The sequence below is a fragment of the Pseudomonas sp. JAI111 genome, assembly GCF_024809425.1.
In the GTDB taxonomy this organism is placed as follows: domain Bacteria; phylum Pseudomonadota; class Gammaproteobacteria; order Pseudomonadales; family Pseudomonadaceae; genus Aquipseudomonas.
Genome location: NZ_JANUCB010000006.1, coordinates 228,310 through 343,652 on the forward strand (window position 1 = coordinate 228,310; position 115,343 = coordinate 343,652).

93 protein-coding genes, 1 other RNA gene and 2 pseudogenes (2 of these 96 only partly in view) are annotated in these 115,343 nt (G+C 57.0%); 43 read left to right on the plus strand and 53 right to left on the minus strand.

Annotated elements, in window-relative coordinates:
• The 4 genes from glmM to rlmE form a co-directional block, all read right to left on the minus strand.
• Positions 1 to 1,283, minus strand: partial view of a phosphoglucosamine mutase gene (gene glmM, locus HNR03_RS20190; RefSeq protein WP_222589738.1) — the 5' portion only. 55 nt of this gene lie to the left of the window's left edge; only the first 1,283 of its 1,338 coding nucleotides appear in the window; its start codon is at positions 1,281 to 1,283; the stop codon falls past the left edge of the window.
• A gap of 16 nt (positions 1,284 to 1,299) precedes the next feature.
• Positions 1,300 to 2,151, minus strand: a complete 852-nt coding sequence (gene folP / locus HNR03_RS20195) for a dihydropteroate synthase (protein WP_222589737.1) — start codon at positions 2,149 to 2,151, stop codon at positions 1,300 to 1,302.
• Between the two features lie 8 nt (positions 2,152 to 2,159).
• Positions 2,160 to 4,070 (minus strand): ATP-dependent zinc metalloprotease FtsH, encoded by a 1,911-nt coding sequence (gene ftsH, locus HNR03_RS20200; RefSeq protein ID WP_017336469.1) that lies wholly within the window; start codon positions 4,068 to 4,070, stop codon positions 2,160 to 2,162.
• Between the two features lie 202 nt (positions 4,071 to 4,272).
• A complete protein-coding gene (gene rlmE / locus HNR03_RS20205; RefSeq protein ID WP_208670033.1) occupies positions 4,273 to 4,902 on the minus strand; it encodes a 23S rRNA (uridine(2552)-2'-O)-methyltransferase RlmE in 630 nt (209 codons plus the stop codon).
• Positions 4,903 to 5,007: 105 nt separating this feature from the next.
• On the opposite strand from rlmE, the gene HNR03_RS20210 reads away from it, so the two are divergent.
• The gene (locus tag HNR03_RS20210) at positions 5,008 to 5,316 is read left to right on the plus strand and encodes a YhbY family RNA-binding protein (RefSeq protein WP_007942889.1); all 309 of its coding nucleotides are present in this window, start codon (positions 5,008 to 5,010) and stop codon (positions 5,314 to 5,316) included.
• A gap of 9 nt (positions 5,317 to 5,325) precedes the next feature.
• Here HNR03_RS20210 and HNR03_RS20215 read toward each other — a convergent pair whose 3' ends face one another.
• The 8 genes from HNR03_RS20215 to grpE form a co-directional block, all read right to left on the minus strand.
• Positions 5,326 to 5,730: an MFS transporter gene (locus HNR03_RS20215; RefSeq protein WP_259155433.1), complete on the minus strand. Its 405-nt coding sequence runs from the start codon at positions 5,728 to 5,730 to the stop codon at positions 5,326 to 5,328.
• A 28-nt stretch (positions 5,731 to 5,758) separates the two neighbouring features.
• On the minus strand, positions 5,759 to 6,235 hold the full coding sequence (gene greA, locus HNR03_RS20220) for a transcription elongation factor GreA (protein ID WP_033058235.1): 477 nt from the start codon (positions 6,233 to 6,235) through the stop codon (positions 5,759 to 5,761).
• Positions 6,236 to 6,237: 2 nt separating this feature from the next.
• A complete protein-coding gene (gene carB / locus HNR03_RS20225; protein WP_090175657.1) occupies positions 6,238 to 9,459 on the minus strand; it encodes a carbamoyl-phosphate synthase large subunit in 3,222 nt (1,073 codons plus the stop codon).
• A 120-nt stretch (positions 9,460 to 9,579) separates the two neighbouring features.
• Entirely contained in the window at positions 9,580 to 10,716 is a 1,137-nt protein-coding gene (carA, locus tag HNR03_RS20230; protein WP_222589736.1) for a glutamine-hydrolyzing carbamoyl-phosphate synthase small subunit, read from the minus strand.
• Between the two features lie 259 nt (positions 10,717 to 10,975).
• Positions 10,976 to 11,782 carry a 4-hydroxy-tetrahydrodipicolinate reductase gene (dapB, locus tag HNR03_RS20235; RefSeq protein WP_259155434.1) on the minus strand — a complete coding sequence of 269 codons (807 nt, stop codon included), beginning with the start codon at positions 11,780 to 11,782 and terminating at the stop codon, positions 10,976 to 10,978.
• A 9-nt stretch (positions 11,783 to 11,791) separates the two neighbouring features.
• Positions 11,792 to 12,916, minus strand: a complete 1,125-nt coding sequence (gene dnaJ, locus HNR03_RS20240; protein WP_222589735.1) for a molecular chaperone DnaJ — start codon at positions 12,914 to 12,916, stop codon at positions 11,792 to 11,794.
• A 297-nt stretch (positions 12,917 to 13,213) separates the two neighbouring features.
• Positions 13,214 to 15,130, minus strand: coding sequence for a molecular chaperone DnaK (gene dnaK / locus HNR03_RS20245; RefSeq protein ID WP_222589734.1), 1,917 nt, complete (start codon positions 15,128 to 15,130; stop codon positions 13,214 to 13,216).
• Between the two features lie 102 nt (positions 15,131 to 15,232).
• The gene (grpE, locus tag HNR03_RS20250) at positions 15,233 to 15,799 is read right to left on the minus strand and encodes a nucleotide exchange factor GrpE (RefSeq protein ID WP_090175671.1); all 567 of its coding nucleotides are present in this window, start codon (positions 15,797 to 15,799) and stop codon (positions 15,233 to 15,235) included.
• A gap of 240 nt (positions 15,800 to 16,039) precedes the next feature.
• On the opposite strand from grpE, the gene recN reads away from it, so the two are divergent.
• Positions 16,040 to 17,713 (plus strand): DNA repair protein RecN, encoded by a 1,674-nt coding sequence (gene recN, locus HNR03_RS20255; RefSeq protein WP_259155435.1) that lies wholly within the window; start codon positions 16,040 to 16,042, stop codon positions 17,711 to 17,713.
• A 75-nt stretch (positions 17,714 to 17,788) separates the two neighbouring features.
• Here recN and fur read toward each other — a convergent pair whose 3' ends face one another.
• Positions 17,789 to 18,193, minus strand: a complete 405-nt coding sequence (fur, locus tag HNR03_RS20260; protein ID WP_003197684.1) for a ferric iron uptake transcriptional regulator — start codon at positions 18,191 to 18,193, stop codon at positions 17,789 to 17,791.
• Positions 18,194 to 18,290: 97 nt separating this feature from the next.
• On the opposite strand from fur, the gene HNR03_RS20265 reads away from it, so the two are divergent.
• Entirely contained in the window at positions 18,291 to 18,818 is a 528-nt protein-coding gene (locus tag HNR03_RS20265) for an outer membrane protein assembly factor BamE (protein WP_222589733.1), read from the plus strand.
• A gap of 60 nt (positions 18,819 to 18,878) precedes the next feature.
• Here the strand turns inward: HNR03_RS20265 and HNR03_RS20270 are convergent, their stop codons facing one another.
• Genes HNR03_RS20270 through HNR03_RS20280 form a run of 3 tightly spaced genes read right to left on the minus strand, consistent with a single transcriptional unit; the run spans position 18,879 to position 21,031 of the window.
• The gene (locus HNR03_RS20270) at positions 18,879 to 19,193 is read right to left on the minus strand and encodes an RnfH family protein (RefSeq protein WP_259155439.1); all 315 of its coding nucleotides are present in this window, start codon (positions 19,191 to 19,193) and stop codon (positions 18,879 to 18,881) included.
• Positions 19,186 to 19,620, minus strand: a complete 435-nt coding sequence (locus HNR03_RS20275) for a type II toxin-antitoxin system RatA family toxin (RefSeq protein WP_208670042.1) — start codon at positions 19,618 to 19,620, stop codon at positions 19,186 to 19,188. Before HNR03_RS20275 ends, HNR03_RS20270 begins: the two co-directional genes overlap by 8 nt.
• A 7-nt stretch (positions 19,621 to 19,627) precedes the next feature.
• Positions 19,628 to 21,031, minus strand: coding sequence for a sodium-dependent transporter (locus HNR03_RS20280; protein WP_222589730.1), 1,404 nt, complete (start codon positions 21,029 to 21,031; stop codon positions 19,628 to 19,630).
• A gap of 118 nt (positions 21,032 to 21,149) precedes the next feature.
• Between HNR03_RS20280 and smpB the strand changes: the two genes are divergently transcribed.
• Positions 21,150 to 21,632 carry an SsrA-binding protein SmpB gene (gene smpB / locus HNR03_RS20285; RefSeq protein WP_007900551.1) on the plus strand — a complete coding sequence of 161 codons (483 nt, stop codon included), beginning with the start codon at positions 21,150 to 21,152 and terminating at the stop codon, positions 21,630 to 21,632.
• 142 nt (positions 21,633 to 21,774) lie between these two features.
• Here the strand turns inward: smpB and HNR03_RS20290 are convergent, their stop codons facing one another.
• Positions 21,775 to 22,542: a GntR family transcriptional regulator gene (locus HNR03_RS20290; RefSeq protein ID WP_222589729.1), complete on the minus strand. Its 768-nt coding sequence runs from the start codon at positions 22,540 to 22,542 to the stop codon at positions 21,775 to 21,777.
• 262 nt (positions 22,543 to 22,804) lie between these two features.
• Here HNR03_RS20290 and HNR03_RS20295 point away from each other — a divergent pair, with 262 nt between their 5' ends.
• The 9 genes from HNR03_RS20295 to HNR03_RS20335 all read left to right on the plus strand — a co-directional run bounded on the left by HNR03_RS20295 (position 22,805) and on the right by HNR03_RS20335 (position 33,402).
• The gene (locus HNR03_RS20295) at positions 22,805 to 24,499 is read left to right on the plus strand and encodes a lactate permease LctP family transporter (RefSeq protein WP_259155441.1); all 1,695 of its coding nucleotides are present in this window, start codon (positions 22,805 to 22,807) and stop codon (positions 24,497 to 24,499) included.
• A gap of 151 nt (positions 24,500 to 24,650) precedes the next feature.
• Positions 24,651 to 25,475 (plus strand): (Fe-S)-binding protein, encoded by an 825-nt coding sequence (locus HNR03_RS20300; protein WP_090175688.1) that lies wholly within the window; start codon positions 24,651 to 24,653, stop codon positions 25,473 to 25,475.
• Positions 25,472 to 26,926: a LutB/LldF family L-lactate oxidation iron-sulfur protein gene (locus tag HNR03_RS20305; RefSeq protein ID WP_259155442.1), complete on the plus strand. Its 1,455-nt coding sequence runs from the start codon at positions 25,472 to 25,474 to the stop codon at positions 26,924 to 26,926. The genes HNR03_RS20300 and HNR03_RS20305 overlap by 4 nt, the downstream gene beginning before the upstream one ends.
• Positions 26,926 to 27,597, plus strand: coding sequence for a lactate utilization protein C (locus HNR03_RS20310; protein WP_259155443.1), 672 nt, complete (start codon positions 26,926 to 26,928; stop codon positions 27,595 to 27,597). The genes HNR03_RS20305 and HNR03_RS20310 overlap by 1 nt, the downstream gene beginning before the upstream one ends.
• Entirely contained in the window at positions 27,594 to 30,413 is a 2,820-nt protein-coding gene (locus HNR03_RS20315) for an FAD-binding and (Fe-S)-binding domain-containing protein (RefSeq protein ID WP_259155444.1), read from the plus strand. Before HNR03_RS20310 ends, HNR03_RS20315 begins: the two co-directional genes overlap by 4 nt.
• 119 nt (positions 30,414 to 30,532) lie before the next feature.
• Entirely contained in the window at positions 30,533 to 30,808 is a 276-nt protein-coding gene (locus HNR03_RS20320) for a hypothetical protein (RefSeq protein ID WP_090175696.1), read from the plus strand.
• A 390-nt stretch (positions 30,809 to 31,198) separates the two neighbouring features.
• Entirely contained in the window at positions 31,199 to 31,465 is a 267-nt protein-coding gene (locus HNR03_RS20325; RefSeq protein ID WP_259155445.1) for a hypothetical protein, read from the plus strand.
• A 95-nt stretch (positions 31,466 to 31,560) separates the two neighbouring features.
• Positions 31,561 to 31,958, plus strand: a transfer-messenger RNA (tmRNA) gene (ssrA, locus tag HNR03_RS20330).
• Between the two features lie 184 nt (positions 31,959 to 32,142).
• Positions 32,143 to 33,402 carry an integrase domain-containing protein gene (locus HNR03_RS20335; RefSeq protein WP_259155525.1) on the plus strand — a complete coding sequence of 420 codons (1,260 nt, stop codon included), beginning with the start codon at positions 32,143 to 32,145 and terminating at the stop codon, positions 33,400 to 33,402.
• 105 nt (positions 33,403 to 33,507) lie between these two features.
• Here HNR03_RS20335 and HNR03_RS20340 read toward each other — a convergent pair whose 3' ends face one another.
• The 6 genes from HNR03_RS20340 to HNR03_RS20365 form a co-directional block, all read right to left on the minus strand.
• On the minus strand, positions 33,508 to 35,181 hold the full coding sequence (locus HNR03_RS20340) for a protein kinase family protein (RefSeq protein WP_259155447.1): 1,674 nt from the start codon (positions 35,179 to 35,181) through the stop codon (positions 33,508 to 33,510).
• A gap of 3 nt (positions 35,182 to 35,184) precedes the next feature.
• Positions 35,185 to 35,922: a hypothetical protein gene (locus HNR03_RS20345; protein WP_073523534.1), complete on the minus strand. Its 738-nt coding sequence runs from the start codon at positions 35,920 to 35,922 to the stop codon at positions 35,185 to 35,187.
• A gap of 2 nt (positions 35,923 to 35,924) precedes the next feature.
• Positions 35,925 to 36,758 (minus strand): vWA domain-containing protein, encoded by an 834-nt coding sequence (locus HNR03_RS20350; protein WP_259155449.1) that lies wholly within the window; start codon positions 36,756 to 36,758, stop codon positions 35,925 to 35,927.
• Positions 36,759 to 36,923: 165 nt separating this feature from the next.
• Positions 36,924 to 39,449, minus strand: a complete 2,526-nt coding sequence (locus HNR03_RS20355; RefSeq protein WP_259155450.1) for a hypothetical protein — start codon at positions 39,447 to 39,449, stop codon at positions 36,924 to 36,926.
• The gene (locus tag HNR03_RS20360; RefSeq protein ID WP_259155451.1) at positions 39,446 to 42,109 is read right to left on the minus strand and encodes a hypothetical protein; all 2,664 of its coding nucleotides are present in this window, start codon (positions 42,107 to 42,109) and stop codon (positions 39,446 to 39,448) included. The genes HNR03_RS20355 and HNR03_RS20360 overlap by 4 nt, the downstream gene beginning before the upstream one ends.
• A 152-nt stretch (positions 42,110 to 42,261) precedes the next feature.
• A complete protein-coding gene (locus HNR03_RS20365; RefSeq protein WP_259155452.1) occupies positions 42,262 to 42,759 on the minus strand; it encodes a nuclease-related domain-containing protein in 498 nt (165 codons plus the stop codon).
• Between the two features lie 252 nt (positions 42,760 to 43,011).
• Between HNR03_RS20365 and HNR03_RS20370 the strand changes: the two genes are divergently transcribed.
• The 6 genes from HNR03_RS20370 (at position 43,012) to HNR03_RS20395 (ending at position 47,195) form a co-directional block, all read left to right on the plus strand.
• The gene (locus HNR03_RS20370) at positions 43,012 to 43,341 is read left to right on the plus strand and encodes a hypothetical protein (RefSeq protein ID WP_203327709.1); all 330 of its coding nucleotides are present in this window, start codon (positions 43,012 to 43,014) and stop codon (positions 43,339 to 43,341) included.
• 77 nt (positions 43,342 to 43,418) lie between these two features.
• Positions 43,419 to 44,387: a DUF932 domain-containing protein gene (locus HNR03_RS20375; protein WP_086798806.1), complete on the plus strand. Its 969-nt coding sequence runs from the start codon at positions 43,419 to 43,421 to the stop codon at positions 44,385 to 44,387.
• 81 nt (positions 44,388 to 44,468) lie between these two features.
• Positions 44,469 to 45,473 carry a YqaJ viral recombinase family protein gene (locus tag HNR03_RS20380; RefSeq protein ID WP_259155455.1) on the plus strand — a complete coding sequence of 335 codons (1,005 nt, stop codon included), beginning with the start codon at positions 44,469 to 44,471 and terminating at the stop codon, positions 45,471 to 45,473.
• Between the two features lie 77 nt (positions 45,474 to 45,550).
• The gene (locus HNR03_RS20385; protein WP_259155456.1) at positions 45,551 to 46,462 is read left to right on the plus strand and encodes a hydrolase or metal-binding protein; all 912 of its coding nucleotides are present in this window, start codon (positions 45,551 to 45,553) and stop codon (positions 46,460 to 46,462) included.
• 42 nt (positions 46,463 to 46,504) lie between these two features.
• Positions 46,505 to 47,002: a DNA repair protein RadC gene (gene radC, locus HNR03_RS20390; protein WP_259155458.1), complete on the plus strand. Its 498-nt coding sequence runs from the start codon at positions 46,505 to 46,507 to the stop codon at positions 47,000 to 47,002.
• 10 nt (positions 47,003 to 47,012) lie between these two features.
• Positions 47,013 to 47,195 carry a hypothetical protein gene (locus HNR03_RS20395; protein ID WP_086798813.1) on the plus strand — a complete coding sequence of 61 codons (183 nt, stop codon included), beginning with the start codon at positions 47,013 to 47,015 and terminating at the stop codon, positions 47,193 to 47,195.
• A gap of 160 nt (positions 47,196 to 47,355) precedes the next feature.
• Here HNR03_RS20395 and brxL read toward each other — a convergent pair whose 3' ends face one another.
• From brxL to HNR03_RS20445, 10 genes are all read right to left on the minus strand, one after another.
• Positions 47,356 to 49,398, minus strand: coding sequence for a BREX system Lon protease-like protein BrxL (gene brxL / locus HNR03_RS20400; protein ID WP_259155459.1), 2,043 nt, complete (start codon positions 49,396 to 49,398; stop codon positions 47,356 to 47,358).
• 6 nt (positions 49,399 to 49,404) lie between these two features.
• The gene (gene pglZ / locus HNR03_RS20405; protein WP_259155460.1) at positions 49,405 to 51,723 is read right to left on the minus strand and encodes a BREX-1 system phosphatase PglZ type B; all 2,319 of its coding nucleotides are present in this window, start codon (positions 51,721 to 51,723) and stop codon (positions 49,405 to 49,407) included.
• 31 nt (positions 51,724 to 51,754) lie between these two features.
• Positions 51,755 to 53,548 (minus strand): DUF262 domain-containing protein, encoded by a 1,794-nt coding sequence (locus HNR03_RS20410; RefSeq protein ID WP_259155462.1) that lies wholly within the window; start codon positions 53,546 to 53,548, stop codon positions 51,755 to 51,757.
• Between the two features lie 3 nt (positions 53,549 to 53,551).
• Positions 53,552 to 57,073, minus strand: a complete 3,522-nt coding sequence (locus tag HNR03_RS20415) for a BREX-1 system adenine-specific DNA-methyltransferase PglX (protein WP_259155463.1) — start codon at positions 57,071 to 57,073, stop codon at positions 53,552 to 53,554.
• Entirely contained in the window at positions 57,073 to 60,537 is a 3,465-nt protein-coding gene (gene brxC / locus HNR03_RS20420; RefSeq protein ID WP_259155464.1) for a BREX system P-loop protein BrxC, read from the minus strand. The genes HNR03_RS20415 and brxC overlap by 1 nt, the downstream gene beginning before the upstream one ends.
• A 65-nt stretch (positions 60,538 to 60,602) precedes the next feature.
• The gene (locus tag HNR03_RS20425) at positions 60,603 to 61,148 is read right to left on the minus strand and encodes a BREX protein BrxB domain-containing protein (protein ID WP_259155465.1); all 546 of its coding nucleotides are present in this window, start codon (positions 61,146 to 61,148) and stop codon (positions 60,603 to 60,605) included.
• Positions 61,141 to 61,920: a hypothetical protein gene (locus HNR03_RS20430; RefSeq protein WP_057429191.1), complete on the minus strand. Its 780-nt coding sequence runs from the start codon at positions 61,918 to 61,920 to the stop codon at positions 61,141 to 61,143. The genes HNR03_RS20425 and HNR03_RS20430 overlap by 8 nt, the downstream gene beginning before the upstream one ends.
• The gene (locus HNR03_RS20435) at positions 61,920 to 62,813 is read right to left on the minus strand and encodes a WYL domain-containing protein (RefSeq protein WP_057429190.1); all 894 of its coding nucleotides are present in this window, start codon (positions 62,811 to 62,813) and stop codon (positions 61,920 to 61,922) included. The genes HNR03_RS20430 and HNR03_RS20435 overlap by 1 nt, the downstream gene beginning before the upstream one ends.
• 130 nt (positions 62,814 to 62,943) lie before the next feature.
• The gene (locus HNR03_RS20440) at positions 62,944 to 63,612 is read right to left on the minus strand and encodes an inovirus Gp2 family protein (RefSeq protein ID WP_259155468.1); all 669 of its coding nucleotides are present in this window, start codon (positions 63,610 to 63,612) and stop codon (positions 62,944 to 62,946) included.
• 477 nt (positions 63,613 to 64,089) lie between these two features.
• Positions 64,090 to 64,317, minus strand: coding sequence for an AlpA family transcriptional regulator (locus HNR03_RS20445; protein WP_057024534.1), 228 nt, complete (start codon positions 64,315 to 64,317; stop codon positions 64,090 to 64,092).
• Between the two features lie 414 nt (positions 64,318 to 64,731).
• Here HNR03_RS20445 and HNR03_RS20450 point away from each other — a divergent pair, with 414 nt between their 5' ends.
• Positions 64,732 to 65,589, plus strand: coding sequence for a hypothetical protein (locus tag HNR03_RS20450; RefSeq protein ID WP_130872496.1), 858 nt, complete (start codon positions 64,732 to 64,734; stop codon positions 65,587 to 65,589).
• A 579-nt stretch (positions 65,590 to 66,168) separates the two neighbouring features.
• On the opposite strand, the gene HNR03_RS20455 is transcribed toward HNR03_RS20450, so the two are convergent.
• The 6 genes from HNR03_RS20455 to HNR03_RS20480 all read right to left on the minus strand — a co-directional run bounded on the left by HNR03_RS20455 (position 66,169) and on the right by HNR03_RS20480 (position 72,716).
• Positions 66,169 to 67,290 (minus strand): aminotransferase class V-fold PLP-dependent enzyme, encoded by a 1,122-nt coding sequence (locus HNR03_RS20455; RefSeq protein ID WP_259155469.1) that lies wholly within the window; start codon positions 67,288 to 67,290, stop codon positions 66,169 to 66,171.
• A 1-nt stretch (position 67,291) separates the two neighbouring features.
• Positions 67,292 to 68,491 carry an MFS transporter gene (locus HNR03_RS20460; RefSeq protein WP_259155470.1) on the minus strand — a complete coding sequence of 400 codons (1,200 nt, stop codon included), beginning with the start codon at positions 68,489 to 68,491 and terminating at the stop codon, positions 67,292 to 67,294.
• Positions 68,492 to 68,493: 2 nt separating this feature from the next.
• Positions 68,494 to 69,744, minus strand: a complete 1,251-nt coding sequence (locus HNR03_RS20465) for an ATP-grasp domain-containing protein (protein WP_259155471.1) — start codon at positions 69,742 to 69,744, stop codon at positions 68,494 to 68,496.
• A 13-nt stretch (positions 69,745 to 69,757) separates the two neighbouring features.
• A complete protein-coding gene (locus tag HNR03_RS20470) occupies positions 69,758 to 70,729 on the minus strand; it encodes a proline dehydrogenase family protein (protein ID WP_259155472.1) in 972 nt (323 codons plus the stop codon).
• A 4-nt stretch (positions 70,730 to 70,733) separates the two neighbouring features.
• Entirely contained in the window at positions 70,734 to 71,798 is a 1,065-nt protein-coding gene (locus tag HNR03_RS20475) for a fatty acid desaturase family protein (RefSeq protein WP_259155473.1), read from the minus strand.
• Positions 71,799 to 72,050: 252 nt separating this feature from the next.
• On the minus strand, positions 72,051 to 72,716 hold the full coding sequence (locus HNR03_RS20480; protein ID WP_259155475.1) for a LuxR family transcriptional regulator: 666 nt from the start codon (positions 72,714 to 72,716) through the stop codon (positions 72,051 to 72,053).
• 561 nt (positions 72,717 to 73,277) lie between these two features.
• On the opposite strand from HNR03_RS20480, the gene pstS reads away from it, so the two are divergent.
• From pstS to HNR03_RS20510, 6 genes are all read left to right on the plus strand, one after another.
• Positions 73,278 to 74,309: a phosphate ABC transporter substrate-binding protein PstS gene (gene pstS, locus HNR03_RS20485; protein ID WP_259155476.1), complete on the plus strand. Its 1,032-nt coding sequence runs from the start codon at positions 73,278 to 73,280 to the stop codon at positions 74,307 to 74,309.
• Positions 74,310 to 74,382: 73 nt separating this feature from the next.
• Entirely contained in the window at positions 74,383 to 75,348 is a 966-nt protein-coding gene (gene pstC / locus HNR03_RS20490; RefSeq protein WP_259155478.1) for a phosphate ABC transporter permease subunit PstC, read from the plus strand.
• The gene (gene pstA, locus HNR03_RS20495; RefSeq protein ID WP_222590335.1) at positions 75,348 to 76,241 is read left to right on the plus strand and encodes a phosphate ABC transporter permease PstA; all 894 of its coding nucleotides are present in this window, start codon (positions 75,348 to 75,350) and stop codon (positions 76,239 to 76,241) included. Before pstC ends, pstA begins: the two co-directional genes overlap by 1 nt.
• A gap of 2 nt (positions 76,242 to 76,243) precedes the next feature.
• Positions 76,244 to 77,077, plus strand: coding sequence for a phosphate ABC transporter ATP-binding protein PstB (gene pstB, locus HNR03_RS20500; RefSeq protein WP_405046064.1), 834 nt, complete (start codon positions 76,244 to 76,246; stop codon positions 77,075 to 77,077).
• A gap of 101 nt (positions 77,078 to 77,178) precedes the next feature.
• Positions 77,179 to 77,877, plus strand: a complete 699-nt coding sequence (locus HNR03_RS20505; RefSeq protein WP_259155479.1) for a hypothetical protein — start codon at positions 77,179 to 77,181, stop codon at positions 77,875 to 77,877.
• On the plus strand, positions 77,877 to 78,512 hold the full coding sequence (locus tag HNR03_RS20510; protein ID WP_259155480.1) for a hypothetical protein: 636 nt from the start codon (positions 77,877 to 77,879) through the stop codon (positions 78,510 to 78,512). Before HNR03_RS20505 ends, HNR03_RS20510 begins: the two co-directional genes overlap by 1 nt.
• 95 nt (positions 78,513 to 78,607) lie before the next feature.
• On the opposite strand, the gene HNR03_RS20515 is transcribed toward HNR03_RS20510, so the two are convergent.
• Positions 78,608 to 79,852 (minus strand): saccharopine dehydrogenase family protein, encoded by a 1,245-nt coding sequence (locus HNR03_RS20515; RefSeq protein ID WP_222589701.1) that lies wholly within the window; start codon positions 79,850 to 79,852, stop codon positions 78,608 to 78,610.
• 29 nt (positions 79,853 to 79,881) lie between these two features.
• Positions 79,882 to 80,979, minus strand: coding sequence for a carboxynorspermidine decarboxylase (locus tag HNR03_RS20520; RefSeq protein ID WP_259155481.1), 1,098 nt, complete (start codon positions 80,977 to 80,979; stop codon positions 79,882 to 79,884).
• A 355-nt stretch (positions 80,980 to 81,334) separates the two neighbouring features.
• On the opposite strand from HNR03_RS20520, the gene ppk2 reads away from it, so the two are divergent.
• From ppk2 to HNR03_RS20535, 3 genes are all read left to right on the plus strand, one after another.
• Entirely contained in the window at positions 81,335 to 82,252 is a 918-nt protein-coding gene (gene ppk2, locus HNR03_RS20525) for a polyphosphate kinase 2 (RefSeq protein WP_222589699.1), read from the plus strand.
• 254 nt (positions 82,253 to 82,506) lie between these two features.
• Positions 82,507 to 83,217 (plus strand): PIG-L family deacetylase, encoded by a 711-nt coding sequence (locus HNR03_RS20530; protein ID WP_259155482.1) that lies wholly within the window; start codon positions 82,507 to 82,509, stop codon positions 83,215 to 83,217.
• 393 nt (positions 83,218 to 83,610) lie between these two features.
• Entirely contained in the window at positions 83,611 to 83,988 is a 378-nt protein-coding gene (locus HNR03_RS20535; RefSeq protein ID WP_259155483.1) for a DUF6124 family protein, read from the plus strand.
• 958 nt (positions 83,989 to 84,946) lie between these two features.
• Here HNR03_RS20535 and pelG read toward each other — a convergent pair.
• The 8 genes from pelG to HNR03_RS20575 form a co-directional block, all read right to left on the minus strand.
• Positions 84,947 to 86,317, minus strand: a complete 1,371-nt coding sequence (gene pelG, locus HNR03_RS20540) for an exopolysaccharide Pel transporter PelG (protein ID WP_222589696.1) — start codon at positions 86,315 to 86,317, stop codon at positions 84,947 to 84,949.
• Positions 86,318 to 87,832: a GT4 family glycosyltransferase PelF gene (gene pelF / locus HNR03_RS20545; RefSeq protein WP_259155484.1), complete on the minus strand. Its 1,515-nt coding sequence runs from the start codon at positions 87,830 to 87,832 to the stop codon at positions 86,318 to 86,320.
• Positions 87,829 to 88,818, minus strand: coding sequence for a HEAT repeat domain-containing protein (locus HNR03_RS20550; protein WP_222589694.1), 990 nt, complete (start codon positions 88,816 to 88,818; stop codon positions 87,829 to 87,831). The genes pelF and HNR03_RS20550 overlap by 4 nt, the downstream gene beginning before the upstream one ends.
• On the minus strand, positions 88,796 to 90,163 hold the full coding sequence (locus HNR03_RS20555; protein ID WP_259155485.1) for a PelD GGDEF domain-containing protein: 1,368 nt from the start codon (positions 90,161 to 90,163) through the stop codon (positions 88,796 to 88,798). Before HNR03_RS20555 ends, HNR03_RS20550 begins: the two co-directional genes overlap by 23 nt.
• A gap of 5 nt (positions 90,164 to 90,168) precedes the next feature.
• Complete coding sequence (locus tag HNR03_RS20560) at positions 90,169 to 90,687, minus strand: penicillin-binding protein activator LpoB (RefSeq protein WP_222589693.1); 519 nt, start codon at positions 90,685 to 90,687, stop codon at positions 90,169 to 90,171.
• 28 nt (positions 90,688 to 90,715) lie between these two features.
• Complete coding sequence (locus HNR03_RS20565; protein ID WP_259155487.1) at positions 90,716 to 94,309, minus strand: tetratricopeptide repeat protein; 3,594 nt, start codon at positions 94,307 to 94,309, stop codon at positions 90,716 to 90,718.
• Complete coding sequence (locus HNR03_RS20570) at positions 94,287 to 97,100, minus strand: bifunctional glycoside hydrolase 114/ polysaccharide deacetylase family protein (RefSeq protein WP_259155488.1); 2,814 nt, start codon at positions 97,098 to 97,100, stop codon at positions 94,287 to 94,289. The genes HNR03_RS20565 and HNR03_RS20570 overlap by 23 nt, the downstream gene beginning before the upstream one ends.
• Before the next feature lie 62 nt (positions 97,101 to 97,162).
• On the minus strand, positions 97,163 to 98,095 hold the full coding sequence (locus HNR03_RS20575) for an NAD-dependent epimerase/dehydratase family protein (RefSeq protein ID WP_259155489.1): 933 nt from the start codon (positions 98,093 to 98,095) through the stop codon (positions 97,163 to 97,165).
• A gap of 247 nt (positions 98,096 to 98,342) precedes the next feature.
• Here HNR03_RS20575 and HNR03_RS31955 point away from each other — a divergent pair, with 247 nt between their 5' ends.
• The 6 genes from HNR03_RS31955 to HNR03_RS20605 all read left to right on the plus strand — a co-directional run bounded on the left by HNR03_RS31955 (position 98,343) and on the right by HNR03_RS20605 (position 101,290).
• Positions 98,343 to 98,561, plus strand: coding sequence for a hypothetical protein (locus tag HNR03_RS31955; RefSeq protein WP_405046065.1), 219 nt, complete (start codon positions 98,343 to 98,345; stop codon positions 98,559 to 98,561).
• A 438-nt stretch (positions 98,562 to 98,999) separates the two neighbouring features.
• Positions 99,000 to 99,443, plus strand: coding sequence for a Panacea domain-containing protein (locus HNR03_RS20585; protein WP_259155490.1), 444 nt, complete (start codon positions 99,000 to 99,002; stop codon positions 99,441 to 99,443).
• Positions 99,444 to 99,455: 12 nt separating this feature from the next.
• Complete coding sequence (locus tag HNR03_RS20590) at positions 99,456 to 99,866, plus strand: hypothetical protein (protein WP_259155491.1); 411 nt, start codon at positions 99,456 to 99,458, stop codon at positions 99,864 to 99,866.
• Between the two features lie 202 nt (positions 99,867 to 100,068).
• The gene (locus HNR03_RS20595) at positions 100,069 to 100,236 is read left to right on the plus strand and encodes a hypothetical protein (protein WP_259155493.1); all 168 of its coding nucleotides are present in this window, start codon (positions 100,069 to 100,071) and stop codon (positions 100,234 to 100,236) included.
• Between the two features lie 392 nt (positions 100,237 to 100,628).
• Positions 100,629 to 101,000, plus strand: coding sequence for a DUF6124 family protein (locus HNR03_RS20600; protein WP_259155494.1), 372 nt, complete (start codon positions 100,629 to 100,631; stop codon positions 100,998 to 101,000).
• A 35-nt stretch (positions 101,001 to 101,035) separates the two neighbouring features.
• The gene (locus HNR03_RS20605; protein WP_090175784.1) at positions 101,036 to 101,290 is read left to right on the plus strand and encodes a hypothetical protein; all 255 of its coding nucleotides are present in this window, start codon (positions 101,036 to 101,038) and stop codon (positions 101,288 to 101,290) included.
• Between the two features lie 47 nt (positions 101,291 to 101,337).
• On the opposite strand, the gene HNR03_RS20610 is transcribed toward HNR03_RS20605, so the two are convergent.
• Together HNR03_RS20610 and abiEi are read right to left on the minus strand one after the other, a co-directional pair.
• A complete protein-coding gene (locus HNR03_RS20610; RefSeq protein WP_259155495.1) occupies positions 101,338 to 102,240 on the minus strand; it encodes a nucleotidyl transferase AbiEii/AbiGii toxin family protein in 903 nt (300 codons plus the stop codon).
• Positions 102,227 to 102,796 carry a type IV toxin-antitoxin system AbiEi family antitoxin gene (abiEi, locus tag HNR03_RS20615; protein WP_259155496.1) on the minus strand — a complete coding sequence of 190 codons (570 nt, stop codon included), beginning with the start codon at positions 102,794 to 102,796 and terminating at the stop codon, positions 102,227 to 102,229. Before abiEi ends, HNR03_RS20610 begins: the two co-directional genes overlap by 14 nt.
• 169 nt (positions 102,797 to 102,965) lie before the next feature.
• Here abiEi and HNR03_RS20620 point away from each other — a divergent pair, with 169 nt between their 5' ends.
• From HNR03_RS20620 to HNR03_RS20635, 4 genes are all read left to right on the plus strand, one after another.
• Positions 102,966 to 104,372 (plus strand): DUF2252 domain-containing protein, encoded by a 1,407-nt coding sequence (locus HNR03_RS20620; RefSeq protein ID WP_259155497.1) that lies wholly within the window; start codon positions 102,966 to 102,968, stop codon positions 104,370 to 104,372.
• A gap of 190 nt (positions 104,373 to 104,562) precedes the next feature.
• Positions 104,563 to 105,054, plus strand: a complete 492-nt coding sequence (locus HNR03_RS20625) for a hypothetical protein (RefSeq protein ID WP_259155499.1) — start codon at positions 104,563 to 104,565, stop codon at positions 105,052 to 105,054.
• Complete coding sequence (locus HNR03_RS20630) at positions 105,051 to 106,511, plus strand: ATPase domain-containing protein (RefSeq protein ID WP_259155500.1); 1,461 nt, start codon at positions 105,051 to 105,053, stop codon at positions 106,509 to 106,511. The genes HNR03_RS20625 and HNR03_RS20630 overlap by 4 nt, the downstream gene beginning before the upstream one ends.
• A 10-nt stretch (positions 106,512 to 106,521) precedes the next feature.
• Positions 106,522 to 107,544, plus strand: a complete 1,023-nt coding sequence (locus HNR03_RS20635; protein WP_259155501.1) for a HAMP domain-containing sensor histidine kinase — start codon at positions 106,522 to 106,524, stop codon at positions 107,542 to 107,544.
• Positions 107,545 to 107,653: 109 nt separating this feature from the next.
• Here the strand turns inward: HNR03_RS20635 and HNR03_RS20640 are convergent, their stop codons facing one another.
• A complete protein-coding gene (locus tag HNR03_RS20640; protein WP_259155502.1) occupies positions 107,654 to 108,487 on the minus strand; it encodes a phosphatase PAP2 family protein in 834 nt (277 codons plus the stop codon).
• Between the two features lie 26 nt (positions 108,488 to 108,513).
• On the minus strand, positions 108,514 to 109,185 hold the full coding sequence (locus HNR03_RS20645) for a histidine phosphatase family protein (RefSeq protein ID WP_222589681.1): 672 nt from the start codon (positions 109,183 to 109,185) through the stop codon (positions 108,514 to 108,516).
• Positions 109,186 to 109,474: 289 nt separating this feature from the next.
• On the opposite strand from HNR03_RS20645, the pseudogene HNR03_RS31960 reads away from it, so the two are divergent.
• The 4 genes and pseudogenes from HNR03_RS31960 to HNR03_RS20660 all read left to right on the plus strand — a co-directional run.
• Positions 109,475 to 110,455, plus strand: a pseudogene (locus HNR03_RS31960) (methyl-accepting chemotaxis protein); the annotation flags it as partial.
• A gap of 309 nt (positions 110,456 to 110,764) precedes the next feature.
• Positions 110,765 to 111,361 (plus strand): annotated as a pseudogene (locus tag HNR03_RS31965) (methyl-accepting chemotaxis protein); the annotation flags it as partial.
• Between the two features lie 196 nt (positions 111,362 to 111,557).
• Entirely contained in the window at positions 111,558 to 114,119 is a 2,562-nt protein-coding gene (locus HNR03_RS20655) for a Tc toxin subunit A (protein ID WP_259155504.1), read from the plus strand.
• A 33-nt stretch (positions 114,120 to 114,152) separates the two neighbouring features.
• A protein-coding gene (locus HNR03_RS20660; RefSeq protein ID WP_259155506.1) for a neuraminidase-like domain-containing protein crosses the window boundary here: on the plus strand, positions 114,153 to 115,343 show its 5' portion. The gene runs 2,883 nt beyond the window's last position; only the first 1,191 of its 4,074 coding nucleotides appear in the window; its start codon is at positions 114,153 to 114,155; its stop codon lies beyond the right edge, outside the window.

Sequence of the window (115,343 nt, forward strand, 5' to 3'; positions counted from 1 at the left end):
TGTGTTTCGTCCTCGCCTTCGACCATCACCCGCACCAACGGCTCCGTCCCGGACTTGCGCAACAGCACACGCCCGCGACCCGCCATCGCCTGGGTAACACGATCACTGGCCTCCTTGACCGCGGGATGATCGAGCGGGCTCGCGCCCCCGCCGAACCGGACATTGATCAGCACCTGAGGGCACTTGCGCAACGCCTGACGAGACTGAGCAAGACCTTCCGAACGAGACTTAAGCGCCATCAGCACCTGCAATGCAGCGATGATCGCATCACCCGTCGTGGTGTGATTGAAGCAGACGATATGACCCGAGTTCTCACCGCCGACCAGCCAGTTACGCTCCAGCAAGTCAGCGATTACATAGCGGTCGCCGACGTTGGCGCGCACAAAAGGAATCGACAGGTCAGCCAGGGCAAGCTCCAGCCCCAGGTTACTCATCAACGTACCGACCACGCCGCCTTGCAGCTTGTCACGCTCATGCAGATCGCGGGCGATGATGTACAGCAACTCATCACCGTCAACAACGGCACCCGTGTGATCGACCATCAGGACACGATCACCGTCGCCGTCGAAGGCGATACCCAGATCAGCATGCTCGGCCAATACGGCAGCCTGTAATTGGCCCATATGGGTCGAGCCGCAATTTTCATTGATGTTCAGGCCGTTAGGCTGAGCGGATAGCACAACGACTTCGGCACCCAACTCACGGAACACACTTGGTGCAACCTTGTAGGTCGCACCGTGGGCGCAGTCGACGACGATTTTCAGGCCAGCGAAGCTGGTGCCGGTCGGAACGCTGCTTTTGCAGAATTCGATGTAGCGACCAGAGGCATCGTTGATTCGCGACACTTTACCGATCTTGCTCGACTCAACCACGGTCATCGGGGTATCGAGCAACTCTTCGATCATCAACTCGACTTCATCCGGCAGCTTGGTGCCTTTGCCAGAGAAGAACTTGATACCGTTGTCATCATGAGGATTGTGCGAGGCACTGATCACGATGCCGGCTTCCGCATGGAAGGTACGTGTCAGGTACGCGATTGCCGGAGTCGGCATCGGGCCCAGCAACATCACATCAGCACCAGCCGATGTCAGACCGGCTTCGAGCGCGGACTCAAACATGTAACCGGAAATCCGGGTGTCCTTGCCGACCAGCACCTTGCAGGCGCCCATCTTGCGAAACGCCATGCCCGCAGCCCAGCCGAGCTTGAGCATGAAGTCAGGAGTAATCGGGTATTCGCCGACCCGACCACGGATACCGTCGGTGCCAAAATATTTTTTGCTCATAAGTGCTCCATCATTCTTATTCGGCTGATTCCACTGCGGCGATCATCCGGACCACGTCCACTGTTTCGGCTACATCATGGACGCGCAATATACGCGCACCCTTGGCCGAAGCCAGCGCCGCGAGCGCCAGACCACCAAACAGGCGCTCTCCAACCGGGCGATTCAAGGCCAGGCCTATCATGCTCTTTCGCGAAACCCCGACCAACAGGGGCCGCCCCAAGGCATGCAGGGCTTCCATATGTTTGAACAAGCTTAGATTGTGCTGCAATGTTTTCGCGAACCCGAAGCCCGGATCAAGAATAATCCGCTCGGCCGGAATGCCCACCGCCGCGCACTGGGCCATACGCTCAGCGAGAAACTCGCCGACCTCCCGGGTGACATCAAGGTAGTGCGGATCGTTCTGCATGTCGCCAGGCTCACCGAGCATATGCATCAGACAGACAGGCAGCCCGGTGGCGGCGGCAGCATCCAGGGCGCCGTCTCTACGCAGCGACCGCACGTCATTGATCAAGCCCGCTCCCAGCCGCGCCGTTTCGCGCATGACCGCAGGCGTGGACGTATCGACCGAAATAATCACGTCCAGTTCACGGCTGATGCGCTCAACGACAGGCGCTACGCGCTCCAGCTCTTCAAGCGGCGAAACAGCCCTTGCACCAGGCCGTGTCGATTCGCCACCGACGTCAATCAACGTCGCGCCGGCCGCCACCATCGCTTCGGCATGGCGCAGGGCCGTATCGAGCTGACTGTATCGGCCGCCATCGGAAAAGGAATCGGGGGTGACATTGAGAATGCCCATGACATGCGTCTGGGCCAAATCAAGAACCCGGTTGCCGCAAGGCAACCGGGTCGAGGACTGAACAGAAGTCATTTCAAACCTTATACGTCAGCAGCCGGGCCGCCGATCGGTGTTTCCGGACGCGGATCCTGCACTGCCGGAGGCGTGCCGGAAGTACCGGTTCCACCCGACCAGTCACGAGGTTCGCGCGGTGTACGACCAGCCATGATGTCGTCGATTTGATCGGCATCGATCGTTTCGTACTTCATCAGGGCATCGGCCATCGCGTCGAGCTTGTCGCGGTTGTCCGTAAGGATTTGCTTGGCCGTGCCGTAGCACTGGTCAATGATGCTGCGCACTTCGGAGTCGATCAGCTTGGCCGTCTCACCGGAGAAGCTTGCACTCTGACCACCGCCGCCGCGACCGAGGAACACTTCGCCCTCTTCTTCGGCGTACATCAATGGACCGAGTTTTTCCGACAGGCCCCACTTGGTGACCATGTTCCGGGCAATCTGGCTGGCTCGCATGATGTCGTTGGACGCGCCGGTGGTCACACCGTCGAAGCCCAAGGTCATTTCTTCAGCGATACGGCCACCGTACAGCGAGCAGATCTGGCTGATCAGCGCTCGTTTGGACAGGCTGTAGCGATCTTCTTCCGGCAGAAACATCGTCACACCCAGCGCACGACCGCGCGGGATGATCGAGACCTTGTAAACCGGATCGTGCTCAGGTACGACACGGCCCACAATGGCATGGCCTGCTTCGTGATAGGCGGTGTTCTGTTTTTCTTTCTCGGACATGACCATGGATTTGCGCTCGGCGCCCATCATGATCTTGTCCTTGGCCAGCTCGAACTCTTTCATTTCAACGATGCGCTTGCCGGTACGGGCAGCGAACAACGATGCCTCGTTCACCAGGTTAGCCAGGTCGGCACCGGAGAAGCCAGGCGTACCACGAGCAATCACGGCCGGAGCGACGTCGTCACCCATTGGCACTTTGCGCATGTGAACCTTGAGAATCTGCTCGCGACCACGAATATCCGGCAGACCGACCACGACCTGACGGTCGAAACGACCCGGACGCAGCAACGCAGGGTCCAGTACGTCCGGACGGTTGGTTGCGGCGATGACGATGATGCCGTCATTCATTTCAAAGCCGTCCATCTCTACCAGCAACTGGTTGAGAGTCTGCTCGCGTTCGTCGTGACCACCACCCATGCCGGCACCACGATGGCGACCAACGGCGTCGATTTCATCGATGAAGATGATGCACGGCGCGTGCTTCTTGGCTTGTTCGAACATGTCGCGAACACGGCTGGCACCCACACCGACGAACATTTCGACGAAATCGGAACCGGAGATGGTGAAGAAAGGCACCTTGGCCTCGCCGGCAATCGCCTTGGCGAGCAGGGTCTTACCCGTACCTGGAGGGCCAACCATCAGAACACCGCGCGGAATGCGGCCGCCCAGACGCTGGAACTTGCCCGGATCACGCAGGAATTCAACCAGCTCGCCGACTTCTTCCTTGGCTTCGTCGCAACCGGCGACGTCAGCCAAGGTGGTTTTCACCTGATCCTCGGAGAGCAGGCGTGCCTTGCTCTTGCCGAAGCTCATCGGTCCGCCCTTGCCACCGGCACCGCCCTGCATCTGCCTCATGAAGAACATGAAGACGGCGATGATCACCAGGATCGGGAAGCTCGCGACCAGGAGTTGAGTCCAGATGCTTTGCTGCTCAGGCTGCTTGCCTTCGACCACGACGTGGTTATCCACGAGGTCGCCGATCAGGCCATTGTCCTGGATAGCAGGACGAATGGTCTTGAAGCTGTCGCCGTCGTTGCGTTTACCGGTAATCACATAGCCGTCAACGGCTACGCGCTCGACCTTGCCATCCTTGACCTGCTGGATGAAGTCGGAATAGTTGAGGGTCTGCGGCTCGTTAGGGCTGGAGAAGTTGTTCATCACCGTCACCAGGACAGCCGCGATGATCAACCACAGGATCAGATTCTTTGCCATATCGTTCAATTAACTACCCTCTGAAGCAAGCTCCGCTAATGGCGCGTGCTTCGCATGATATTCACCGGCCTAACTTACTACATTACCTACGGCTCTGGCAGGCGCCGTCTGTAACCCTTTGTGAAACACTTTCTACACAATATTCGTTAAAGCTCACGAGGCGAAATACGAAAAACCTATCGCCCCGCCAAAAAACCTCGTTTTACTCACTACGCCCGCGGTAACCCCAGGCCAGCATGTATTGCTCGCGGGAACTGCCACGAGAAGAGTCTGGCTTGATCATCTGGATCTTGTCGAATTTCCGACGAGCATCCTTCAGGTACACATCAAATCCTTCGCCCTGAAAAATCTTGATCACGAAATTACCACCCGGCTTGAGTATCCGTTCTGCCAAATCAAGCGCCAGCTCGCAAAGAAACATGGCTTTTGGCATATCCACTTCAGGCGTACCACTCATATTGGGGGCCATATCGGAAATCACAAGGTCCACCTGCGAATTACCGACGGCTTCAAGGATCTGCGCGAGCACTTTGTCCTCGGTGAAGTCACCCTGGATGAAAGTCACGTCTGGAATGCTGTCCATTTCCAGAATGTCCGAGGCGATCAGACGCCCCTCACCACCGATCAGACGGCTAGTCACCTGCGACCACCCCCCAGGCGCTGCGCCCAGGTCGACAACGGTCATGCCGGGACGGATCAGCTTGTATTTCTCCTGGACCTCCAGAAGCTTGTAACTCGCACGCGAGCGGTAGCCATCCTTCTGCGCCTGCTTCACATAGGGATCATTGACATGTCTTTGCAACCACTTAAGGCTTGTCTTGGAACGGGCCACGGGCCACCTCGAAAATAAAACGGGTCGTGATTAACTGGGCGGTCCCGGACTCGCTCGGGTAAACTGGCCGCCGCTTTTTACAAGATCAGACGCAGGGGTCAGATTATGCCGCTCACTCAAGAGCAGAAGAAACAGTACAAATCCATTGGCCACCATCTGAAACCAGTTTTGATTGTGGCTGACAACGGTTTGACTGAAGGTGTGTTAGCCGAACTTGAACGCGCGCTGGCGGATCACGAGCTGATCAAAATCAAGCTCAACATCCTCGATCGCGAATCGCGCCTGGCGTCCATTGCAGAACTCTGCAAGGTCGGCAAAGCGGATCTGGTTCAGGTCATTGGCAAGATGGCACTGATTTACCGCAAGAACTTCAGCGTCAACAAGCAGCTGTCGAACGTCCATCGTTTCAAATGATGGCAAGGGTCAAGGGTGTGCTTCGCGCACCCTGCCACTCCATCCAGGCACCGGTTGTAACACCAGTACCAGCCCGGAAAAACCCAGAGCAAGATAGCTGAACACCTGCCAGCGCATGGCGTCCGGCCAGCCAATATGAGCTGCGACGAACATCGCACATGCAAACAGCGCCATCAGCAGCAGTTGCCCGCGAATATCGCACCATAGACTGACAAGGCCCTCGGCCTGAACCAGCACCAAAGCCTGAAAAACCAAGCACGCTGCGGCGAATTCCACCACCAGCGCATTCAGCATGCCTGCAATTTCGTCGATCAGCAGCGGTGCCAGGCCAATCTGACCCAGCACCGGCAGCATACCGATGTGTAACAGCCACAGGCCACCGACCCACAACATCTGAGCCAGTTGCCAAAGCATTGCGCCCGCACGGAGCGGGCGCCTGCGTTCAGATGTGGCGGACTTCGACAATCTCGTACTCGATAACGCCACCAGGCGTTTTCACGGCAACCACATCACCCTCTTCCTTGGCAATCAAGGCGCGGGCCAATGGCGAACCTACCGAAATCTTGCCCAGTTTGAAGTCAGCCTCATCCTCACCCACGATGTGGTAAGTGACGCTTTCATCAGTCTCGACATTGGCGATTTCTACGGTGGTGCCGAAAATCACCTTGCCGGTGTGAGGAATGGTCGTGACATCAATGATCACTGCGTTCTGCATGCGACCTTCGATATCACGGATCCGCGCCTCGACCATACCCTGCTGCTCGCGGGCAGCATGGTATTCGGCGTTTTCCTTCAAGTCACCCAACTCGCGGGCCGTACCGATGTCCTGGCTAAGCTTCGGACGGACGACCTTGGTCAGGTGAGCGTGCTCTTCTTCCAGGGCTTTGGCGCCCTGAACGGTCATTGGGTACTTGGTTATGCTCATGCCTTCAACCCTGCGTGTAGATCCTGCAAGCGGCGCACAGTCTTCTCGGGACCGAACTTCAGCGCTTCGCAGATAGCTTCGCCAGCAGCAATGGTAGTGGTGCAATAAATCTTGTGCTGCAAGGCATTACGACGAATGGAGTACGAATCAGCGATCGACTGACGGCCTTCGGTAGTGTTGATGATCAAGGTGACTTCGTCATTCTTGATCATGTCCACCACGTGCGGACGACCTTCGGTCACCTTGTTCACACGACGCACTTTCAGGCCTGCGGCTTCGATCAGCTTGGCAGTCCCAGCAGTGGCGACCACTTCGAAGCCCAAGTTGATCAGATCACGGGCCACGCCTGCAACCAGCGGCTTATCGTCGTCACGCACGCTGATGAACGCGGTACCGCCGGTCGGCAGCACTTCGCTGGCGCCCATTTGAGCTTTGGCAAACGCCTCACCGAAGGTGTCGCCCACGCCCATCACTTCACCGGTGGACTTCATCTCTGGGCCCAGGATCGGGTCCACACCAGGGAATTTGGCAAATGGAAACACTGCCTCTTTCACGCTGTAGAAGTTCGGGATGATTTCTTTGGTGAAGCCGATTTCCTTCAGGGTTTTACCGGCCATGACGCGTGCCGCGATCATCGCCAGGGAAACACCGATGCACTTGGAGACGAACGGCACGGTACGGGAAGCGCGCGGGTTGACTTCGATGACGTAGATGTCTTCGCCTTGCAGCGCCAACTGTACGTTCATCAGGCCGACCACGCCCAGCTCCAGGGCCATTTTCTTGACCTGTTCGCGCATCTCGTCCTGGATGTGGGCAGGCAGCGAGTACGGCGGCAGGGAGCACGCGGAGTCACCAGAGTGAACGCCGGCTTGCTCGATGTGCTGCATGATCGCGCCGATCACCACGTCGGTGCCGTCGCAGACCGCGTCCACGTCCATTTCGATGGCGCAGTTGAGGAAGTGGTCGAGCAGCACCGGGCTGTCGTTGGACACTTTCACCGCATCACGCAGGTAGCGCTTGAGTTCTTCTTCTTCGTAGACGATTTCCATTGCGCGACCGCCCAGAACATAGGACGGACGAACCACCAGCGGGTAACCGATCTTGGCGGCGGCACGAATTGCTTCGTCTTCGCTGCGCACGGTGGCGTTTGGCGGCTGACGCAGGTTCAGACGCTCAACCATCTGCTGGAAGCGCTCACGGTCTTCGGCACGGTCGATGGCGTCAGGGCTGGTGCCGATGATCGGTACGCCGGCTTCTTCCAAGGCACGCGCCAGTTTCAGCGGGGTTTGGCCGCCGTACTGAACGATCACGCCTTTAGGCTTCTCTACCCGGCAGATTTCCAGCACGTCTTCCAGGGTCACTGGTTCGAAGTACAGGCGATCGGAGGTGTCGTAGTCGGTGGAAACGGTTTCCGGGTTGCAGTTGACCATGATGGTCTCGTAACCGTCTTCGCGCAGAGCCAATGCCGCGTGTACGCAGCAATAGTCGAACTCGATACCCTGGCCAATACGGTTAGGACCGCCGCCGAGGATCATGATCTTGTCGCGGCCCGACGGCGCTGCTTCGCACTCTTCCTCGTAAGTCGAGTACATGTAGGCGGTGTCGGTAGCGAACTCGGCCGCGCAAGTGTCAACGCGCTTGTAGACCGGGAAGATTTCCAGCTTGTGACGGTGGCGACGCAGGGCCTTCTCGGTCACGCCCAGCAGCTTGGCCAGACGCATGTCGGAGAAGCCTTTGCGCTTGAGGCGGAACATCAAGTCGCGGTCGATGCTGGCCAGACCCAGGGTCTTGACCTTCTCTTCTTCCTTGATCAGATCTTCGATCTGCACCAGGAACCACGGGTCGATCATGTTCATGCCGAAGATGTCTTCGACGGACAGGCCGGCGCGGAAGGCGTCAGCCACGTACCAGATACGCTCGGCACCCGGCACGGTCAGTTCGCGCTTGAGGATGCTCATGCTTTCCGGGTTGCTCAGGTCGAGCTTCTCGTCCAGACCGCAAACACCCACTTCCAGACCGCGCAGGGCTTTCTGCAAGGATTCCTGGAAGGTCCGGCCGATGGCCATGACTTCACCAACCGACTTCATTTGAGTGGTCAGGCGTGCGTCGGCTTTCGGGAATTTTTCAAAGGCGAAACGTGGCAGCTTGGTCACGACGTAGTCGATCGACGGCTCGAAGGACGCAGGAGTAGCGCCGCCGGTGATTTCGTTTTGCAATTCGTCCAGGGTGTAGCCGATCGCCAGCTTGGCAGCGATACGCGCAATCGGGAAACCGGTGGCTTTCGAGGCCAGCGCTGAGGAACGGGATACCCGCGGGTTCATCTCGATGACTACCATACGGCCAGTGTCCGGGCAGATGCCGAACTGGACGTTGGAGCCGCCGGTTTCCACGCCGATTTCACGCAGTACCGCCAGGGAGGCGTTACGCATGATCTGGTATTCCTTGTCCGTCAGGGTCTGCGCTGGCGCAACAGTGATCGAGTCACCAGTGTGCACGCCCATCGGGTCAAAGTTTTCGATGGAGCAGACGATGATGCAGTTGTCCTTCTTATCGCGGACAACCTCCATCTCGTATTCTTTCCAGCCGATCAGGGATTCGTCGATCAGCAGCTCTTTGGTCGGCGACAAGTCGAGACCACGGGCGCAGATTTCTTCGAACTCTTCACGGTTGTAAGCGATACCGCCACCGGTGCCGCCCATGGTGAAGGACGGACGGATGATGCACGGGAAGCCGAGCTTCTCGAGGACCGCGTTGGCCTCTTCCATGCTGTGGGCGATACCCGAACGCGGGCAGTCCAGGCCGATGGATTTCATCGCCTTGTCGAAGCGCGAACGGTCTTCAGCCTTGTCGATGGTGTCAGCGTTGGCGCCGATCATCTCTACGCCGAACTTCTCCAGAACGCCTTCGCGCTCCAGGTCCAGTGCGCAGTTCAGTGCGGTCTGGCCGCCCATGGTTGGCAGCAGCGCGTCCGGACGCTCTTTCTCGATGATCTTGGCAACGGTCTGCCATTTGATCGGCTCGATGTACGTGGCGTCAGCCATGTCCGGGTCGGTCATGATGGTCGCCGGGTTGGAGTTCACCAGGATGACGCGGTAACCCTCCTCGCGCAGGGCTTTACAGGCCTGGGCGCCGGAGTAGTCGAATTCGCAAGCCTGGCCGATCACGATCGGGCCAGCGCCGAGAATCAGGATGCTTTTAATGTCTGTACGTTTTGGCATGGGTTTGTCACTCAAATCCGCAGGTCAGTCGGCAAGCCGTCTTGTTCAATCTTTGAAGCCTTGAGGGGGGCCACCGGTTCTCGGGACCGCCCCTCAAGCTTTGCTCATCAAGGCGAGCGATTAGCGTCGCTTGGCCATTTCGTTGATGAAGCGATCAAACAGTGGTGCTACGTCGTTCGGGCCAGGGCTGGCTTCAGGGTGACCCTGGAAGCTGAAAGCGCTCTTGTCGGTACGCTCGATACCTTGCAGGGTGCCGTCGAACAGCGATTTGTGGATCGCGCGAACGTTGGCTGGCAGGGTCGTTTCGTCTACCGCAAAACCGTGGTTCTGGCTGGTGATCATCACGACGCCGGTGTCCAGGTCCTGGACCGGGTGGTTGGCACCGTGGTGGCCGTGACCCATTTTCAGGGTCTTGGCGCCGGAGGCCAGAGCCAGCAGTTGGTGACCGAGGCAGATGCCGAACACCGGAATCTCGGTTTCCAGCACATCCTTGATCGCCTGGATCGCGTAGTCGCAAGGCTCCGGATCACCAGGACCGTTGGACAGGAACACGCCGTCCGGCTTCATCGCCAGAACGTCGGCGGCTGGCGTCTGAGCCGGCACTACGGTCACGCGGCAACCGCGCTCGACCAGCATGCGCAGGATGTTCAGCTTGACGCCGTAGTCGTAGGCAACCACGTGGTACGGCAGCTCGGAGGCTTCGATGGTCGCGTGGCTGTCGGTCTTCAGGTCCCAGACAGTCGAGCGCCACTCGTATTTCTCTTTGGTGCTGACGACTTTCGCCAGGTCCATGCCCTTCAGGCCAGGGAAGCCCTGAGCTGCGGCGATGGCGGCTTCTTCGGAGATGTTGTCACCGGCCATGATGCAGCCGTCCTGCGCGCCTTTCTCACGCAGGATGCGCGTCAGGCGGCGGGTGTCGATACCGGCGATTGCCACAACGTTGTTGGCTTTCAGGTAGTCGGACAGGGACATCGTGTTACGCCAGTTGCTCGCAACCAGTGGCAGGTCACGGATGACCAGGCCAGCAGACCAGACGCGGTCGGACTCGGCATCTTCCGGCGTGGTGCCGGTGTTGCCGATGTGCGGGTAAGTCAGGGTAACGATTTGTTGGGCGTAGGAAGGATCGGTAAGGATTTCCTGATAGCCGGTCATGGCGGTGTTGAACACCACCTCACCAACGGTTTGACCGTCGGCTCCAATGGCTTCGCCGCGAAAAATGCTGCCATCAGCAAGGGCGAGTATGGCTGGCTTAGTCAAGAAGACCTCCCGTAAATAAAGCCTGAAAGGGCGATCGCAGGTTGTAAAAAAGCGGAGTGACGTATGGACACGTCACCCCGCTTCTTCACCGAATAATTCTGCGCGCTTTTAGTGGACACACTAAAGCTGTAGCTTACAGAAAAAGGCTTTTTTGGTCTACCGCCAATGAGCCTTAAAGGCCGGAGAATGCGACAGGACGTCGCTTGGCGGAATAAAACCGGGCTCAAACGCTGGGTTTGAACCCGATTTCGGGCGCATCTTAACGCAGGTCGAGCACGTCTTGCATGTCATAAAGACCCGGCTCACGACCGTCCAGCCACAACGCAGCACGCACCGCGCCCTTGGCGAAGGTCATGCGACTGGATGCCTTGTGGGTGATCTCGAGGCGCTCGCCTTCACAGGCAAACAGCACCGTATGATCGCCAACCACATCACCGCCGCGCACCGTGGCAAAACCGATGGTCTCGCGCTCACGCGCACCGGTGTGGCCTTCACGCCCGTAGACCGCGACCTTCTGCAGATCACGATCCAGCGCGCTGGCAATCACTTCACCCATGCGCAGGGCAGTGCCTGATGGCGCATCGATCTTGTGCCGGTGATGGGCCTCGATGATTTCAATGTCCGCATCATCGCCCAACACGCGAGCAGCCATGTCGAGCAGCTTCAGCGACAGGTTTACACCGACGCTGAAATTGGCCGCGAAGACGATCGGAATATCCTTGCCCGCGTCGACCAGCAACTGCTTTTGCGCAGCGTCCAGACCGGTCGTGCCGATCACCATGGCTTTGCCTGCCTTGCGGCAGAACGCCAGGTTTTTCAGCATGACTTCCGGGAGCGTGAAGTCGATCAACACATCGAATTCTTCAGCCACGGATTCCACATGACCGGACAGCGGCACGCCGATACGCCCCAATGAGGCCAGCTCACCGGCGTCCACGCCAATCAGCGCGCTGCCAGGGCGCACGATGGCTGCCGTCAGACCGGTCAGCGGTGCCCGTTGCTGCACCGCCTCGACCAGAATCTTGCCCATGCGGCCAGCCGCACCCATCACAGCAATACGTCGCATGCTCACTCCTTACAAATCGCCGAAGAAGCGCTTCACGCCTTCAAACCAACCGGTGGTTTTCGGCGAATGGCTATTGTCGTCCGCCAGCGAACTGCGGAACTCTTCCAGCAACTCGCGCTGACGACGCCCCAGATTGACCGGGGTTTCGACCGCCACACGACACATCAAGTCACCGGCACCGCCGCCACGCACCGGCGCAACGCCTTTGCCGCGAACACGGAACTGCTTGCCAGTCTGAGTCCCCTCAGGGATTTTCAGTTTGACGCGACCATCAAGGGTCGGAATTTCCAGCTCGCCGCCCAATGCCGCATCGACAAAGCTGATCGGCACTTCGCAGAACAGGTGCTTGCCATCACGCTGGAAGATCGCGTGCTCGCGCACATTGATCACCACGTACAGGTCGCCAGTCGGGCCGCCCTGCGCACCCGCCTCGCCTTCGCCGGACAGACGAATGCGATCACCGGTATCGACGCCCGCCGGCACTTTCACCGAAAGGGTTTTGTATTCTTCAACACGGCCTTCGCCGTTGCACGAACTGCACGGATCGGAAATGATCTTGCCTTGGCCGTGGCAACGCGGACAGGTTTGCTGCACCGAGAAGAAGCCTTGCTGCATGCGCACCTGACCAATGCCGCCGCAGGTCGGGCAAGTGACAGGCGAGGAGCCTTTCTTGGCGCCCGAGCCATCGCACGGTTTGCAGTTGACCAGTGTCGGAACGCGGATATTGACGGTCGTGCCGCGCACCGCCTCTTCCAGGTTCAGCTCCAGGGTGTAGCGCAAGTCGCTGCCGCGCTGGGCGCCGCCACGAGCACCGCCACGACCGCCACCGAAGAAGTCACTGAAGACATCGCCAAAGATGTCGGAGAAGTTCTGACCGCCAAAGCCGGCACCGCCGCCACCCATGCTTGGGTCGACGCCGGCATGACCGTATTGGTCGTATGCCGCGCGCTTGCTCGAATCGGACAGCACCTCATAGGCCTCGTTGGCCTCTTTGAACATATCTTCCGACGCTTTGTCATCGGGATTACGGTCCGGGTGGTGCTTCATTGCCAGGCGGCGGTAGGCCTTTTTCAGGTCTGCTTCGCTTGAGCCACGCTCAACACCCAATACTTCGTAATAGTCACGCTTTGCCATAAGTCTTTGCACTCTTAAGGACGTTCGGCAAACCTCTCCTGAGCCTCGCCAAACTCGTTGAGCCCCAATACAGGCCCGGACCCAACTCACGTCAATTCAACGATCCTGGTCTTTGATTCAATGCGGCACTTTCGGCTCGAGAAGCAGGAGCATTCCCAACCCTACCGCCAGCATCCGAACGTTGTCGCATGCTGTAAAAATTCGCTAACTCCAGACACGCCAACGCGGGAGCAAGCTCCCGCGCGGCGACATCCTACCAGTCACCGCCAGAAGGCAGTCAACCGGGCGACCAACAACTTACTTGTGGTCTTTTACTTCTTCGAACTCAGCATCAACGACGTCGTCGGCTTTTTGAGCTTTTTCGTCGTGCGGTGCAGCGCCTTCAGCAGGCTGAGCCTGTTCGGCATACATCTTCTGCGCCACTGGAGCGGAGACTTTCGACAGTTCTTCAACCTTGGCGTCGATGGCAGCCTTGTCGTCGCCTTTGATGGCGGCTTCCAGGGCAACCACTGCCGCTTCGATTGCAGTCTTCTCTTCAGCGCTCACTTTATCGCCAGCGTCAGCGACCATTTTGCGTGTCGAGTGAACCAGCGCATCACCCTGGTTGCGAGCAGTTGCCAGCTCTTCGAACTGACGATCCGCATCGACGTTGGCTTCAGCGTCGCGAATCATTTGCTGAATTTCTTCCTCGGACAGACCGGAGTTGGCTTTGATCACGATCGACTGGGTCTTGCCGGTAGCCTTGTCTTTGGCGCCTACGTGCAGGATGCCGTTGGCATCGATGTCGAAGGTCACTTCAATTTGTGGCACACCGCGTGGCGCTGGTGGAATCTCGGCCAGGTCGAACTTGCCCAGGGACTTGTTCTGAGCGGCTTGCTTACGCTCGCCTTGCAGCACGTGAATGGTCACAGCGCCCTGGTTGTCATCGGCAGTCGAGAACACTTGCGATTTCTTGGTAGGAATCGTGGTGTTTTTCTCGATCAGCGCGGTCATCACGCCACCCATGGTTTCGATACCCAGGGTCAGCGGGCTGACATCGAGCAGTAGAACGTCTTTCACGTCGCCGGCCAATACCGCGCCCTGGATAGCAGCACCCATGGCAACAGCTTCATCCGGGTTCACGTCTTTACGTGCATCTTTACCGAAGAATTCGGTCACCAGCTTCTGAACCAGTGGCATACGGGTCTGACCGCCTACCAGGATCACGTCGTTGATGGCGCCAACGTCGATACCGGAGTCTTTCAGAGCGATACGGCAAGGTTCGATGGTGCGTTGAACCAGGTCTTCTACCAGCGCTTCAAGCTTGGCGCGGGAGATTTTCACGTTCAAGTGCTTAGGACCGGTGGCGTCTGCAGTGATGTACGGCAGGTTCACGTCGGTCGACATGCTCGAGGACAGTTCGATCTTGGCTTTTTCAGCGGCTTCTTTCAGGCGCTGCATGGCCAGCGGGTCACCTTTGAGGTTCATGCCGCTTTCTTTCTTGAATTCGTCAACGAGGTAGTCGATCAGACGAATGTCAAAGTCTTCACCGCCCAGGAACGTATCGCCGTTGGTGGCCAAAACTTCAAACTGGTGCTCGCCATCGACTTCAGCGATTTCGATCACGGAAACGTCGAAAGTACCGCCGCCCAAGTCGTAAACGATCACGGTGTGATCGCCTTTCGCCTTGTCCATACCGTAAGCCAGAGCAGCTGCGGTTGGTTCGTTGATGATACGTTTTACGTCCAGGCCCGCGATGCGGCCGGCGTCTTTGGTAGCTTGACGCTGGCTGTCGTTGAAGTAGGCCGGAACGGTGATCACCGCTTCGGTCACTGGCTCGCCGAGGTAGTCTTCGGCGGTCTTCTTCATTTTCTTCAGAATTTCAGCCGAGATTTGCGGCGGCGACATTTTCTGGCCGTTCACTTCAACCCAGGCGTCACCGTTATCGGCCTTGGCGATTTTGTACGGGACCATCTTGATGTCTTTCTGTACGACTTCTTCGTCGAACTTACGACCGATCAGACGCTTCACCGCATACAGGGTGTTGTGCGGATTGGTCACAGCCTGACGCTTGGCCGACTGGCCCACGAGGATTTCGCCATCGTTGGCGTACGCAATGATCGACGGCGTGGTACGCGCGCCTTCAGCGTTTTCAATAACTTTGGCTACGCCGTTTTCCAGCACGGAGACGCAGGAGTTGGTAGTCCCCAGGTCGATACCGATAATTTTGCCCATGTTCACTCTCCCGAAACTTTGGATTTGGTTGCCGCAGCAGTGGTGGCTAACTGCGGTAGCACTTAAACGCTTGACTTATAAATGGGGGCCTTGCGGCTAATTTCAAGCCTGCTCGTCAATAGAAGGCGAAACTGGCGCAGGCGCCTTGCTCACCACGACCATGGCCGGGCGCAGCAGGCGGCCATTGAGCTGGTAACCCTTCTGGAAGACTTTGAGCACACTGTTCGGCTCGACGTCGGCGCTTTCCTGCATGGCCATTGCCTGATGCTGAACGGCATTGAACGGTTCGCCATGCGGATCGATCGCTTCCAGGTGATAACGCTTCAGGGTGTCCTGAAACATTTTCAGCGTCAGCTCGATCCCTTCGCGCATTGGGCGGATGCTTTCGTCGTCCGGGCTGGACAACTCCAGACCACGCTCCAGGCTGTCAACGATCGGCAACAAGTCGCTGGCGAATTTCTCCAGGGCAAACTTGTGAGCCTTTTCAACATCCTGCTCAGCGCGGCGGCGGACGTTCTGCAGATCAGCCGCTACACGCAAAGCCTGATCATGAGCACCCGCCAATTGCTCTTCGAGCACTTGTACACGAGCCGCCAGTTCATCACCCGAATCCTGGGCAGCCTGATCGGCGTCTAGATTTTGCGTATCCACTGTCTGTTCGTCAGCCATAGAATTCTCCTTTCAATAACGTCCGCGAGCTCAACTCACGCTTCTGTCCCGGTATATGGGGCCGCAAAAACGAGCTTCAAGGGGTGGCTTGCGATTAACCCTACAAAAAACGCTGCATTGTGATTACCCGATGCGCTAAGCATTTCGTCAGGCCGAGCAAATCGAGCCAAGAGGGGGCATTGTCAGCCACAAATAAAACACTGTATAAATAACCAGACCTAAAGCCTGGGAGCGGCCTTTATGCTGGTGCACCTGTCCGTACATAACTACGCCATCGTTGAACATCTCGATCTCGAACTCGATCGCGGGATGAGCGTGATCACCGGTGAAACCGGCGCCGGCAAGTCGATCATGCTCGACGCCCTGGGCCTTACGCTGGGCGACCGTGCCGACAGCGGCGTGGTTCGTCCCGGTGCCGACAAGGCCGACATCCTGGCAACCTTTGACCTGGTGGACATCCCCGAAGCCAGCGCCTGGCTCGCCGAACGCGACCTCGAAAGCGACGGCCCGTGCATCCTGCGCCGGGTGATCACCGCCGAAGGGCGCTCGCGAGGCTACATCAACGGCACGCCCTGCCCGCTCGGCGATCTCAAAGCCCTGGGCGAATTGCTGATCGACATCCACAGCCAGCACGAACACCAGTCACTGCTCAAGACCGACACTCACCGCCGCCTGCTGGACGAGTATGCCGGCGCCACCGACCTTGCCCGCCAGGTGCAACTGGCGGCTCAACGCTGGCGCCAGACCCGCCAGGAACTGGAGCGTCTCTCCAATTCCGGCGACGAGCAGCGCGCTCGCCATCAATTGCTCAGCTATCAACTCGAAGAGCTGGAGAACCTGGGCCTCGGTGAAAACGAGCTGGAGCAACTGGAACAGGAACACAAGAACCTCACCAACGCCGAAACCCTGCTGGGCATCTGCCGGCAAGTGGTCGAACAATGCAGCGAAAGTGATTCCGGAAATGTCCTGAACGCGCTGACCGCCAGCCTCAATCGCCTGTCGAGCGTCAACAACTCGATCGGCGCACTGGGCGAAGCCAGCAGCCTGCTGACCAGCGCACAGATTCAGGTAGAAGAAGCCGTCGGCGAGCTGAACCGCTTCCTTGATAACTTCGACGCCGACCCTGCACGCCTTCAATATCTGGAAGAACGTCTCGACGCGATCTACACCATGGCGCGCAAGCACCGCATTCAGCCGACCGAGGTCGCGGAGATGCAGCAACGCTTGCTGGATGAAATCGAAACCCTGAACGCCAATGACGAGTCCATCGAACGCCTGAGCGATGAGCTGGCGTCTTATGCCCGCCATTATCAGGAGAAGGCTCGGGAACTGAGCGATTTGCGTCATCAGGCGTCGAACAGCCTGGCCAACGCCGTCGAACAGGAAATCCAGCGACTGGGCATGCCCGGCGGACGCTTCACCATTGAGCTTCGCCCCAACAGCAGCGATGAACTGTTGCCCAACGGGCTTGAGCAGGTCGAACTGCTTGTCAGCGCCAACCCCGGCCAGCCATTAAAAGCCTTGGCCAAAGTAGCTTCGGGCGGCGAGCTGTCGCGGATCAGTCTCGCGATTCAAGTGATCACCGCTCAGACCTCGCGAGTACCGACGCTGGTGTTCGACGAAGTGGACGTGGGCATCGGTGGCCCGACTGCTGAAATCGTCGGCCAGTTGCTGCGCCGGCTCGGGGAGCGCGGACAAGTGTTGACCGTGACTCACTTGCCGCAAGTGGCCGCTCAGGGTCATCAACATCTATTCGTGCACAAGGTGCGCGGCGAAGATGCCACTCACACGGCGGTTTCCAAGCTGAGCAAAAATGATCGCGTCGAAGAAGTGGCGCGAATGCTGGGAGGCATAGACCTGACCAAGGAATCCCTGGCCCACGCGAAAAAAATGGTCGTTACCGCAAAAATCTAAGAACGGCAGAAAGCACGAAGGCGACCCTGGGGTCGCCTTCGCTCGTTTCGCGAACGTGAAATTCGCGCGACTTGCTTACTTTTTCTTACGTACGTACAGCACCAGATTGTGATCAACCATCTCGAAGCCATACTTGTCGACGATGGCTTTCTGCAGGCGCTCGATTTCTTCGTCGAAGAATTCGATCACTTCGCTGGTTTCGACGTTGACCATATGGTCGTGATGCTTGCCGTCATCCAGCTCGAAGACCGCATGGCCTCCGTCGAAGTTGTGCCGCACCACAAGGCCAGCTGCCTCGAACTGAGTCAATACACGGTAAACCGTGGCCAGACCGACGTCCTCACCAGCCTCCATCAGTGCCTTATAAACATCTTCAGCACTCATGTGGCGTTGCTCGGCGGAATCGAGCATTTGCAGAATCTTGACCCTTGGCAGGGTCACTTTGAGGCCGGCTTTGCGTAGTTCGCTATTTTCAACCATGGTCAGCTTTCTCGCGATGCTGCTTCGCAGCTTCTCTTAATGCGGGTATGATCGGCGTTTACGTTGTCCCAGCCAAGATAGTGGAAGTCGCCCACCGATGCAAAACACCAAGCTCTTGCTAACCAGTTTCACCTTTGTGGGACTGCTCGCACTCGCCGGTTGTTCATTCCCCGGGGTTTACAAAATCGACATCCAGCAGGGCAATGTCGTCACGCAGGACATGATAGACCAGTTACGCCCGGGAATGACCCGCAAGCAAGTACGGTTTATCATGGGCAACCCTCTGCTGACCGACACGTTCCATGCCGATCGCTGGGATTACCTGTATAGCCTGCAACCCGGTGGCGGTGAACGCCAACAGGAACGCATTAGCGTTATTTTCAACCCAAATGACCAGCTTGTCAGCCTCTCCGGCGATTTCATGCCGGGCGTGAGCCGCGACGAAGCCATTCTCGGCAAGGACAGCACCACGAACGTGGCCGCTCCTGTAGAAAACACCGAGAAGCCGAAACCGGAAAAACCGGTCAAGCCAGGTTCGTTGCTGGATCAGATTCAGAAGGACGTCGACGGTGTAGAAACCGTTCCAGTCCCGAGCCCAGAACCGCTGGACACCACGCCGCAATAATTTGCGACGCAATAAAAAACCCGGAAATTCCGGGTTTTTTATTGTCCAGCATTCAGTGAATTACTGATTTCGGGCTTTAGCCTCGGCGGCCTTGGCGGCGCGTAACCGGCGAACTTCCTTCGGATCAGCCAACAAGGGCCGGTAGATCTCGATGCGATCCCCAGCCTGAACTGACCGAGTGTCCGGATCAGCGATCACTTTGCCGAAGATTCCTACCGGGCAATCGGCCAAGCTCAACTCTGGAAAAGCCTCACCGATACCTGACTTCAGCAACGCCGCGCGCACTGTCGTTCCGACAGGCACCACCACCGAGAGAAGCGCCTGTCGGTCAACGGCGGCATAGACCACCTCGACATCAACCATCGACTCAACCATGCATTTGCTTGGCGCGCTGGCAGAACGCGTCCACCAGCGTATTCGCAGCCTGATTGAACAACGGCCCCAACGTCGCGCGCACGATCGGCCCGGCGTAATCGAAGGACAGGTCCAGGCTGATCTTGCAGGCCTTTTCGCCCAAGGGCTTGAACACCCAGATACCGTGCAGCTGGGTGAAAGGACCTTCCTCGAGGTTCATCTCGATGGAATGACCGGGCACCAACGTGTTTCGAGTAACGAAATGCTGACTCAAGCCACCCTTGGCCACGCCTACGCTGGCGCGCATGTGTTCAGGGCTGCTTTCCAGCACTTCGGCGGTCGAGCACCACGGCAGAAATTCCGGGTAACGCGCTACATCGTTGACCAGGTCATAAAGCGCTTGTGCCGGATAGGGCAGCAGCGCCGAACGTTGAATGTGTGTCGTCATGTCAGCGTCACTTCCACAGCTGTGCGGCAAACACTACGAGAATGCCGATGGGCGCCACATAGCGCATCAAGAACAAGGACAGGGCGAACAACGCCGGGCTGCGGATCGACAATTCGTCGCGTACCGCTTCACGCCCCATCACCCAGCCTGCAAACACCACGAAACACAAACCACCGAGTGGCAACATGATCCGCGAGGTGAAGAAATCGATCACGCCGAAGAAGTCCAGGCCGCCGGCCGCTCCCCATTGATAGAGGTGGAACATTCCCCCTTCGTTCACGAAAAACTTGGCTTCTTTCCAGATATTGAAGGAAAACACCGTACCCAGGCCGACAAACCAGCAGGTAAATGCAAGCCAAAAGGTCACCCAGGCGCGACTGACCTTCGTGCGTTCAACCAGATAGGCCACCATCGGTTCAAGCAGGGAAATCGCCGAACTCCAGGCTGCCACCGCAACCAGCACGAAGAACACTACGCCCATCAACTGGCCGAACGCTACGTTACCGAACGCAAATGGCAGGCTGACGAACATCAGGCCAGGGCCTTCACTCGGATTCAGGCCCGCGGCAAACACAATCGGAAACAATGCCAGGCCAGCCACCAGAGAAACAAAGGTGTCGAGCAGTGCCACGCCGACCACGGTGCCGGAGATCGACGAATGCTTGGGCATGTAGGCGCCGTAGATCATGATCGAACCGACGCCCACGCTCAGGGAGAAGAAGGCGTGCCCCATGGCGGGCAACAAGCCGTCGAGCACTTTTTCCGGGTGGAAGTCGAACATGAAATGCACGCCTTCCATGAAATGGCCCGTGGTCATGCTGTAGCCCAGCAGCACCAGAATCATTACAAAGAGCAGCGGCATCATGATCCGCAGACTGCGCTCAAGCCCCGCAACCACGCCTTTGGCGATGACGACCGCCGACAACAACATGAATATCGTGTGCCAAAGTGTCAGGCGCCAAGGGTCGGCGATCACGCCGCCAAAGTACGCGCCGACCTGGTCAGGCGTAACCCCCTGGAAGTCGCCGCGGCCCATGTCGATGATGTAATCCAGCGACCAGCCGCCCACCACGCTATAGAAAGACAGGATCAGCAACGCCGTGACCATCCCGGCGAACGCGCCCCAGGACCACTTGCCCGAATGCCCGGCTTCCTGCGCCAGAACCTTCAGGGCGTTGGCCGGACTCTGCCGCGCGCGGCGGCCGATCAGGGTTTCGGCGAGCATGACCGGCACACCGATCAGCGCGATACAGGCCAGGAACATGAGCACGAAGGCACCGCCGCCGTAGACGCCAACCATGTACGGGAATTTCCAGATACTACCCAGGCCCACGGCCGAACCGGTCGCGGCGAGTATGAAGACCCAGCGGCTAGCCCAACTGCCGTGGACAGAAACCTTGTCTGTCGACATCGTTATCACGCCCAAGCGTTCAAAAAAGAGGCCGCATTGTCCGGGATTCAATCAACCTGCTCAAGCACGTAGCGATACCGTAGCCGACTCGCTTGCAACTCCCTATAATGCCGCCCCTATGGCTAAACAGAAGAAACACCCAACAGGGACCATCGCGCAAAACAAAAAGGCGCGACACGATTACTTCATCGAGCATAAGTTCGAGGCTGGTCTGGTCCTGGCCGGCTGGGAAGTAAAGAGTCTGCGGGCAAGCAAGCTGCAACTGGTCGACAGTTACGTGCTGCTCAAGGATGGCGAAGCCTGGTTGCTCGGCAGTCACATCACACCGTTGATGACTGCCAGCACCCACGTCATCGCCGACCCGACCCGCACCCGAAAATTGCTGCTCAACCGCCGCGAGCTGGAAAAGCTGGCCGCCGCCGTGCAGCAAAAAGGTTATGCCTGCGTGTGCCTGTCCTGGTACTGGAGCAAGCACATGGTCAAGTGCGAGATCGCACTGGGCAAGGGCAAGAAGGAATACGACAAGCGTGATACCGAACGCGAGCGCGATGCCGGTCGTGAATTGCAGCGTGCGGTGCGCAACAAGGGCAAGGAAGACTAGTTCATTGCCTTGAGCTCGCCTTGCCTGATCGTTCCCACGCTCTGCGTGGGAATGCAGCAATGGACGCTCTGCGTCCGCTTTGTGACGCGGAGCGTCACGGGATGCATTCCCACGCAGAGCGTGGGAACGATCACTCCACTGACTACATCCCCTTGCGCCGCTCCGCCCGAGCCATGCGCTGTACTTCCTGACGCACCTCTTCCAGCACTTCCTGCACGTACAGGATGTGTCGGCTGGAGATTTCCCGCGCCTGCTCCGCCCTTCCTTCGATAATCGCCAGGTACAACTCCCGGTGCTGTGTGATCAGCATGTCGCGGGTTTCCGTGCGCTGCTTGTACATGCCACCGATGTTGGTCACTACGTTGCGCCGGAGCAGATCAAACAGCCCGCGAATGGTGTGCAGCAGCACCGCGTTATGGCTGGCTTCGGCAATGGCCAGGTGAAATTTTGCGTCCGCCGCGCCCTCCTCCGCCCGGCTCACCTCGTCGTGACGCGTGTAGCAGTCCTGCAATTCGTTGAAGGCCGCCGTCAGTCGCTCGCGATCCACATCGGTGGCGCGCAATGCCGCGTAATAGGCGCAGGACGCTTCCAGCGTATGGCGAAACTCCAGAAGATCGCGCTGAGCTTCAGGATTGCTTTCCAGCAGATGCAGCAGCGGATCGCTGAAGGTCGACCCCAGCGACTCCACCACATAATTGCCGCCACCCTGACGACTGACCAGCAAGCCCTTGGCCGCCAGTTTCTGAATCGCCTCGCGCAACGAAGGGCGTGACACTCCGAACTGCTCGGCCAACGCGCGTTCGGCCGGCAAGCGTTCACCGGATTTCAACGTGCCTTCGAGAATCATCCCCTCGAGCCGCTCGACAATATCGTCAGACAAACGGCGCTGACGAATCTGATCAAACCCCATAACTCAATTCTCCACGGTCCCGACGGCTCGCCGGGCTCTCTATTCTGGCCTATCGGCGCTGTGCCAGCACCTACCAGACGGCATTTGTTAAGACAGATCAAGCACACGGCCATGGGCTTATTCGACAAAAGTTTTAGGGCGGCAAATTGACACACCGCCTCTAACGCTTTTACCCTAGCCAACAGCGATTGTAAATTGGTATTACCAATTATCCAAGAACGCTGACCAGTGCCTGACCAACAACAATTAGGGGCCACCCCATATGCAAACCTGGCAACAGCTCTATACCCCGCTCGGCAGCCTCGGCGTCTCTGCGCTCGCGGCCGTTATTCCCATCGTGTTTTTCTTTTTGGCATTGGCCGTGTTCCGGCTCAAAGGGCACGTGGCGGGCAGCATCACGCTGGCCTTGTCCATCGCCGTCGCCATCTTCGCTTTCAAGATGCCGGTCGATATGGCCTTCGCCGCCGCAGGCTATGGCTTTGCCTACGGACTGTGGCCGATTGCGTGGATCATCGTCGCGGCGGTGTTCCTCTACAAACTGACGGTCAAGAGTGGCCAGTTCGAAGTGATCCGCAGCTCCGTGCTGTCGATCACCGATGACCAGCGCTTGCAGGTTCTGTTGATCGGCTTCTGCTTCGGTGCGTTCCTTGAAGGGGCCGCCGGTTTCGGTGCTCCGGTCGCGATTACCGCCGCCCTGCTGGTGGGCTTGGGCTTCAACCCGCTGTACGCAGCCGGCCTGTGCCTGATCGCCAACACCGCGCCAGTCGCTTTCGGTGCCTTGGGGATTCCGATCATCGTCGCCGGGCAAGTGACCGGCATCGACGCGTTCAAGATCGGCGCCATGACCGGCCGCCAACTGCCGCTGTTGTCGCTGTTCGTGCCGTTCTGGCTGGTGTTCATGATGGACGGCATGCGTGGCGTGCGGGAAACCTGGCCGGCCGCGCTGGTGGCGGGTCTGAGCTTTGCCATCACCCAATACTTCACGTCGAACTTCATCGGTCCTGAGTTGCCGGACATCACCTCGGCGCTGGTCAGCCTGATTTCCCTGACGCTGTTCTTGAAAGTCTGGCAGCCAAAACGCGCCGCAGGCCAACACATCGCCGGTGCCGTCTCGGCCTCCGTGGTGACGGCCAGCGCCGGAGGTTTCGGCCAGCCACGCACCACCGTGGCTTCGCCTTTCAGCTTCGGTGAAATTTTCAAAGCCTGGTCGCCGTTCCTGATCCTCACCGTTCTGGTCACCATCTGGACCCTCAAACCGTTCAAGGCAATGTTTGCCGCCGGCGGCTCGATGTACAGCTGGGTGTTCAACTTCGCCATCCCGCACCTGGACCAAATGGTGATCAAGGTCGCGCCGATCGTGACGGCACCAACCGCCATTCCAGCGGTGTTCAAACTCGATCCAATTTCCGCGACCGGCACGGCGATTTTCTTCTCCGCGCTGATCTCGATGCTGGTGCTGAAGATCAATATCAAAGCTGGTCTGACCACTTTGAGAGAGACCTTCTACGAGCTGCGCTGGCCGATTCTGTCGATCGGTATGGTGTTGGCATTTGCCTTCGTCACCAACTACTCAGGCATGTCGTCGACCATGGCCTTGGTACTGGCCGGCACCGGCGCCGCGTTCCCGTTCTTCTCGCCGTTCCTCGGCTGGCTGGGCGTATTCCTGACCGGTTCCGATACCTCGTCCAACGCGCTGTTCAGTTCGTTGCAAGCGACCACCGCACACCAAATCGGCGTCAACGACGTGCTGCTGGTGGCGGCCAACACCAGTGGTGGCGTGACCGGCAAGATGATCTCGCCGCAATCGATCGCCGTGGCCTGCGCCGCGACCGGTCTGGTGGGCAAGGAATCGGACCTGTTCCGCTTCACCCTCAAGCACAGCCTGTTCTTTGCGACCATCGTCGGCTTGATCACCCTGGCTCAGGCCTACTGGTTCACCGGCATGCTGGTGCACTAAGACCTGCACGGCAAAACGCAAAAACCGACGCCGGACCACGACTCCGGCGTCAGCAATTCACCACCCGGTCTGTAAGGCTGCTGAAAGCTTGCCTCTCTATATTCAGCAGCCTCAGCGGACGGATAACCGGGCCCACCCGGAGACACGCCTGATGAGCGAGCTTTTTTACAACGCCGTGCCGAACGCGACCCGTGTCGCCCCGCCACTGCCCGAGCCTCGGCAATACCCCAGCGAAAAACCGTCCCGGGTCTACCTGTTCGGGACTTGCGTGGTGGATTTGTTCTACCCCGAAGCCGGGATGGACGCGATTCACTTGCTGGAGCGCGAAGGCATTCGTGTCGAGTACCCGCAAGGGCAAAGCTGCTGCGGGCAACCGGCCTACACCTCCGGCTATACCGAGCAGGCCCGGACCGTGGCGCGCTCGCAACTGGCGTTGTTCGCCGGGGATTATCCGGTGGTGGTGCCTTCAGGTTCTTGTGCCGGAATGTTGCGCGAACACTACGCAGACTTGTTCAAGGACGAGCCGCAGACGTTGAAACAGGTTCAGGCGCTGGCCGCCCGGACTTACGAGTTGGCCGAGTTCCTGTTGTTTGTCTGCAAGGTGCAGCTCAAGGACAGCGGCAAACCGGTGAAAGTGGCGTTGCACACGTCGTGCTCGGCACGCCGTGAAATGAACACCCACCTGCACGGTCGCGAGTTGTTGGCGCAATTGAGCAACGTGGAGCGGGTCAATCACGATCACGAAAGTGAATGTTGTGGCTTCGGCGGGACGTTCAGCGTCCGTATGCCAGACATTTCCGGCGCGATGGTGGCTGACAAGACCCGGTCGTTGAAGGAATCCGGCGCGCACAAGGTACTGAGTGCCGATTGCGGTTGCCTGATGAACATCAACGGCTCGCTGGAGAAACAGCAGGAAGCGTTGCGCGGCCAACACCTGGCCAGTTTCCTCTGGCAGCGAACCGGAGGTGCTCAATGAACGCCTCTGCGATTATTCCTACGGTTGCCGTGGAAGAAGATTTTCGCGTCCGGGCTCACAAGGCTTTGGACGACAAGCAATTGCGAAACAATTTTCGCACTGCGATGGATTCTCTGATGACCAAACGGGCAGCGTCCTTCAGCGATGCCCACGAAAGAGAACATTTGCGCGCGCTGGGCAATGCTGTCCGCGCCCGTGCGTTATCCAAGTTGCCCGACCTGCTCGAGCAGCTTGAACAGAACCTGACCCGCAACGGTGTGACAGTGCACTGGGCGGAAACGGTGGACGAAGCCAATGGCATCGTCCTTTCGATCATCCGCGCTCACGAGGGGCGGCAAGTGATCAAGGGCAAATCGATGGTCAGCGAAGAGATGGAGATGAATCATTTCCTCGCTGAACAGGGCATTGAATGCCTGGAATCGGACATGGGCGAGTACATCGTCCAGCTCGACCACGAGAAGCCTTCACACATTATTATGCCGGCGATCCACAAGAACGCCGGTCAGGTCGCGTCCTTGTTCCACGACAAACTTGGCGTGGAATACACCAAGGACGTTGACCAACTCATTCAGATCGGTCGCAAAGTCTTGCGACAGAAATTCTTCGAAGCGGACATCGGCGTCTCCGGCGTCAACTTCGCCGTGGCCGAAACCGGCACCCTGCTGCTGGTGGAAAACGAAGGCAACGGTCGCATGACCACCACGGTGCCGCCGGTGCACATCGCCGTCACCGGCATCGAAAAAGTCGTGGAAAACCTGCGCGATGTGGTGCCGCTGTTGTCGCTGCTGACCCGCTCGGCCCTCGGCCAGCCGATCACCACCTACGTCAACATGATCTCCGGCCCGCGCAAGGCACATGAACTCGACGGCCCCCAGGAAGTGCATCTGGTGCTGCTCGACAACGGTCGCAGCCAGGCCTTCGCCGACAGCGAATTGCGCCAGACCCTGAACTGCATTCGCTGCGGCGCGTGTATGAATCATTGCCCGGTCTACACTCGAATCGGTGGCCACGCCTATGGTGAGGTTTACCCGGGACCTATCGGAAAAATCATCACCCCGCACATGGTCGGCCTGGCGAAAGTCCCGGACCACCCAAGCGCGTCGTCGCTGTGTGGCGCTTGCGGCGAAGTCTGCCCGGTAAAAATTCCTATCCCTGCATTGCTGCGGCGCCTACGGGAAGAAAACGTCAAAGCCCCGGACAGCCCGCATCAAGTTATGCGCGGCCAGGGCAGCAAGTATTCACGCAAGGAACGCTTTATCTGGAACGCCTGGGCCACACTCAACAGTTCGCCAACGCTGTATCGTTTGTTCGGCTTCTTTGCCACGCGCCTACGTGCGCTCGCGCCGAGCAACGTTGGCCCGTGGACGCAAAACCACAGCGCACCGAAACCCGCCGCCCGCTCACTGCATGACATGGCCCGCGAGCATTTGGCCAACCAGGGAGATCGTTGATGAGCGCCAAGCAAAACATCCTCGCCAAATTGCGCAATAGTCTGACCGGCACCACACCCGTGCCCGACGATTTCGACGTCGAACTGGTGACAGCGCCTTACACCTACACCGCCGAGCAACGCATCCCGCAACTGCGCAAACTGATGGAAGCGGTGCACACCGAAATCCACCTGACGTCCGGCGAAGGCTGGCCTGCATTGCTTGCTCAGTTGTTGCGGGATCGTCAGTTGCCGAGCCTGTTGATCGCACCGACGACGCCTCACGGCCAACGTGTCACTCAGCACTGGGCGAAAAATCCGGGGCTGCCGACACTCAATTCCTACGACCGCCCGGTTGAAGAATGGAAAGCCGAACTGTTCAACGACACCCCGGCCAGCCTGACCACCACCCTCGGCGCCATCGCCGCCACGGGCAGCCTGATTCTCTGGCCGACGCGCGAAGAGCCACGCCTGATGAGCCTGGTGCCACCGGTGCATTTCGCCCTGCTCAAGGCCAGTGAAATCCGCGATAACTTCTATCAGGTGCAACAGGAATTCGAATGGGCCCAAGGCATGCCGACCAATGCGTTGCTGGTATCCGGCCCGTCGAAAACCGCGGACATCGAGCAAGTCCTGGCCTATGGCGCACATGGTCCCAAAGACCTGGTGGTTTTGATTCTGGAGGACCAATGAGTCTACCGGCGGCTTTCCTGCGAGATGCGCAGCAACTGATCCCTCAGGCGCGGCGTTTCGACGACCCGCTGTCGACTTTGGCCTTCGGCACCGACGCCAGTTTCTATCGGCTGATTCCGAAACTGGTGATCCGCGTCGAGTCCGAAGACGAAGTGGTGGCGCTGTTGAAACTGGCCCAGCGCGATCACGTCCCCGTGACCTTCCGCGCCGCCGGTACCAGCCTGTCCGGCCAGGCCATCAGCGATTCGGTGTTGATCGTACTGGGGGATAACTGGAACGGTCGCGAGATTCGTGACCAAGGCATGCAAATCCGCCTGCAACCGGGTGTGATCGGCGCGCAGGCCAACGCATGGCTGGCCCCGTTCGGCCGCAAGATCGGCCCGGACCCGGCCTCGATCAACGCCTGCAAAATCGGCGGCATCGTCGCCAACAACGCCAGCGGCATGTGCTGCGGCACGGCGCAAAACACTTACCACACGCTGGCAGGCATTCGTCTGGTGCTTGCTGATGGCAGCCGTCTCGATACAGAAGACGCGGCGAGTGTTGCCGCGTTTCGCCAGAGTCATGCTGCCCTGCTGGACCGCTTGGCGACATTGGGCCGCGAGACACGCGCCAATGCCGAACTGGCTGCGCGAATCCGCCACAAATACCGTCTGAAAAATACCACCGGGCTGTCGCTCAATGCGCTGGTGGATTTCGACGAGCCTGTGGATATCTTGAGCCACTTGCTGGTCGGCTCCGAAGGCACGCTCGGTTTCATCAGCGCCGTGACCTACGACACGGTCATCGACCACCCGAACAAAGCGTCGGCACTGATCGTGTTCCCGGATGTGGAAACCTGCTGCAACGCTGTCACCGTGCTTAAAAGCCAACCCGTGTCCGCCGTGGAGCTGCTTGACCGTCGCAGCCTGCGCTCGGTGCAGGACAAGCCCGGCATGCCGGCTTTCGTACAACAACTGTCGAACAATGCCTGTGCGCTGCTGATTGAATCCCGCGCGGCATCGTCCACTTTGCTGCAGGAACAATTGGCGCAGATCATGGCGTCGCTGGCTTCGTTCCCTGTGGAAAAACAGGTCGACTTCACTGAAGAACCGGTCGAGAACGCCCGGCTCTGGGCGATCCGCAAAGACACTTTCCCCGCCGTCGGCGCGGTGCGCAAAACCGGCACCACGGTGATCATCGAAGACGTGACCTTTCCGGTGGAACAACTGGCGATTGGCGTGAACCGCCTGATCGAGTTGTTCGACAAACATCACTACGACGAAGCGATCCTTTTCGGACACGCGCTGGAAGGCAATCTGCACTTCGTCTTCACCCAAGGCTTCAACAACCCGGACGAAGTCGCACGCTACCAGGCGTTCATGGACGACGTGGCGCAGTTGGTGGCGGTGGAGTTCGGTGGTTCACTGAAGGCTGAACACGGCACCGGTCGCAACATGGCGCCGTTCGTTGAGCTGGAATGGGGCAGCGACGCCTATCAACTGATGTGGCAGCTCAAACGCCTGCTCGACCCCAACGGCATACTCAACCCGGACGTGGTGCTCAGCGAAGATCCGCAGATCCACCTCAAGCACCTGAAACCGCTGCCGGCCGCCGATGAGATTGTGGATAAGTGCATCGAGTGTGGCTTCTGCGAACCGGTCTGCCCGTCGAAAGGCCTGACCCTGAGCCCGCGCCAGCGCATCGTGATCTGGCGGGATATCCAGGCGAAGAAACGCGCAGGCGTCGACACCTCCGAGCTTGAAGCCGCCTACGAATACCAAGGCATCGACACCTGCGCTGCCACTGGCCTGTGTGCGCAACGCTGCCCTGTAGGCATCAATACCGGCGAATTGGTGAAAAAGCTCCGCGCCCGTAACGCGACGCATACGAAAACCGCCAACTGGCTTGAGGGAAATTTCGCCACTGCACTGCAAGGTGCACGCTTCACTCTGCACGTGGCCAACGGCGCGCGGATACTGCTGGGCGCGCCACGTCTGGCGAAGCTGTCGGCGACGTTGACCAAGTTGTCCAAGGGCCAGGTACCGCAATGGACCAATGCGATGCCGCAACCCGAAAAAGCCATTCGCTTCAGCCCGATCGTGTCGGATGAGCGTCCTCGGGTGGTCTATCTCGCCGCCTGCGTTTCGCGGGTCATGGGCCCGGCGGCGGGTGATAAAGAGCAGATGTCGCTGTACGACAAAACCCGTGGGCTGCTGGAAAAGGCCGGCTATCAAGTCGTCTTCCCGGACAATCAAGACAGCCTCTGCTGCGGCCAGCCGTTTGCCTCCAAGGGTTATGCCGAACAGGCCGAACACAAACGCCAGGAACTGATCGGCGCGTTGCTGCATGCCAGTCGCGGCGGACTCGATCCGATCTATTGCGACACCAGCCCGTGTACGTTACGGCTGGTTCAGGACCTGGGCGATGTGCGCCTGGACCTGTACGACCCGGTGCGCTTCATCCGTACGCACTTGATGGATCGACTCGATTTCACGCCGCAGGAAGCGCCTATTGCAGTGCACGTCACCTGCAGCACCCAGCACCTTGGCGAGAGCCAGGCGCTGATTGATCTGGCGCGTAAATGCAGTAAAAACGTGGTCATTCCCGAAGGCATTCACTGCTGCGGTTTTGCGGGGGATAAGGGCTTCACGACGCCGGAACTGAACGCGCACTCGTTGCGCACGCTCAAGGATGCAGTGCAGCAGTGCAGCGAGGGGATTTCGACCAGCCGCACCTGTGAAATCGGGCTGACGCAACACGGCGGAATTGATTACCACGGGCTAGTCTATCTGGTGGATCGGGTAACGCAGGCCAGGGTCATGCAAGAAAGATAGAACCCTGATGCGCTGCCGCAGTCCACCCAATAAGCCCGGACGTTACCGGGCCTTACTTAAACTCGGCAGCCCGACCTGATGGCCAGCGATGCCTGGACCCTCAGTTCAAGGAGATACACATGAAACGTTCTGTACTGTTAGGTCTGTTCGTTACTGTCTCACTGATGGCGTCCACCTCGTTTGCCGCTGAAAAAGATCAATGTGCGGTCAACTTGCAAACCATCGAAGATGCCCAGGCGCAGATTCCTCAAGAGATGGCTGATCAGGTAGCGGATAGCGTCAAGCAAGCCAAGGCCGATCATGCAAAAGGCACCAAGAAAGGGATTGATGATTGCGTCGCCGAGACCAACCAGACCATCCAGGACCTTAAGAACGCGAACAAAGGCGGGAAGTAAACCAGCAGGAGGTCAACCTTCGGGTTGGCTTGCTGGGCCCCCGGCACCATCCAGTACGAAGCAAGACGACAAAACCCGCCATTTGCGGGTTTTGTTGCATCTGGGATTTGGTCAGGCGTGCACCGCCAGCGTCGCCATGAAAACTTCCCCCACGCCCGAGTCCCGGGGTCCATCGGAGCGAGAGTCCGCTAGAGGTCACCCGTGAAAAGAAGCGATATCCCCTCTGCTTCTATCAAACAATTTTTTCATAGCCACTCTGCTAAAACCGAATTACTGCGTTCCGCCGCAGTCTTTTATGTAGGCCCCATCAATCGTGATTAATTTTTCCAACCTCGGCCGAGCCGCTCGTTCACACGGCAGCACCGAGACCATCAGGTAAAGGAGATATCCATGAAACGTACCGCACTCGCTGGCCTGTTGATTTCTGCTGCAATGTTGGCCTCTCCCGTATTTGCTGCGGACAACAGCCAGTGTATGAGCAAGGTGCAAGAGCTCGAAAATAAAGTCAGCTCACTGCCGGCGACCTCCACAAACACCATAGTGGAGGTCAAAAGGCTTCTGGCCAGCGCCAAAGCGTCACAAGCCTCCAAGGACGACAAAAAATGCGTCACCGAGGCCACCCAAGGATTGTCACTCGCCAACCAGGTCACCCCGTAATGTGCGATGGACAACCTTCGGGTTGGCCTTCTGAGCCGCGTTGGCGTACACTGTGCGTGCTTGTTGCTCACTTTGATTCACAGAGCAACAGGCTCGGGGCCGTTTAGGATTCGACGCCGGTTGCGAAACTTTAGGTGCATGCCGAGTTGGTAACAGAACTCGTAAATCCACTGTTGCAACTACTTATAGTTGCCAATGACGAAACCTACGGCCAGGAATTCTCTCTCGCTGCGTAAGCAGCTTTAGATCCTGAGCTTCTGGTACCTTCGGGTCCAGCAATCACCAGGGGATGTCTGTAAACCCAAAGTGATTGTCATATAGAACAGAATCGCCGTGCAGTACGTTGTGGACGAAGCGGCTAAAACTTACACAACTCGCCCAAAGCACCCTGCCCTTCGGGTCGCTGAGGGTTAACTTAATAGAAACGGCTACGCATGTAGTACCGACAGCGGAGTACTGGCGGACGGGGGTTCAAATCCCCCCGGCTCCACCAAATACACATCTAAAGACGTCCACGGACGTCTTTTTTTGTGCCTGAAACCCAGCAAATACGGGGCTTTCAGCACCATCAAGATCCGTCAGCGTCCATAGACATCCATGCAAACGTGTATTCCAAGTGGTATTCCAAGCTCCCAACTGGTAATTTTTGGAATACACAAACAGCATTGGAATACACCATGTGTGCCCAAGCCACGCGGCTTTCAGACATGAAAGTCAAAGCAGCCAAGCCTAAAGAAAAGGACTACACGCTCACGGATGGCAATGGCCTTCAAATGCGAGTGAGAATCAATGGCTCTAGGCTTTGGAACTTTAACTATATCCATCCCGTGACCAAAAAACGGATCAACATGGGATTGGGTACCTTTCCCGAAGTCAGCCTGGCCCAAGCGCGAAAACGGACTGTTGAGGCCAGGGAGCTTGTCGCCCAAGGACTAGATCCGAAAGAGCAGCGTGATGTTCAGCGCCTGGTAGAAAAAGCCGCGACAGAGCACACGTTTCAAAACGTGGCGAAGGCATGGTTCGATCTGAAGAAAGATTCGGTGACTGCTGCCTACGCTGAAGATATCTGGCGCTCGCTCACTCTCCACATTTTCCCGGATCTAGGCTCAACCCCAATTTCCGCAATCAGAGCCCCTAAGGTCATCAATTTGCTCAGGCCTCTTGAGACCAAAGGTAGCTTGGAAACTGTTAAACGGCTGACCCAGCGCCTTAACGAGATCATGACTTACGGGGTAAATTACGGGCTCATCCATGCCAACCCCCTTAGCGGGATTCGCTCGGTCTTTAAGAAGCCAAAAAAGAAAAATATGGCGACACTGCCTCCCGATGAGCTAAATGAGCTCATGGTGGCAATAGCCAATGCCAGCATCAAAAGAACAACGCGTTGCCTAATCGAATGGCAGCTCCACACTATGACCCGACCAGCAGAGGCCGCGACCACCCGCTGGGCAGATATCGACTTCGATAAGAAGATCTGGACGATCCCAGCGGAGCGCATGAAGAAGCGTCGCACACACTTTATCCCGCTTACGGAGCAGGCTCTGGCACTGCTAGAGGCTATCAAGCCTTACAGTGGAAACAGGGACTATGTGTTTCCTGCAGACCGGAACCCTCGCACCCACTGCAACAGCCAGACCGCCAACATGGCGCTGAAGCGAATGGGTTTCAAAGGGCGCCTGGTAAGTCATGGCATGCGCTCAATGGCCAGTACCATTCTCAATGAACATGGCGACTGGGATCCAGAATTGATCGAAGTAGCACTTGCCCACGTCGACAAAGACGAGGTGCGCAGCGCCTACAACCGAGCGGATTACATTGAGCGCAGACGGCCCATGATGAACTGGTGGAGCGACCACATTCAACAAGCTGCCACTGGTAGCCTGTCCGTCTCGGCATTTCAAACAACCCGAGGTTTGAAAGTTGTATCGATACGCTAGCCAATCAATACTTAGTATTAGCCGTAACGGGGCGTTTTCGACCGGTAGCGGTCGGCAGAAAATGGCAATAAGCATTCGCTAGCCAAGTTAAGCTGAAGGTTGGGTCTATTTTACGCAGGCTCGTAATAAGCCAAGCCCCATAATTATAATGAACAACCAGCCAACCCAATCTATTCCTGAAGATCGTTTTGGAGTACTTACTGGCCTCGGCGCAGGAGAGCTTTGCCATTGAGTAGACGCTTGAGGAGCGCTTGTCGTCTGACGAGCAGCCTGAGACGCCTGAGCTTGCATCTTTTCAAGTAGTTGCTGGTTCGAGCTTTTCGGGGGGGGCACATTCGGAGGCGCGGTCTGAATAGGAGTAACTGAAGCAACCCGCCCCTTCCCCATACTCGAAAGTACGTCAGCGTTTCGACTCGGGGTGGAATTGACCACGGGCGAAAGGCCAAAGCTACGAAGTCGGAATTGCGCTTCCTGCTCCGGCAACTGTTGTATCTGACCAGATGCTGTAATCGTTAGTGAAAGGTGTGTGTAACTAACCGCTTTGGCCTGTCCTTTGTAAGGAGGATCAACCAACCCTGTTACTGACAGCCAGCGTCCCACCCAGGATTTATCGGGTACATTCGATCCGATTGCTTTCATCCCGTCAGACCAAATGGCTAGCTTGACAGCTTGCCCACGCCAGTCAGAAAAGTTCACAAAAACATACGGTTTTTTATTAGCTCCCCACCCAGTTCGAACAGAGTGAATCTGTCCAATAAGTTCGATGCGGCTGCCTACCTGGGCAAGCACCTGAGCATATTTTGTTGCGTCACAGACTAGGTAAGCACCTTGATATCCAACCGCGGATGGAGTGGCCTTTTGCTGGAATGTAATCGCCCCGCCGACGACTCCTTTGTCCTGAAGAAAATCCGCAAGCGTCGGAACGTTTTGAAATTCTCCTACGACCACTCTAGCGAGATTTTTAGCGTGACTTGCCACGCTAGGAAGCTTTAGAACCTCACCAAAAATGATTGAAGAGCCAGGATCAAGAAAGTCATTTCGCCGAAACACTACAGCGCTAGGTTCTGAACGAGATACACCCCACAGCGAAGGGGAAACTGCAAGGGCCTGAAGGGCAACATCCAACGTGAGGAACGAGAAGCGGTCGAGCTTCTGATTGAAATCTTTAGCCGTTCGCTTTGGATGCTGAAAGTTGACTTGCCCCAATTCGGTAGCAGTAGCCCCCTGAAACCCTTCTACGAACATTCCGTCGTAGTCAATTAGCTGCACGGTGCCGCCGTCTGCGCTAACCATGACGTTTTCGGGCTGGATGTCACCATGAGCGATCTGGTTCTGCTCAAGAAACCCAGCCAGCTTGGCGAGAGCTTGTCGTAAACGTTGGAGTGCTTGAGTGTTTTGATGCTCGCCTTCTAGGAACTCAGCCAGAGTACGCCCTTGCGCCCATGCCATCTTGACTATGGGATACGTCGATCCTTGTATGCGAATTCCATTCGGGATGAAATCGAAGGGCAAAAAATAAGGACTGGCCAATTGCTTGATTCGCGCGGAGATCGCTTTATAGCGCTGCTCCAGCTCTCTTGACTCCTTGTGGAAACAACGAAGTGCAAACCTCTTGCCCGCTAAATCCACGATATAAGTCAACGCAAATCCGCCGCACAAAGCCAAGGGCAGACCCAATCCGGAGGTTTTCAATCGGCCATGTTTCAACTCAGCGTCTTGCAGTACTAACTGCGGGGACTGCAAGGCCTCGTTGTATTGTTCTAAGGTTGGGTATGCCATGGTTTACGTCAAACTGTTGAGAGTAACGATAATCAAGGTGGTGTCATCTCTGCGCATTGCACCGGAGGCTCGCTCTTCCTCTACCAGCTCAAGAAAAGCCTGTTGATCCCTGATTCCACTAAGCCGCTCAAAGGCATCCGAATAGCCCTGCTCTTGACGATGCAGTAGCCAAGCTCCCAGCGCATCGGTCATGCAAAGAAGCAAACATGCTTCCTGCTGGTCGTAACTCCACTCCCTTTGACTCCAAGGCCCTTGGTCGCCGATAGCCACTTCTGCATTCAGTGCACTGCGAGTAGCTAAGAGAGTTGGCTTCTCAGTGAACTGATCAGCACATACATAAGGGACGGTTTCAATTTCACCATTTTCATTGCACCAAGCGACAAGGCTATCGCCTAAGGTCGTCACTGTTACCGTTTTGCGATCATGATCATTCTGTGCAATCACCAACGTGGCGAAGCTGCCACGCTCGTAAGCAGCTGCTTTAGACCAAGATAAAGTTTGAGGATCGTGAAGCAGCCCATATGCCTGAATACACAAACCAAGCTGTTCGTCCGACGGATCAGAGCCTAGAAACTGATCCACCACCAAGTTCGCCCAGCTACTCGCATCGAAGGACTCCGAGGCGCCATCTGATAGCACCACACGCCCCCTATCCTGAGCAATACGGTAAGCGTCCTCGTTATCATCTGGCGCATCGAGGTGCTTGGCTACCGTCCCGTCAAAGAGGATTCGGAATGTCATGGTCAGCGCAACTGAGCTGCCCGAGTACCGATATCGAAGAAGTCGACAATTTCGGCGATATCACCGTTAAAAACGAAACCCCGAGATTCCATGGTTGCGTTAATACCCTTCTCTTCTGCAACTTTATGAAGATGAATAGGCAGGGGGCTGGACATACGGAACAACAATTTTGCGTAGTTATCGCTCAAGCCCGCGTCAGAGGAAGGAAATTTAACCGGATCTCCCCCACTAGTACTCACGTGCAGGTTGAACAACAGAACGTTTCCATCGCTGGTGCTGATTTGTTGGAGTTGCTGAGCGAGCCCCTCGGGATCCCCATCAGTCGATTCACCATCCGTAACATGCAAAACGGTTGGAGGGTAGCTGTCCGGATGGGCATCACACCATGCAACCAACTGCTCCGCTGCGGTTGTGATTGCATTGCACATAGGGGTGCCGCCTCCGGCTTTGGGCTCGAACCACACCGGAAACTTGATGGACTGGTCTACCAAACCGCCTGCTCCGTCATCAACCCGTTTGACCCGGTCTTCAACGCGCAAAGGATGAGCTTCAATCTGAGAAATCGGGTTCAAAATCGTCCCCGAAAGCGCCCCCGACAAGCCGTTCTCAGCAATAGCACCGGAGTAGCCCAAGACACCAACCTCGAAATAATCACGAGTACCTTCGGACTTTGTGCAGCGGGTAATCAACGTGGCAAAAGTACGATTTAGAACATCCGCCACGAACTGAGCTTTCGACTTCCCATTTGTCATGGTGTCTTGCATTGACCCGGACTGGTCAACCAGGAACAGGAATGCAGTAGGACTGGTACGGCTAATCTCGGCGCTATAGCTCATGTAACCCTCATTGGTAATCTACTCTCCAGAATTCGATCATATAGCATTTTGAAATCATCCTGGAATCACGAAATTTCTGAGACTTGGATTCCAAGAGCGACTAATGAATCTTCAGAGCACAATCTGTCGCTGGTAGATTGGTGTCTGAAGCGACGATTCGCCCGCTCACGACAGCAAGGGATGGTGGAAGCGATAAATTCTGCCACGTTCGTTTAATACGCTCAGGCGATGTAACGACTCAGAATCGCTGAGACCGGCTCGCCGAAGTGTGGCGTACATTAGATAGAACTCGGTTTCGAGATCGCTCGCGAAGATCCCTGGATCGTCGGAACCGAGGCACACCTTAATGTCCGGATCTCCATCCTCAACGTGGCCGGGCACCCGCATCCAGCGTAGCGAGTGATGCTCGCCGATATGGTGGTATTGACTGATCCGGACGTTACTAGATGGCAGTGTCTCAATGAGGACTCCCCGATCGGCAATCTGTTGCATTAGCGCTTGCTGCAGTCGGAGGTAACCTTGGGCATCCATGAAGTCAGCCTCTTTCTCGGTCAGTTCGCCTGCACGTTTGTGAACCCCTGCGTCGTTCAACCACTCCCAGAGCAGTCCCACTGCCTGAGGCTGATTCTGGCACGCTGACCTAACCCGCAAAGTTTCCTCGCGCCAGAGGTCGCTCAGCGGTTCGTGCGGCGAGTTTTCGTCACCGGTTAGCTGGCGCATCAAGTCAAGGCGACTCAAACCTCGAAGCGCCATCGCGCGTTCGATGTCGAACGCTACCAGTGAACGCCCGAAAATTTGGTGAGCAACCAACTCCAGTTCGCGATGAAGGCGGTGGACGCAGGCTTGCATCTCTGGCACATCCCGCAGCAACTGCCAAGCGGCAAGCACACTCAGCAACCACTCACCTCGAGGCAGGGTGATTTTGCCTGGCATACGATCAAGCCACAGGCTTGGGCGGATCCCCATGGCTGTTCCATGTCCGATACGGTCGCCGTTGCGCAGATCCAGTAGTTCCAGTGCCTCCCACATGGTGGCTATACCCGACAGAAGGTGCCGGAAGTCTTCACCCGCGTGGTAGGTGCGCCTATCCAAACCGGCTCGACGGCAGACACGGAAGGCAGGGGCGAAAACGTCCGGGGGCGCGTGTAGCTCATTTGCGGCGGCATCGATGCCCCGTACCCACGTCCTTAGTCGAGGCCAGCGGGCGAGAACTGAGAGCAACACATTAGTAGTTCGACGTAGCTGCATGTCGAGTGGGTAGTGCCTATATGGGCCGGCCTTGCCCTTTTCATTAGGCGACCAGTCTAGCTTGATAAAATGTGCGACCAGTGCCAGCCGATGAACGCTTCGATGAGGGAAAGTCGGTCGCTCAAAATAGCGGTCTAGCTCGCTCAACAAGGCAGAGAGAGAACGGGGTGGTTTGATGGACAATCTGCCAGCAGCAGTAGCATCGTTTAGATAATTGAGGTAGCCGCCCAGGATTGCCTGGAACAATCGGCAAGCTTTTAGCGGGTCGACTTTGGGGGCGAAGCGTCCCTCCAGATATCCGACAGTGCTACGTGCTAATCGAGGTCCGTGCATGGCGTGAAAGCGCGCTCGAAACTCCCGTTCCGACGGCTCACGAAGCCCGGTCAGAGTGAACTTCTGAAACTGGTCGAACCCATACTGCGCTTCACTCTGAACGAGCAATCGATAGTATTGATTCAGCAGCAGCAAGTATGTATGAAACATCCGAGAAAGTTGGACGCTCGGATGTTGCCGAAGTCTGGCAACGAGCGCTGCCATCCACGTGAACTCTTCTTCAACATCGGGTTCGTCACGCCACGACGGAGTAGGCACGCTTAACCCTTCAGACCACTCGTCGTTCCCAGCGCTATACAAACTTTGACACGACGATGGCAGTAGTGCGTTCGGCGCGAGCTGGCCATTTGTAGAGCCGATGAGCCAAGAACGAAGCCGGCCTGCAGTCTGCAGGTGCTGGTGAAAGACCTGCGGAGTCAGTTCGGGATTCGTCTGTCCAACTAGCTCGCGAATACGGCCTCCGCTCTTCTCGCGGGTCCAGGCGTTCACGAAATCCCGAGTTTCCGCGCGTGAGTCGCGGATCGCACGCAGCCAGCAGATCTCAGCATGCGTACTGCCATTCAGATGTAGGTGTGATTCGTGCAAACCTTCCCGCTCAACATAGTCGGCGACCGGAGCCTCCTCTGGTCGAAGCAAGGGCACAACTTGGCGTCTCCACGGGGCTATCTCTCGATTGAATGAGTCGAGCCGCAAACGAAACGAACGGTCCGGGTTGCACTCCCCCGCGCGGAGAATTACGTCAGCTGCAGCTTGGATTGGGAGCGAAGAAAGCCTACTGGCAACGCCTTGCTGCCAGGAGCCGAATAGATCGCGATGGACACGCAACTCGCCATGCCGCAGGTTCAGGAACTCATCGACCAGGGCCTGGAGCGCATTGATTAGGACGCCATTTTCAGGCTGCCGCCCTGCCAGGAAGCGCCATGCCGAATCGAACACATGATCCGGAAAGCGTGCAGCCCAAGGCTGGTACGCGAGATAGGCGGGCTCCCGTAACTTAGACCATTCCAACTGCTGGGTGAAGGGCGTCTCCCAAGAGAGACGCAGGACCCGGTAGTCCGACAGCAGTAGCGTCGAGAGGAGTGAGCCGATGGAGGCGGCTTGGGCACTCATTCGTGGGTGGCCTCACCAGCACCACGAGATGCAGTTTGTCGGGACCGTGACTCGCCCGTTACGGAAACTTTCTGCATGAGCTCCTTAAGCTCTTTCGGGCACAACAAACCCTTGATCGCCGCTTCATTCATGTCATCAGGAAACAACGGTTTCAACGCTTGGGCATAATCCAGTTCAGTGTCCAGAAGTCCCAGAAGCAATGGGCATGTCGCCATGATTGCCGTAAATGGGAAATCATCTCTTTGAGGTTTCGCTGAGTTGAGCTTGTCGACAAACCAGCTAGCCGAGGTTCGAGGGTTGTTCCTGTCGATCCTCGAAATAGTCTTCGACGCATCTGACGTGTCAAGCAGGTGGTGTTCAGCCTCCTCGACCAAGAATGCGTTAATGACGCAGAGTGAAAAAATCTCCATCGCCGTGTCGAATTTAGCGCTGGGTTTCAGATCCTCGGCCGCGTTCTGCAGACTGAAGAAGAGTCGTGTCCAGACCTTGCCTAGAAAAATGCCTGAAGGCATGGTCTTCTTAAACAAATCGCGCACGCTTTCGAGCCAAGTATTAATGCTCATCCACAGGGCTTCTTGTTTAGCCCACTCATTAGACTCAGCCAGTGCGCGTTGCTTATCTTCGTCGTCCTCATCTTCCGGTGTCGCGTCGCCTTGGCGCGACCAACTGGGACCAGAAACGGTTAGAGACGGATAAGCCCGCTCATAGACCGTCCGGGCTTCCAGATCACCCTGATTATCTGCGGAAAGCAATTTCTCGATGAGGCCGATTAGCGTAAAGATGGACCCATAGGTACGCGGATTAGTAGCGCTCACTACGTTGACCATGCTTAGCGCAAACACGGGCAGATGCGGAATCGCTGTATTATCAACAGCACGTTGGATCACGGCCCGAGCGATTAGCTCGCCCTTTCTCCCTCTCGTACCTCGACGCAGCCCCACAATACCGGGCAAAACGACACGTGGCTTGTAGTTCACGCTGTAGGGCATTGCGATGACTGCTGTCGCGCGCCGAGCCCAGTCTAGGCTGTCTTCTCTGCGGCCGATACCCATGTAAGACTTGAATTGGTGCACGCGACCCAATGAAGACGTTGAGTCCTTATCGCTGAGATGAGAGTTGGCAAGGTTGTAGAGCGACACACTGCCGGGCCCACGCAAAAGATACCGAAGAGCCGTTCCCGGCTTGCCGGCGCAGAAATTTGGTACCTCCGCTGCCAGTGCAGCAAAACAAGCCTTGATGTCCTGTTCCGCCGACATTGGCCGGAGATATGGAGCAGTATCAATGTCTCCGTCCTCCAGTGAGAGGTCGAAAACGGCCAGCGTTAAAGCTGGCAACTCTTTTGCGGCAATCGCGTCGGTATCGACGGAGAACTTATAGAGGCTTGTCAGCGCTAGGGCCTGTAAGGAGCGGCTGAGTTCACTGGTCAAATCAAATGACCAAACCCCTGACTTCAAGTCGGCAGAAGACGATATCTCCAGATGCGGTGCGCAACTGGATAGCACCTGTAAAACTGATCGCAGAGGTTGCTTGAGCAGAAATTCGGTATATGTGGACACGTCAGAGCTGGCTTTAACACGTAGACCACGCTGCACTATTGCTTGGACTACATCCTCTACCGATATCTCGTTCTGGCCCCAAGCAGGATAGGTAGCGTGGCAATTATCAAGAAGCTTGATATTCCACAATGGTTTCAACTGCATGCGCCGCCGTATCGGGAAGAGTTTGAGCAAGTACTGCTCTTCCATATGATCAATCATGCGTAGATATTGGCCCGAGCGGTCTCCTTGCTTTGAACTGCGCTGAAGGTCTAGAGCTGCCTCGGGTCTGCCTGCGACCGTTGTTGCGAAGTGTTGACGCACGAGGAGCGAATAGAGCTCCATGTCCCCCGTCACCAGCACCATTAAACGGGGGGTATCTAAGTATTTTCGGATGCACTCCAGCAGGTTAATTGCATGCGTGGAGTCTGTGTCAGCATCGTCGAACCCAAGCATCAGCCCTTGCACACCGAGAATGCGACACGCAGTCTCGAATAGATGGTGCAACTTTGTTCTCAAGCTAGTGCTGTCGCTTGTGCGCTCCAGGCCCCAGTCGAGGAAAAGCTCCGGATCCAGATCGTTGAGCGGGTGGTATTCCTTTGCGAATAAGCTGAGGCCGCCGGCGACTCCCTTGAACGCTCGGCGCCATTCGTCCCGAAGCTGTTCATTATGCATTTGTCGCAGTTCCTTGAGGGCCTCCTCGACCCGCTTGTTGAGGTGCTGCAGGATGACGAGCAGGATGATCTCGCTATGCTCGATGCGACTTGGATCTATCAGAGCGATGAATGCCATCTGACTTTTCAGGTCAACATCCGCCTTCATGGCAGCCTTTACTGAACTCAAGAAAGTTGACTTGCCTGCGCCTCGGGAACCATCAAGGAACTGCGTCCAACCACTGCCGTATGGGTAGTCCTGCTTGAGTGACTCTGCAGGCCTCAAGGTGGCGAGGTGTTCATTCACTTGATCCCGGAGAAGTTCGTAGTGCCGGCGCTGGACAAGCTCGTTGGCCGAGAGCGCCTTTGCGCTGTCTCCTTGATCCAGATGAATAAGCACATCAAAGCTTCTCGTTGCGGGCGTAGGCTGGTTCAAGCTGGTATCTCCCTTGGTTTGCATCGTAAACATCATCAGAAGCGCCTTGCCGGGTGAGCGCACTACTCGATGGTTCACACTACGAAATTTTGCGATTGTTCTGCCTCGGCCATTAGTTTTCAGCCCAAGCTGTACATGTCTGTCAGACCATACTCGAAAGTTGGTTAAAAGCTGGGCATCACTCTGCACTAGGGAAACTCTGAACAGCCCCAGAACTGCTGCACCACCTTCAAACCAGTTTTCATGTTCCGGGTCTCCAGGACGCAGCCCAGCTTCGGGCGTTTCCGACCGGCTGTTGGATTGCTAGGGCGTTTCACGCGGTGAGTAGCGAGGGGTAGAGTGCGCCAGCGGGCTTGCAGTGCATGCATGAGGGCGTCGACTTCGGCCACGTGGAATACCATCGGCTGAAATGATTTGATGTAGCAGGCAAAGCCAATGCCCTCGGTACCGTAATGCGAGAGGAATACATGGTCGATCTGCGTGATGCCATCCTGTGTGCTCAGGGTTACGTTGTGCAGATGGCGGTAGGTCTGCGTATCCAACTGCCAATGAGCGAACAGAAGCACCGGAAGTTCGTCGGCCTCCCCCTTGGCCCAAGGCGACTTGAGTGCTCCGTTCTGCAGCATTAACGGAGTAAACCTGCCCAGCGCACCCCAGTGCTTGGCGATGATGGGGGTGAAGTCCATTTCCTACCTTCAGCAGTCCTGAGTGAATCCGGATATTACCGAAAGTATTGGTAAATTGACGAAATTAATGCGCGTCTAACTTGGGCCTTTGCCGGTAATGCGCGCATCGCCCCTGGTTTCGGAGATAGATTTGAACGGTTGCCTTTAGCCGATTACTGCACATTGTCGTCACAGACCCCGATTACGATTCGACTCAAAAAAATTTCAGTCCTACATCATCGCCATGACATCCATCCCATGGAGCTCAGAACCATGTCATTGCAATGTCCTCTGTGTAACTCCCCCAAAATCGCATCCTTACAAACAGCCATGAAGATTGGCGCAGCTGTTGGAACCGTCGGCGGAGCAGCTCGTGGTGCGAGCGCTGCTCTGGCAGCAGGCCAGATGGGGGCTGCTGTCGGCGCTATTGCCGGCCCGCTTGGCATCACCCTCGGTACAGTCTCTGGTGCCATCCTCGGCGGGCTCGTTGGAGGTGCCAGCGGCTGCACTCTCGGTGCTCAGTTCGGCGAAAAACTCGATCGCCATGTGTTCGCCAACAACCTCTGCCTCGCCTGCAATCATCGCTTCAACCTACCAGCCTAATCCTCTTACAACATTCTTCGGCCAGTGCTGCGCGAGCGCAGCATTTATGCCGGCACGCACCCAAAGGAATCACTCCCATGGCTCATCTCGTCGAACAAATGGCATACGTTGGCGCTACCCCTTGGCATGGTTTGGGTAACCGCCTGACGCAAAAGCAACCACTCGAAGTATGGCAACGCGAAGCTGGCATGAACTGGCAGATTCAGGAAAGCCCTGTTCACTTCAAGGCCGACACTGTCGGCAACCTAGGCACGATCCACTCCTTTCCGGAACAGAAAGTACTCTATCGCTCGGACACCAAGGCACCTCTGTCGGTGGTCTCCAACCGCTATCAAGTTGTACAGCCCCGTGAGGTGCTGGAGTTCTACCGGGATTTGACTGAGGTCTCTGGCTACGAGTTGGAAACAGCTGGAATACTCAAAGGTGGCCGCAAGTTCTGGGCTCTGGCCAGGACGGGGCAGACAACCGCGCTGAAGGGTAACGATCAGGTGAATGGCTATCTGCTGCTAGCCACCTCCTGTGACGGTACGCTGGCCACCAGCGCGACCCCGACCACCGTGCGTGTAGTTTGCAACAACACCCTGACCATCTCCCTGAACGGCGCTACGCGCGCAATCAAGGTGCCGCACAACACGCGCTTTGATCCACAGGTGGTGAAAAAGCAACTCGGCATCGCCGTCTCCCAGTGGGATGAGTTTATGTACCGCATGCGCGCACTGGCGGAGCGCAAGGTGCAGTGGCATGAGGCGATGGGCTTCTTCATGAATGTGCTGTGTGATGTGCCCTCCAATAGCAAGCTGCCCGAAGTTCTGCCGAACGAGCGCGCACTGCGTAAGGTGCAAAGCCTGTACGAAGGCGCAGGTCGCGGCGCCACGCTGGAATCGGCCCAAGGAACTGCGTGGGGCTTACTCAATGCAGTGACCGAGTACATTGATCACGAACGTCGCGCCCGAAGTACTGAATACCGCATGGACTCCGCGTGGTTTGGGGCCGGTGCCAGCCTCAAAGACCGCGCACTGAACGCCGCGCTGCAACTCGTCGCTTAGCCCCACTCACCCACTTAACTATTTAAACGCCTGGTCAGCTCCTGCTGGTCGGGCGTTTTTTATGCCAGATAGGAAAACACCATGGAAACGCAAACGCTGCAACAATCCTGCAGTAGACCCCGCCCCGCCTTGCGCCTGGTGGGGACCAAACAACTTCCCCGAGAAGACTGGCTGGCTGTGCGTAAACAAGGCATCGGCAGTTCGGATGCTGCCGCTGCTGTAGGTCTTAATCCTTACAAATCCCAGTTGGAGCTGTGGATGGAGAAAACTGGCCGTGACACCTCACTGCCCAAGCTCGATCCACATGACGAGGAAAGCCCTGCTTACTGGGGCAACATCCTTGAGCCGATTGTCGCGACTCACTACTCCAAGCGTAGTGGTCACCGTGTCCGACGTATCAATGCAGTGCTGCAGCATCCTGATCCTAAACTACCCTGGATGTTGGCCAACATTGACCGCGAGGTCATCGGCGCCGAAGACGTACAGATCCTTGAGTGCAAAACAGCCGGCATAAACGGCGCACGCCTCTGGAAAGAGGGCGTGCCGGAGTATGTGCAATTACAAGTGATGCACCAGCTCGCCGTGACTGGTAAGCAGGCGGCCGATGTCGCGGTGCTGCTCGGTGGGCAGCACCTGGAGATCCATCGCATCGAACGGGACGAGTCGATGATTGCTAGGCTGGTCGACCTTGAGCGACTGTTCTGGGATTACGTGATCAGTGATACCCCGCCACCGGCCGATGGTACGGACTCAGCGGAAGCCGCGTTGCGCTGTCTCTACCCCGAGGACAACGGCCAGACGCTGGATTTCAGCCAGCACACCGAGCTGGCCGCTACCTATCTGAAGCTCAAGGCTGTTCGCCAGAGCATTGCCCAGCAGGAGACGCGTGAGGCGCAGCTCAAACAGACCCTACTGCAGGCCATGGGCGATGCCTCCCGTGCGGAGTTTGCCGAGGGCTACATTAGCTGGAAGAAGTCCAAGGACACCACCGGGCTGGATGTCGAACGCATGCTCAAGGACAAACCCTACCTGCAGGTCCGCTATCCCAAAATCAAAACAGGCAGTCGTCGCTTTTTGATCAGCTGAGCCATTCCTCACACCCAAGCCACCTGGACCGTTTACGTCCTGGTGGCTTTTTTATTTCCAGATCAAGGATAACCGCCATGCTCAAAGGTTTAGCGATCACCCCTCCTATACTCGGGCGTATTTCCATCGGCAAGGTCGTCGAGAAAAACGGCATGCGGCTGCCCGAGAAAGACGATCAGTTCACCATTACCTCACAGGTACAAAGCCGCGACGGCTGGCTGCTGCACCCGCTCAATGAGGAACTGCGTAATGGCCAGGATGGCAAACTGCGCAGCATTCCGATCCGTTTGCTGTTCAACGAGCCGGACCTCAACTTTCGGGCTGACTACAGCCTGTTCGACCGCACCACTGGCCGACCTTTGTGTGTTGGCAATGGCGAGACCTGCAAACGCCAGTGCGAGGACGGCATCAAGACTCTGCCCTGCCCTTCACCCGATGGCTGTTTACTGGCCAAAGGTAATACCTGCAAGCCTTACGGACGACTGAACGTGGTGATCGGCGACGATGATCCGCTGGGCAGCTTTGTCTTCCGTACCACGGGCTACAACAGCATCCGCACCCTGGCAGCGCGTCTTCATTACCTGCAAGCCATCTCAGGCAGTCGCCTGGCCTGTCTGCCGCTGGAATTGCGCCTGCGCGGCAAATCCACTCGCCAGAGCCACGGCACACCGATTTTCTACGTGGATATCACGGTACGCAGTGGTCTGAGCATGGAAGACGCGTTAATGGAAGCCAAGCAGCTGGATGAGAACCGGCAAGCCGCTGGCTTTAACCAAACAGCCTTGGATCAGGCGGCTCGTCAGGGCTTTAACAACGGCGCGTTTGAAGACAGCGAGGAAGAGACCGGCGTCATCGTCGAGGAGCTTTTTCCCGCCACTGAGACCGTGCACACCCACGCAAAACTCCAACCGACAACACCTGCAAAAACATCACTGGCCCAAAAGCTGGAATCGCAAACCAGCCGACACGCTAGGCCCAGCGTCCAGTAAACGCGCGCCTCAATCCCCCCGCATTCGCACAGGAAGACCGTCATGAAATATCACAAACTAAGGGAGGGAGAGACATCCGGGACTTATGTCATGGAGTCTCCCGTCACCGAAGCTGACATCCTACAGATGGCGCAACAGCTGGCGATGAGTCGTTTGTCGAAAGGCAGGGTACTGACTGATCCGAAGCAGGTATTCAGCCATCTCCAAACACTACTGCAGTACCACGAGCATGAAGTCTTCGCGTTGCTATTGCTCGATACTAAACACAGGGTAATCAGCTTTCGGGAGCTATTTAGAGGCACGCTGGACGGTGCTAGCGTTTACCCGCGGGAAGTGGTCAAGATCGCTCTAGAGCACAATGCCGCTGCCGTGATTTTGGTGCACAACCACCCATCCGGCGATCCAGAGCCCAGTCAGGCTGACCGCTCGCTGACGAACACGCTCAGAGAGGCGCTGAATCTGATTGGGGTAAGAACGCTGGACCACATCATCGTTGGCAGTGACGGCTGTAAATCGCTGGCAGAACAGGGCTACCTGTGAGGAGGTAGGCATGAAGCAACTGGTACGAATCTTCGCAGCCCTGTTCATCTTCGTCGGCATTCTTGCCGGCTGCATGACAGCAATACTCTTGTTGATTCTCATGGTGCGGTTTCCGCCGCTTCTGATTGCAGCAGTACTGACTTGCCTGATTTTCAGTCGACTACGGAGCACTGCAAATAACACATCTGAATAATTGTAAGTTCAACCAACGTCCGTCGCTGGCAGGCGACGGACGTTGGTAGATGTACAGTCCTTTTTTTCACCCAATCTAATGCAGTTACAGACCGCAGGGTTGCGCTATGTACAAGGCCCCTCTGGGACCGTCGTCAAAGATCGCTGAACTGTGCCCCCCCCTACTCCACAATCGCTTTCAACAACGCATCCCGTGCATCCTGGTAGAACTGGATGTCGATCTTTGTTGCCATGTCATCAGATAGGTCATACAGCTGGCGCCTGGCTGTGACAGGCATGAGCAGCACGCTGGCGCCCTTCTCTACCGCCAGCTCGGCAATATTCACTGCGCTGCTAATCGGCTCAATCGAGCCGCCAAGGTTTATCTCGCCGACGACGATCACTCCGCCCTTCACCGACTTTTTCAACAAGCTGCTACACATCGCAATCAGCGCCGCCATGCCCAGTTTGGAACCGCGTTTGGCGGCGTCGTAGGCTCTGAGCTGAACAGAGAACTCATGGGCGCGTGGGTCGCGGTCCCCGATGAGTTGAGTTGCTCTGGAATACAAATTCTGCTCGGCATAGCGCAGCGACTCCTTGAAGGCTGCGGGCGCCGGATTATTTAGAATGCGTACTCCAGAGCCAGGTCCTTCATTCACCTCGATGCGATACAGGCCAGCGTTGTCGTCGATGTCCGCCCCACCTTCGCTGACGGTCCAGATCTGGCCCGGCTCCAGTGGGTCATCACCGATTTCGTTGTCGGCGCGAAGCTCCGGCGTAGCCACGAACTTCTCGACCCCATCATCACCAATGAAGTAACTAAAATGGGTGTTACGAAACTCGGCGGCTCCGACTCGCTTTTGCTGTTCCTTGACCCGGCGCCGTACCTCAAGCCCTAAACGAGTAGCCCATTCCAAATCTTCGTCGGACACAACCATGTCCTGCCCTGGATACATCAGTTTGAGCAAGCCGGAGACGGTTTTGTTGACTGCATTGGTATCGCGGCCACTTAGTGCTCCGCCCAGGTGAACGCGATTCTGCATGGCAGATACGCGGCTCTGGAAACGCAGGCGACTCATACATTCGGAGAAGAAGTCACTGACCAGGCCAAAGTGGTCGGTGGTCAGAGTCTTGTTCATTTTAGGTACATCCCAGCCAGGTAGATAGCAATGGATACGGTCCATCCAGGCAGTGTCATCACGCATCTCTGCTGGGAGTGGGCCAAACAGATGACCTACTCGCTGCTGGTGTTCGACATCGACATCAAAGTTACCGACAAACACCATGGAGCCATCGGCTCGAATGCTTTCCTTCCCACGACTGAACTCGCCGGACTCCATGTAGCCCTTCATGATGTTGATCCCTTCCTTGGTATCGAAGGAGATCCCGCTGACCTCATCAAAGCAAACCACATCGTACTGGCAAACCAAGCCGCGCTGCCCGCTGGCGTTGTTGACGAACATTTTGGCGATGGTCGCCTTGCCGCCTGAAATCAAATGCGCGTAGGGCGATATTTGCTGAAATAGGTGGCTCTTGCCTGTGCCCCGCGGCCCCAGCTCGACCATGTTGTAGTTGCGCTCAACGAACGGCACCATGCGGAGCATTATGGCGTCTATAGCTCGCGGTGACAGCGCGCTTGGCTCCAGGCCGATGGAGCGTGTGAGGAAATCTCGCCACTCTTCGCTGCTGAATCGTGTACGTGCCTCTGCCATGATATCCAACACATTGCGCTTGGACATTTGGATGGGGCGCAACTCTGCAATGCCAAAGGCGTGCCCCTTTTCCTCAGCAATGATGCTGTCGTACTCCAGCGTCACCTCAGCATAAAAACCACCGGTCAGCAGACGTTCGTTGTCATCAACAATTTTGTCTGGGATACGCACACGATTGAGATTCAAGCTGGGCAACGACGCCAGGTAGCCACCTTCCTTTTCTACAAACCGCACGCTGACAATATCGATCAGTTTGGCAGAGCCGGTTTTATAGGCACGTGCCTTGAACAGCTCTTCTTCGCCGGCACGCACGGTACGATCGGACAGCTGTCGCTGAACGATTTCCAAACCCTCTTCGATTTCGATGGGATCGGTTGAGGCGCAATATCTGCCCAGCATAAACTCGACGACATAGGTCGGAACCGGAAATTGACGCGCAAAAGTGCGCACTAAGTCTTTGCGAACTAAGTACCCCTCAAAGACCTCCGCGGACTTACGGTCCAGCGTATCCATTTCCACTTACTCGTCTCCTACCAGAGTTGGTTTTTTCGCCAGCACGTTGCCCTTGTCATCCAGCAGCACCAATACAGCAGTAGTGCCCTCATACTGGTCATCTACCAATAGAGTGCACTTGCCTTCTTTTAGCGGCTTGCGCTTGGTGATCTCTGAATCCGGGTCAGCCGGGTGCGTTCTGAGGACCGCCAGTACCCCTTCAGTACTGGTTTGCGCCTGGACTTTACAGGTCAATCCCACCCAGCGCAGATCCGAAAGTGTTGCAGAGATCGCTGAGGTCGTAACTGGGGCTTGTGTGCTGCGTACCTCTAGCACCGGCGTCAAACACTCCTGCAGGCTCAGGCCTCCGTGATCATAGTGCTGTCCTGCCTTGAAACTACAGGCACCTGGAGCCATGGCAATGCTGACAGCTCCGTTCCAGTACCAACCTACCTGCTGATAACCGCTGTCCACAGAGTCCTTGATGACCGCGCAGCGACCCCAACGCGTTTCAGTCAAATGCTTGGCCAATTCGACTTTAACCATAGGTGTGGGCGTCAGCATCCAGCCGTGGTCAGTGACGATACGAATTTTGCGCCAGCCTGCAGCCAGGAGTTCTTCAACCCGCTCAACGACTTCAGCCAGTAAGGTATCAATTCGCGCCGCCAGCTTGAGCCCCTTCACGTGACCTTCTTTGTCAATATCGCCGCTTTGAACCCAAGCATTGGATGCTGGGTCGCCTGAATCGCCCTCATCCAAATATTGCCAGCCTTTTTCCTGCAGAAACTTCTTCAGGTAATAAGCCGAAAAGTCCTTATCTTCGTCCAGCAAGCTGGGCTCAAAATCCCGGTCGGTAGTTCTGCCAGTCAACCGGTTATGCACCGGTGTCACGGCTGCTTTCGCGGTAGACGTCACTGAAGGCAAAGCTGCCCAGTTTGCCGAAAGCGTTACTGCTCCCAATCCTTGCAGAGCCCGACTCAGACGCTGGGCAATGTCGTAACGCAGGCCGTCTACGAAAAATACCACTTCACCACTCGCGGCATACTCAGCCGTGGCTTCATTCACCTGGTTGCTACCCGGATAGCCCTTAGATTTGACCACACCTTGGAAATTGCGCGTCACCTCATCCAACCAAGGCGTGTAGATCAGCGTGAGGATCTGCTGCACAAGAACTTGTTGGCTTGCGGACAAGGGGGAAGCCAATGCCTTGAGCATCTGATCATCAGCCTGCCAATAGTGCTCCCGATACTGCGTCGCCATTTCCTCTGCATCAACGCCGGAGAAGACCTTTGTGGTCTTCTGAGCCACTTGGCTCAGGTGACCAAGCACGCCTGCCAACGGAGCCAGATCAAGCTCAAACCAAATCCAAGTACGCCGTTGAGCATGCCGTTGCTCAAGGGTCTGCAGGCTTTGGCGAACCTGAGTAGCACCTTGCTCAAGCAACTGCTGTAGCGTCTGCTCCAGGTATCCCTCTTCACTCAAATTGATAGCCGGATAGCTTTCACCGCTGGAAGCCAAATCAGGCTGGACCTTGAGCATTAACTGCGGCAAGAACGGGTAGTGGCGGCAAGACTCAGCATAGCGTTGCCAAACACCGTCCCAGATACCCTGGCGTTGGCACAGCAATTCGGCGGCCGTCAACTCTCCATCCTGTTCAGGATTGAAGTGGTATTCGGTTTCGCAGATGCCGACCAGTGCTTGCCAGCGTGACCCGTCCCAGCGCTCACGGCAGCTTTTGCTGTCATTCATCCAACTGAGTAAATCACGCACCGGGTCGCTGCTGACTAGCTTATTGAAATCTGCAGCCTCGAGCCGGCGGTTGCACAGCTCATCACGCTCGCTTTCCAGAATCTCAGGTAAAACACGCAGCATGGCTTGTTGGGATTTCTCATCCTTGGCGACATCCAGCCCTGCTCCGCCGTTACTGGAGATCAGAAAGGCGTTCACCGTCCAATCACGGCCAGAGTTGTTGTAGATCCACCAACACCCTCTGTACTGCAGCTCAGCCAGCGGTTTGAGTTTGTCCGGGCAAGCACCGATTGCACGCAGGTCGCGGCGTTCCACGCCCGGTAAATACAGGATCGGCGTTCGATCGACTGGGAGCTCAATGCTGGGCAGCGTATTATCCACAACACATTTGATCCAAATGGCTGGACCTACTTTCTTGTCGGGGGCGTAGTCACCCAACACGATCAGCTCCGGCATTGCAGCTTGCAGCAATGGCAATGCTGGCTCCCATTGGCGCAGTGTGTCCGTCCACAGAATTACGCTGGGAGCGACTTGCACATTGGAGTTGTAGGCAGCGCTGTTCCGGATTTCGGTGGCCAGCAAATCAATCAGTTTCATATCAATCCTTGGATTCATTAAGCAGGCTTGATCATGTGACCGTAATAACCAATGGATACTTCGCCTGTACCTCTTGCACCAATTGCATCGTTCTCGCCTCCAGTTTTTCCACGGTCCAGCGGTCCTCCGCGGCCAGTGCATGGTTCAGATAGAGACCGTTGTTGTACCCAACCTCCCGCCCCTGGCTGTCGGTGCGGCTTTGCTTCTCAGCAAAGCTCTTGTTGCCCAGAGCGCTGTTGTAGCCAGAGATAGTTAGGTTACCCAGGCAGTGGGCGTAGGTCTGACGGTGTTGCTCGGCCAGATTCACATCTCCATCGGCAATCATTTGCACCCAACTGTCAGGGATGTTTTCACCCTGGGGGAAGATATGCTCGATGGTCCATACATACTGTTTGCCTTTCAGCGCCCAGAGATCGACCTTGGTTTCGCGAGTCATGCGGCCTTCCTCAAGTGCGCAGAGCACAAAGCGGCAAACCGCTTTATTGTCTTCGTATATCGGACCTCTGAGGCTTTTCTCGAACTGCTCATCACTAGCGCTTTCGGCTTGAAGCGTGCGCTGAATATGATTGACCACATCACCAGCACGTAGCCCACGGATGGTCTCGGCCACATCCATGAAGATACGGGTCAAATCACGGGTAGGCGGTAGGTCGGTCGTGTTGCGGCGAACAAAGAAGGCAATCAGAAAGATCACTGCCTGTTCAAGGTGCTCATGATTCAGTTCCAGCTCGGTTTGGCACTCCATCAGCACCATGAGAAGCAAATAAGCGGCAGCCCCCTGGATGCGGTCCAGCGAGAGCAGCAAGCTGGAGAGTTTGGGCTGCTCAGGCACAGCACGGTAGCCGACTATTTGAGCGTAGCGGCTGGACAGACGAATCATGGCGTGCAAAAAGCCCTCGGCATCATGGGCGATCAGCTTTTCATACACCTGCATCAGGTTTGATTTGGTGGCCACCGGTACTGAAACGACATCCTTCAGATCGGGTTTGAACGCGTTGTAATACTGGCGAAAGAAACGCTCCTGCACGGCGTAGTCATCACCAAGGGCGTCAATCACCTTTTTCCAGCGGTTGTACTGCTTGTCGATGCTGCCAGGGTCTTTGGACTCCAGTACTGCGAGCAATTTGTTCTTGATGAGGTCAATGGCCGTCAACGGCACACCGCGATTGTTCAGTGACTCGAACAAGGTGTAGGCATCGGAATGCCCGGCGACCTCAATTTTGACCAGGGTGGCGGTGTTCACTTTCTCCAGCAGAGCCTGCAAGCTCACAATGGGGTCAGCACTGTGCTCCAGGTACAATTCAATTCGGCTGATAAAATGCCGAAAGGCTTTCATAACCCGCCGATTGCCGGCATTCGGCACAATCTCCACATCGTCCAAAATGCCGGTCTGGCCGAGCACCGCGAAGTAGTCCTGTTGGTTGTTGTTCTGCACCTGGGGAATCAGGCGTGGTTGATCCGACTTTTTCTTCAGCACCAGTTTGTGCTTGAGGTTATACAGCTCAATCTGTTGCTCCATGCCCAGATTCGGCAGGGTGCGGTAGCTCTGATAGACCGCCGCCAGCAGCAAAGACAGTGTGGTCATGCGTTGCTGCCCGTCCACCAGCTCCAGGCTTTGTACAGTCAGGGCATCTTGCGACTGGTTAATGCAGATGATCGAGCCGAGGAAATAATGCAGCTCGTTGTCCAACAGATCCTCAAACAGCGCATCCCACTGCGCACGGCTCCAGGTGTATTCACGCTGGTAGCGCGGGATGGCATAAACCACCCCACTCTCGATATCGAGCAGGGTGGAAACCGGGTAGTTGTAAACGGACTTGATCATGGGCTAGCTCCTTGCCGCCTGTTTTTCAGCCAACGACAGATGGTGATCGTTGATCCGCGCACCTTCGCCTTCGTCGTACTGCAGGCCGATGGTGTACCAGGGGGCGGATTCGACGTCTTTGCCGCGATCTTTGGTCCATTTGATATTGGGCGTCCAGCGCAGGATGCCAGCGCCTTTTTTGCCGACGTCGCGGGCGCTGAGGAACGGGCGGATGTTGAGGCGCACGCCGTCGTTGAGGTCGGGTGTCCAGCCGATGGGCTGTTCGGCCAGAGGCTTCCAGCGCACGAAGATGTCGTAGGGTGCTTCACCTTCAAGGATGGCTTCGAGCTCGCGCTTGAGGGCTTCGGCGGCGAGTAGGCGTTCCTGAGCACCGTCCTCACCGTTGGCAATACCGGCTTGCTGGGTCCGGATCCAGTCGCCCAGATAGGTGTAGATCAGGCGTTCGAGGCCGGCTTTGTCGAGTTTGTGGTAGTTGACCAAGGCGCTGAAGCCGTCGTTGAGTCCGTCCCAGATATGCCAGATAAACGGCCGTTGCTGAAACACTTTGCAGTGCTGCTCAAAGAACTTATCGCGCAGCCACAAGCTGAGGGACTTGCTGCCGACGGTTTCCAGCAGGCGGTTTTTAAGCGGCGTGGTCCAGGCGTCACCGTAGGCGGCTTGCAGCAGAGCTTCCAGGCGTTGGTCAGCGGCCTTTTCACCTCGCACAGCAGGCAGGCAGACAATCCCATCGTCATCCGCATAGGCATCGAGCTGACGGCAACGCTGAACCCAGGCACGCTGTTCTGCGGACAACTCCATATCTGCCTCTAGCTCCGCCGGCCAACGGTAACCAAGCAAACGGGCAACGGCCACTTGCAGTACGCTGTCATCGACGCGCAGCTCTCCATGTGCGGTCCATTTGGCTTCCTCACCCCAAATCACCGCGCCACAGGGGTGGCCGTGGAAGATCCATTGGGTGGGGTCATTTGTGTAGGGCTGTGGTAGGCCGCGAGGATATTCTTCTTCGGCGATCGAGGACCAATACTCAAGGTCGAAAGGTATCTTTACCAAAGTACCATTAGTAACTTTTAACGACTGATCAATTTCACGGACAGCTTGATTAAATTCCGGCGAGAAACAAAAGCTCCAGATTGCCGCTAAGTGCGCACTATTTAGAGGAATGACAGTTGCTAGATTTGTGTCAAAGTGATGCCCGTTATAAAGACTAGCTGGCAGACTACCCATTTGGGATATACCAATCCCATATTTACCCCAGGCATCTTTACCACGTTGATCTACGTTGTGTAATGTGGCGACATTATCTCTACCAAATTGATACAGACTTCCACGCCCACCTTCCCAAAGTAAAACCCCAGACCGCCCTCCAAAATGGTTTCCATCATTAATCGTGGATTGCTCACAAACCCACAAATCACTAAAATCATCTATTTCCCAGTGATACTTTCTAAAGCGTGGATTATCTCCCGTAGAAAGCCCCTGATGATTACTTGCGTGTTCAAACAAAAGCTCGCCTGAACGCTCATCAAATGCCACGCGCGTATCTGGATTCGTCAGTTGGTCACTCTGGGCCACACTCTTCACGCTATCTTCCAGCAAACCAATTGCCTTTAAGGTCGCCGTGCGCGACTTGGAAACATCAACGCCACGTATGCAATTGCCCTCCCCACCTCTGTGAAGCAAGTCCGCAAATTGACCAGCCCCATTGCCTCGGCTTAGGTTGATAAGAATCGCTTTGACCACTTCGCCACTTATGGTCTCGAATGCCCCAGGCCCCAGGCGGGCAATCAAATGCCAGCTATCGTTCTGCAGCAGCTTTTCACGGAATTTTTTATAGCTGGTGAGGAACAGCCAGTTCTGTGGCAAGACAATACTGGCGGTGCCGCCTTGCACACAAAACTCCAGACAGCGATCGAGAAAAACCGTGGCCAGATCGTTCTTGCCTGCGGGGTAATAGGCTTCGCAATAGTCCTTGAGGATATCGTTCTGCTTGCCCCGCGCAAGGTAGGGCACGTTCGTGATCACCCATGTGTACTGGCCTGCCAGCAGCTCGGCTGCCTTGGCCAAACCCTTGGCGACAATCCCCGCTTCCAGACGATTTGTGTGGTCAGATGCCTCAGCGTCAGCCCCAATCTGCTGTTTGGTTTGCTCTTGCAACAACGCCTCACCAAGCAGTTGCTGTAACTCACCCCACTGGGCAATTTGAGCTGCCTTGCTGCGGCGTGGGTTGATCAGGCTACCAAGCAACGGCGCGTCCTGGAATGTCTGGTACATCCAGTCCAGGGCGATGGTCAAGTTCTGCTTGCCGGCCCTTAGGCTGAGTTCCTTCCATTCATCGCGAGCAGCGGCAATGGACAGGCCACTGCAGGCCAGATGCAGTTCGGGCAGACTGCGGTAACCGCCTGCTTCTGAATAGCGCCAGGCTTCCAAAGCTACGGCAAAGGCAGCCAGCTCCACACAGCGCTGATCCAGCTCCAGGCCATGCAGGTTATCATTCAGTACACGGTCGATTGCCTGCTGGGCTGTCAGGTTCTCGGCCTGAATGCGCATGGGCACAAGCATCAAGAAGGCGGCGACCAGAAAGTGACCGGAGCCACAGCAGGGGTCGAGGGCTTTCAGTTCGCTCAGTTGCTTAGGCCAGGCATCGAAGGTGCCAGAGGCAGGTTGCCATTGCTGGGTTACCTCATCTCTAACAAAGCGTAGATAACTCAGCGGCACGCCGGGGATGGCGGCTTTGTCGCGCAGTTCCTGTTCACTATTAGCTTGCTGCCAATCGCTGCCGGCCAGGCGCTGGCTGGCCCACCAGGCGCCCAAACTGTTATCCAGAAGAAAGCTGACCATATAGGGCTCGGTAAACAGCTGGGTGACCGGCGAGAGCTCATCAGCACCGATTTTTACCGCTGACTTATTCACCTCCTCCTTGCGCTTGCTCTGCCAGAACTGATAAACCCAGCCGAGGCTGTCTTGGGCCTGAAAGGTTTCCAAGGCCAGGCCAGTCACCAGTTGCTCCAGGCTGCGCTGGTGTTCAGGGGCAAACTCCAGCTTGAACACTGGCGAGTCGATGCGAAAAATCTGTGGCAGCATCTTCGACGATAGCACCCCGGCCAGTTCCCAACCGCTTTGGCAGCTGCGCTCCAATTCGTCACGGGCCACATCCGGGTCTTGCACCAGCTCATTACATTCGGCCAGGGTCAACTGCGTGTGCTCGTCATACATGAGCAGGTTGTTCTGCTCCAGAAAGCGCGCAAACAACATGCGGTGCCAGTGTTCGTAAGCGACTTCTGTGACCAGCTTGTTGATGGATTGCTGGCCATTGGCATCTTTGTTATCACCTAGCTGACGACCATGGGCGCGCAGGCGAGTGCGCAATTTGCGCTGCTCATCGCTCAGGTAGTCGGCCGGCTTAGCATCTCCAACGCCCAGTCTTTTGACGGCTTGGGTAGCTGCTTGCTCGGCGATGTCGCGGGCTTTGACGACGGTGGCTTCCAGCGCACGGCGCAGGGACTTACCAAGGGGCTGTCGAGTCATCAAAAAGTCACCGGTCCATCGTTGAGTTTGTCGAGAATCTGCTGCTTCACCTCAGCCATCCAGGCGTCAACGTCGGCCTCGGTCTCAAAGGTTTTACGCGGCAGGCTGATGCGTTGCAGTTTGGGTTGCAGCAGCTGAACGGCTTCCATGCGAGCGCTATCGAATTTACTGGCCAGCGATTCAGTGCGATCGTTCCACTGCTCCAGGCTGACGTCATTGAGGCTGTCGATAATCGCCTCGGCGTCGTTCAGCGCCGGTTGCGCTAAGGTAAGCAGTTTACGTTTGCCAAGGATATCGCTCTGTTGCTGCTCGCTGAGTTGCAGCCAGTGGCTGTCGGCATGCAGTTGAGCCAGGCACTCGGTATACCGATCCTGATAGGCCTGCAGATGGAACTGAATAGCATCTCGCAGCTTATTGACCAGCTGCTGAACCAGGCCGGAGACAGGATTGGGGTCATCCAGCAAAGACCTGTGGCTGACTATGGCATTCACCTCGGTCTGGATAGCGGCATGGAAAGACAAACCGCGACTGAGGTCGAGCAGGTTTTTCAGCAGCGTCCAGTTACCGCGCCGTGCTTCGATGCGCTGAGCAATGTCGGTCCATTCCTTGATCGCCTGCTTAATAGTGTCTTGCTCATCCAGCACATGCTTGAGCTGTCCGTTACCAGAGTGGCGCGCTAGTTCATCGAAAATACGGCTGTCGGGGGTTTTCGGCAGAGGGGCTTCCCCCCCGGCGCGCTTGGCCAGTTCACGGCCTTTTTCGGCTAGAAGGGGCAGTTTGGTAGCTTCTTCACCGGGCTGGCAATCGATCCCGCTGCTGCTGAGTACACCGCGTATTTTGATTAGGTCTACCGGGCGGATGGTGATGCTTTCCGGCTTAAAGTTGGTTTGGGTGATCTGCTTGCGATCCAGCGTTGTGGCAGTAACCGGGTTGTTGCGGCTGTCGTAGGCGATGAGAATGCCGGTGGCCATCAGAATGGCCAGGCCACCGTCGATGGCGTCCTGCGGCCAGCCGTATGGGGCTGCCAGAAAGTGCTCGCGGATCTCGCTGCCTTTTTTCGACACGCCGATATAGCGCTTAATGGCAGCGCACACTGGATGCTGCTCGGCATCACCGCTGTAGCTCAGTGCTTCCAGGGCATTTTGCCCACCCTCTTTGCTGGCGCGGTCATACACCTTTCCCCAGCCGGCATGGTCAGCGGCATCGAAGTCACGGTAGAGGCGAATCAGGGAGGCTTTAGCAGCAGTTTCTACCCGATCGGCAATAGTGTTGCCGTCTACTTCATTCCCACCGGCCTGAACCACTTGCACGCCGTCGAAGATTTCGCGCAGCAGTGCTTGTACCTGTTTTTGCGCATCGCGGTAGCGGGTTTCCATCGCGCTACGGGCATCTTTGCCGGCATCAGTATTGGGGATGCCGCGCTTTTCCAGAGTGGCGTGAGCGGCGTTCTCAGCAATGATGGCGCTGGTCAGCTCGGAGCGGTTGCGCGCGGGTACAAAGACGAAAATAGTGGGTTCGCCCGGCTGGCGGCTGCGGGCATCGGCGAGGAAGCTCTTCTCATCGATACTCCAGCCGTCCTGTATCCAGGCATAGACTTTTTCTTTGGCGTCTTTGGGCAACTCGGGGTCAAAGCAAGGGATAACTTGGCGTGGTTCGTTGCACTTGCCCTGGGTGAGACGCACCTGGGCTACCTGGCGGCGTAGTTCTTTGTGCAACAGGTCTACGCGGATATTTTCGATACGCTGCATATTGCCGCGCAGGTCGGCTTCTTCCTGGCGAAGTGTGTCGTACCACTGCGCACTCTCCTGAGTTTGCAAACGGAACTCGGTTCCGGTGCTGGTTTGCATAGACATCACCAGACCTTCGTCGGCCAATGCCTGCAGCAATTTAGGCACGCTAGTACGAATAGAATCTTTGCCACTATTGAGGTCATCAATCAGCAGGTCAGCCAGCATGTCGGCGGTGGCCCGCACTCCGCAGTCGGCGGTGGGATCTGAAGGCAGTTTACCGATCAGCAGCACCAGCCCGAGAATGCGCGACTTGAGCTTGTCGTCAGCATCGCCGGCGGACAGGCGACCAATGGTTTCGGCGATTTCTTTGGAGATTACGCCGGTCTGCAGTAGGTTGACTGCGATCTGGTTGTATATGAAGTCCGCCGGCACCACATGGCCCAGCGGCAGATCGGCGGTGGCCTGGGCGGCTTCGTGGATGACCTTGAGCTGGTTACGCAGTTGCGAAACAGTACCGGTGGTGTCGACAATACGCAGCACCCGCTCCCAGAAGCGGCGGCGCACAGGCAGCAGCGGGTAATCGGCCAGCATGACTTTTTCGTCATCCTGGTGATGCTCGATTTTGGTACCACGCAGCTGGCGCGAGATCTCGCCCAGATGCGATTGCAGCATCTGCTCCAGCTGCGGCTTGGCCGAGGCTTTTTTCTGCAGGATGACCTTACGGATCACCGATTCGACATCGGTATCGGATAGCTGAATTGGAATCTGGAAGCGACCAAGCAGACGCTGCAAATTAGGCATGCCCGACAAGGCGCTCTGGCCGGTAGCAACGAACAGGAGCTTGTTCTGGAAAATGGAATGCTTGCAGCAGGTTTCTACTACTTCTTGGACTTGGTGCGCTTTGTCGGTATCGGAGCCGACGTACTGTTGCACCTCATCGAGCACCACTAGGGTGAGCGGGAACTGACCTTCTTTGGATAGGGCGTCGTAAATAGCATCAACCATCTGCTGGTTGGTGACATCCTGAACGTTTGGGTACTGCTCGCGCAGTAGCTGGCGCACACCTTTGACGTCATCGCCCAAGGTGCTGTCTACCTCAAGCAGTGCCCCGGCAATGCTTCGGGAGACATAGAGGTCTTCTAGCTCGTCATCCCAGCTGTCGCCCGCGGTTTCGACCTTGTCTTTGATCTGATCAAAAATACCCTGCTTTTTCAGCCACAGCACAAAGCGAGCCTGATGGTACTGCTCGGGAAGACCGGCGGACTTGAACACAATGTTGAGCAGCGCCAGGCGCACGTTGTTGTTAGCACCGGAGCCCAAAGTACCAGAGGCGGCATGCAGACCGCCGTGGCGTTTTGCGGCGTTGCTCAGCTCCTTAAAATGGTCTTTGACCTCCTGCGGCAAATCGGCAATATCGCGAGCAGAAACTCCATCGCTGAACGGCTGGTTAGTCCACAGTGCGCGTAACATTTTGGCCAGGTGCGATTTACCGGAACCGAAGAAGCCAGAGATCCACACGCCGGGCTGTTCGTGCTGGCTGCCCAAATTGCGCAGGTACGCAGATAGAATCTTATCGAGGCCGGCTTGGTATTCACCGTCGCAGACGAAAGTTTGCAGCTCGTAGCGAAGAGTCTTGAGTGCCTGAGCTGACTGGTCGTCCTTAACTTCGGCGACACCATTGTTTTCCAGACGATTCTGCTGCGGGTCGAGCTGGTAAATCTCGCGGTTCAACATCCTGGGCATGCTCCCTTTGCGCCTACTGCGCCAATCTATGCGTTAGTGTCTTTATACGACTGAATTCAATTATCAGCGGTGATCGCCGTAGCCTGGTAACCCCAGCCGTCGCGGGCATCGAGCAGGCGGTAGCCGTTATTGATGTACTCGCCAGGGAAGAGCACCAACAGGCGCCCAGGAACATGCTCCGCAAGCTGCTTAACAAAGTCCGAGACGGAGGCAAAACCAAACAGAGTGCCGCAGCCCATGAGCGCGACGACGGTCTTTTCATCGGCTTGGCTGTTAATTCGCGCAGCTAGTTCTTCGACGGACTGGCGGACAAAGGTCTTGTACTTTGGAGCCAGGGTGTCCGGATCTTCAAAGTAGTCTTCGCGGTACTTCTGCTTGGCCATCCAGTCAGAGAACAGGCGGGTAACATCCAGCTCCAACCACAGGTGGCCGGCGCTTTCAGTGGCAAGTCGAAACTCTTCAACCCTGGCACGCAGTTTGAGTTCGTCCTCTTTATGGTAAACGGCAAACAACACCCGCTGTTCATTGGCCAAGCCCTTCATCCAAGGCAGGCTGATATGGTTGGCGTAGCTCTTGATAAGGCGGTTCAGTCGGTTACTCATGCAACCAGGACTCCTCTTCCTTGCTCAGGTAGTCGGGGAAGGTTACTTCCACCACCTCACTGGAGTGTTTGAAATTAATCATCCCGCTGTAGCTGGCCTGACGGGCCAACTCCAGCAATCGCTCCTGGCGGCTGCTAAGCAGGAGGGTCCATTTACTGGTAAACAGCCGGTTGCCGGTGGCGCCTTGTAAATAAGCGAGAAACAAGGCAAACACCACGTTGACCGGGCGCACCACTGGCTCAGCACGGTGCTTTTTAGTTCGCCCTTTCAGAAAGCCTGCATGCGTCCAGGTGCCGTTGACGTTCTGCGCCAGAGATTTAAGCATCGCTTTGCTGTAGCGATCAGGGCATTGCTCGTCCAGCGCCTGCTCCATTTCCTCACGGGGCAGCCATTGACCTGACGCCAGCGAAAGGATCTTGTCTTGGGACAGTTGCAGCAGCGGGTCCCGAGCCAGCGCCATTTGGCAAGCAAGCATGGGTCTTGCGGATTCGTCGCTCTCCCATAAACGGCGAAAGGTCCGGAACAGCGGGAGAGTGATATCCATGCCATAAAGGTCGATCAGGTGACGCCAAGTCAGCTTTCTTGCCTTCTCAGTTGGCTTATGCAGCACGTTGAATAGTTCTATGTCTTCCTGGTATTGGGCGAGGCTCGCCTCAATTCCACGACCATGAAACAGCTCGGTAATCTCTGCCAGCATCATGGTGCGGGCGGAGTGGGCACCGTTGCGGCCGAACTTGAAGCCAAATTTTTGTTGGGATTCGGTCGTGCTCATCAGCGGCCGTTCTCATCATTAAAGCCAGGGGCAATGGACAGGTTGACCTGGTTTGCGACCCACTCGGGGTCACGCAACGCCAGTTGATACTCATCAGGGTGCAATGATGCCTTGGGACTGCAGTCGACACCCCAACGCCGTAGCAGATAGCCGGCCATTACTGCCCGGACTGACAGTTTGATGGATTGCCCGGAGTCGAGACCGTAATCCAACTCGATGGCACGGGAATAGGTTGCGCGGGGGTGCGGAATCAGCTCCAGCTCCACTTCACGATTCCACTCCTGATCCTGAGCCAAAGACTCAACCGTTGCATCGATCAAACCGTCCACTTCGTCTGCGACGGTGATGCGGGTCAGCACAAAATCCCTGAACTCGGAATGCGATCTACAATAGGCGCGCGTATGCCAGCGCTGGCCAGTATTGACCAAGCTGTGCGGCACAATTTCACGTGTAGATTCACCGCTACTAACAGACACATAACGGATGGTCAGCGCCTTTGCTGCATACATGGCACGGGATACCGCTGCCAGAATATCTAGATCGGGCTGATTCAGTGTCGGCGCAGAGTCAACAAGAATCGGCTGGTCACAGGCTTCCAATCCCACCCCTTGGCCCCAGGTCAGGGTTTGCAGGGTATGTTCACAATCATAGATGAACAGAGGTTGGAAGCCTTTAGCCCTGCGATACACCTTGTCGCGGTGGTCATAATCCAGGTTATCAGGTGCCAACTGACGGTAGAGAGTGAAGTCCCGAGTGGCGTTTGACAGTGCAATGCCAAAGCGACGCACCAGATCCTGCCGGGACACCTGACCACGAAAACGCGCGAGGAAATCGATCTGCCAAAGGCGTTCGCGTTGATTAGGTGAGGCTCCACCCGGTGCCAGATTCGGCATTTAAATTGATCCTTGTCCACACTGCCATCATTAGTCATGCTAAAAATGATGATAACAGGGCATCTTAGCGACGAACCAGGGATTTCTATAGCGTTGGCGCCTCTACTCGAGGCAAGACCAGAGTCGTGACTTAGCTCCTGCTGCATCCAAAGCAATGGTGGTTGTCCCCATACAACTTCGTAGCTGACTTGCACAGGTAGCTGGCGCGGTAGAACAGACCCGGCAGCACGTCCTCATCGCCGGCACGCAGATACCGGTTTAATCGGTACTCTGCGTTGCGAGGGATCTCGACCAGCCCGTCAACTTGATCGTCAGGCAGGCCCAAAGCACTGGCCCATGCCTCCTCCATGCGACTAAAGATCCTTGGTCGTCTGGATACAAGCCGACCTACTGCCCGGTACGCATCTCGATTGAGCAATATCACCAGGTGGTAATGAGGCCTGTTGCCATGCCCCACTTCCCTGGCCCAGACGTAGCGGACCTTGCAGTCATGAGCGTACAGGCTCCGCTCACGAGCCTTGTCACGGTTATGCTCGATCTTCGCGCTGAAGGAAGCTACGAACCTACTTATGACCTCATTCGTGTACGCATATTGAGGCAGATCGACTCCGAGCGGCAGACGGAGATCCACTCTAAAGGCCAGTACTCTGGAGTATTGGCTAAGAGCCAAATCTATGGTGCGCTTCAAGCGGGATAGGTATTGCCGAACGAAGGGGCCTTTCTCGACCATGACTGGCAAGCCTTCGAAGGTGTCTTCGCGGTGCAGATGGAGATTGGTGTTATCGGGATGTCGAAGCATGGTTATGACTCTCAGTTAGTGAGTTACATAACCAGTGCCTACTGTGTAATTTTTAACCGCTACCTTTTCCGGGCCGATAGACCTCTACCGAGTAGATAGTTGTGATACCACCGGTATGCGAGCCAAAGGGGTAATAGCCCATCAGGTGATGATGTATCCAGCCTACTAACCTTACAGGTGGTAAGTAGTAGTAAAAGCATATTACCCATACCGAAAACACCTTCCTCGATGTGCCTGGGAAAATGACCCCGACTAACCAGCCACACCGTCATTTTCACCCTATGCCTCACTCCGGAAATAAATCATCGTCCGGCAGCTCCAACAGCTCCGGCACTGGCCCTCTGACCTCCAGCAACCCGAGCGATGGGGAGCAACATCACCCGGACTTACTGGAGGGAGTGCCAAGTGGTCGGCAAGGCTCAACCGGCATAAAGGCCATGACGGGCTTTCGCCCGGTCATGGCCTAAAAGTTAGCTACTAGCTGACCACGCCCAGGCGGCCGAGTCGGACTGGAGAGTCTTCAGCCGAATCGCGCTCCTCAATCCTTGCCAGGATCCAGTCGTGTACCTCGCTGTCTACCCAGCCGACGCAGCGATCCCCCAACGAAACCGGCTTCGGGAAGGTGCCCTCCCCGATGTACTTGTAGATGGTCGACCGTGCCAGGCCGGTCGAATCGATTACTTCTTTCAGGCGAATGATCCTCATGAGCGGGCTCCTCTGTTAGCTCAGAGGATCTGCAGTGGCAGTAAAAAAATACTGCTCAGGAACAATCCAAAATCGTAATCACGGCAATCACTCTGTAAGAGCCTGGACTTTCCGCATCAGCGTCGGTGCGAGCACTTATGCAGCAGTGAGCAGACCCACCATGGAAATAACTTCAAAGGAGCGTAACCATCTCTAGTCAATCCTGACCTCAACGAATTGCTTATGTCACGCCACTGGCATCGCAGGTTGCAGGTTTACCGACTTACCAAAAACCCCGCTTCTAGCACCCTTGAAAGCTGTAGGGGCCATACAAACCTGGCCACAATAGAAATTTATCCTTATCTATCACGCACCTATCTTACATCTAGAAATCGTCTTAATATGCTCTACAAAACATCTATAAGCGATCTACCCATGACCTTTGTTCTGAGCGAAGACACTCAAAAAGATGACGATGACAATCTTTCTGCCTTACTGACTGGATGGTCACTAAATAACCGAGAGGTGGCCTGGCTGTGGCTATCTCTAGTCGGACGGGAAGGAGAGCGCCTCGATGACTGCCAATTCAATAGCCCTACGATGCGTGACAAAATCGCGCGGACACTCAAAGACAGCCGAAGTCTAAAGCGCGAAATTGAACACGCTCGAGAAACGCAACTCCTCCCGCTGGAAGCTTTTGGCTGGATAGAAAAGAACGGGCGGCAGCCGAAATGGTTGGCAGCAGAAGCCATGAGGAAGACCAACCTAAGGCTGCGCAACAGCATTTTCCGAACACTACCCAACAAGGATCAGGTGATAGTACTTTTCGACCTTTGGAATACGGAATTCAGCAGGAAAGAGAGGGCCTTACGCTACCTTTCGGAAGACTGGAATGAGCACCTGCGAACCGACAAAATCTTCAAGTGGTTCAAAGACCAAGATGAGCGAGAAAAATGCTCACTGGCGTGGAGTTGGCTAGAGCAGAACCAGCCGACGCTAATCCGACTCGAGAAGCCTTTCACCCGACATGGCGAGCTACTGGAGTTTTTCGACCACAGTAGCGCCTCATCCGGCGAAAAAGAGCTCTACGTGGAGAAGATCAAGAGACGCTGGAGCACGCAAAAGACGCGAGTGAACGCTACCCACAAGAAGCAGTACAACTTTGTGCTTAACAACAACATCAACGCCGCCCTCGATAAGCTTGCCGAAGAGCATCAGTTGTCTAGGACGAAAATTCTTGAGGAGCTCATACTGAGTGAGACAGCGCACAGGCTTTACCTCGTGACACGATAAGTTTTCTCAACCCAAAGCGTCCCGAATTCAAATTCATCGATGGGTATTCCAAAAGGTATTCCAAGAAAATACTTAACCGATATTTATCTATTAAAATCAACAACTTAATAGACCAGTTCAGATTACCCCGGCTCCACCAAATACGAAGCAAAACAAAACCCGCCAAGTGCGGGTTTTGTTGCATCTGGGGGTTGGGAATTTTGGCTCGACCATGGCCTGCGAAATGCGCAATCTCACGGGGCAGCGTAAGCCTGTGGGAGTGAGGCTTGCACATGAACAGGCGTGTTAGCTACCAGAAATCGACTGACACACCGTGTGCGCTGTTACACCGAGTTCATCACGCCACGTCCTACAGTGCCGGGGAAAAGCCAGACGCGATGTTTAAATAAATGCGTCCCCTTTTCTTCGTCCGTCCCCTTTTCTTCGCCTTTTCTTACGCATTGCGCGGCGTGGGTCGTACCGGGGTGGTTTGGGCAACAGCGGCGCGGAGCAGCCGGTCACGGGCAAGAACATCGTGACTGCGCTGCAACAGCAGCGCCTTTGACGGCTACACCATCGCCGCCCAGTGAGTGGCCGCAGCTAAAGACTCCGCAGGATCACCAGAGCCTGTTCAATCTGGGCGAGGGTGATGTGCCGGCTTACTGAGGCACGCACGAAGTGCGTGACGCCCAGGTCCTTGAGCAGCAAAGGGGTATGGGCGGCAGTGCCCGCCCATAGGTTGAGCCCCAGCTCGCGGGCCTGGCGGACAAATGCCTGGGCCGGCATGTTGTGTGGCACGAAAGAGGCAATCCCGGTCTGTTCGAACTGCTCACACATAAGCGTTAACTGCGGCAGACGCCGCAACTCCTGCACCAACAGTGCATAGGGCTCCGTGCTCATCTGCCCGCCGCCCACCTGTACGTACTCCTGCAACGCAGTGTGCAACCCCACCAGCGCCGAAAAGCTCTTTTCAGCGATCTCCAGCACCCGCGCGCCGGACATGTCCACCCGGTTGACCTGGCCATCCGTGCTGGCGGCGTGCAAATCGGCAAAATTCAGCTGCAACTGGCCAAGTAGGCGGGGCGACACGTAGGCAATCCCACTGCCACGGGGCCCGCAGAGAAACTTGCGGCCTGCGCCCGTCAATAGATCACAGCGGATGTCGCGCACATCCAGCGGCAGCTGCCCCAACGACTGGCACGCATCCACCACATACAGCGCGTTCGAGCCTTTGAGCAGCCTACCCAGCGCTTCCACTGGATTGATCACCCCACAGCACGAGGGCAGGTGCGAAACGCTGACGAGAAACACGTCCTCGTCCAAATGCCGCTGCACCCATTCCAGGTCCAGCGGGCTGGTGGCCGTGGTCGGGATCACTTCGACGCGGATCTCACGCGATAGCTTGAGGTAGTTGAAGAAGATCAGATTCGCCGCGTATTCCGAGGTCGACACCCAAACCCGCTTACCTCGGGGGAATTGCAGTTTGCTGAGAATGCTGGTCCAGGCTTCGGTGGCACTGCTGAAAAAGCCAATCTGCGAAGGCTGTGCATTCAACAGTCCGGCCGTCATCCGATACAGATCGACGTTGAGCAATTCTTCGTAGGCCAGCTCGGTCTCATAGCTGCCCATTTGCGCTTCAATGGCGGTAAAACGCTGGATCGCATTCAGAGTAGCCGACGACATAAGGCCCGCACCGGCAGTGTTCAGATGTACCACATTCATTTCACGCTTCCTTGTTCCACAAGACAGTCGACCCTTTCATTACCCCCACCGCCACCGCGAACAATAGCAATACCGTGCCCGCCAACAGCCACGGCGAAGGCAGGGATGGCTGTGACACCAGCATGAACGCCAGCGACGGCGTGAGCATCACGCCGATATTGACTCCCGCCGAGTAATAGCCAAGGTTGCGGTCCACGGTGTGACGGCTGGAGATACTGCTGACGTAGTGGGTGATGCCTGGAAACACGATCATCTCCCCCAGGCTCCAGAACACGGTGGACACCAGCAACAATGCGCCGATATGGCTGAAGCCCATCAGGAAGAATCCCACACCGGCCACCAGGAAACCGGCCACCAGCGACCGGCTGCTCGACAGGTGCGACATACGCTGGTTGATCGGCACTTCGAACACGATCACCAACAGTGCATTGACGAAAAAAATGATACCGACGTAGTACGCCGGCAATTCGGTGTAATTGATGATGTAGGCCGACAGGAAGGTCGGTGGCAGCGCATAGGCAATGTGCACCGGCAATGCTGCCAGTAAAATCACCAGCAAGCGCGAGCGCTCGTGCAGTGCGCTCTCCGGCAACCCATTGCCCTTGCTGACGACGGCAGTCCCTTGGGCTACTGGCACCGCACGCCCGAACCACAGGCAGGCAACGAAGGCCAACAGGGACAACGCCGCGTTTATGTAGAACACCGCGTCGGCGTTACTCAGGAAAATCAGGCTGCCCAGCAGTGGCCCGATCGCCATGCCGATATTGATCGCCAGGCGGTTGCAAGAGAAAGCCACTTTGCGCGACTCACTGCTGCTATGCCTGACTGTTTCGGAGAACGTCGCTGGGGTGAATGCCTCATAACAGGCGCCCCACAGAAACGACAGCACAAACAGCACCGCGGGGTTGTCCACAGACGGAATGATTAGCAGCAGCAGCGCATTGAGCAGCAACGAACCGAGGATCACCCGATTGGCGGAACACCGCTTGATCACTGCGCCGATGATCAAGTCCACAAACAACGCCCCCGCACCATAGACGCCCACTAGCAAGCCCGCGGTGCCCGCCGATACGGCGTGCTGATGAATCAGGTACGCCGCATAGAAAGGGAACGCCATGGTGCCCATGCGGAACACCAGGGTGATCAGGAACAGCAACTGCAAGCGAGCGTTGAGCCCGCGCAACGCGCGATAAGTGCCCATATTCAGCGGATCACATAGACGTTGTCTTTGTACTGGCGGATCTGCTCGTAATCCTGGTCGATATCGCGCTGGCTCTCCGATACCAGGAACACCCGCAGCGGACTACTGAGCAGGTCCACGGTCCTTTTCATCAGCTTGCCAGCCTTGTATTTGACACTCAGCTTATGCACCGAGGGCAGCCCCTCAATCAGGTGAATGACCGCGTCATTGAATCCGGTAACCTCACCTTGCAGCGTGGTGTCGGTGTTGATGACACAGGCTTCCTTGAGCTTGTGGTAGCGCTTGCCGGCGTAGTTTGCCTTGAACGCCTCACTGTCGCAGTACGCCAGGAAGGTAAGCTGCGCCTGGTTGCCGCCCAGGCTGATGTCATGGAATTTGGGTTCCATGTTGCCGTTCAAGCGAGCACCGACTTCCACCAGAGCGGGGCCGGCTTCGGTGAGGATCACTTCCGAATGGGCCGGGCCGTTATTGATACCCAACGCCTTGAGTACCTGCACGATGTAGTCCACCAGCACATTGGCTTCGGCACTGTCCGGGGCAATCAGCACGTCGCGGTCGTAGATGTTCTTGCCGCCGCTGATTTCGCGCTTCACATAGCGCCAGATCCCGCAGACGTAGGTCTGCCCATCACGGCTGACGGTATCGACGATGTACTCCAGGCCTTTGAGGTAGGACTGACAAAGAATCTCGGTATTGGCCAAACCGAAGATATCCAGGTTAGACACCACTTCCTCACAAGCACGCTTGACGTCCTCGACGTTATGGCAGATCGAAACCCCGTCGGTCGAGGCCGAGCTCAGCGGCTTGATCACGCAGGGAAACACTTGGCCGGCCTCTACCCAGGCCAGCAGCTCGGCGGGGTTCGACGATTTGATCTGGCGTGCCGTCAACAGGCCCGCGGCGGCGACTTTTTTGATCATTTCAAACTTGTCGCGGCGAGCGCGTGAGCCAGCGCTGCCGTTGGAGGTGGACAATTGCAACTGTTCACTCAAGTAGTCGGCAAATGGCACGCCAGGCTCCTGGCCGGCAATGACGGCGACTACGTTGAAATCACGCAGACGTCGCACGATTTCTTCGGCATTGTCGTTGAATGCCAAATTGTGCTCGAACTCCGACAGGTTCGGCCCGAGCATGCTCGGCATCAACTCAGGGGTGCTCTGTACATGGATCAGGCTGAAACCGGCATCCCGGAAATATTGCGGCAGGAAATTACCGCTCGAGTAGACATCCACCAACGCGACGTACTGCTTCATAAGAATGTCCTTTTCAGTAATGAGTGGCGGTTTCAGAGGCCCGTGGCGAAGCCACGTCATCCAGCGCCAGGAAAATGTTCTGCGGAAACTCAGCCACACGGTGCAGCAGATGCAAGTACCAGTTGGTGCCATACACCGCCGATACCCGGGCCCTGACCTGGCCTTGGTCTTTTACCGCCTTGATCAGTTCAGGGCGCACGCCGTGGAGCATCTCCAGCTCGCCGCTGTTGGCGATGTGGCTGGTGAGAATTTCTTCAATCAGCAACGGGTCCTGGGTCGCGAAAGCAAACTGCCCACGGCCGCCATTGATCCGGTCCAGCAGCCCCAGGTAACGCTCGTTGAGGGCCTCACCACGGGGCAAAGCAATCGCGGCAGGCTCAGCATAGACGCCTTTGACCAAGCGCACTTTGCAGCCGGTTTCCAGGACTGCCCCCAGGTCATCCGGGGTTCGGTTCAACTGCGCCTGCAGGGTGACCCCCACGTTGGGGAAGCGCCCGCTCAGTTGCAGGAAGATATCGAGGATCGAATCCGTCCATTGGGAGCGCTCCATACTGATGATCACACCGACATTTTTGTCGGCCGCATGGGTCAGGATCTTCGAGCAGTTCTCGATCGCCAGTTCCCGGGAAATGATAGTGCCGACGTTAGACAGGTCGAACCCCAGTTGAGGTGGTTCGCCGAGCTTGGGATGCTGCACGATCAAATCGATCAGCTTCAGGTATTCGTCGGTTGCAGTGGTCACTTCGGCCAACGTAGTCGCTTCCTCGCCGACGAACTCGACACCCGTGCGATAGCCTTTTCCCAACAGGGCAGCCAGCTTGTCGAGCATCTCCAGGCGGTCTTCGGAAATGATGTAGCGAAGGGCTGCAGGACGCAGGAAATCACGCAGCGTCTCGCTGGCCAGGAACAAGTCGCGATAGGTCTTGTTCGCCGCCAGTTTCTTCAGGGCCAGGGTAGCCAGCAAGCTGTTATCAGTAGTGTTCATGGCGTTAAACCCCGGAAGCCTGGTTGAGCATGCGCCGTGCGAAACTCGAATCGTCGCCTTGATTGACAATCTTGTGGGCGCGGAACTTGGCCGCGTAACTGAGCAGGGTCTCTTTATGGCGGCTATGCCGGTCACGAGTAAAAATACCGGCCCACATGTTGTCCCAGCGCGCGTACTCAGGATGTGACATCAGCAGCTTATGTGCCTTGCGCATATTCCAATGGGGTATCGACGGGTGCAGGTGGTGCACAAGGTGATAGTTATCGTCATGGCGACCAAAAAAGAAGTTTTCCAGCACGTTGCCTTTACGGTTACGGGTCAACAAGAGCTTGTCGGTCTCCACGGCAGGCAGCGGATAATGTTCTGCGAGTTCGATGATCCAGCCTACGGCGACGGCGGTGGTGAATAGCGGTACCAGCCAGAACAGCACCAGTTCAGCGACCACGCCAAACCAGACGGCCACCGCCAGAATCACCGCCCAGTAGGCCCACATCACCCTGCGTTCATTGCGAATGCGGGGGTCCTGGCCCTGGACCCGGTCCTTGACCACGTACTTGATGTACTGAAGGGTCCTGTAGCCGGACAGCGCCATCACCACGTTTTTCAAGAAAAACTCATGCTCGCTCTGCTGCAAGTCGTATAGGCCGCATTTGAGATGAAAATTGTAGTCAGGGTCTTTTTCCGGATGCCCCAAGTGCACATGGTGGTTTTTGATGTGCGATGTGCTGTAGGACTGATACAGGTGGAAAACCAGGTAGCCCGAGAGAAATGTACCGGCGAACCAGTTGATCGCACGGTTTTTCGCCAAGACCTTGTGGGTTGACTCGTGTAGCACGTTCGTCAGGGCACGTTGGGTGGTACCGATCAGAAATAGCGAAAGCGGATAGAACCAGTAGCTGACACCCAGGGACAGGTAGATGGCAAAAACGATGATTGCGTAGTCCTTACCCAGCGCCATGGCCCAGTGATAGTTATCCTTCTTGCACAGATGTCTGAGCATTCCGAAGGTTTCACGGGAAATACCTGCAGCGTATTCGCCAACAGGCCCTTTGTTTTTATCGACCAGCATAATCACTCCATAATTAAGCGGCACGCTGCAACACCATGCTCATTGCTGGGCTAAGGTCTTTTCAGGTGTTGCGGCTATTGTTTTTTTGCCTGAGCTAGACTCTTCGGCTGCAAAAAAACTAAAGCACCGCTTGATCGCGAACAAGCTGCCCTTTTAGACAGGTAGGGCCAAATCACGCGCGCACGCGCACGCCAGCCGGTGAAAATTCACTGGCTGGCTGGCGTGGCATTGGCAGATGGGAGTGCGTGCTGATCAGGCCTGTTCGCGGATGTAGCCCAGTTGCAAGGCTTTGCGAATTGCGGACTTTCCGTTGGTGACATCCAACTTGCCGAAGATATTCTTCATATGGAACTTGACGGTGCGCGGGCTCATTGAAACCAAGAGCGCTATTTCGTTATACGTCTTGCCCAGGCTGGTCCAGGACAACACCTCCATTTCCCGAGGCGTGAGTACAGTTTCCTGTAAAACTGGGGCGCGCACGACTACGTCGCTTTCCAAAGACTCGTCGTAGACCGAGACCAGCAGCATCTGCAGCTCACTTTTGTTAGCCAACACTCTCTCGCGAAACTGCTGGTGTTCGCCGAAGCTGCACAGGTTGAGGATCGAATAAAAGCCCCGATTGCCATGCACGATAAAACTGGCTCCCTCACCGACGGGTGCACAGGGCCCCGGCACCGGGACCGCTTCTGCTGCGGGCGCGAGGATGTTTTCATCGCTCCAGAAAAACGGTTTTATGCGGCGCTTGGACAAAGACAGCAATTGACCGCGTTGGTAGAAGTCATCCGCAGAGTCACCACGGTCCAGCGCATCGGGATAATTGGTGATGATTTCCGCTTCATCCAGCGTCGGCCCACACTGGTAAACCTCGAAATGCCCAAGACCACGTCTGCTCAGCTCGGCATCGAGCAATTGGTGCATGTCGACGGACTGCATGGGCGCGTTGTTATTGGTTGGACAATCGCTTTGCATGAATATCATCCTTGATAAGTGACAACGGCGGAGGTTTGGCGGAAACGCTTTAATCCTGAAAGCGCCTCATCAGAGTCGACTTGGGCTGTAGGAAATTTCCCAAATCAAAGGCAAGAATAGAACATGCCCTACCAGCCTTGTCCAGTGCTCCAACAAGGCGCCGAAAGTGCTCAGGCCAGCCCCCTTCTGGCTGGAGACCGTTAATCACCACGCAAGGCACAGCATGAGGTTGATGCCCAAGCCGGTTCAGATCTCGGCCCAAGTGGCTGAAGCTGAACTGAAACTCAGCTTCAAATCACCCGCCTCTCCGACCGCCAGCTCAAGGTGATCAAACCGAAAGACAGCATGACATCCTCACCGATAGATTCAGTGGCCCTACCCCCCCCCGCCCCAGCCAATCCACCCCAAAACCACCCCCCCACCCCAAACACCGTGACCGCCCAACCATCATAAAAACTTCACAAACTTGCTTCAAAGTTCGGGAGCCCGTTATCACAAGGAGTTCCTTTAATGAAAAGTTTGATCAAGTCTGCTGCGCTCGCCGTTACGGTTTCTCTTTGTGCCTCCTCAGTGTCTTTCGCTAATGACAGCGTCCGCCTGACAGGTTCTGGTGCCAGTTTCCCAGCACCGATCTACCTCACTTGGTTCAAGGATTTCAGCAAGAAAGCCACTGGCGTCACCGTGGATTATCAATCCAAGGGCAGCGGTGCGGGTGTGCAGGACTTCCTGAACAAAACCGTAGATTTCGCAGCCAGTGACTCGGCGATGAAAGACGAAGACATCGCCAAGGTTGCGGAAGGCGCGCAGTTGCTGCCGATGACCGCGGGTGAAATCGTGTTGGCTTACAATCTGCCGGGCAGTCCCAAAGGGCTTAAATTGCCGCGCGACGTTTACTCCAATGTGTTCCTGGGCAAGATCACTCGCTGGAACGATCCAAAGATCGTCGCGGCCAACCCGGAGCTGAAACTGCCTGACATGCCGATCACGGTTGTCGTACGTGCAGACTCCAGCGGTACTACCGCGGTATTTACCAAGCACATGGCTTCAATCAATCCAGAGTTCAAAAAGGAGCTGGGTGAAGGCAACACCGTCAACTGGCCGGCCAGCGACAAGTTCATCAAATCGCCCAAGAATGATGGTGTAACAGCCACCGTACGCCAGACCCCGGGTGCGATTGGTTACATCGAATACGGCTTCGCCAAGCTGGCTAAAGTCGACTTTGCCCAGTTGCAGAACAAGGCCGGCGCTTACGTTGTACCGAACGCAGAAAGCGGAGCAGAGGCTCTGGCTGCGGTGAAGATGCCGGAAAGCCTGGTGGCCTGGCTGCCCGATCCGGATGGCGCCAAGTCCTACCCGATCACGTCCTACACCTGGATGATTTTCCGCAAGCAGAACGAGAGCCCGGCCAAGGCCAAGGCCATGCGCGAAATGGTCGAATACAGTCTGACTGAAGGCCAGAAAATCGCCGATTCGATGGGTTACATCCCCCTGCCGCAATCGGTCGTCGAGCAGGTTCGTAAAGCTTCCGCCAACATCCAGTGACGCTCGCGAGGCTCCTTCGGCGTGCGCAATCAGCCTCGCCGAAGGGATTTCCCCCACGCTCCGGAATTAGCCCATGAACAAGCCATTTGTCGTACCGGTTAATCCGGACTCTGCATGCCAGCCCCCTTCTGCAAAGGATTTCCTGCTTGATCGCACCTTTCGCGCGCTTGCGCGGATTGGCGTGGTTCTGGTTCTGGCGCTGGTGTTTGCCTTGGTATTCGAGGTGGGGCGCAAGGCTCTTCCCGGCATAGAGAAGCACGGTCTGGACGTCCTTTTGGGTACCGTTTGGGATGTGAACCAAGGCAAGTACGGCATTCTGCCGGCCATTTGGGGCACGCTCTACAGCGCCCTGATCGCGTTGGTGATCGCAGGCTTTTTCGGCGTCAGCATGGCGATTTTCCTGACCCAGGATTTCCTGCCTGCCCAGCTTGCAGCCATTTTTCGCACCATTGTCGAGTTGCTCGCGGCGATTCCCAGCGTCGTTTACGGTCTGTGGGGGATCTACGTGGTGATTCCGGCCATTCGGCCCCTCACGGACTGGTTGAACAGCGAACTTGGCTGGATACCTTTTTTCGGCACGACCTTGAGCGGGCCAGGCCTGTTACCCGCAGCCTTGGTGCTGGCCATCATGATCCTGCCGACGATTGCCGCCGTTTCGCAGGATGCCCTCTCGGGCGTACCGATGAAAACCAAGCAAGCCGCCTATGGCATGGGGACTACCCACTGGGAAGCGATTCTCAAGGTGATGGTGCCATCCGCTGCCACCGGCATTTCCGGCTCACTGGTACTGGGCCTGGGTCGGGCCTTGGGTGAAACCATGGCCCTGGCGATGTTGGTCGGCAACTCGAACAATATTTCTCTTTCTCTGTTTGCACCGGCCAACACGCTGGCAGCTTTGCTGGCGCTGAACTTTCCCGAAGCGGGGCCGACCGAGGTTGAGGTGTTGATGTATGCCGCACTGGTACTGATGTTGATCACCCTGATAGTGAACGTCATCGGTTCCATGATCATGGTCTATGCCCAGCGGGGTACTAAATGATGAATGACCTCAGTTCTACTGCAGCCGCGCTGCCAAGTCTGCAGCGCAAATTTGAAGGCCGCGCCCTGCGCAGCCTGGTGTTGACCACTCTGGTCTGGGCGGGCGCCCTGCTGGCGAGCGTGCCGCTGATTTCCGTGCTTTACATGCTGATTACGCGCGGAGGCGCCCGCCTTCGCCTGGAGGTGTTTACCGAACTTCCGCCGACCGGGTTCGAGACCGGCGGCGGCTTCGGCAACGCAATGGCAGGCACCTTTGTCATGGTCGGTATCGCAGCCGCAATCGCGGTTCCGGTCGGCATCATGGCGGCGGTCTTTCTGGCTGAACTTGGACCGGACAGCAAGCTGGCCAACGCCGCGCGCTTCGCCGCCAAGATGCTCACGGGGCTGCCTTCGATTCTGGCCGGGGTTTTTGCCTACGCCCTGGTGGTGATGACCACCGGCACGTACTCGGCACCGGCGGGCGGCGTGGCACTGGCAGTGCTGATGCTGCCGATCGTCGTGCTGACCGCTGAAGAGTCGATGCGGATGGTGCCCAAGATCATGAAGGATGCGGCCTACGGCATGGGCTGCACCCGTTCGCAGGTTATCTGGAAAATCGTATTGCCTACCGGCATGCCGGCGATCCTGACCGGCGTGATGCTGGCGGTGGCGCGGGCAGCCGGCGAAACCGCGCCATTGCTGTTTACCGCCCTGTTCAGCAACTACTGGATTTACCACGACGGCAGCCTGGCGGTCATGAACCCGACCGCATCGCTTGCCGTACTGATTTATAACTTCTCCGGCATGCCGTTCGACAATCAGCTTGAGCTCGCATGGGCGGCCTCACTCGTGTTGGTGATGATCGTGCTGATCGTGAATATCGTCAGCCGTATTTTCGGCAAGCCGAAGTTTTGAGAATGGGAGCAAATACAGTGAACGTATTATCTGCGCAAAAAGCTGCCCCGTTCGAGGCCCAGGCATCTGTGGTCATGGACTGCAAGCTCGACAAGATTTTCTACGGCAACTTCATGGCGGTCCGTGACAGCCATGTGCCGATCGAGAAAAACAAGATCACCGGATTCATCGGTCCCTCCGGCTGCGGCAAGAGCACCGTGCTGCGCAGCCTCAATCGGATGAACGATCTGGTAAAGGGCTTTCGTTTCGAGGGCCATGTGCATTTCCTCGGGCAAGACGTGTATGGCAAGGGCGTCGATCCAGTGGTCGTGCGTCGCTACATCGGGATGGTGTTCCAACAGCCGAACCCGTTCTCGATGAGCATTTTCGATAACGTGGCTTTCGGCCTGCGCCTCAATCGTTACCAGGGCGATCTGGGTGACCGCGTCAAGCACGCGCTGCAGGGCGCCGCGCTGTGGGATGAAGTCAAGGACAAGCTCAAGGTCAGCGGTCTGTCCCTTTCGGGGGGCCAGCAGCAGCGACTCTGCATCGCCCGCGCTATCGCCACCGAACCGGAAGTCCTGTTGCTGGATGAGCCGTGCTCGGCACTCGACCCGATTGCAACACGCCGTGTCGAGGAATTGATGGTCGAGTTGAAGAAGGACTACACCATCGCTCTGGTCACCCACAACATGCAGCAGGCGATCCGTGTCGCTGACACGACGGCATTTTTCTCGGTAGATATTTCGCAGGGCACGCGTACCGGTTATCTGGTTGAGATGGGCCCCACCGCGCAGATATTCGACAACCCACGTGAGCAAATGACCAGCGATTACATCAGCGGTAAATTCAGCTAATCGACAACCATCCGGTCAGGACCGAATGCCGCCAAGGGCCAATCGACATTGGCGTGCGTTCGGTCGCTTTACCTGCTCACTCATCTTCATCAGGATTGCCAATGTTCGCAAAGCGTCGTCTTGATTTGCCCGCGATTGAACGTGCGCTGCGTGAGGTGCAAAGTCGATTTGCCGAGCTCAGCACGCAATTCACCGAGCAGCGAGATCCCTTGACGGACGAAGTGCTGCAGAACGTGCTTGAAGGCTATGCCCTGATTGACGATTACGTTGCACGGGATGTCGACCTGTTTGATCTTCAGCAGTTGAATCTGATGCTGGAGATCAATGCCACGGTGCTGTGCGGCCGAGACCCGGCTCGCCGGCTGGAATTCGCTCAACACCTCGCCGCCACCGAGGAACACTTCTTCAGCAACGTCGAAGGTGGAATCAAAGACTTGTTCAACTGGTACTCTGCGCATCGCAGCGAATCAGTCTGGAAGCGTGCCGCCGGTGTGTATGTGCGCATCCTCAGCAAGCCGCAATTGTTCATTGAAGGCAATAACCGTAGTGGCTCGCTTATCGTCAGCTATCTGCTGATGCGCGCAGGTCTGCCGCCGTTCGTGCTGACACTGAAAAACGCCGAGGGCTACTTCAACCCGTCCTCGGTCATACGCAACTCCGCCAAGCATGGCGTCAAGGCGTTGTACGAATTGCCCAAGATCAAGAAAAAATATGCAGCGTTCCTGGAAGAACAGGCGCCTGATCCCTTGAAGTTTTTTCTCAAAGACAAGCGCTTGCCAGTCCATCAGGGAGGCCGTTGATGGATTGGTATCCAATGCTCGCCAAATGCCGAACTTCCGCCAGCCGGGTATGGCAAGCCACCCAGCGTGCCATCCCGATGCCCGCGTTCAGGCGTGCGCGCATACGGATTTCGTTCGATATCGATGACACGCTGGCCTGCCAACTCCACCACTGCGCAGTCGAGAAAAGCCGGCTGCCAGCCTGTGTTCACCGTTGGCTGGGTGAGCCGTTGCGGATCGGAACACGCTCGCTGACCCGAGAATTACGTCGCCAGGGCTGCAGCATCTGGGTCTACACATCGTCGGGGCGCACGCCGTCCTACATCCGGCGCTGGTTATTGCTCTACGGGATCCGCGTCGACGGCGTGGTCAACAGTGTGCGGCATAACCGTGCCCTGACGGTGCATGGGCTGTCGAACGCGCCCTCGAAGTTTCCGCCGGCATTCGATATCGACTTGCATGTCGACGATTCCGAAGGCGTACGGATTGAAGGTCATGACCACGGTTTTCGCGTGGTTGTCGTGCATCCGGAAGATGAGCGCTGGGCGCAGAAAGTCCTGGATGCAGTCACTGACGTCCAGGTGCGACTAGCCCGGCAGCAACCGCACAGACACAAGGAGCCCGCGCAACAACGCTCGGAAGTTTTTTCCTCCTGAAGTTCACCATCCAGAAATCACGTACAAACAAAAACGCCGCTCAATGAGCGGCGTTTTTGGCACTGGCAATCAAGCTCAGCGGCAGGTTACGAGCCTCAGACGTTACCGTTCCAGGGACGATCTCCATTCTCGTCCTTGATGCGGGTTGGAAGGCCCATCACGTCCAGTGCCTTAAGGAACGGCTCAGCCGACAGCTCCTCGACGTTGACCATGCGTTGCACGTCCCACTCGCCACGGGCGACCAGCAGCGCTGCGGCCACGGGCGGCACGCCAGCTGTATAGGAAATGCCCTGGCTGTCGGTTTCTGCGTAAGCTTCTTCGTGGTCGGCCACGTTGTAGATGAAGACTTCGCGCGGCTGGCCATCCTTGGTGCCCTTGACCAGATCACCGATGCAGGTCTTGCCGGTGTAGCCCGGCGCCAGCGAGCTTGGATCAGGGAGCACGGCCTTGACCACTTTCAGCGGCACGACCTCCAGACCTTCAGCCGTCTTGACCGGTTTCTCGGAAAGCAGGCCGAGGCTTTTCAGTACGGTGAACACATTGATGTAGTGCTCACCGAAGCTCATCCAGAAACGCACGTTGGGCACGCCGAGGTTTTTCGACAGGGAGTGCACTTCATCGTGGCCGGTCAGGTACAGGTTCTGCGACCCTACGACCGGCAGGTCGTCGGTGCGTTTGACTTCGAACATGGCGTTGCTGGTCCACTGGCTGTTCTGCCAGCTCCACACCTGTCCGGTGAACTCGCGGAAATTGATTTCCGGGTCGAAATTGGTAGCGAAATACTTGCCGTGGGAACCGGCATTGACGTCGAGAATGTCGATCGAATCAATGCTGTCGAAATATTCTTGCTTCGCCAAAGCTGCATAGGCATTGACCACGCCGGGGTCGAAGCCCACGCCAAGAATGGCGGTAATGTTTTTCTGCTGGCATTCCTCGAGGTGATTCCACTCGTAGTTGCCGTACCACGGTGGTGTCTCGCAGACCTTGCCCGGCTCTTCGTGAATAGCGGTGTCCAGGTAGGCTGCGCCGGTATCGATGCAGGCGCGCAGCACCGACATGTTGAGGAAGGCGGAACCGACGTTGATGACAATCTGCGATTCAGTTTCGCGGATCAGCGCCTTGGTCGCCTCGACATCCAGAGCGTTCAGCGCGAAGGCCTTGATGTCGGCGGGTACTTTGAGGCTACCCTTGGCCTTGACGCTGTCGATGATGGCCTGGCACTTGGAGATGTTGCGCGACGCGATAGCAATACGACCGAGTTCGTCGTTGTGCTGCGCGCACTTGTGGGCCACCACCTTAGCGACACCTCCTGCGCCAATGATAAGAACGTTCTTTTTCAATTGCGGTATCTCTCCTTTATATGTCCGCTTTACGAAAGGCTGGACAGGTAGTCTTCAAAACCAAATTCGCGAACCACTTCGACTGTACCGTCGAGTTGTTTCACCACGATGGATGGCATTTTCAGGCCGTTAAACCAGTTCTTCTTGACCATGGTGTAGCCCGCTGTATCGACGAATGAAAGCCGATCACCGATGGCCAGCGGACGATCAAATTGATACTCACCGAAGATGTCTCCGGCCAGGCACGACTTGCCGCACACCATGTAGGTGTGATCACCCTCGCTCGGCGCGAGCTTGGCGTTGAGGCGATAAATCAGCAGGTCAAGCAGATGGGCTTCGATGGAGCTGTCCACCACCGCCAGGTGCTTGCCGTTGTACAGCGTGTCGAGAACGGTCACTTCCAGCGAGGCGCTGTTGGTGATCGCCGCTTCGCCCGGCTCCAGGTAGACCTGGACGCCGTATTTTTGCGAGAACGCCTTGAGCCGCGCGCAGAACGCGTCGAGCGCATAGCCTTCACCGGTGAAGTGAATACCGCCGCCCAGGCTGACCCAGTTGACCTTGTGCAACAGCTCACCGAAGCGTTCTTCGATAGTGCAGAGCATTTTGTCGAACAGGCCGAAGTCGCTGTTCTCGCAGTTGTTGTGGAACATGAAGCCGGAGATCTGATCGATGACGCCTTCGATCTTCACCGGGTCCCACTCGCCCAGACGGCTGAACGGACGCGCCGGGTCGGCCAGCAGATAGTCAGAGCTGCTGACTTGCGGGTTGACGCGCAGGCCGCGGACTTTGCCTTCGGAACGCTCGGCAAAGCGTTGCAGTTGGCTGATGGAGTTGAAGATGATCTTGTCGCTGTTGTCGAGCATCTCCTCGATCTCGTCGTCAGCCCAGGCGACGCTGTAGGCGTGAGTCTCGCCTTCGAACTTCTGCCGACCAAGCTTGAGCTCATAGAGCGACGACGACGTGGTGCCGTCCATGTATTGCTGCATCAAGTCGAACACCGACCAGGTGGCGAAGCACTTGAGCGCCAACAGGGCCTTGGCCCCAGACTGTTCGCGGACATACGCAATCGTCTGCATGTTCTTCAGCAGCTTTTGTTTGTCGATGAGGTAGTACGGCGTTTTGATCATTTCGAGGCCTCCGGCAAGGCCAGTCAAAAAAGGATGCGCATTGTGCCTTCACTGACTGCATATCGAAAGAGCAGAAGTAACGCCCGCAGAGTCAATACACTCACCTGAGGCTAGCGTTAAGAGCGTCACTTCCTCACTACGCCGCGTAATACATGGATAGGGTATTGAACAGTCTGTACCAGATCCGTCGTTTTTACAGCCACGTCCATCTGAAAATTATCGCCAATGTTGCGGCGATCATCCTGCATAGTCGCTTAATCAACCAGTAAACCGGATGAAACACCAACGCTCGTCACCGCCTCGTCACAAATTATGAATAGCATTTGCGCGGCCACCCACGACGTGAGTTCTCACCATGCCTTCAACCCAGGACACCTTGATACAGCGCATCCACCGCGAGCTGCTCGATCACAGTGACGAAGAGCTGGAACTGGAATTATCCGAAGACGGACATGACCTGAATGCGCTGTTTGATGAACACGCCGAGGACGGAAGCGAGAAGGAAGCCCGACGACTCTACTTCAGCGAACTGTTCCGCCTGCAAGGCGAACTGGTGAAGTTGCAAAGTTGGGTGGTCAAGACCGGCCACAAAGTGGTGATCCTGTTCGAAGGACGCGATGCAGCCGGCAAAGGTGGTGTCATCAAGCGCATCACCCAACGACTCAATCCTCGGGTATGCCGTGTCGCGGCCCTGCCTGCGCCCAATGATCGCGAACGTACTCAATGGTATTTCCAGCGCTACGTCTCGCACCTGCCGGCAGCGGGTGAAATCGTGTTATTCGACCGCAGCTGGTACAACCGCGCCGGGGTCGAAAAGGTCATGGGGTTTTGCAATGACGATCAGTACGAAGAGTTTTTTCGCACGGTGCCAGAGTTTGAACGGATGCTCGCCCGTTCCGGTATTCAGCTGATCAAATACTGGTTCTCCATTTCCGACCAGGAACAGAACCTGCGCTTTCTCAGTCGCATTCACGACCCGCTCAAACAGTGGAAACTCAGCCCCATGGATCTTGAGTCCCGTCGACGTTGGGAGGCTTATACCAAGGCCAAGGAAATCATGCTCGAACGCACCCACATCGCCGAAGCGCCATGGTGGGTGGTGCAAGCCGACGACAAGAAAAAAGCCCGACTCAACTGCATCCATCATCTGCTCGGGCAAATGCCTTACGAAGAGGTGGAGCTACCGGTAATCGAACTGCCAAAACGCGTGCGTCAGGAAGACTACTCCCGCAATCCGACGCCACCGGAACTCATCGTGCCTCAGCTCTATTAAGACGAATAAATTCAACGTAGCCAGGCTCACCAGATACGAAGCAAAACAAAACCCGCCTAGTGTGGGTTTTGTTGTATGTGGGCTACCCGGTATTACTGAAACCCGAAGTCGTCAGTCGCTAATAATACGCACTCTTAAAAGCATGATTTTTTCCAGAAGCCGAAGCGTTTTCGACGCTCCCTTGCGCGCCTGATATTTAAACTTGGCTATACCTGAGGAGAGGCACCGATTTTACTGTCGGGAGACGGAATTCAATGCGTTTGCCAATCCCGCAACACATCACCGTAATCTCCCCACATTTAGATGATGCTGTCTTCAGTTGCGGCTGCCTTTTGGCTGAAAGTCGAGACGCTCTTGTCATTACAGTATTTGCTGGCGTGCCTGATCCTGAAATAGCGACCCCGGCATGGGACAGAGCAACAGGTTTTAGTAGTGGGTATCAGGCCGTGCTTGCGCGACGTGATGAAGATGCGGAGTCGATGCGCAGACTCGGTGCGAAAGGCACATGGCTCAACTTCTGGGACGGCCAGTACGGTCGCGGTTATCAAACGACTGACCTCGTATCGTCGCTAAAAACAATCCTTGAGCAACGGGGCGGAACCGTTCTCATGCCCATGGGCCTTTCCCACCCCGACCATCTGCTGACGAGCAATGCTTGCTTGGCGGTGCGCGAAGCGTTTCTGCTTGCGCAACCGTACGAAGAGGATGGAGCCACTGACCGGCCGATGAACTGGTTCGTCTATGAGGAGGCTATCTATCGACAGCTTCCGGGCCTGGTCCTGACTCGGCTCGCGACCTGGAGGCAGGCTGGACTAAAAATGAGCGCCGTTCAATTTCCGACCTCAAGTGCAAAAAAGAAAGCCCACGCTGTGGGCGCCTATCGGAGTCAACTTCCGCTATTCGGAGCCTCCAAGCGCGCCGATATAGGCTCCCCTGAACGCTATTGGCGGCTTGATGCCGAGTAGCCGTTGCAGGGTGCCCACGTCGGTATCTGATGCTGTTTGAATTGTCTTTTAAACAAAAAATCTCGCACTGATCCTACAGACGCTCCGGTTTTCGGAGATGTTTCCGACAAGTCGCGGCGGTTGTTGGGTAGGAAGCGGAGTGGATAGGCTTTGTCGGTCGCTGCGCATCAGCGACCGGGCCTGGAAACCCGAGGAATAGAGCTAATCAGTAGTCCACATGACATACTGCGGCGTTTTTTTCAGCCCGCAGTTCTATGTTATGGCGGCTGTGTGCGGGAGACCTTCGGGTCTGCCAAGGGTTAGCTCCTACCTCGGTTTTCCAGCCCTCACACAGCTGCCACCCACTCGCTTGGAAACGAAAGTGGCAGCTCCAATTTTTTTAGGAGCTTTACCATGATCAAAGAAACACCAAACCCGCCTGCCGCGGACGACGTCTCTCCCTACGAATCCGCCGACTCCAAAAAATTCAACGACGCGGCCGAACGCGCGCTGGATCACTACCTGAACCCCGCCGCCCTCAAATCACCGGCCAACCGCAAACCCAGCACCATGTTCCTGATTGCGCCGGACATCAAAGACGAAGACCTGCTGGCCCACACCTGCGAGTCGCTGGCCCAGGCCAGTGTCATGGCCAGCGACTTCGCCGGCTACCTGGAAGGCCCGCACCGACACACAGCAATGGCAATTCAGCAAATCGTCATGCTGGCCGAACTGGCCGTGAACCGAATGCTCGATAACGTCGAACTGCCAAAACCCGCGCCACACTGCTAATCCCTGTGGGAGCGGGCTTGCCCGCGATGGCGGCCTGCCAGTCACCTTATTTATTGACTGAACTACCGCTATCGCGAGCAGGCTCACTCCCACACTGGATCGTCGCCGGACACAGCTTTGGTATTCACCGCCGATCACCTGTGGGAGCCAGCCTGCTGGCGATCGCGGCCTGACAGTCACCTTATTTATTGAATGAACTACCGCTATCGCGAGCAAGCTCACTCCCACACTGGATCGTCGCCGGACACAGCTTTGGTATTCACCGCCGATCACCTGTGGGAGCAAGCTTGCTCGCGAAGGCGGTCTGACAGTCACCTTATTTATTGACTGAACTACAGCTATCGCGAGCAGGCTCACTCCCACACTGGATCGATGTCGGACCCAGATTTTGTATTCACCGGCGATCACCGGTGGGAGCGGGCTTGCTCGCGATGGCGGCCTGACAGTCACCTTATTTATTGACTGAACTACCGCTATCGCGAGCAAGCCCGCTCCCACACTGGATTGTTGTCGGACACAGCATTTGTATTCACTGGCGATCACCGGTGGGAGCGAGCCTGCTGGCGATGGCGGTCTGACTGTCACCTTATTTATTGACTGAACTACCGCTATCGCGAGCAAGCTCACTCCCACATGGGATCGTTGTCGGACACAGCTTTTGTATTCACCGGCGATCACTGTGGGAGCGAGCTTGCTCGCGATGGCGGCCTGACTGTCACATGGATTTCAACCGACCCACCGCTATCGCGAGCAGGCTCACTCCTACACTGGATCGTTGCCGGACCCAGATTTTGTATTCACCGGCGATCACCGGTGGGAGCAAGCCTGCTCGCGATGGCGGCCTGACAGTCACCTTATTTATTGACTGAACTACAGCTATCGCGAGCAGGCCACAGTCAAACAAAAAAAGGCACTGGACAATTTATCGCCAGTGCCTTTTTTCATGCCTGAAAATCCGTCAGCGCGACAACATAAACGTGTCGTACTCCAGATCCTCCAGCGCCGTTGAAAGCCTGTGTAAACCCAGCAATACACAGATCAGCAACGACAGCGTAAACCCGTACCCGAAGAAGCTTGGGCCCAGGTACATGCTGAACAGCGTCAGCATTGCGTTCAACACCGCAAACAGCACGCACAGTTCGAGCACTACGGTGCGTTTGTCGAGGTAGAAGAACACGTTGAGTAAGGCCATGAACACCACCTGGATGCTCACACCGATCAGGTCGATATAAAACAGCGGCAGGTAATAACTGGAGATGCCCAGCCAGTCCAGCAGTCGAGGCGCAAACAGGAACAACAGCACCGCCGTCAGCCCTTGCACCTTGCAGATTTCCAGCAAACCCTGACGGATCGACAAGGTCATTTCGGTTTTCAGCTGGCCGATGTGTTGCAGGGTTTCGCCTTCGCGGATGGCCCGGAACAGACGGTCATACCACTCGGCAAAATCGGTCTCGATGCGCACCAGGAAGACCGCCATGCCGGGGATGATCGCCAGGTACGCGAGGAAGATCGGCAAGTCGTAAAGGATCGAGGCGCGCAGCGGGCCGACAATTTCGTTGGAGGTTCCGGGGTTGAACCAGAACATGAATTTGTCGATCCAGATCCCCAGGTTGTAGAAGAACCCCGTGGCCAGCAGGCTGAGAAAAACGTTGCGCCGCTCGAGGAAATCGAAGGCGATCAGTTTCTCGGCGCGGTACTCGCGCAGGATGTCGTAGAGGAACAGGAACAGCAGCGTGCTGTGCCCGATCAACAACGCCAGCAGCAAGCCCGGCATCTGCAGGAAGCTCAGCACGTAGGCGCTCGCGACCATCAGCGTGTAACCCACCAGCATCACCAGCAGGATGCGGTTATAGGCCTTCATCCCCGAGAGGAAGATGATCACCAGCCACAAGTTGCACAGCACCACGAAGTTGGCCAGCACCAGCACGCGGTAGATCAGCGGCTGATCGAACAACAGGCCCAGGACGATGATCCCCAGCACGCCGGCGCCCAGGGTAACCATCAACAACACGCCCAACAGGTTGGGCAGGATCTGGTCGTACTTGTGCTCGAACAAGCGGTCGGACACGAAACGGGTGAAGAACAACTGCAAGCCACCCGTCAGGATCAACGAGGTGGCCATCAGGTACGTCACCGTCACCAGGAATTGCCCGACCAACGCATTCGGCAGCAACAAGCCGATGCTGATGATGCCCACCAGCATCACGCTGATGATCGACAACACCCACGGGCCGGAACTGATCAGCCCGGCGTAGACGTAGGCGTGCAACGTTGCGGTGTAGGAATCGCGCGAAAGGATTTTTCGCAGTTCAAAGCCAATACCGGCCATTTAGCTGTTCTCCATGGCGGCTTGATACAGATCGCGGTAACGCTGCAGCATCAAGGCTTCGGTGTAATAACGGGTAACCCGCAACAAGCCGCTGGCCTGGGCGGCCTGCCAGCGTGACGGGCTGCGCAACAGTTCAAGGATTGCTGCGCTGGTGGCTTGTGGATCGGCAATCGCCACCACTTTACCGGCGTGCCCCAGGTCACGGTCTTCGGCGCTACCGCCTTCGATCAGCTCGCGGCACGAACCGACGTCGCTGCTGACCACCGGCGTACCGGCGGCCCAGGCTTCAAGGATCACCAGCGGCTGCGCTTCACTGATCGAGGTCAGGACCATCAACCCGAGCTTAGGCAGGATCTCCTGGATGCGCTGGAAGCCGAGGAAATGCACCTTGCCCTCCAGGCCCAGACTGGCCATCAGGCTGCGGCATTCGCTGACGTATTCCGGGTCTTCTTCTTCCGGGCCGACGATCCAGCCTTCGGCGTTCGGCATGGTGCTGATCACGCCGCGCATCGCTCGCAGAAAGGTTTTGACGTCCTTGATCGGCACCACACGGCCAATCAGGCCGACCACTGGCGCAATACCCTCGGCGCGCGATTCCAGGGCCGCGGTCCACACCGGCAGATCGATGCCGTTGGGAATGACTTGGGTACGGGCGGGGATGGCGCCGTCCTTGATTTGCCGCTGACGGTTGCCGTCGTAGAGCGCGATGATGTTGTCGGCGCTGTTGTACGTCAGCTGGCCAATGCGTTCGAAAAAACGCACCCACAAGGTTCGGATGTAACCCGAGCCGGCATCGAGGCTGCGGTTCAGCGCCTGGCCGGAACTCTCGGCGATCCAGCTGGCCTGGGCCAGGTCGATCTTGCGTTCCTTGGTGTAGATCCCGTGCTCGCTGAGCAAGTAAGTGCAGTTCCAGCGTTGCTTGAGGATGCAGCCGAGGAAGCCCGCATACCCGGTGGAAATCGAGTGCAGCACCCGCGCTTTCGGCATCCGTTGCGCGGCTTCGGCGAGCATCAGCAACGGCGACTGCATCGCGCGCAGGGTCCAGAAATAATTGACGAACGAGGGGTCGGCACAATGCTGGCGATAGCCTTCGCTCAAAGACTCCCAACTGGCGCGGCTGCGCAGCACGTCGTCGAGGGTCATGCGGCCCTGGGCGATGCAATCGAGCAAGCGTTCGCCCAGCGCCGGGTCTGGCGCGTCCGGGTGATGCAGGAAGCGATACAAATCCTGCAATTGCTGCGAGTCAGCCTCACGCGGATCGCCCAGTGTGTTGGTCGGATGCGTCGCATCTTCGAGGAACACTTCTTCGATGTGCAGCACGTTGGCCGGCACGTCGTAGCGACGGGACGGATACGCCTGACGCTGGCCGCCGATGAACATCACCGAAAAGGTCAGTTCCGGCAGGCCGAGAATCATCTGGTGAATCCAGCTGGAAACGCCGCCGCGCACGTAAGGCCAAGTGCCTTCGAGCAGCAGACAGATGTCGGCAACCGGTGCCTGTTCCTTGTGCATCATGTCCAGCTCCTGACCAATGCGGCGAACGGTGGCCGCTGACGGGTTTCCTCGGGAAGGCGTGCGAGCAAGCCGGGAATTTCGTGATAACGACCGGACTCGAACGCCAGCTCCGCACGAAACGGCAGCACTTGTGCCGCGCCCATACCGTTTTCCTGGGCCAGGCTCAACAGCACTTCGGCGCGCTCGACGTCACCGCGCTCCAGCGCGATGCGCCCGGCCAGCAAGAACAGCTCACCGCCCTCGCCCGCTGCCAGGCCAAGCTCGGCATGTTCGCTGGCCTGGGCAAGTACGTGGTCTAGCACGCTGCCTTGCGCCAGCCCCAGATACGCCAACTCCCAGTACCAGCGCGCCAGCCTGCCGTGCAGCGCGCCCGCTGCTTTGGCAGTGGCGTCGACCAGTTCGCCGAGGGCGATCTGGATGTGCAGGTTGATGTCGCTTTCCTGTTTGTCGAGCATCGAATAAGCCAGCAGGCGCACATCGTCGCTCGGGTCGGCCAGGGCCAGTTTGAGAATCGGCACGGCTTCTTTGCCAGGCATGCGACGAGTCGCCAACAGGGCGGACAGGCGCTGATCCGGATCGGGCGCATGACGCAGCACGTCCTGCAAACCGCCGTCGGCAAAAATCGGCGAGTGCAGTTGCAACTGAGCCCGGTATGGCAGTTTCGGGATGCCCACCGCTTGCCACGCTTGCTTGTCGCGTTTGCGCGGCAGGTACAGCGCCGGGAAGATTGCCGCCACCACGCCGACTGCGCCAAGCACCGGCACGAAGAACGCCAGGCTGAAGATAAACAGCGGGCTCCACGGCAGCGGCGAACGGTAGCGCGCCGGCAGCAACAGCCACACGGCGGCGCACAACATGACGCACGCCAGGCCGTGACTGAGGGTGAACACCAGCAATTGTTGTAACTCGGGCGCCGCGAGCCACAAACTGGCCCAACTGCCCGCCTCTAACAACAAGGCTCCGCTAAACAGCCACTTGCTGATCATTCAGGCCACACTCGTTGAACAGGAAATTACGCAGCCCGTTGCGTTCACAGCCAGGCTCCAGGTTGAACGGCAGCACGCGAACGCCAAGGTTTTCCAGGCTGCTTTCAATGCCAAAGTGTTCGTGCAGCATCAGGTTCATGCGCGCCAGATAGCCTTCGGTGCCTTGCGGACTGGTCAACGGCAGCAGCACCAGCAACAGCTGATGATCGCGGTTGTTGCGCAGTGGCAATTGCAGATCGAGGCCACGCTGGCTGCGTTCGAACAGACGCGTCAGCTCTTCGTTGGGACGGGTCATTTCAAAGGCGAAAAGACCGGCCGCCAATTTGTGCTGCTCGACATCGACCAGCGAACGCTTGAGCTGCAACGTGAACTGCTGCGCATCGGCGTCGGCCAGTTGCAGCACTTGCGGATCGCGGCGCAGCAGGTCGGCGATGTGCCCGGCGAGCAACGCCAACAGGCTCAATGTGCGATCCTGGAAGGCGAAGAACGGCATCTGCCGAACCGCCAGGATCGCCAGCAGACGACCTTCGGCATCGATCAGCGGAATGCAGGCCTGCAACGACGAGAACTGTGCCGAGCTGCCGGCATCGATCAGTTCCTGACGCACGCTGACCAGTTCACCACGTTCCAGGCACAGCTTGACCAGCCCGTCTTCGGTGCCCAAAGGCCCCATGACGCCTATCGTCGCCAGTGCTTCGGGCAAGACGTTTTCTTCGCGCTCGTCCACGCGATACAACCCGGCCACGCGCAGCGCGCCGTATTGGCCCAGCATGGCGACGATCGGATCGGCCAGCGCGGCCAGTGCATCACCTTCGTCCGGCATCACCCGCAACTTCTCGCGCAAACCCAGCAAGGAGCTGCGCAAGCTTTGATCACTGCCCGCCACGCGCTGCTCCAGCAGGTCGTGGGAGACGCGCAAAATCTGGTGCGCGCGGGTGAACTCGTCGAGACGATACTGACGGTAATCGTTGGCCATCTGCAGGCGCTGCAAGCGCCGCTCCCACAGATCGCGAACCTCGCCCACGAGCATGCCGCTGACCAGTACGCCGACAATAAAGGACGGATCAAGCTGTGCGTAGGCTTCATGCCCGATGTAGCGCAGTGCGAACAACGCCATCACCAGCAGGCTGGCGCTGAGCAAGCCGCGCACAAATCCATAACGCACGCCCAACAGCAGCGGCGCCAGCACCGGCCAAGGGAAACCGCTGTGCATCTGCAGCGGGTCTTGCGGGGTCAGCCACAAGCCCAGGCCGATGGCGCCGCCCGTTACCAAAAGCGTTTCCAGCCAAGACACCGGGCCGCTGGCACGCGGCGCGAGGCTGTAATCCATGTGGGGAGAATTCATTGCATTCACTCGAACCGAAGGGCGCCAACAAGTTTGTCGAGCACCGTTTGCGCGGTGCCGGCGAGGCTTTCACGGGACCAGCCCGCACGTGCGCCACTTTTGCTCCAGAGCACACGACCGCTGCTGGCTTCAAGCACGCGCAGGCTGATGCCCACCGCCGGTTCGCCGTCCAGGCCGTTCTTGTATTGCCACTCTTCGACGCTGCCGGCGACGACATAATCAAGCTTCTGGTCGCGCGCCCAATCGAGCGCACCGGCCAGACGTTCGTTGTCGTCCATCAGCGCTTGTTCGCCTTGGGTGCTGACCGGGTAAACCCGTGGTTGCAGACCGTGGCTGCTGAGTACGCTGAGCAGGATTTGCTCGGCGCGCTCGCCAGCTTGCGGGGTTTGCGAATAGTTGATCATCGGCACGGTGCCCCACTTCGCATTACGCGGAAGATTCGGGCTGGTGTCGCCGGTGAAGCTGGCGCAACCGGCGACAAACAGGACTGCCAGAGCCAGGCTCAGATTACGAATCGCTTGCATCAGTTTTTCTCCTGTAAACATTTCATGATCAGCGTCCGAATCGCACGCCGTAGCTCACACCCAGTGTTCCGCCCGCCTGACCGTTCCCGCCTTGAGGCGCGGATTGGTAGCCGACGGTAAGGGCCAATTCGTCACCGCCCAACACTTCGACGCCGAGCCCGGTGTTGATGCCGTAGTTGAAGGTTTGATCCAGCCATTGCCAGCCTGCCGTCACGTCCACCAGCCAGGTGTATTGCGGGCGAGTGCGCACCAGTGCGCCCGGCAAACCGCGACGCCATGAGCTGCCGACGTACAGTTGGCCATAACGGCTTTGCAGCAGATCGTCAGCCGTCACGACGGTAGGATCGTCCGAGTTATCAACACTTTTCACCGGGCCGCCGTTGGCGCTGGACAGGTAATCCAGGGTGCGGTCCTTGACGTTGTTGTGCTGATAATCGATACCGCTGCGCACGGTCCAGTTGGGGCCGGCGAATTCCAGCGTGTGGTTGTATTCCATCTTCAGTTCCTGGCCGTTGCCCAGGGAATCGCCCGCACGGGTGGAGAACGATTTCTGTGCCACTTCCCAACTGATCTGATCCCGCGCCGAGAGCCCGTGACGGCCGCCGACCCACACGCTGTCGTGCTGGCCGAAAGCGCGCATCAGGCCGCTGTCTTCGCTTTTGCGATGCCAGTCCAGACCGGTTTCGACCTGGTCGCTGGCGCTCAACTGCCAGGTCCGGGACAGGCCCAGGCCATTGCGGTCGTCGTCCTTGCGCTGACTGGTGTCGGCGAACAGTTTGTAGCTGCCATCCTCGACCGAACGTTGCAGGGTCAGCGCAGCGTTGTGCTCATCGCCCATGCGCGTCTCGATCAACTGGTTGCTGTTGTAAGTGCCGTTCTCCAGCTCAAGATTGGCGTACCACTGAGCACCCAGGTTGTGCGCAATCTGCAGACCCGGCGCGCTGTAATCCAGGCCACCGAAATCCTGTTGATGCCAGGACAGTTGCGCGCCTTGTGGCGTCAGTTCCTGAAGTTCAACAGCCTGACGGCGAAGTTGGTCACGCACGGCCGCCGGCTGATCGTCACCCAGCGCGGACTGGCTGAGGTCGAGGGCTTCGTCGAACCGACCGAGGCGACTCAGTGCCTGGGCGCGTTGCGCTGGATTCAGGTCACTGCTAGCCAGCAGCGTTTCGACCTGTGCCTTGTTGCGGCTGCGCAGGGCTTGCTGAATCTCTTCGTAACGCTGGACTTTCAAGCCCTGGCTACGCGCCCACTCCAGCCATTGGTCTTTCTGCGATTCCTGGTTCGTCGCGTCGAGACGCGCCAGCAACCGCTCGAACCACAATTGCAGCATTGCCGGCGAGCCGTCTTTCCACTTCGCCACTTCCTGCTGTGCCTTGCCCGGCGAATAACTGCTGGCCATCAAGCGCAACCAGATCGCATAGCGTTGGGACGAAGGCTGAATGTTTTCGCCCTCGGGACTGCGCAACAGCTTGAGGCGCAGCCGTTGTGCGGCATCCTGATAGCCGGCGTTTTCCAGCGCATCGGCATAGGCCGCGCGGACCAGCCAATCCTGCGGGGCGGTCTTGAGGTACATGCGATACCAGGCCAGGGCTTCGGTATCGCGCCCCAGCATTTGACTGGCACTGGCGAACGGCAGCCAAAGGATTCGATCCTGACGCGCCTGCGGCTTCCATTCAGTCAGCAATGGCTTGAGCGCGGTGGTGTTGCCCTGATCGATGTAGAGCCACATCAGGCGTTCGCGGAACAGGTTTTCATCCGGGAAACGTGACAAGCCCGAGAGGTACAAACGCTGCGCCTCATCGACGTTGCCCTGCTGCACCGCCAATGCACCGCGTACCGCCAGCACTTGCGCTTGCTCGTTGGCCTCCGGGTATTGCTCGGCGTCTTTGAGCAGCGCGACCACTTGCGGCCAGTCCTGCATTTCTTGCGCCTGCTGCAAGGCTTCGACCAGACGCAGCGGATCATGCGCACGGTTCCAGCTGCCGACCATCATGGTCAGGGCTCGTTTCGGATCGCTGGTGCGATACCGCGTGATCAGCTGACTCTCGTCGCCACTGTTGAGCGAACCCTTGATCGCGAGCAGTTTTTCCAGGGAGTCCTGCAGCTCGTTGTCGAGTTCCAGGTCCCAGGCCAGGGCTGCGCGCAAGCGCCAGTAACTTTCATCGGTGATCTTGCTGTTATCGACCTGCAACACTTCCCACGCCGCCTGGTTATCAAACAGCTTCAGGTCGGTGTTGGCCCAATCGACGCGCTCGGTCGTGGTCAGTGCAAAACGTTTCGAGTAGTTCTTGTAGACCTCGACCTTTGCGGCGAACTGCCCGGTGCTTTCGAGGTTTTGCAGCAACCGCGTCCAGGCCAGGCGATGGGTCGGATACTTGTGCAGGTAAGCGTGCAACCAGGTTTCAGCCTGGGCCGGTGTGCCGCGCGATTCGTGGCCGTAGATCAGCGCATCGAGCTCGACGTCGGTCAGCGCTCGCTGGTCCATGATCTGGGCAAGCAAAGGGATCGACTGATCGAAGTCGTACTGTTGGCTCGCCAGTCGCCAGGCGTGCTCACGGGTTTGCGGATCTTCGTGCAGCTTCAGCAAACGAATCCAGTAGGTCAGGGCTGCCGGAGTGTCACCGCGCCATTCGCCCAGGTGCGCCATTTGCTCAAGCAACGCCTGGTCATCCGGATGCTCAGCTACCAGCTGCTGACCGCTTTCCCAGGCACCGGGCAGATCGCCGAGGGCCAGGCGCATGCTGAATTCCTTGCGCAGGATTTGCGGGTTATCCGGTTGCAAAACGCGCCACTGATCGAGAAAACGTTGGGCCAGATCGAAGCGCTTGCTGCCGACGGCAACGTCGACGCCCTGCTCCAGCCAAGCCGAATCAGTTTGCGGATCCTTGAGCTGGTCCAGCTCCTCAGCCAGCACGCGCGAGGCCTGGTCGCCACGACCCGCCGCCAACAGACTGTTGAATGCCAGTTGCGCGTATTCACGACGCTCGGATGGCGCCTGGCTGTCTTGCTTGAGCAGCAGGTAAATGTCGGCGGCGCGCCCCGGTTGCTCACCGGCCAGATACCACTGCGCAGCAGACTTGAGCGAATCAGTACGCTGGGCCGGATCGCGATCGGCAATTTCTTCGTAGACGCTGGCTGCGAACGCCGGGGCCTGCAGTGTCAGGGCCAACTTGGCCAGACTCTGCAATTGCGGCAGTGCCAACATCCGGTGATCAAAGCTTTGCAGGCGCTCGACCAAGGCTTTCTGCGCGACCGGATCATTGGCTTTCGCCGCCTCCAGCGCATCCAGCTCCAGACGGTAATAGGCCTGCAACTCAGGTGCCGGTTTCGGCCAACTCTCAAGGTGCTGGCGTGCCTTGGCGTAGTCGCCGAGACGAATCAACAGATCGACCAGTTGCAAGCGCAGACGGTCGTCGTCCGGGTGCGCCGCCAGCAGCAGTTCGGCGTAGTTGGCCGAGACCGCATCCGGCTCGCGGCCGTCTGGCTGGAACACTTCTTCGCGTTGGAACGTCAGCCACAAAAGGCCGCCCACGGCCACCGCCACCACCGCCAATGCCCAAGGATTGAGCAGGCGGCTGCTTTTGGTTACTGAGGAGTTAGATGCAGAAGAGTTGACCATGACTCACCTGCTTCATTGGTAATTGAAAAGTCCACAGGCCGGCGGATGCCTTGCCTGCAAAATGTTGCCCATCCACTTCAACCCGGCAGGTGCTCGACGAACGCACGGAGAAGGCCAGATCGACCTGCCCGGCGAACGAGAAGTTCACTTGCTTTGCATCCACATACGTCCAATCCAGCAACGGCAGATTGGCGTCCTCCAGCGCCGGTCTGTCATCCCGGTCGGGACGCAATACCAGCAATGCGTGATCGCTGCTCAGCGCCACATAGCGGCCTTGCGGCAAGTCACGAACACCCGCGACGCCTTGCGAACGCAGCAGGTCCGGCCAGCCCATTTGCGGGTCGAGGCGCAGGGTACGCAGCGCATCCATGCCGCGAACCTGCCAGTCGCCATCGGCGGTACGGGCCAGACTGGATTGATACAAACCGTGCAGACGATCGAGGTAGTCGCTCATCCACAGCGACATCGGTTGCTGGGTTTTCATGTAGCCGTAGATATCGCCCATGGCCTTGATCGAGGCCTGCTTGGTGCTCGAATAGAAGTGGTAATACAGGTGCAAGCCACGCAAGCGCCGTGGGCTGTCGGTGAGTTCGAAGGTGTCGATCACATCGCGAAAGCCGTAGTACGGGCCTTTCCACAAGTTGGTGTAGAGGTTCTCGTTGATGATCGGCGCGTAGTACTGCAAGCCACCTTCAGTGGGGCGCAGCAGCGGGTTCAAACCGGTCAGCGACGGGTTGGCCTTGGTCAGCATGGTTTCGGCGCCGTTGACGTTTTTCAGTCCCGCGTCGTAAGCGAGCTTGATGGTGGCCGCCGACGGCAATGCATCGCCCGGCCAGAACACCATCTTCACCGGTTTTTCCGGGGTGGTGAGCTGCTGGTTGATGTAGTCGCGCGAGCCAAAAATCTCGCGGTGGAAATCGATTTTGTCGTAACCCGGAATCGCCATTTTCAAACCGTATTCCGGATTGAAGTTTTCGCGTTTCTTGGCCTGTTCCGGCTGCATGAAAAACGGATGGCTGAAGGTGTGGCTGGCGACCTCGACTTTCGGGTCGGCGAACAATTCGCGGGCAATCGGTTCCAGCTCGCGGGCGAGGAACGGGAACATTCCGCGCGGCGAGATCTCGCCTTCGATCACCGACACCGACGTCAGAAACGGATTGGGCCGGATGAAATCGTCCAGCACCTGCTTGCCGGCATAGGGCGTGCCGCGCACTTCGGCGCGCGACGGGAAGCCATCGCCATCGATGTGCACGGTGGCGATGCGGCGACCGTTTTCGGTGGTGGTGTCCGGACGCGGCTGCACCGGCAAACGCAAGCTGGCCTGGAGGAAAGCGAACGGGTCGAGAATCCAGCGGCTGCGTTCGTTGTTCGTTTCCAGAATGTACGGCGCAAGGGCGACACCGCCCCACTCAGCGACCGCCACCGGGGCGAATGTCTGGCCGTCTGCCGCGGTCAGCAACAACGCGGCTTTCGGGCCTTTGGGCAGCAGGGAGATCGCGGTCAGGTCACGGGATCTGGGCTGCACCGGTGCTTCGAAGGCACCGATCAGCGCCTTGTCCTGATAAGTAACGCTCAACGCTTGAGTGCCAATCGGCGCCGCGCGATTCAGGCCCAGGCGCTTGAGCAGCAACGTGTCTTGAATCGGCAGGCCGGAAAAGAACACCACCGGAACCTGTTCGTCCAGACGCTTGCCGATCCAGCTGTTAAAAGCCGATGCGTCCTGCGGCGGGCCGCTGGTCATCCAGGTGATGACGCCTGCGTACAAACCACCGAAGCGATACGCAGGCAGTGTGTTGTCCACCGGCAGGTAATCGACGCGGTAGCCGAGGTATTCGAGCAGACCGCCGAGCAACGTGTGCCCGGCGTTGCGGATCAGGTCGCCTTCGCGCGGATCGTAAAGCAGTGCGATCCGGCGCGGCTGGACTTCGATGCTGCTGATGCCCATCGAGTCCAGCTCAGGCGTGCCAATGTAAGGAATGAAACCCTCGGCGCGCAGACGCTTGGCCAGTTTGCGCGCTTCGTCGCGGCGCTCTGGCGGCAAGTAGTCGATGGCGACCAGCGGGATGCCTTTGGCGCGCAACGGTTTGATCTGGGTTTCCAGCCACTGGCGATCGGCTTCAGGCACCGGGCGATAGCGCTTGGCGCCAGCGTCCCAACCGGCATGAATGGACTCGATTGCCACCGCAGACGCCACACCGTCCAGGTCCGGCAATACTTCAAATCCACGGTTGAAAAACAGCTTCAGGCTCGGCTGGCGCTGGTGCAGTTCGCGCAGGAAACTGGCGAGTGCCAGACGCTGTTTTTCTCGCGACGACTCGGGCATCAACTGGAAGCTGTCGAGGGTGTCGAGGAACAATCCGGCGTAGCCCTCAGTCTGCAAAGACTTGGCGCGAGCGAACAAATGCTCCCGCCAGGCCGCCGCTGACAAGTCCATTACCTGACTGTCCCACGCGCCGTTGCGCACAGGACCGACTGCGCCGCTGAGGTGTGCTTTTTCGATGTCCGCCTTGCTGCCACTGAACTCGCCCACCGACAGATAGGCGAATGGCTGGCTGCCCAGTTTGCGCAGGGTTTTGACGTCGCCCACGGTCATATGCCCCGGCTCAACCACGGACCAGTCGAACTGAGCCAGCTCGGAAATCGGCGGTTGATCGGCGTACCAAAAAGCCACGCTGGCGGGTTGCGGTAATGCGGCGGCCTGCACGGCGGGCCCGCTCACGAACAATGCTAATGCGGCTAGCAGCCGTTTAGCGGCCGCGCGGACACGCGTCCTGCGAAAAACGATTTCCATAACTCACTCTTGAATGGACTGAACCGATACTGCTTGGATGTCGGACAGCGAAACCGACCGGCTTACAGGCTGCGGATAAGCTGAACCAGCCCTTTGCCGATGGCGGTCGGTTCCGGGAGCTTGAAGCGCTCGAGCAGGCGGCTGTTGTTGGCGCGCGAATGGCGAATGTCGCCTTGACGTGGCGCGTGATGAATCACCTTCAACGGGTTGCCGGTGGCGGCGCCCAATTCAGTGATCAGGTCGTTGAGGCTAGTGGAACGGCTGAGGCCGACATTGACCGGGCCTGGGCTTGGTTCGCTGACTTCCAGCGATTGCACGAGAATGCTCACCAGGTCCTGCACATAAACGAAATCGCGGGTTTGGCCGCCGTCGCCGAAAATCGCCACCGACTGCTCTGCCAAGGCCAGCTTGGTAAAAATGCTGATGACCCCGGAGTACGGCGATGACGGATCCTGGCGTGGGCCGAAGATGTTGAAGAACCGAAAAATCATCGGTTCCAGGCCATGCTCGCGGCGATAGAAATCCAGGTAATACTCACTCGCCAGTTTGTCGCTGGCATACGGCGTGAGTGGGGATTTTGGCGTGTCTTCGTGAATCGCCGTGCCTTCGCCATTGTTGCCGTAGATGGCAGCGCTGGACGCGAATACCACGCGCTTGATCCCGGCCTTCACCATGCTTTCGCACACGTTGAGAGTGCCGACGAAGTTGCTTTGATGGGTGCTGACGGGATCATCAACCGACGCTTGCACCGAGGCGACCGCCGCCAGGTGAACCACAGCGCCGCAATCGCGCATGGCTTGTGCCACTACCGCACCGTCCGCGACATCACCGATAACCAGGTTCAGATTGGCATTATCCATCGGCAGATTGCTGACCTTGCCGGTCGACAAGTTATCCAGCACTCGAACCTTGTAGCCCTTGCCCAGCAACGCTTCTACGAGGTGCGACCCAATAAACCCAGCACCGCCAGTCACCAGTATTCGCTCAACAAACATGAAATCTCTCCCTGAACATTAGAGCGGATACGAGTGCTTGAATTCCGCCGACTTTATGGCGCAAGGCCATCAAAACGCCGCCGATAATGGGAGATCAGAAACAGGGTGTCAATACTTTGTCTGACTTGTCGCCGAACGGTAATCACTGTCAATTTTCAGTCATTTATTTGGCGGCATTTATTAGCTACACGGTGTCATACAATTGCCATGCGAGTTCAACAGACTTGTCTGGCGCGGAGCATACGCCGTGCACCTTTCCCTTTTTATTATCGATGGCCAGCAAAGCTTCGACCTGTCGCAATGGCTCGTCGATGGCAGTGAGCGAATTATCGGTGTCCTGATGAGCGTTGTTGCCGACGAACGGCACGACAAATTCATGACGCTTTTTGAAAAACCACTCGAATGCCCCCCCTTTTCGGACGATCACGGCTTGATCCCGGCAGATCGCGGCTTCATTGAACACTGATACGCGCCGAGCGTTGAAACCCTCGACTATTTGAAAGCCTGAACGTTGATCGCGTGTTGGTGTGCGGCTTACAGGCGGAGAAGTGCGGCCTGCAGCCGGGTTTGCGCTGTTTGATGCGGGATTGCAGCCGACGTCGATTACGGATCTGACGGTGGTTCATCGCTGGATCGAACCGGGGGCGTTAGGTATGCGGCTGTGGGAGCATCATTTCAAGCACACGGAGAGGTTGAGTGAGGTGTTCCGCGCTTAGGTTTGGCGCCGCCTGCGTCTCCCTCCCACAGAAAGCAAAATACTGTATTTACATACAGTATTCGAAAGATTAAGGTTAGCCTCATGTCCGGCCAATTGACTTCACCCAAGTCAAGCGGATAATCAGCGACCGCATAGCTTTCGCTATGCTATACCCGTTCATTCACGGGACTTTGACCAGGAGGTCATATGGCCAGCTCTATCGACGCAGCGAAATTTTTTCTCGCCCAAGCGAATGAAGATGCAGGCGATCTTGTGTCGAACCTGAAGCTTCAAAAACTTGTGTATTACGCACAAGGGTTTCATCTTGCAGTCTTCGACAGACCTCTTTTTGACGAACAAATCGAGGCATGGACTCATGGCCCGGTAGTTCCATCGGTTTATCATCACTATAAACAGCACGGCAGTGGCAGCATTCCCTTCCCGACCGACTTCGATGCAAACGTTTTCTCTGTGCAACAAATGGATCTGCTAAACGAAGTCCAGCAGATTTATGGTCAGTATTCTGCATGGCGTCTGCGAGAGTTGACTCATGAAGAAGCGCCATGGAAGAACAACTTCAAGCCTGGCGCTGTGAGCCTTGAGATTCCAGTGGAAGAGATGCGCACATTCTTCAAGGGATTAGTCAAATAAGGAGTTGGGCTGATGGGGCATCTCAAGGATAGAGCGCTAAAGCAAAGTCAGGTTTTGAAAGGTCGCTCAGAGCCTGCCGACAATCCAGACTTGAAGCCACCGGTTTTCTCGTTTGAGTATTTGCAGCAAGGCTATTGCGTCAGTGACTGCTCTGCTGAAGAGCGCGGCGGCGTGCTTGGCAAAATTCGCGTCCTAAGCCAGCTCACTTGGCAGCAGCTCAGACAAGCGCCAAGACATGGTCTAGGCTACGAAATCATTGATCGATCATCCCTCAAGCCTGCAATTCCACTCGTCGTTACAGAGGATGTGCATCTGATAGCCTTCCGGGCAATTGGAATGGCGCCGATGGTGGGGTTTCGATTCGGTCGAATCTTCCATGTTCTTTGGGTAGATCGGGCATTTACGCTATACGATCACGGCTGATTAGCCTTTCATCGGTTCAAGTATTGCGCCAGAGTCACTCGCTCCTATTTTTTTTGGGAGGACTCAATGAACGTCGGGATCGTAGCCGTCTTGATGGCCATATTTTTTACGCCTGCACGGCTGCCACCGAGGTCGCGCCTCGAGTCGTGCAAGTCCCGTTCGGCAGGGGAGCCGATACCGCCGGGTTGCCAGGAGCGCACTCATGATGTCGATCAAGCTAGGTTTTACTAAGGGCACCAAGAGCTCATTTGCTGACTTTATTCGTAATGCCAAATCAGAGCGGAAAAAGCGTATCTATAGCGAAGTGCTGGCGGAAGCTACCAAGCAGCAAAACCTCGTGATGATGGAAGTGGAAGCTAAACGAGGTTAATTGACGGTTCTGATAAGGAAGCCCGCCCAAGTGCCGGGCTTTTTTAATTCTCCCTCGAACAAAAGCCAGGGAAGCGTGTAGTCCCTCCTAGGACATTTCCCGCAACTCGTATCGCCTTTCATGAACTGGCGGGCGCTGCTCATCGACGATAGCCTTCAGGTGTCGCTGCAAATCAGCGAACGGCTTTGACAGGCTGACAACCAGAAACTTTCACTCTTCCCGATTAAACGGCATGCTTGCCCGCGTGCAGTTCTTTTCATGGCGGCTGTGCGTGGGGCATCTTCGGATGCACCGGTTTCTGGTTTGCCGGTCTGTCAACCCGCGTACGGCTGCCACCCTTCCCTGTTTGACAGCAGGGCATGGCAGCTCCTTTATCAAACCGGAGATGCACCATGAAAAAACACAGCCCCAATCCACCGGACTCGGCAACAGAATCTCCCGATTTATCGGATCTCTCCAGAGACATCGAACGCACCATCAGCGCCCGCCTCCGCAACCCGACTCACCCCAGCCCCATCAGCCACGTCTTCGCCATCCTCCCCGACGTCGACACACCAACCCTGCTCACCCACGCTTGCGAAACCCTCGCCTCGCTCAACGTCATGTCCACCGACCTGGCTTGTGATCTCGAAGGTTCACATCGCAACGTGGCACTGGCGATTCAGCAGTTGGCGGTGCTGGGCGAACTGTTGGTAAACCGAGCGCTGGACAACCTCGACCCGCCTGAAGGCGTGTCCGAAGCTCCGTCCGCCAGCCACGTCTAAGTGGTCGCACTCTTTTACCCAATGGAGGTTTTGTCATGGATCGATACATGCCCGTCACCGGCATCGACTGCACCATCGCGTCGTTGCTGATCGACACCGAAGCACCGCTGGACGTATTGCACGAAACCGCGGCGTACCGCATCCGCACCGCGACGCAACTGCTGGAAAGCTTCGCCGTCAGCGAGGGTGTGCACAGTGAACTGGCGCGGGTGTTGGTGACTTCACTGCGCGACGGCTGCGATTTGATGGATGTCGTCGGGCGACGATTGCAGGCGCAGGTTTCGGCATAAAAAATGGGCGGCCTCAGAGGCCGCCCATTTTTCATGACTGCAAGGCTTTACATCTTGAAGCCAACGCCCCGAACGCTCTCAGCTCCAGTTAATGCTTTCTCTGTTGTCACATACAACTCACGTATATGCCCAACTAAAAACGTCCAAAAAGCGGGTTCATTGACGGTTTGTGCGACTAACTCACCCGGCAGGAACCGACTCATTTCCTTGCGAAACTCGAGCACTATTTTCCGATCAGTATCGAGCAGTTCCGAGCGCGACTTGAACAGGGTCAAGAACTCATCCTGCTTACAGTGATGATCACTCAGTTTCTTCCCGATCAAATCCAGTTGCGGCGTTACACCTTGTTGACGCAGCCAAACCATATCCCAGAGATCCCGGTTCTTGATTCGGTTAGGACGCAGCGCAAAAGCCACAATTTTGTCGGCGTAAATTTCTTCACGCGTTTCTGCCTGTAAAATCAGGCCACTGGTGCCCATGTCGACGCCATACGGGTTCAGCAACAACATGGGCTGTGGCTGGTAACTCGGGATGGAACACACATCAATGTTGATGCGCTGTGCAGGCAGATCCTTGCGCCCTGGTCGGGTTTGAACTTTCAACTTCCACGTATCGACATTTCCCTCCTCGCGGACCGGCTCTGCGACTTCAACCTCAAGGCCATACTTGGCTTTTAGCGTTGAGACAAGAACGCGAGCGAGTTCGGTCAGGCTCTCGCGATTGAAGTCAGCGCCACCCGTGAAATCCAGATCTTCGCTCAAGCGGTTCGAGCCATAGCAAGCCCGCAAGCACGTACCGCCGATGAAGGTCAGTTTGGTGAGCATGCCGGCAGAACTCAGCGCGAGCATGATGTCGTGGTGCAGCAATTCCTTTTCCACCACGACCCGCAACGGCGCCAGATCCTGCTTGTTTTTAAGTGCCTCATCTACCAGTTCATCAAACAAACTCATTGGCGACGCTCCAGTCGATCAAGTCCATGTTTCGTTTAGCGGCCTTCATGTCCCGCAAAGCCTGTTGCGGTGTTGCCCGCCATAAGCGGCAACGTGCGTCATAGTGAACCTGGTCGACCAGGTCCTGAGGTTTCTGGCGGGTGTGCACGAACTCTATGGTGCCCCAGCTTCCGCATGAAATAGTGCTGCTGCGACCTGAAGACATCAGGCTGATCCAGTTAATGGGGATCTGAGAGATGACGCCGCAATCGCTCAATGCCGTTTCAAGGCTGATGTAGTTGAATTGCATGGCACGTAATCGGGCGGCCGCATGAAACAATACCAATCCGCTGGATGGCTTGGCCGCTTCGAACAGGTAAAGTCCTCGACACACACGCGTCAGGTGGCCATCCGAAGCTGCGCGGCTCAACAGGGTTTTGTAGGCACCTTCGGAAATATCAGGCACCAACACCCTGAGATCATCGGGAGTGAACAGGTAGCGCTCTTCGCTGGCCAAACGGGTCAGTTGTTGGAGAAGCCGGCCCATTGGCTGGGTGGATTTTGAGTGTGGATACATACCCAAGACTCTACAGAAGGTTTCACTTTATGTAACTTACTGTTGAGTCCTTGGATTGGCAAACCTTTTCTATCTGCATGATTCAAGCACACTGAAAACCATCGGTTGAATTCTCCTCGCCCTTCTACACTCAATCCCCACAAGCCCCAACCCCCACCAAAGAGCCCCCATGACCACCCTCAATGACCGCTTGAAGCAAGGCAAGGATGCTCGCAAGAAATGCCCACGCAATGCTCAGGCCGAGACCGGGAAAATCAAGCGCGACCCACTCCCGCTGATCAAGGCGTCCAGCGTAGGACGAATCAGCTCCCTGGTCGAATTACGCTACGGCCGCATGCTGGTCTCGCCCTTCACCTTCTATCGCGGCAATGCGTTGCTGCAAGCTCACGATCTGGCCGGGACCTCGAACATGGGCCTCGTATCGCCGATCTGCGGTGATTGCCACCTGATGAACTTCGGTGGCTTTGCAACGCCCGAACGCAACCTGTTGTTCAGCGTCAATGATTTCGACGAGGTGCATCCGGGCCCGTGGGAATGGGACCTCAAACGCCTGGTGGCGAGTTTTGTCGTGGCCGCGCGCGACCTGCGTCATGGCGAATCAGTCGAAGAAAGCGTCTGCCGCGAAGTAGTCGCTTCCTACCAGAGGACCATGCTCGAATGCGCCGAACAAAGCGCACTGGAAACCTGGTACGAGTCCATCAGTTATGACGACCTGCTCAAACAGGCGAATAAAGCCACGCTGGAACATGTGGAGCGCGCCATCGAAAAAGCCGAACGGCGGACGCATGCCGAACTGCTGCCGAAAATCAGTGAGCGTGATGCTCAGGGACGTCTGATCATTCGCGATGACTTGCCGGAGATTTTCCACCTGCACAAAAACACCACGCTGCTGGATGCCGACGATGACTGGCTACGCCTCTCGGACTGGCGGCCGCTCTATGACACGTTTATGCGCGACTACCCAGGCACGTTACAGGCCGACCGTCGCGCATTGCTGTCACGTTTCCATGTTCATGACCTGGCGTTCAAAGTCGTCGGTGTCGGCAGCGTCGGCACGCGTTGCCTGGTGGCGTTGCTGACCGATGAACAGGAGTTCCCGCTGTTTCTGCAATTCAAGGAAGCGCGGCGCTCGGTACTGGCCGACTACGTGAAAGCCCGTTCAAAGGTGCGGCATGACGGTCAGCGCGTGGTCGAAGGTCAACGGTTGATGCAGTCGGCCAGCGATCTGTTCCTCGGCTGGACCACCGGCCCCAACGGTCGGCATTTCTATGTGCGGCAGTTGCGCGACATGAAAATTTCGGCCGAACTGGAGACTTTCGACGCACCAACTTTTGCCGCCTACGCTCGTGTCTGCGGCCGGGCCCTCGCCCGCGCGCATGCCAAAGCGTCAGGGCAGGCCGCGCAGATCAGCGGTTACATCGGCAAGAGCGATGCGTTGGCCGACGCGCTGCTCAAGTACGCCAAAAGCTACGCCAAGCAGAACGAAAAGGACTTTGAGCGATTCCAGCAAGCCTGCCGCAAGGGCCGGTTGCAGGCTCGCTCGGAGGCCGATTTTGCGGCCGACCATTTGCCGTAGAGGGGCCAGCGCAGGGACGCTCATATGCATAAATTTTTCTTCACCCCCGCGCGCCTCTTGAATCGGTACATTGCCCTCGCTCATTCAAGAAACTACGGTTTGCCCGCCCTCCCGCGGGCTTTTTTTTGCCTTTTGATTGATAAGCTGTTGTTTGTCATCCAATGCCGCCCATTAAGCTGGCGCAAATCACTTGTTGGCACGTCATTGGGTGTACGATCGATACCTGTCCATCAGATATCAGTTAGCCATGTCCACGCTAAGCGAAGAGAGCCGTCAGATCGTAGCTTCTCTGGCGCACCGTGCTGGTCCCAACGCTGACACTGCAAAGACCGCTCAGGCGATCGTTTCAACCTTGCAGGATATGGACGCAGCCCTAACGCCCATCATTGGCCAGCAAGGGGTTGCCGCGCTCTATCGCCGCAGCCTCCACTTGTGCGCCTCGACTCATCCATCTCTGGCCGGCACTTGCGACAAAATGCAGGCCGGCATGGATTTGACAGCCCTCACGTCTGTACTCGTCGAGCAAAGCGAAGCCGATGCCTTGTTTTTCGGTGAAGTGTTATTGACCACTTTCTACGAGTTGCTGACCACGCTGATCGGGCCCTCGCTCACCGCACGTTTACTACGTGACGTGTGGGAACCTTCTTTGAGCGACACCCCTTCGCAGGAAAATTCGCCATGAGCACCAAAGTGACTATCAACCGCTTGGCCACCGGCGTGCCAGGACTGGACGAGGTGCTCGGCGGAGGATTGCCGGAGTTTTCGTTCAACATGATCGCCGGCCCCCCAGGCTGCGGCAAAACCACCCTGGCGCATCAAATGATGTTCGCCCTGGCGACGCCCGAACGTCCGGCGCTTTTTTTTACCGTGTTGGGCGAGCCGCCGTTGAAGATGCTGCGCTATCAGCAGCAGTTCGACTTTTTTGACAGCGAAGCGATCAACCAGTCGATCCGTTACATCAATCTGGCCGACGACACCTTGGCCGGGGATCTGGATCAGGTGCTGCGACGCATCGTCAGCGAAGTTGAGACCCATGCCCCGGCGTTGGTGTTTGTCGACTCATTCCGTTCGGTGGTGTTGGCCAGTCAGACTGAAGACAACCCGAACAACAACCTGCCGCAGTTTGTTCAGCAGCTGGGCATGTTGATGACCACTTGGCAGGCTACGACCTTCCTGATTGGCGAATATTTCACTGAAACCGACACCAACCCGATTTTCACTGTCGCCGATGGCCTGATCTGGCTGCGCCAGAGCGTTCAGCGCAACTCCATGGTGCGCAAGATGGAAATCATGAAGATGCGCGGCCAACCAACGCTGCCGGGGCTGCATACCTTCCGCATCGCCACGTCGGGAATCAAGGTCTTTGCACCTGCCGCCATCAACCCGGTTGAAGCGCCGCTGGAGTTCCCGATCAAGCGCCTGAAAATGGGCGTGCCGCAACTCGATGAAATGCTCGGCGGCGGCTTGCCCCGTGGCTACTCCTTGCTGGTGGCCGGCCCCTCGGGCTCGGGCAAAAGCATTCTGGCAGCCACTTTCCTGGCCGAAGGCGCGCGCAATGGTGAAACCGGCGTGATCGCTGTGTTCGAACAACGGCCAAATCATTCGCAGAACACCACCCTTGCGGCGCTGATCCAGAGCGGTCAGGTCGGCCTGGTGGACAGTCGCGCGCCGGATCTGTCCATCGACGAGATCGTGCAGTTGCTGCTGAGCGAGATCAGCCGCCTGAAAGCGACCCGCGTGGTCATCGATTCGCTGTCGGGCTTCGAATTGGCCCTCGCCCCAACCTTTCGCGAAGACTTCCGCGAGTCGTTGTCGCGCATGGTCACCGCGCTGACCAGCATCGGCGTCAGTGTATTGCTGACCTCGGAGCTGGAGGACCGCTACACCGACCTGCGTTTCAGTCCTTACGGCACGGCATTTCTCACCGACGCCATCATCGTCCAGCGTTACATCGAAGTGCAGAGCCGCTTGTTGCGCATCATGGCCGTGGTCAAGGTTCGGGCCAGCGCCCACTCCGATGAACTGCGTCTGTACCGCATCGACGATAACGGCCTGCAAATCGGCGAAATGCTGCCGGATCAGGAAGGCTTGCTCGGCGGTCGGCCTACCCGGCGGCTGTTGAACAAAGACAGGGAATGAGCCAAAAACCATGACTGAGGCCAATGGCAAAAACGAGCAAGCGATGGCCACGGCCGCTCGCGAACTGTTTCTGCTCGGCCAGAAAACCGCTGAGGCACGCGCGGCCCTGACAGCCCTGAACAAGGAGCTGAGCGAGGCGAACATCCAGCACTCCGAGAGTCAGCAGATCGAACAACTGATCGAGGCCAATCAACAATTGGTCCAGGCGATTCTGTTGGCGCAGTCAGATGCGCAAAAGCCACAGCGCTCAGCCGATGAGCAGCAACGTTACCTCCAGATGCGCGAAGCCAACGAACAGTTGGTACTGGCCGTCCTCAGTGCGCAACACTTGCAAGCGTCGGCCGAACATAGCCTGGCACAGCAACGGAACATCCTCACGCTGGTGGCCCACGAACTGCGTAACCCACTGACGCCGATCAGCCTGATCGCCAGCCGACTGGTCCGGGTGCCGAGTGAAGAGCTGCCACGCATGCAGGCCCTGATCGAGGGTCAGGTGCAACACATGTCGCGCCTGGTGGACGACTTGCTCGATGTCTCCCGCGCCAGCACCGGCAAGCTGCGCCTGGATTGCCGCATCGTCGACATGGTGCAGATCATTCAGGACGCTATCGCTGTGTGCAGTCCGGTGATGATCGCTCAACAGCTGCATTTCACCGCGCAGTTGCCGGACCGTGCACTGGCGGTAAACGGCGACCCGGTTCGACTCACGCAGATTCTCGGCAATCTGCTGGGCAACGCGGCCAAGTACACACCGGCCGATGGCACGATCACGCTGTCGGTCACCACCGAGGCCGATCTGCTGGAAATCAGCATCCGCGATACCGGCATCGGTATTTCCGCCAAGGCATTACCGTTTATTTTCGAGCCGTTCGTTCAGGACGTGCATGCGGTCGGATTCAACGGCGCCGGTCTGGGCATTGGCCTGACGGTGGTGCGTGAGCTGGTCGAAGCCCACGGTGGCACCGTCACCGGCATGAGCGACGGCGACCTCAAGGGCAGTACGTTCATCGTAACGTTGCCGCTCGCAGTTTGAGCGTGCCCGCACGCTGAAGCGTGGGGCGTCGGGTTGACTCATTCGTCGGGCAATAAAAAACCGCCATTCCTTCGCAGGATTGGCGGTTTTTTCACACAGGGGGAGCTGTTTACGTTGCGACGTGCGGCTGTGCACGCTGCGCGAGCTGTTCATGCTTTTGCAGCACCGGCATCTCCAGCCGCGCTCGCCCGTAGAACGCCAGCGCCGTCAGCAAGCACGCCAGCCACACAAAGATCCCCGCCCACAAGGTGTGGGACATGTAGTGCCAGCCTTGCAGGACCCGCGTTGTGCCGTAGACAAATCCGAGCAGCAACGCGCCGTACATCAGCGCCTTGGAATAGCGCCAGCGGTAGCGGCGCGCGACGAAGTACAGCGCGAGCATGGTGAAGCCGCCTGAAGCATGGCCGCCCGGCCAGCAACGACCATCACCGGCTTCCCTGAACAGCTGGAAGTTGTTGTACCACTCCATGTGGGCAATTTTCCCACCGTAGATAGTCGTTTCAATCGGGCAGTACACGCTGGTGTGCGACTTGAGGAAGTGAATCACGCCGGTGCAGATGGCAAACGCGAAGACCACAAACAGGAAGTCACGCCGATGGTTGTAGGCAAACCGCAGCACAGGGGCCGCTTTGCAACGTTCCAGGAAGCTGCCGAAACGCGGATATTTTTGCGTGTTGATCAGCGGCCAGACAAACGACAGGATCGCGCCGATCAAGGCAATCTCGGCAGTCCAGTTCGGAATGATCCGCGCCCATTTATGGGTCAGCTTTTCGAAGAAGCGAACCTGGTCCAGCGGGAAGGTCTGGGTGACCGGATCAAACAGAAGGTTGCTGAAAGCGATGTCGATTTTGGTCATGTCGAACATCAGGAAAACCACGGCCGCGCAGAGCAACGGGATACCGAAGTTCGCCCAATAAAAGCGAGAGCGGGTAGAAGTCAGCATTGTGTGTCCTGATTCAGAGGAAAAACTCACTCGGTGCTTACCGAGCGCCAATCGGAGGCTTCAATGAAGCCCAGCATGCGCGGTGCTTGCTGTGATTGGGCGGAGATAAACAAAGAAGCGCCATAGCCTAACGTAGATGTTGGCAACTTGAGGTCTTTTTCGAGCTGATTCATGCATTCGCTGTGGGTCACAAGAATCAGATTGCGGCCCGCCACCTTGTGCGAAAGGGCATCGCGCAACATTGTTCCCTTGCAACTGATCAACCAGTCTTCGCCCACACCGACCTTGTTGAACATGTAGGTGGCCGTCTGTGCCGTACGAACCATGGGGCTGTTGTAAATATCAGCCTTGCTCAGCCCCATCTGCTGGAACTGTGCACCGACACTCACCGCGACGCTGCGCGAGCGCTCGGTGATGCCGTCATCACCGTTCAGGCACGCGGCGGTCGAGTGATCGCAGCGCTCGACGTGGCGCACCAGTACGATCACATCACCTTTGGCCCAATCGGCGGCCAACGCTCGCGCGCCCACGACATTACCGTGCGCCAGATCCGGCACAGCGGCAGGCCGCAATAGCCAAATCGTCAACGGAATCACCAGCAGCGCGGCGGCCAGCACCACGATGGCATTTCGATAGCGGCTTGAACGGCCCAGTTTAATTGAGCGTTTTATCCCGGCCAGACTCAGTCTCAATTCCACATCAGGCCGCCTCGCCGGCATGCATCACTGTCATCAAAAGCGACAAAGCTAAATAGACGCGCGTCGGTGAACAGTGAAACCTTTGTGAAAAAAAGCTTAAGACTCAAAAAAGCGTGTTACCGGATCCGCCTACAAAAACCTTTCAGCTCTCGCGATTGCTGCCGATACAGTCCTGCTACACCCCTTGCTGGCGCCTAAAAACAACAATCTTCCAGCCAACCGACGATCGACAGCGCAACGTTCCTGGAGGAATTTGATGAATAGCTGGTTCGGCAACATCAGCGTGAACATGAAACTGGGCCTGGGATTCGGCCTGGTCCTGGCATTGACCTGCGTGCTGGCCCTGACCGGCTGGACCAGCCTGGGCGGGCTGATTGACCGCAGCAACTGGATGAGCGACATCACCCAGCTCAACGCCGGTCTGACCAAGCTTCGGGTGGTACGCCTGCAATACATGCTGACCAACGGCGATGAAACCGCCGCTCAGACCGTTCAGACCACCCTTGACGCCTTCTCCGCTCAGCAACAATCGCTGCTGTCGACCTTCAAGAGCCCGGAAAACCTCAAGCTGCTCAAAGAACAAGGCACTTACATCGACGCTTACAAGACGTCGCTGAATAAAATGCGCAGCGCCTACCGCACCGGCAACAGCGCCCGTGACGCCATGGGCGCCAACGCTGCAACCGCCGGCACGCTGATCGAAGCCATCAACACGGCTGTGCAGCAGATGCCCCTGAGTGATCAGCGCTTCGAACAATACCAGGCCATCACCGCCGCCAAGGAAGCGTTCATCCTGGCCCGCTACGAGGTTCGCGGCTACACCGCCAGCTCCAACGCCGAGACCGAACAAAAAGCTATCAGCCAGCTGGACGCGGCCATTGCCAGTCTCAAACAGCTCAACGTGCATTTTGCCGATACCCAGCAAGACGCGCTGCGCCAGCTCGAAACCGCGCTGAGCAACTACCGCAGCGCGTTGCAGGCTTATAAAGCGGCCAACTCCGACGCCGTGCAGGCACGCAAGGAAATGACCGATCAGGGCGCCGCTATCGTGACCCTCAGCGATCAGCTGTATCAGATCCAGCTCGATCGCCGTGATGCCGAAAGCGCCCAGGCGCGCACGTTGCAACTAATCAGCACGTTGCTGGCGCTGCTGGTGGGCATCATTGCGGCGGTGATCATTACCCGTCAGATCACCGGTCCGTTGCGCGACACCCTGGCTGTGGTCGAACGCATCGCCAGTGGCGATCTGTCCCACGACGTCAAGGTGACTCGCCGCGACGAACTAGGCGTGTTGCAGCAAGGTATCGCGCGCATGGGCGTGACCCTGCGTGACTTGATCAGCGGCATCCGCGACGGTGTCACCCAGATCGCCAGCGCTGCTGAAGAATTGTCTGCGGTAACCGAGCAAACCAGCGCCGGGGTCAACAGCCAGAAGATCGAGACCGATCAAGTGGCCACGGCCATGCACGAGATGACCGCCACCGTGCAGGAAGTCGCGCGCAACGCCGAACAAGCATCCCAGGCTGCAGCCGCCGCTGATGGCGAAGCTCGCGAAGGCGACAAGGTGGTCAATGAAGCCATCGCCCAGATCGAACGTCTGGCCACCGAAGTGGCGCGTTCGACCGAAGCCATGAGCGTGCTGCAACAGGAAAGCGACAAGATCGGCAGCGTCATGGACGTGATCAAAGCCGTGGCCGAACAGACCAATCTGCTGGCACTCAACGCCGCGATCGAAGCAGCGCGTGCCGGTGAAGCCGGTCGTGGTTTTGCCGTGGTGGCTGACGAAGTCCGGGGCCTTGCGCAGCGCACCCAAAAATCCACTGAAGAAATCGAAGGTCTGGTGGCCGGTCTGCAGAACGGCACTCAACAAGTGTCGACGGTGATGAACAACAGCCGCGCCCTCACCGACAGCAGCGTCGCCCTGACCCGCAAGGCCGGTGTGTCACTGGAAAACATCACCCGCACGGTGTCCAACATCCAGTCGATGAACCAGCAGATCGCCGCCGCAGCCGAACAGCAAAGCGCCGTGGCTGAAGAAATCAGTCGCAGCATCATCAACGTGCGCGACGTGTCAGAACAGACCGCCGCCGCCAGCGACGAAACCGCTGCATCCAGTGTTGAACTGGCGCGGCTGGGTAGCCAGTTGCAGCAGATGGTGAGTCACTTCAGGGTTTGACCTGCGCCTGGGCTCAGCCCCTTACCTGCAATGGGTATAGGGGCTGAATACCTACGGTATCCCGGCGGAAAATCCGGACAACGGATTGCTTTTTCATACAACTCAAACTCCAAGCAACCTACCGCCATTCCTTGCCAGCTCCTGTACGTTTTCTTCTGACTTCGAACCTTTCGTTCGAACAAGAGAATGACTACACATGGACGTAAGCGACGATTCAATGCTGCACAGGCTGGTTGACTCTCCACTCGGCGATGACAGTACAAAGGTCAGCTTCAACATTGCCATGCAGCGCATGGGGTTCGGATCCGTGTTCGACATCGTGCGCATGACCAAGGCGCAATTCACCCTTGCACTCGCTGAACATACCGATGCCGATGCCGGGCAGGTGTATGACAACGCGCACGGCTATGCACGGCAGGTGAGTCGCCTGTATCAGGAACATCAGCTGTCATCCGGCGACGCCAATCGACGGGTTCGGCGCAGTGTCGGCTCAGACTCGACGTCAGGTCCCGCCACCTATCAAGCGTTGTTTAAAGAGAACTGGAAACAGTTTTGCGAGGATGGCGATATCGCTGCCATCGACTCTCCAGTGGCGTATCTGCGGGCGCTGTATCTGTTTGCAGATCAACTGGAAAATTCGTCTGATCACACCGATAAAGTCACTTTGGAGAAGCGGCGTCCGGACCTCAAGGGATTAATGCTGGATCATCAGAGTGCCTTTGCACCACAGCCCATGTTGAGCATCGTCAATGACACCTTGAGCAGTCACATCAAGTCACACCTGGACAAAACCACCTCCCAGAAAACCGTTCACGAAGCACTCGCAAGCGGGCGCTATCCCCTCTCTCTGCCTTACGACCTTCATCATCACCAATGCTTGCTCGGGTTGGGTGCTGACAAACCAACGTTGGGCGAGTTGAACTATCGGGTCAGCCTGACACTGCCGTTTTCACTTGGTCACTTGAAATACGGAAGCGTTTCCATGCCCACTTCTGAGGCGCAAAAACTGTTGTCTGGTCTAAGCCCAGAGCAGCAGAAAATACTCATCGAACCGTTCGACCTTGAGGTGGAAGTAAAGGCTTACGCTACGAAAGAGGGCGATCCAAGGCTTAGCGTCGAGCGTTTCAAGAAGCTCACCGGGCTATCGATGGAGCAGATTGATCAGGTGTTGGCACAGGGTAAATACCGTCCGAAAAACTCAACCAACAGCCCACTACCTCATCGTTATTTTTACGGATGCGAGTATATCGCCGCGAATTCAGCTCGTAACAAACCCATAGTAGTAACGACAAGCCCTTTGACTTTCAAATTTCTTCCTGTGAACTGTTTCGACCTTTTGCTGCGGATGGTCCGATTGCAACGCTGGACCGGTATCCCCTTTGCCGAGCTGGACACCCTGATCGTCAACGCCATGCGTTCGGAAGGCACAACCTCACTGTTGCTCAACACCAACACCGTGCGCGTCCTGGGGGTCTACCGTTACCTGAATCAACGTCGCGGCATCGCGCCCGAGGAGTTTGCTTCGCTGCTGCACGACATGCCGACTTCCGCTTGCGGTGATCGTGCTCCGTTGTTCGATCAAGTGTTCCATCGCACTCAATTGCTCTTGAGTCCGCTGGTGCAAAACAAAGAGCAGGACATTGATATCGTGGGGGCCACATCGCAACAAACCCTCAACTATCTCGGAGCAGGATTGGGGTTGCCCGTCACGCAAGACTCACTGTTACTGTTCGCGGAGCAGACCAGGGAACACCTTACTTCGCTCAAACATGACTTGCCCACGGTGTCCTCACTCTATCGTCAGGCCCGTATTGCACGGATGTTTGGTCTCTCGGCTGTCGAGTCCAAGGGACTGGCGCAAATACTGGGAGGCTATAGGTTTTGCAAACTGCTGGTGAGCGGAGCGCTACGCAAGCCGGATGAATCCAAGGCCGACATCCTCGACGTGCTGATGGCAATGGATTGGGCCGTTGACTGGCTCAAGCGAAGTAACCGTGATGTGAACCAGTGGTGTCGCTTGTTCGACGCTGTAAAGAACGACTTACCGCAAAATCAGAATGTGCAGAAGCGGCTGAGGGCACTGCAAACGAGCGACGATCCCGACGTTCATCAGCAAACTCTTCAGATAGAAAGCATGCTGCACGACATCGCGGACTTGTCCGCGCAATACGTCCCCAGTGTGATGAAAATGGCCGGCACCTCTGCAACAGCGGTTTTCGAGGAGACAAGAAACCTCTCCGCAGGGGAATCAACACCGTTGCTGGCGAAGGTCCTTCAGGCTGCGCAAGCCTGCCAGGGGCTGCACCTGAGCAGCCACACGCTGCAGGAGTTGATAAATAACCCGAGGTGGCTAGCTTCGGACAGCACGGGAAAACTGACGCCTCAAACCCTGTATTTGCTCGAACGCTTCAGTGATTGCGCCCGTTATCAGACGAACTCCGAAGAGCGCCTCTTGCATTATTTGCATCTAGCCAACCTGTCCGCCCTGAAAAATCAGAGCGTCAGCGATTCCGCAAACCAATTGCTCGCCAACATGCTGGACTGGGCGATCGATGAAGTGAAACTACTGACGAACCAGTTTGAGCACAAGTACGCGAAATCCATGGAGGCAGTGGACTGGATCATGCGCTGCCAAGCGTGCTGCAAGAGCACAGGACTGTCGGCAAGCCTGCTGCTCAAAGCCACCGATCTGACAGCCACCAGCACGACACCCGACTGGAAAGCCGTAGGTGAAGCCGTGATCGCTGCCTGTCATTGACCCCAGCCCCCCTTCAATATTCAAGGATCGAATATGACCGTTGCCTTAAAAAAGCAGCTTGATGAAAGCCTGCGCGATGCTCTTTTAGCGTACTACCTGAATTGCATTGCACCCGCCAACGCCACGACAAAAACACTGAAGACCGCCCAGAGTCTCTACGAACACTGGTTACTCGATGTGCGGGTCGGCCAGGATGTGCCCACCACGCCAGTGGCCTGTGCCATTGCCAGCCTGCAGCAGTACATCAATCGCATCCTGCTGAACATGGAGCCGGGTTATGACTCTGCAACCATCACTCATGAGCTCGCGCAAACGTGGCGCAAGGAGATGCATCAATACGCAAGCTGGGCAGCTCTTCAAAAGCTGCTGTACTTCCCCGCTACTTATCTGGACCCTGGACTGAGAGACAACAAGAGCGACAACTTCCGGCAACTGGAAAACGACCTCAACCAGGACCGACTTCAACCCGATGCCGTTCAGACCGCCGTGCTGGCCTACCTGACCCGCCTCGAAGAAGTCGCGAACCTGAACATCCTCAATGGCTACATTGATGGCGATGACTTCGTCAACAGCAACTATTACTTCATCGCCAAATCCCGCAGTGAAAACACTTACTACTGGCGTTCGCTGGACATGGCGCGGCGTCCCTCCGACAAGGAACAATCCGATTCACTCGCCTGGTCGGACTGGAAGAAAGCCGATGTACCGATTCCAGTCGATGCAATTGAACACTCGATTCGTCCTGTCTGGTTCAATAATCGGCTGTTTGTCATTTGGGCCGATTGTATTCATCAGGATCCAGCCCCCGGCTCCGCTCAAAACCAGACGACACAACGCCACCCGCTGTTCCGGTTAAATCTCAGTTACCTCAAGCACGATGGTAACTGGAGCAGTGCTCGAACCTGGCTGCAGGGTTATAGCAATAACGCAACACTCCAGAACAAGGACCTGAGCTCACTCAAGTCGATGGTAGGCACCGTTGCCGTATATCAGCAGGAAAATACCCACGACCGTCTCTTCATTGCGCTCCACGTCAGTCAACGAGACACCGGGAACAATGGAAACTTTATTTTTCTCAAGACAGCCACCATCGATAAAAACCTCACGCACAGCCAGGGAATAACTATCGATAAGGGAAGCCGCGAGGAAAGCCGGACACATCCGCACTACAGCCTTGCGAATGGGTTACGCGGCTCCCTCGATAAAATCTCATTTCAGCTGAAG

What these genes read in the sequence shown, in the direction of transcription:
- folP (WP_222589737.1), bottom strand. Translation starts at nt 2,151, where the DNA reads ATGACTTCTGTTCAGTCCTCGACCCGGTTGCCTTGCGGCAACCGGGTT.
- ftsH (WP_017336469.1), bottom strand. Translation starts at nt 4,070, where the DNA reads ATGGCAAAGAATCTGATCCTGTGGTTGATCATCGCGGCTGTCCTGGTG.
- HNR03_RS20210 (WP_007942889.1), top strand. Translation starts at nt 5,008, where the DNA reads ATGCCGCTCACTCAAGAGCAGAAGAAACAGTACAAATCCATTGGCCAC.
- HNR03_RS20215 (WP_259155433.1), bottom strand. Translation starts at nt 5,730, where the DNA reads ATGCTTTGGCAACTGGCTCAGATGTTGTGGGTCGGTGGCCTGTGGCTG.
- carB (WP_090175657.1), bottom strand. Translation starts at nt 9,459, where the DNA reads ATGCCAAAACGTACAGACATTAAAAGCATCCTGATTCTCGGCGCTGGC.
- dapB (WP_259155434.1), bottom strand. Translation starts at nt 11,782, where the DNA reads ATGCGACGTATTGCTGTGATGGGTGCGGCTGGCCGCATGGGCAAGATT.
- dnaJ (WP_222589735.1), bottom strand. Translation starts at nt 12,916, where the DNA reads ATGGCAAAGCGTGACTATTACGAAGTATTGGGTGTTGAGCGTGGCTCA.
- dnaK (WP_222589734.1), bottom strand. Translation starts at nt 15,130, where the DNA reads ATGGGCAAAATTATCGGTATCGACCTGGGGACTACCAACTCCTGCGTC.
- grpE (WP_090175671.1), bottom strand. Translation starts at nt 15,799, where the DNA reads ATGGCTGACGAACAGACAGTGGATACGCAAAATCTAGACGCCGATCAG.
- recN (WP_259155435.1), top strand. Translation starts at nt 16,040, where the DNA reads ATGCTGGTGCACCTGTCCGTACATAACTACGCCATCGTTGAACATCTC.
- fur (WP_003197684.1), bottom strand. Translation starts at nt 18,193, where the DNA reads ATGGTTGAAAATAGCGAACTACGCAAAGCCGGCCTCAAAGTGACCCTG.
- HNR03_RS20265 (WP_222589733.1), top strand. Translation starts at nt 18,291, where the DNA reads ATGCAAAACACCAAGCTCTTGCTAACCAGTTTCACCTTTGTGGGACTG.
- HNR03_RS20270 (WP_259155439.1), bottom strand. Translation starts at nt 19,193, where the DNA reads ATGGTTGAGTCGATGGTTGATGTCGAGGTGGTCTATGCCGCCGTTGAC.
- HNR03_RS20275 (WP_208670042.1), bottom strand. Translation starts at nt 19,620, where the DNA reads ATGACGACACACATTCAACGTTCGGCGCTGCTGCCCTATCCGGCACAA.
- HNR03_RS20280 (WP_222589730.1), bottom strand. Translation starts at nt 21,031, where the DNA reads ATGTCGACAGACAAGGTTTCTGTCCACGGCAGTTGGGCTAGCCGCTGG.
- smpB (WP_007900551.1), top strand. Translation starts at nt 21,150, where the DNA reads ATGGCTAAACAGAAGAAACACCCAACAGGGACCATCGCGCAAAACAAA.
- HNR03_RS20290 (WP_222589729.1), bottom strand. Translation starts at nt 22,542, where the DNA reads ATGGGGTTTGATCAGATTCGTCAGCGCCGTTTGTCTGACGATATTGTC.
- HNR03_RS20295 (WP_259155441.1), top strand. Translation starts at nt 22,805, where the DNA reads ATGCAAACCTGGCAACAGCTCTATACCCCGCTCGGCAGCCTCGGCGTC.
- HNR03_RS20300 (WP_090175688.1), top strand. Translation starts at nt 24,651, where the DNA reads ATGAGCGAGCTTTTTTACAACGCCGTGCCGAACGCGACCCGTGTCGCC.
- HNR03_RS20305 (WP_259155442.1), top strand. Translation starts at nt 25,472, where the DNA reads ATGAACGCCTCTGCGATTATTCCTACGGTTGCCGTGGAAGAAGATTTT.
- HNR03_RS20310 (WP_259155443.1), top strand. Translation starts at nt 26,926, where the DNA reads ATGAGCGCCAAGCAAAACATCCTCGCCAAATTGCGCAATAGTCTGACC.
- HNR03_RS20315 (WP_259155444.1), top strand. Translation starts at nt 27,594, where the DNA reads ATGAGTCTACCGGCGGCTTTCCTGCGAGATGCGCAGCAACTGATCCCT.
- HNR03_RS20320 (WP_090175696.1), top strand. Translation starts at nt 30,533, where the DNA reads ATGAAACGTTCTGTACTGTTAGGTCTGTTCGTTACTGTCTCACTGATG.
- HNR03_RS20325 (WP_259155445.1), top strand. Translation starts at nt 31,199, where the DNA reads ATGAAACGTACCGCACTCGCTGGCCTGTTGATTTCTGCTGCAATGTTG.
- HNR03_RS20335 (WP_259155525.1), top strand. Translation starts at nt 32,143, where the DNA reads ATGTGTGCCCAAGCCACGCGGCTTTCAGACATGAAAGTCAAAGCAGCC.
- HNR03_RS20340 (WP_259155447.1), bottom strand. Translation starts at nt 35,181, where the DNA reads ATGGCATACCCAACCTTAGAACAATACAACGAGGCCTTGCAGTCCCCG.
- HNR03_RS20345 (WP_073523534.1), bottom strand. Translation starts at nt 35,922, where the DNA reads ATGACATTCCGAATCCTCTTTGACGGGACGGTAGCCAAGCACCTCGAT.
- HNR03_RS20350 (WP_259155449.1), bottom strand. Translation starts at nt 36,758, where the DNA reads ATGAGCTATAGCGCCGAGATTAGCCGTACCAGTCCTACTGCATTCCTG.
- HNR03_RS20355 (WP_259155450.1), bottom strand. Translation starts at nt 39,449, where the DNA reads ATGAGTGCCCAAGCCGCCTCCATCGGCTCACTCCTCTCGACGCTACTG.
- HNR03_RS20360 (WP_259155451.1), bottom strand. Translation starts at nt 42,109, where the DNA reads ATGATGTTTACGATGCAAACCAAGGGAGATACCAGCTTGAACCAGCCT.
- HNR03_RS20365 (WP_259155452.1), bottom strand. Translation starts at nt 42,759, where the DNA reads ATGGACTTCACCCCCATCATCGCCAAGCACTGGGGTGCGCTGGGCAGG.
- HNR03_RS20370 (WP_203327709.1), top strand. Translation starts at nt 43,012, where the DNA reads ATGTCATTGCAATGTCCTCTGTGTAACTCCCCCAAAATCGCATCCTTA.
- HNR03_RS20375 (WP_086798806.1), top strand. Translation starts at nt 43,419, where the DNA reads ATGGCTCATCTCGTCGAACAAATGGCATACGTTGGCGCTACCCCTTGG.
- HNR03_RS20380 (WP_259155455.1), top strand. Translation starts at nt 44,469, where the DNA reads ATGGAAACGCAAACGCTGCAACAATCCTGCAGTAGACCCCGCCCCGCC.
- HNR03_RS20385 (WP_259155456.1), top strand. Translation starts at nt 45,551, where the DNA reads ATGCTCAAAGGTTTAGCGATCACCCCTCCTATACTCGGGCGTATTTCC.
- radC (WP_259155458.1), top strand. Translation starts at nt 46,505, where the DNA reads ATGAAATATCACAAACTAAGGGAGGGAGAGACATCCGGGACTTATGTC.
- HNR03_RS20395 (WP_086798813.1), top strand. Translation starts at nt 47,013, where the DNA reads ATGAAGCAACTGGTACGAATCTTCGCAGCCCTGTTCATCTTCGTCGGC.
- brxL (WP_259155459.1), bottom strand. Translation starts at nt 49,398, where the DNA reads ATGGATACGCTGGACCGTAAGTCCGCGGAGGTCTTTGAGGGGTACTTA.
- pglZ (WP_259155460.1), bottom strand. Translation starts at nt 51,723, where the DNA reads ATGAAACTGATTGATTTGCTGGCCACCGAAATCCGGAACAGCGCTGCC.
- HNR03_RS20410 (WP_259155462.1), bottom strand. Translation starts at nt 53,548, where the DNA reads ATGATCAAGTCCGTTTACAACTACCCGGTTTCCACCCTGCTCGATATC.
- HNR03_RS20415 (WP_259155463.1), bottom strand. Translation starts at nt 57,073, where the DNA reads ATGACTCGACAGCCCCTTGGTAAGTCCCTGCGCCGTGCGCTGGAAGCC.
- brxC (WP_259155464.1), bottom strand. Translation starts at nt 60,537, where the DNA reads ATGTTGAACCGCGAGATTTACCAGCTCGACCCGCAGCAGAATCGTCTG.
- HNR03_RS20425 (WP_259155465.1), bottom strand. Translation starts at nt 61,148, where the DNA reads ATGAGTAACCGACTGAACCGCCTTATCAAGAGCTACGCCAACCATATC.
- HNR03_RS20430 (WP_057429191.1), bottom strand. Translation starts at nt 61,920, where the DNA reads ATGAGCACGACCGAATCCCAACAAAAATTTGGCTTCAAGTTCGGCCGC.
- HNR03_RS20435 (WP_057429190.1), bottom strand. Translation starts at nt 62,813, where the DNA reads ATGCCGAATCTGGCACCGGGTGGAGCCTCACCTAATCAACGCGAACGC.
- HNR03_RS20440 (WP_259155468.1), bottom strand. Translation starts at nt 63,612, where the DNA reads ATGCTTCGACATCCCGATAACACCAATCTCCATCTGCACCGCGAAGAC.
- HNR03_RS20445 (WP_057024534.1), bottom strand. Translation starts at nt 64,317, where the DNA reads ATGAGGATCATTCGCCTGAAAGAAGTAATCGATTCGACCGGCCTGGCA.
- HNR03_RS20450 (WP_130872496.1), top strand. Translation starts at nt 64,732, where the DNA reads ATGACCTTTGTTCTGAGCGAAGACACTCAAAAAGATGACGATGACAAT.
- HNR03_RS20455 (WP_259155469.1), bottom strand. Translation starts at nt 67,290, where the DNA reads ATGAATGTGGTACATCTGAACACTGCCGGTGCGGGCCTTATGTCGTCG.
- HNR03_RS20460 (WP_259155470.1), bottom strand. Translation starts at nt 68,491, where the DNA reads ATGGGCACTTATCGCGCGTTGCGCGGGCTCAACGCTCGCTTGCAGTTG.
- HNR03_RS20465 (WP_259155471.1), bottom strand. Translation starts at nt 69,744, where the DNA reads ATGAAGCAGTACGTCGCGTTGGTGGATGTCTACTCGAGCGGTAATTTC.
- HNR03_RS20470 (WP_259155472.1), bottom strand. Translation starts at nt 70,729, where the DNA reads ATGAACACTACTGATAACAGCTTGCTGGCTACCCTGGCCCTGAAGAAA.
- HNR03_RS20475 (WP_259155473.1), bottom strand. Translation starts at nt 71,798, where the DNA reads ATGCTGGTCGATAAAAACAAAGGGCCTGTTGGCGAATACGCTGCAGGT.
- HNR03_RS20480 (WP_259155475.1), bottom strand. Translation starts at nt 72,716, where the DNA reads ATGCACCAATTGCTCGATGCCGAGCTGAGCAGACGTGGTCTTGGGCAT.
- pstS (WP_259155476.1), top strand. Translation starts at nt 73,278, where the DNA reads ATGAAAAGTTTGATCAAGTCTGCTGCGCTCGCCGTTACGGTTTCTCTT.
- pstC (WP_259155478.1), top strand. Translation starts at nt 74,383, where the DNA reads ATGAACAAGCCATTTGTCGTACCGGTTAATCCGGACTCTGCATGCCAG.
- pstA (WP_222590335.1), top strand. Translation starts at nt 75,348, where the DNA reads ATGAATGACCTCAGTTCTACTGCAGCCGCGCTGCCAAGTCTGCAGCGC.
- pstB (WP_405046064.1), top strand. Translation starts at nt 76,244, where the DNA reads ATGGGAGCAAATACAGTGAACGTATTATCTGCGCAAAAAGCTGCCCCG.
- HNR03_RS20505 (WP_259155479.1), top strand. Translation starts at nt 77,179, where the DNA reads ATGTTCGCAAAGCGTCGTCTTGATTTGCCCGCGATTGAACGTGCGCTG.
- HNR03_RS20510 (WP_259155480.1), top strand. Translation starts at nt 77,877, where the DNA reads ATGGATTGGTATCCAATGCTCGCCAAATGCCGAACTTCCGCCAGCCGG.
- HNR03_RS20520 (WP_259155481.1), bottom strand. Translation starts at nt 80,979, where the DNA reads ATGATCAAAACGCCGTACTACCTCATCGACAAACAAAAGCTGCTGAAG.
- ppk2 (WP_222589699.1), top strand. Translation starts at nt 81,335, where the DNA reads ATGCCTTCAACCCAGGACACCTTGATACAGCGCATCCACCGCGAGCTG.
- HNR03_RS20530 (WP_259155482.1), top strand. Translation starts at nt 82,507, where the DNA reads ATGCGTTTGCCAATCCCGCAACACATCACCGTAATCTCCCCACATTTA.
- HNR03_RS20535 (WP_259155483.1), top strand. Translation starts at nt 83,611, where the DNA reads ATGATCAAAGAAACACCAAACCCGCCTGCCGCGGACGACGTCTCTCCC.
- pelG (WP_222589696.1), bottom strand. Translation starts at nt 86,317, where the DNA reads ATGGCCGGTATTGGCTTTGAACTGCGAAAAATCCTTTCGCGCGATTCC.
- pelF (WP_259155484.1), bottom strand. Translation starts at nt 87,832, where the DNA reads ATGATGCACAAGGAACAGGCACCGGTTGCCGACATCTGTCTGCTGCTC.
- HNR03_RS20550 (WP_222589694.1), bottom strand. Translation starts at nt 88,818, where the DNA reads ATGATCAGCAAGTGGCTGTTTAGCGGAGCCTTGTTGTTAGAGGCGGGC.
- HNR03_RS20555 (WP_259155485.1), bottom strand. Translation starts at nt 90,163, where the DNA reads ATGAATTCTCCCCACATGGATTACAGCCTCGCGCCGCGTGCCAGCGGC.
- HNR03_RS20560 (WP_222589693.1), bottom strand. Translation starts at nt 90,687, where the DNA reads ATGCAAGCGATTCGTAATCTGAGCCTGGCTCTGGCAGTCCTGTTTGTC.
- HNR03_RS20565 (WP_259155487.1), bottom strand. Translation starts at nt 94,309, where the DNA reads ATGGTCAACTCTTCTGCATCTAACTCCTCAGTAACCAAAAGCAGCCGC.
- HNR03_RS20570 (WP_259155488.1), bottom strand. Translation starts at nt 97,100, where the DNA reads ATGGAAATCGTTTTTCGCAGGACGCGTGTCCGCGCGGCCGCTAAACGG.
- HNR03_RS20575 (WP_259155489.1), bottom strand. Translation starts at nt 98,095, where the DNA reads ATGTTTGTTGAGCGAATACTGGTGACTGGCGGTGCTGGGTTTATTGGG.
- HNR03_RS20585 (WP_259155490.1), top strand. Translation starts at nt 99,000, where the DNA reads ATGGCCAGCTCTATCGACGCAGCGAAATTTTTTCTCGCCCAAGCGAAT.
- HNR03_RS20590 (WP_259155491.1), top strand. Translation starts at nt 99,456, where the DNA reads ATGGGGCATCTCAAGGATAGAGCGCTAAAGCAAAGTCAGGTTTTGAAA.
- HNR03_RS20595 (WP_259155493.1), top strand. Translation starts at nt 100,069, where the DNA reads ATGATGTCGATCAAGCTAGGTTTTACTAAGGGCACCAAGAGCTCATTT.
- HNR03_RS20600 (WP_259155494.1), top strand. Translation starts at nt 100,629, where the DNA reads ATGAAAAAACACAGCCCCAATCCACCGGACTCGGCAACAGAATCTCCC.
- HNR03_RS20605 (WP_090175784.1), top strand. Translation starts at nt 101,036, where the DNA reads ATGGATCGATACATGCCCGTCACCGGCATCGACTGCACCATCGCGTCG.
- HNR03_RS20610 (WP_259155495.1), bottom strand. Translation starts at nt 102,240, where the DNA reads ATGAGTTTGTTTGATGAACTGGTAGATGAGGCACTTAAAAACAAGCAG.
- abiEi (WP_259155496.1), bottom strand. Translation starts at nt 102,796, where the DNA reads ATGTATCCACACTCAAAATCCACCCAGCCAATGGGCCGGCTTCTCCAA.
- HNR03_RS20620 (WP_259155497.1), top strand. Translation starts at nt 102,966, where the DNA reads ATGACCACCCTCAATGACCGCTTGAAGCAAGGCAAGGATGCTCGCAAG.
- HNR03_RS20630 (WP_259155500.1), top strand. Translation starts at nt 105,051, where the DNA reads ATGAGCACCAAAGTGACTATCAACCGCTTGGCCACCGGCGTGCCAGGA.
- HNR03_RS20635 (WP_259155501.1), top strand. Translation starts at nt 106,522, where the DNA reads ATGACTGAGGCCAATGGCAAAAACGAGCAAGCGATGGCCACGGCCGCT.
- HNR03_RS20640 (WP_259155502.1), bottom strand. Translation starts at nt 108,487, where the DNA reads ATGCTGACTTCTACCCGCTCTCGCTTTTATTGGGCGAACTTCGGTATC.
- HNR03_RS20655 (WP_259155504.1), top strand. Translation starts at nt 111,558, where the DNA reads ATGGACGTAAGCGACGATTCAATGCTGCACAGGCTGGTTGACTCTCCA.